The 115,343-nt window shown below is 66.1% G+C and carries 89 protein-coding genes and 1 pseudogene (1 of these 90 running past the window's edge); 43 read left to right on the top strand and 47 right to left on the bottom strand.

The window, feature by feature from the left end:
• From M9952_03255 to M9952_03245, 3 genes are all read left to right on the top strand, one after another.
• Positions 1–1,153: the 3' portion of a hypothetical protein gene (locus M9952_03255; protein MCO5311936.1), read on the top strand. The gene continues 434 nt to the left of window position 1, outside the view; 1,153 of the gene's 1,587 nt are visible here — the last part of the coding sequence; its start codon lies beyond the left edge, outside the window; it ends in the stop codon at positions 1,151–1,153.
• A 128-nt stretch (positions 1,154–1,281) separates the two neighbouring features.
• On the top strand, positions 1,282–2,955 hold the full coding sequence (gene ettA, locus M9952_03250; protein MCO5311935.1) for an energy-dependent translational throttle protein EttA: 1,674 nt from the start codon (positions 1,282–1,284) through the stop codon (positions 2,953–2,955).
• 130 nt (positions 2,956–3,085) lie between these two features.
• Positions 3,086–3,460, top strand: a complete 375-nt coding sequence (locus M9952_03245; GenBank protein ID MCO5311934.1) for a hypothetical protein — start codon at positions 3,086–3,088, stop codon at positions 3,458–3,460.
• Between the two features lie 5 nt (positions 3,461–3,465).
• Here the strand turns inward: M9952_03245 and cysC are convergent, their stop codons facing one another.
• From cysC to cysD, 3 genes are read right to left on the bottom strand one after another with little or no spacing between them, the layout of a single operon-like run.
• Positions 3,466–4,089 carry an adenylyl-sulfate kinase gene (cysC, locus tag M9952_03240; protein ID MCO5311933.1) on the bottom strand — a complete coding sequence of 208 codons (624 nt, stop codon included), beginning with the start codon at positions 4,087–4,089 and terminating at the stop codon, positions 3,466–3,468.
• Positions 4,086–5,444 (bottom strand): sulfate adenylyltransferase subunit CysN, encoded by a 1,359-nt coding sequence (gene cysN, locus M9952_03235; GenBank protein MCO5311932.1) that lies wholly within the window; start codon positions 5,442–5,444, stop codon positions 4,086–4,088. Before cysN ends, cysC begins: the two co-directional genes overlap by 4 nt.
• The gene (gene cysD / locus M9952_03230; protein MCO5311931.1) at positions 5,444–6,349 is read right to left on the bottom strand and encodes a sulfate adenylyltransferase subunit CysD; all 906 of its coding nucleotides are present in this window, start codon (positions 6,347–6,349) and stop codon (positions 5,444–5,446) included. The genes cysN and cysD overlap by 1 nt, the downstream gene beginning before the upstream one ends.
• Before the next feature lie 231 nt (positions 6,350–6,580).
• Between cysD and glgP the strand changes: the two genes are divergently transcribed.
• Together glgP and M9952_03220 are read left to right on the top strand one after the other, a co-directional pair.
• A complete protein-coding gene (glgP, locus tag M9952_03225; GenBank protein MCO5311930.1) occupies positions 6,581–9,070 on the top strand; it encodes an alpha-glucan family phosphorylase in 2,490 nt (829 codons plus the stop codon).
• A gap of 230 nt (positions 9,071–9,300) precedes the next feature.
• A complete protein-coding gene (locus M9952_03220; GenBank protein MCO5311929.1) occupies positions 9,301–10,476 on the top strand; it encodes a fatty acid desaturase in 1,176 nt (391 codons plus the stop codon).
• A 21-nt stretch (positions 10,477–10,497) separates the two neighbouring features.
• Here the strand turns inward: M9952_03220 and M9952_03215 are convergent, their stop codons facing one another.
• The 4 genes from M9952_03215 to M9952_03200 are packed head-to-tail and all read right to left on the bottom strand — an operon-like array spanning position 10,498 to position 18,224.
• Complete coding sequence (locus M9952_03215; protein ID MCO5311928.1) at positions 10,498–11,928, bottom strand: DUF3536 domain-containing protein; 1,431 nt, start codon at positions 11,926–11,928, stop codon at positions 10,498–10,500.
• On the bottom strand, positions 11,925–15,548 hold the full coding sequence (gene glgB / locus M9952_03210; protein ID MCO5311927.1) for a 1,4-alpha-glucan branching protein GlgB: 3,624 nt from the start codon (positions 15,546–15,548) through the stop codon (positions 11,925–11,927). The genes M9952_03215 and glgB overlap by 4 nt, the downstream gene beginning before the upstream one ends.
• Complete coding sequence (locus M9952_03205) at positions 15,545–16,780, bottom strand: glucose-1-phosphate adenylyltransferase (protein MCO5311926.1); 1,236 nt, start codon at positions 16,778–16,780, stop codon at positions 15,545–15,547. Before M9952_03205 ends, glgB begins: the two co-directional genes overlap by 4 nt.
• Positions 16,781–16,820: 40 nt before the next feature.
• A complete protein-coding gene (locus M9952_03200) occupies positions 16,821–18,224 on the bottom strand; it encodes a glycogen synthase (GenBank protein ID MCO5311925.1) in 1,404 nt (467 codons plus the stop codon).
• 46 nt (positions 18,225–18,270) lie between these two features.
• Between M9952_03200 and M9952_03195 the strand changes: the two genes are divergently transcribed.
• From M9952_03195 to M9952_03150, 10 genes are all read left to right on the top strand, one after another.
• Complete coding sequence (locus M9952_03195) at positions 18,271–19,068, top strand: 3'(2'),5'-bisphosphate nucleotidase CysQ (GenBank protein MCO5311924.1); 798 nt, start codon at positions 18,271–18,273, stop codon at positions 19,066–19,068.
• Positions 19,058–20,695, top strand: coding sequence for an AarF/UbiB family protein (locus M9952_03190; GenBank protein ID MCO5311923.1), 1,638 nt, complete (start codon positions 19,058–19,060; stop codon positions 20,693–20,695). The genes M9952_03195 and M9952_03190 overlap by 11 nt, the downstream gene beginning before the upstream one ends.
• Before the next feature lie 100 nt (positions 20,696–20,795).
• Positions 20,796–23,354, top strand: coding sequence for a penicillin acylase family protein (locus M9952_03185; protein MCO5311922.1), 2,559 nt, complete (start codon positions 20,796–20,798; stop codon positions 23,352–23,354).
• A gap of 108 nt (positions 23,355–23,462) precedes the next feature.
• Entirely contained in the window at positions 23,463–25,334 is a 1,872-nt protein-coding gene (gene typA / locus M9952_03180) for a translational GTPase TypA (protein ID MCO5311921.1), read from the top strand.
• A gap of 36 nt (positions 25,335–25,370) precedes the next feature.
• Complete coding sequence (locus M9952_03175) at positions 25,371–26,099, top strand: TetR/AcrR family transcriptional regulator (GenBank protein ID MCO5311920.1); 729 nt, start codon at positions 25,371–25,373, stop codon at positions 26,097–26,099.
• A 60-nt stretch (positions 26,100–26,159) separates the two neighbouring features.
• Positions 26,160–26,819, top strand: a complete 660-nt coding sequence (gene nucS / locus M9952_03170; GenBank protein ID MCO5311919.1) for an endonuclease NucS — start codon at positions 26,160–26,162, stop codon at positions 26,817–26,819.
• Positions 26,820–26,932: 113 nt separating this feature from the next.
• Positions 26,933–28,708, top strand: a complete 1,776-nt coding sequence (locus tag M9952_03165) for a VanW family protein (GenBank protein MCO5311918.1) — start codon at positions 26,933–26,935, stop codon at positions 28,706–28,708.
• On the top strand, positions 28,705–30,159 hold the full coding sequence (locus tag M9952_03160) for a WS/DGAT domain-containing protein (protein ID MCO5311917.1): 1,455 nt from the start codon (positions 28,705–28,707) through the stop codon (positions 30,157–30,159). Before M9952_03165 ends, M9952_03160 begins: the two co-directional genes overlap by 4 nt.
• A 132-nt stretch (positions 30,160–30,291) precedes the next feature.
• Positions 30,292–31,509, top strand: coding sequence for an NAD(P)/FAD-dependent oxidoreductase (locus M9952_03155; protein MCO5311916.1), 1,218 nt, complete (start codon positions 30,292–30,294; stop codon positions 31,507–31,509).
• 175 nt (positions 31,510–31,684) lie between these two features.
• Complete coding sequence (locus tag M9952_03150) at positions 31,685–33,307, top strand: HNH endonuclease (GenBank protein MCO5311915.1); 1,623 nt, start codon at positions 31,685–31,687, stop codon at positions 33,305–33,307.
• A 58-nt stretch (positions 33,308–33,365) separates the two neighbouring features.
• On the opposite strand, the gene M9952_03145 is transcribed toward M9952_03150, so the two are convergent.
• From M9952_03145 to M9952_03115, 7 genes are all read right to left on the bottom strand, one after another.
• On the bottom strand, positions 33,366–34,043 hold the full coding sequence (locus tag M9952_03145; protein MCO5311914.1) for a hypothetical protein: 678 nt from the start codon (positions 34,041–34,043) through the stop codon (positions 33,366–33,368).
• 45 nt (positions 34,044–34,088) lie between these two features.
• Positions 34,089–35,654: an oligosaccharide flippase family protein gene (locus M9952_03140; protein ID MCO5311913.1), complete on the bottom strand. Its 1,566-nt coding sequence runs from the start codon at positions 35,652–35,654 to the stop codon at positions 34,089–34,091.
• Between the two features lie 24 nt (positions 35,655–35,678).
• The gene (locus M9952_03135) at positions 35,679–36,713 is read right to left on the bottom strand and encodes an LLM class F420-dependent oxidoreductase (GenBank protein ID MCO5311912.1); all 1,035 of its coding nucleotides are present in this window, start codon (positions 36,711–36,713) and stop codon (positions 35,679–35,681) included.
• 106 nt (positions 36,714–36,819) lie between these two features.
• Positions 36,820–37,047 (bottom strand): hypothetical protein, encoded by a 228-nt coding sequence (locus tag M9952_03130; protein MCO5311911.1) that lies wholly within the window; start codon positions 37,045–37,047, stop codon positions 36,820–36,822.
• Positions 37,031–37,957 carry a sugar nucleotide-binding protein gene (locus tag M9952_03125; GenBank protein ID MCO5311910.1) on the bottom strand — a complete coding sequence of 309 codons (927 nt, stop codon included), beginning with the start codon at positions 37,955–37,957 and terminating at the stop codon, positions 37,031–37,033. Before M9952_03125 ends, M9952_03130 begins: the two co-directional genes overlap by 17 nt.
• Before the next feature lie 75 nt (positions 37,958–38,032).
• Positions 38,033–39,181 (bottom strand): acyl-CoA dehydrogenase family protein, encoded by a 1,149-nt coding sequence (locus tag M9952_03120; protein MCO5311909.1) that lies wholly within the window; start codon positions 39,179–39,181, stop codon positions 38,033–38,035.
• 130 nt (positions 39,182–39,311) lie between these two features.
• Positions 39,312–40,523 carry an aminotransferase class I/II-fold pyridoxal phosphate-dependent enzyme gene (locus tag M9952_03115; GenBank protein ID MCO5311908.1) on the bottom strand — a complete coding sequence of 404 codons (1,212 nt, stop codon included), beginning with the start codon at positions 40,521–40,523 and terminating at the stop codon, positions 39,312–39,314.
• A gap of 73 nt (positions 40,524–40,596) precedes the next feature.
• Here M9952_03115 and M9952_03110 point away from each other — a divergent pair, with 73 nt between their 5' ends.
• The 3 genes from M9952_03110 to M9952_03100 all read left to right on the top strand — a co-directional run bounded on the left by M9952_03110 (position 40,597) and on the right by M9952_03100 (position 44,009).
• Entirely contained in the window at positions 40,597–42,219 is a 1,623-nt protein-coding gene (locus tag M9952_03110; protein ID MCO5311907.1) for an AMP-binding protein, read from the top strand.
• Between the two features lie 171 nt (positions 42,220–42,390).
• On the top strand, positions 42,391–42,996 hold the full coding sequence (locus M9952_03105) for a hypothetical protein (protein ID MCO5311906.1): 606 nt from the start codon (positions 42,391–42,393) through the stop codon (positions 42,994–42,996).
• 110 nt (positions 42,997–43,106) lie between these two features.
• The gene (locus M9952_03100) at positions 43,107–44,009 is read left to right on the top strand and encodes an SDR family oxidoreductase (protein MCO5311905.1); all 903 of its coding nucleotides are present in this window, start codon (positions 43,107–43,109) and stop codon (positions 44,007–44,009) included.
• Positions 44,010–44,122: 113 nt separating this feature from the next.
• On the opposite strand, the gene M9952_03095 is transcribed toward M9952_03100, so the two are convergent.
• The 6 genes from M9952_03095 to M9952_03070 all read right to left on the bottom strand — a co-directional run bounded on the left by M9952_03095 (position 44,123) and on the right by M9952_03070 (position 52,601).
• Entirely contained in the window at positions 44,123–45,496 is a 1,374-nt protein-coding gene (locus tag M9952_03095; GenBank protein ID MCO5311904.1) for an acyltransferase, read from the bottom strand.
• A complete protein-coding gene (locus M9952_03090) occupies positions 45,493–46,878 on the bottom strand; it encodes an acyltransferase (GenBank protein MCO5311903.1) in 1,386 nt (461 codons plus the stop codon). Before M9952_03090 ends, M9952_03095 begins: the two co-directional genes overlap by 4 nt.
• Positions 46,875–48,095 carry an acyltransferase gene (locus M9952_03085; protein ID MCO5311902.1) on the bottom strand — a complete coding sequence of 407 codons (1,221 nt, stop codon included), beginning with the start codon at positions 48,093–48,095 and terminating at the stop codon, positions 46,875–46,877. Before M9952_03085 ends, M9952_03090 begins: the two co-directional genes overlap by 4 nt.
• Before the next feature lie 190 nt (positions 48,096–48,285).
• A complete protein-coding gene (locus M9952_03080; protein MCO5311901.1) occupies positions 48,286–49,338 on the bottom strand; it encodes a GNAT family N-acetyltransferase in 1,053 nt (350 codons plus the stop codon).
• Between the two features lie 115 nt (positions 49,339–49,453).
• Complete coding sequence (locus tag M9952_03075; protein MCO5311900.1) at positions 49,454–50,758, bottom strand: DUF1501 domain-containing protein; 1,305 nt, start codon at positions 50,756–50,758, stop codon at positions 49,454–49,456.
• 19 nt (positions 50,759–50,777) lie between these two features.
• Positions 50,778–52,601: a DUF1800 domain-containing protein gene (locus M9952_03070; protein ID MCO5311899.1), complete on the bottom strand. Its 1,824-nt coding sequence runs from the start codon at positions 52,599–52,601 to the stop codon at positions 50,778–50,780.
• A gap of 149 nt (positions 52,602–52,750) precedes the next feature.
• Between M9952_03070 and M9952_03065 the strand changes: the two genes are divergently transcribed.
• From M9952_03065 to M9952_03040, 6 genes are all read left to right on the top strand, one after another.
• Positions 52,751–54,166 carry a hypothetical protein gene (locus tag M9952_03065; GenBank protein MCO5311898.1) on the top strand — a complete coding sequence of 472 codons (1,416 nt, stop codon included), beginning with the start codon at positions 52,751–52,753 and terminating at the stop codon, positions 54,164–54,166.
• A gap of 58 nt (positions 54,167–54,224) precedes the next feature.
• Positions 54,225–54,617 carry a hypothetical protein gene (locus tag M9952_03060; protein MCO5311897.1) on the top strand — a complete coding sequence of 131 codons (393 nt, stop codon included), beginning with the start codon at positions 54,225–54,227 and terminating at the stop codon, positions 54,615–54,617.
• A gap of 93 nt (positions 54,618–54,710) precedes the next feature.
• Positions 54,711–55,652 carry an alpha/beta hydrolase gene (locus M9952_03055; GenBank protein MCO5311896.1) on the top strand — a complete coding sequence of 314 codons (942 nt, stop codon included), beginning with the start codon at positions 54,711–54,713 and terminating at the stop codon, positions 55,650–55,652.
• Positions 55,649–56,479 carry a PD-(D/E)XK nuclease family protein gene (locus M9952_03050; protein MCO5311895.1) on the top strand — a complete coding sequence of 277 codons (831 nt, stop codon included), beginning with the start codon at positions 55,649–55,651 and terminating at the stop codon, positions 56,477–56,479. The genes M9952_03055 and M9952_03050 overlap by 4 nt, the downstream gene beginning before the upstream one ends.
• Before the next feature lie 21 nt (positions 56,480–56,500).
• On the top strand, positions 56,501–57,088 hold the full coding sequence (locus M9952_03045) for a phosphatase PAP2 family protein (protein ID MCO5311894.1): 588 nt from the start codon (positions 56,501–56,503) through the stop codon (positions 57,086–57,088).
• 130 nt (positions 57,089–57,218) lie between these two features.
• Positions 57,219–58,631, top strand: a complete 1,413-nt coding sequence (locus M9952_03040; protein MCO5311893.1) for a WS/DGAT domain-containing protein — start codon at positions 57,219–57,221, stop codon at positions 58,629–58,631.
• Between the two features lie 83 nt (positions 58,632–58,714).
• Here the strand turns inward: M9952_03040 and M9952_03035 are convergent, their stop codons facing one another.
• Positions 58,715–58,885 carry a hypothetical protein gene (locus M9952_03035; GenBank protein MCO5311892.1) on the bottom strand — a complete coding sequence of 57 codons (171 nt, stop codon included), beginning with the start codon at positions 58,883–58,885 and terminating at the stop codon, positions 58,715–58,717.
• Positions 58,886–59,073: 188 nt separating this feature from the next.
• Here M9952_03035 and M9952_03030 point away from each other — a divergent pair, with 188 nt between their 5' ends.
• The 3 genes from M9952_03030 to M9952_03020 are packed head-to-tail and all read left to right on the top strand — an operon-like array spanning position 59,074 to position 61,669.
• On the top strand, positions 59,074–60,105 hold the full coding sequence (locus tag M9952_03030; GenBank protein MCO5311891.1) for an LLM class F420-dependent oxidoreductase: 1,032 nt from the start codon (positions 59,074–59,076) through the stop codon (positions 60,103–60,105).
• On the top strand, positions 60,105–60,911 hold the full coding sequence (locus M9952_03025) for an SDR family oxidoreductase (GenBank protein MCO5311890.1): 807 nt from the start codon (positions 60,105–60,107) through the stop codon (positions 60,909–60,911). The genes M9952_03030 and M9952_03025 overlap by 1 nt, the downstream gene beginning before the upstream one ends.
• A complete protein-coding gene (locus M9952_03020) occupies positions 60,908–61,669 on the top strand; it encodes a mismatch-specific DNA-glycosylase (protein ID MCO5311889.1) in 762 nt (253 codons plus the stop codon). Before M9952_03025 ends, M9952_03020 begins: the two co-directional genes overlap by 4 nt.
• 26 nt (positions 61,670–61,695) lie before the next feature.
• Here M9952_03020 and M9952_03015 read toward each other — a convergent pair whose 3' ends face one another.
• The 4 genes from M9952_03015 to M9952_03000 form a co-directional block, all read right to left on the bottom strand.
• Positions 61,696–62,667 (bottom strand): LLM class F420-dependent oxidoreductase, encoded by a 972-nt coding sequence (locus M9952_03015; GenBank protein MCO5311888.1) that lies wholly within the window; start codon positions 62,665–62,667, stop codon positions 61,696–61,698.
• 111 nt (positions 62,668–62,778) lie between these two features.
• Positions 62,779–63,195 carry an aminoacyl-tRNA hydrolase gene (gene arfB / locus M9952_03010; protein ID MCO5311887.1) on the bottom strand — a complete coding sequence of 139 codons (417 nt, stop codon included), beginning with the start codon at positions 63,193–63,195 and terminating at the stop codon, positions 62,779–62,781.
• Between the two features lie 21 nt (positions 63,196–63,216).
• On the bottom strand, positions 63,217–64,155 hold the full coding sequence (locus M9952_03005; protein MCO5311886.1) for a hypothetical protein: 939 nt from the start codon (positions 64,153–64,155) through the stop codon (positions 63,217–63,219).
• Between the two features lie 2 nt (positions 64,156–64,157).
• On the bottom strand, positions 64,158–65,048 hold the full coding sequence (locus tag M9952_03000; protein ID MCO5311885.1) for a hypothetical protein: 891 nt from the start codon (positions 65,046–65,048) through the stop codon (positions 64,158–64,160).
• A gap of 53 nt (positions 65,049–65,101) precedes the next feature.
• Between M9952_03000 and M9952_02995 the strand changes: the two genes are divergently transcribed.
• From M9952_02995 to M9952_02985, 3 genes are all read left to right on the top strand, one after another.
• The gene (locus M9952_02995) at positions 65,102–65,308 is read left to right on the top strand and encodes a hypothetical protein (protein MCO5311884.1); all 207 of its coding nucleotides are present in this window, start codon (positions 65,102–65,104) and stop codon (positions 65,306–65,308) included.
• A gap of 73 nt (positions 65,309–65,381) precedes the next feature.
• Positions 65,382–66,560: a steroid 3-ketoacyl-CoA thiolase gene (locus tag M9952_02990; GenBank protein ID MCO5311883.1), complete on the top strand. Its 1,179-nt coding sequence runs from the start codon at positions 65,382–65,384 to the stop codon at positions 66,558–66,560.
• A gap of 40 nt (positions 66,561–66,600) precedes the next feature.
• Complete coding sequence (locus M9952_02985; protein ID MCO5311882.1) at positions 66,601–67,149, top strand: thermonuclease family protein; 549 nt, start codon at positions 66,601–66,603, stop codon at positions 67,147–67,149.
• A gap of 80 nt (positions 67,150–67,229) precedes the next feature.
• Here the strand turns inward: M9952_02985 and M9952_02980 are convergent, their stop codons facing one another.
• From M9952_02980 to M9952_02970, 3 genes are read right to left on the bottom strand one after another with little or no spacing between them, the layout of a single operon-like run.
• A complete protein-coding gene (locus M9952_02980; GenBank protein ID MCO5311881.1) occupies positions 67,230–68,063 on the bottom strand; it encodes a ChbG/HpnK family deacetylase in 834 nt (277 codons plus the stop codon).
• A 24-nt stretch (positions 68,064–68,087) separates the two neighbouring features.
• Positions 68,088–69,029 carry a mycothiol conjugate amidase Mca gene (gene mca, locus M9952_02975; protein ID MCO5311880.1) on the bottom strand — a complete coding sequence of 314 codons (942 nt, stop codon included), beginning with the start codon at positions 69,027–69,029 and terminating at the stop codon, positions 68,088–68,090.
• On the bottom strand, positions 69,029–70,249 hold the full coding sequence (locus tag M9952_02970; GenBank protein MCO5311879.1) for a hypothetical protein: 1,221 nt from the start codon (positions 70,247–70,249) through the stop codon (positions 69,029–69,031). The genes mca and M9952_02970 overlap by 1 nt, the downstream gene beginning before the upstream one ends.
• Before the next feature lie 209 nt (positions 70,250–70,458).
• Between M9952_02970 and M9952_02965 the strand changes: the two genes are divergently transcribed.
• Entirely contained in the window at positions 70,459–71,709 is a 1,251-nt protein-coding gene (locus M9952_02965; GenBank protein MCO5311878.1) for a hypothetical protein, read from the top strand.
• Positions 71,710–71,822: 113 nt separating this feature from the next.
• Here the strand turns inward: M9952_02965 and M9952_02960 are convergent, their stop codons facing one another.
• A complete protein-coding gene (locus tag M9952_02960) occupies positions 71,823–73,427 on the bottom strand; it encodes an MFS transporter (GenBank protein ID MCO5311877.1) in 1,605 nt (534 codons plus the stop codon).
• Positions 73,428–73,627: 200 nt separating this feature from the next.
• On the opposite strand from M9952_02960, the gene M9952_02955 reads away from it, so the two are divergent.
• On the top strand, positions 73,628–74,215 hold the full coding sequence (locus M9952_02955; GenBank protein MCO5311876.1) for a TetR/AcrR family transcriptional regulator: 588 nt from the start codon (positions 73,628–73,630) through the stop codon (positions 74,213–74,215).
• A gap of 12 nt (positions 74,216–74,227) precedes the next feature.
• On the opposite strand, the gene M9952_02950 is transcribed toward M9952_02955, so the two are convergent.
• The 4 genes from M9952_02950 to M9952_02935 form a co-directional block, all read right to left on the bottom strand.
• Complete coding sequence (locus tag M9952_02950; GenBank protein MCO5311875.1) at positions 74,228–75,157, bottom strand: thioesterase family protein; 930 nt, start codon at positions 75,155–75,157, stop codon at positions 74,228–74,230.
• 75 nt (positions 75,158–75,232) lie between these two features.
• Positions 75,233–76,423, bottom strand: a complete 1,191-nt coding sequence (locus tag M9952_02945) for an acyl-CoA dehydrogenase family protein (protein ID MCO5311874.1) — start codon at positions 76,421–76,423, stop codon at positions 75,233–75,235.
• A gap of 119 nt (positions 76,424–76,542) precedes the next feature.
• Entirely contained in the window at positions 76,543–77,910 is a 1,368-nt protein-coding gene (locus M9952_02940) for a D-alanyl-D-alanine carboxypeptidase family protein (protein ID MCO5311873.1), read from the bottom strand.
• Between the two features lie 155 nt (positions 77,911–78,065).
• Positions 78,066–81,572, bottom strand: a complete 3,507-nt coding sequence (locus tag M9952_02935; protein MCO5311872.1) for an error-prone DNA polymerase — start codon at positions 81,570–81,572, stop codon at positions 78,066–78,068.
• A 120-nt stretch (positions 81,573–81,692) separates the two neighbouring features.
• Here M9952_02935 and M9952_02930 point away from each other — a divergent pair, with 120 nt between their 5' ends.
• Positions 81,693–82,946, top strand: coding sequence for a cytochrome P450 (locus M9952_02930; GenBank protein MCO5311871.1), 1,254 nt, complete (start codon positions 81,693–81,695; stop codon positions 82,944–82,946).
• A 101-nt stretch (positions 82,947–83,047) separates the two neighbouring features.
• Complete coding sequence (locus M9952_02925; GenBank protein MCO5311870.1) at positions 83,048–83,896, top strand: Bax inhibitor-1/YccA family protein; 849 nt, start codon at positions 83,048–83,050, stop codon at positions 83,894–83,896.
• Positions 83,897–84,016: 120 nt separating this feature from the next.
• Here the strand turns inward: M9952_02925 and M9952_02920 are convergent, their stop codons facing one another.
• From M9952_02920 to M9952_02890, 7 genes are all read right to left on the bottom strand, one after another.
• Positions 84,017–85,489: an ATP-binding protein gene (locus tag M9952_02920; protein MCO5311869.1), complete on the bottom strand. Its 1,473-nt coding sequence runs from the start codon at positions 85,487–85,489 to the stop codon at positions 84,017–84,019.
• 157 nt (positions 85,490–85,646) lie between these two features.
• On the bottom strand, positions 85,647–86,327 hold the full coding sequence (locus M9952_02915; GenBank protein MCO5311868.1) for a response regulator transcription factor: 681 nt from the start codon (positions 86,325–86,327) through the stop codon (positions 85,647–85,649).
• Between the two features lie 88 nt (positions 86,328–86,415).
• Entirely contained in the window at positions 86,416–88,071 is a 1,656-nt protein-coding gene (locus M9952_02910) for a DNA polymerase Y family protein (protein ID MCO5311867.1), read from the bottom strand.
• 9 nt (positions 88,072–88,080) lie between these two features.
• Positions 88,081–88,986 carry a hypothetical protein gene (locus M9952_02905; GenBank protein MCO5311866.1) on the bottom strand — a complete coding sequence of 302 codons (906 nt, stop codon included), beginning with the start codon at positions 88,984–88,986 and terminating at the stop codon, positions 88,081–88,083.
• 65 nt (positions 88,987–89,051) lie between these two features.
• Positions 89,052–89,375 (bottom strand): hypothetical protein, encoded by a 324-nt coding sequence (locus M9952_02900; protein ID MCO5311865.1) that lies wholly within the window; start codon positions 89,373–89,375, stop codon positions 89,052–89,054.
• A gap of 70 nt (positions 89,376–89,445) precedes the next feature.
• Entirely contained in the window at positions 89,446–90,426 is a 981-nt protein-coding gene (locus M9952_02895; protein MCO5311864.1) for a zinc metallopeptidase, read from the bottom strand.
• A 91-nt stretch (positions 90,427–90,517) separates the two neighbouring features.
• Entirely contained in the window at positions 90,518–90,943 is a 426-nt protein-coding gene (locus M9952_02890) for a hypothetical protein (protein MCO5311863.1), read from the bottom strand.
• Positions 90,944–91,051: 108 nt separating this feature from the next.
• Here M9952_02890 and M9952_02885 point away from each other — a divergent pair, with 108 nt between their 5' ends.
• Positions 91,052–92,107 (top strand): GYF domain-containing protein, encoded by a 1,056-nt coding sequence (locus M9952_02885; GenBank protein MCO5311862.1) that lies wholly within the window; start codon positions 91,052–91,054, stop codon positions 92,105–92,107.
• A gap of 74 nt (positions 92,108–92,181) precedes the next feature.
• Here M9952_02885 and M9952_02880 read toward each other — a convergent pair whose 3' ends face one another.
• From M9952_02880 to M9952_02870, 3 genes are all read right to left on the bottom strand, one after another.
• Complete coding sequence (locus M9952_02880; GenBank protein ID MCO5311861.1) at positions 92,182–93,102, bottom strand: adenylate/guanylate cyclase domain-containing protein; 921 nt, start codon at positions 93,100–93,102, stop codon at positions 92,182–92,184.
• A gap of 116 nt (positions 93,103–93,218) precedes the next feature.
• A complete protein-coding gene (locus M9952_02875; protein MCO5311860.1) occupies positions 93,219–93,911 on the bottom strand; it encodes a ribonuclease HII in 693 nt (230 codons plus the stop codon).
• Between the two features lie 14 nt (positions 93,912–93,925).
• Positions 93,926–94,948, bottom strand: a complete 1,023-nt coding sequence (locus tag M9952_02870; GenBank protein MCO5311859.1) for an NAD(P)H-dependent glycerol-3-phosphate dehydrogenase — start codon at positions 94,946–94,948, stop codon at positions 93,926–93,928.
• 96 nt (positions 94,949–95,044) lie between these two features.
• On the opposite strand from M9952_02870, the gene cofC reads away from it, so the two are divergent.
• The 3 genes from cofC to M9952_02855 are packed head-to-tail and all read left to right on the top strand — an operon-like array spanning position 95,045 to position 97,314.
• Entirely contained in the window at positions 95,045–95,707 is a 663-nt protein-coding gene (gene cofC / locus M9952_02865; GenBank protein MCO5311858.1) for a 2-phospho-L-lactate guanylyltransferase, read from the top strand.
• Positions 95,708–95,728: 21 nt separating this feature from the next.
• Entirely contained in the window at positions 95,729–96,499 is a 771-nt protein-coding gene (locus M9952_02860) for a M90 family metallopeptidase (protein ID MCO5311857.1), read from the top strand.
• Positions 96,500–96,516: 17 nt separating this feature from the next.
• Entirely contained in the window at positions 96,517–97,314 is a 798-nt protein-coding gene (locus tag M9952_02855) for a PIG-L family deacetylase (protein ID MCO5311856.1), read from the top strand.
• 34 nt (positions 97,315–97,348) lie between these two features.
• Here the strand turns inward: M9952_02855 and M9952_02850 are convergent, their stop codons facing one another.
• Positions 97,349–98,242 (bottom strand): hypothetical protein, encoded by an 894-nt coding sequence (locus M9952_02850; GenBank protein MCO5311855.1) that lies wholly within the window; start codon positions 98,240–98,242, stop codon positions 97,349–97,351.
• Positions 98,243–98,422: 180 nt separating this feature from the next.
• Positions 98,423–100,120, bottom strand: coding sequence for a methionine--tRNA ligase (gene metG, locus M9952_02845; GenBank protein ID MCO5311854.1), 1,698 nt, complete (start codon positions 100,118–100,120; stop codon positions 98,423–98,425).
• A gap of 95 nt (positions 100,121–100,215) precedes the next feature.
• On the opposite strand from metG, the gene M9952_02840 reads away from it, so the two are divergent.
• The 5 genes and pseudogenes from M9952_02840 (at position 100,216) to M9952_02820 (ending at position 107,485) form a co-directional block, all read left to right on the top strand.
• On the top strand, positions 100,216–100,863 hold the full coding sequence (locus M9952_02840) for a hypothetical protein (GenBank protein MCO5311853.1): 648 nt from the start codon (positions 100,216–100,218) through the stop codon (positions 100,861–100,863).
• A gap of 209 nt (positions 100,864–101,072) precedes the next feature.
• Positions 101,073–102,938, top strand: a pseudogene (locus tag M9952_02835) (PKD domain-containing protein).
• A 2,057-nt stretch (positions 102,939–104,995) separates the two neighbouring features.
• Positions 104,996–105,823 carry a hypothetical protein gene (locus tag M9952_02830; GenBank protein MCO5311852.1) on the top strand — a complete coding sequence of 276 codons (828 nt, stop codon included), beginning with the start codon at positions 104,996–104,998 and terminating at the stop codon, positions 105,821–105,823.
• 30 nt (positions 105,824–105,853) lie between these two features.
• Positions 105,854–106,669 carry an LLM class flavin-dependent oxidoreductase gene (locus M9952_02825; GenBank protein MCO5311851.1) on the top strand — a complete coding sequence of 272 codons (816 nt, stop codon included), beginning with the start codon at positions 105,854–105,856 and terminating at the stop codon, positions 106,667–106,669.
• Positions 106,670–106,825: 156 nt separating this feature from the next.
• Positions 106,826–107,485, top strand: a complete 660-nt coding sequence (locus M9952_02820) for a response regulator transcription factor (GenBank protein ID MCO5311850.1) — start codon at positions 106,826–106,828, stop codon at positions 107,483–107,485.
• Between the two features lie 630 nt (positions 107,486–108,115).
• Here the strand turns inward: M9952_02820 and M9952_02815 are convergent.
• Together M9952_02815 and M9952_02810 are read right to left on the bottom strand one after the other, a co-directional pair.
• Positions 108,116–108,571, bottom strand: coding sequence for a hypothetical protein (locus M9952_02815; GenBank protein MCO5311849.1), 456 nt, complete (start codon positions 108,569–108,571; stop codon positions 108,116–108,118).
• A 697-nt stretch (positions 108,572–109,268) separates the two neighbouring features.
• Positions 109,269–112,346 carry a PA14 domain-containing protein gene (locus M9952_02810; GenBank protein ID MCO5311848.1) on the bottom strand — a complete coding sequence of 1,026 codons (3,078 nt, stop codon included), beginning with the start codon at positions 112,344–112,346 and terminating at the stop codon, positions 109,269–109,271.
• Between the last annotated feature and the right edge of the window lie 2,997 nt (positions 112,347–115,343).

Genomic DNA, 115,343 nt, shown 5'->3' with positions numbered 1-115,343 from the left:
CTTGGTGAGCCTTGGCCTCGACCCGTCCGGCTCAATTGCCTTCGGAACCGCAGTGGCGTGTGTCGGCATCGCCTTCGCCACGTGCGGACTCATCGCTGCACAGGTGGCGTCGAGCGCGCGCTCCGCATTGGGGGCCGGAACCGCAGCGCTTGGGCTCGCGTTCCTCGTGCGCGGAATCGGCGCGGTCAACGACAGTTGGCTGGTCTGGGTCTCCCCGATCGGCTGGGCGCAGAACATCGACGCGTTTGGTGAGGAACGGTGGTGGATCCCGGCGCTGTTCGGCGCGGCGTCGGCGGCCGGGTTCGCCGCCGCAGCAGCGCTCGGGTCGCGTCGCGATCTCGGGTCCGGACTCTTCACCCAGCGCGCAGGACGCTCCCACGGTTCACGGCTTCTCGGCTCGCAGTTCGGCCTGGCCATGCGTCAACAACGCGGACTCATCGCCGGCTGGGGCGTCGGCCTGACCGCGCTTGCAGCGGTGTACGGGGCCGTGGCCGTCGAGGTTCCCAGGATGCTCAAGTCAATGCCGGAAATCGCGAAGCTCATCGGCGCCGACGGTCCGGAGAGGTTTCTCGACGCATACCTCAGCTATTCCTTCCTCTTTATCGCCAGCGTCCTGTCAGCATTCCTTGTCGTATCTGTTCTGCGGCTCCGCAGCGATGAGTTGAACGGCCGGGCCGAGATGCTTCTGTCGGGTCCGACCTCCAGGATCAGCTGGGCCATCGGAACACTGAGCGTCTCGCTGATCGCAGCGGCGGCGATCCTCGCCGCATCAGGGTTGTGCGCCGGAGTCGCGTACGCGGTCGCAGACCGCGGATCCGCACAAGCGAGCGACCACATCCTCAACGCTTTGGGCGATGCGATGGCGCAGTTTCCGGCCGTCGCCGTGGTCGGCGCCGTCGCGTTCGCCGTGTGGGGCTGGACTGGCACAGCCTTCGGCTGGCTGTATGCAACGTTCGCGATGGTCGACTCCTTCCTCGGCGATCTCCTCAAGCTTCCCGCCTGGATTCGGGCGCTCTCACCCTTTCGCCACTCACAAGGCTCCGCCGCCGCGAGCACATCGCCGATGACGTTCCTCGCTCTCGCTGCCGCCGCAGCGGTGTTCATCACCCTGGGACTCAACGGGGTTCGCCGCCGCGACATTCGCGCCGCCTGATCCACCTCAGAAGAGCCAGCGCGCCCGCCAGCCGCCAGCCCCTGCCCACAGTTCAACTGTGGGCAAATCAGGTCGGGTGGCGGCCGGGGTTACCCACGGTTCAACTGTGGGCAATACGATCGGCGCCCATGAGCGCCCAGTACATCTACACCATGAAGAACGTCAGTCGGTTCTACCCGCCGGACCGCGACATCCTCAAAGACATCACACTGTCGTTCTTCCCGGGCGCCAAGATCGGCGTGATCGGCGGCAACGGTGCCGGCAAGTCGTCGATCCTCAAGATCATGGCGGGGGTCGACACCGAGTACACCGGCGAGGCCCGCCTCACCCCCGGCTTCACCGTCGGCTACCTCGAACAGGAACCCCACCTCGACCCCGCCCTCAACGTCTACGACAACGTCATGGAGGGGGTCGGGCCAATTCGCGATTTGCTCACCCGATACAACGAGATCATGGCGATGTGGGGCGACCCGGACGCCGATTTCGACAAGATCGGGGCGTTGCAGGCCGAGATCGAAGACAAGATGGCCGCCGCGGATGCGTGGAACCTCGAACGCAATGTCGAGATCGCCATGGATGCGCTTCGATGCCCGCCCAGCGACGCGGAGGTCACCAACCTGTCCGGTGGCGAGAAGCGACGCGTCGCGCTGTGCCGGCTGTTGTTGAGCCACCCCGACCTGCTCCTGTTGGACGAACCCACCAACCACCTCGACGCCGAGTCGGTCGCATGGCTCGAACGGTTCCTCGCCGACTACTCCGGCACCGTCATCGCCATCACCCACGACCGGTACTTCCTCGACAACGTCGCCGAATGGATCCTCGAGGTCGACCACGGTCGCACCTACCCCTATCACGGCAACTACTCCGGCTGGCTCGAACAGAAGCAGAAGCGCCTGGCCCTCGAGGAGAAGAAGTCGTCGGCCCGCCAGAGAATCCTGGAAAAGGAACTCGAGTGGGTGCGCTCGTCGCCGAAAGCCCGCCAGGCCAAGGGCAAGGCCCGTCTGCAGGCGTATGAGGAACTGCTCGCCGAGGCCGAGAACGACCGCGAAGCAGAGTCGAAGCTGGAGATCATGATCCCGCCGGGGCGGCGTCTCGGCGATCTCGTCATCGAGGCCGATCACATCTCCAAGGCGTATGAGGACAAGTTGCTCATCGACGACTTCAGCTTCTCGTTGCCCCGCGCCGGCATCGTCGGGGTCATCGGAGCCAACGGCGCCGGCAAGACCACGCTGTTTCGCATCATCACCGGCAACGAGGAGCCGGATTCGGGAACCTTGCGCATCGGCCCCACGGTCGATTTGGCCTACGTCGACCAGAGCCGCGCCGTGCTCGACGACGACCGGTCGGTCTACGAGGTGATCACCGACGGCCACGACACGATCAAGCTGGGCAACCGTGAGGTCCACGGCCGGTCCTACTGCGCCTCGTTCAACTTCAAGGGACCCGACCAGCAAAAGAAGGTCGGCGTGTTGTCGGGCGGTGAACGCAACCGGGTGCACCTCGCCCGGGTCCTGCGCACCGGCGGCAACGTGTTGTTGCTCGACGAGCCGACCAACGACCTCGACGTCGACACCCTGCGCGCCCTCGAGGAGGCCCTGTTGAACTTCCCCGGTTGCGCCGTGGTCATCAGCCACGACCGCTGGTTCCTCGACCGGGTCGCCACCCACATCCTCGCGTTCGAGGGCGACAGCCAACTTCGGTGGTTCGAGGGCAATTTCACCGACTACGAGACGTTCCGAAAGAAGGAACTCGGCGACGATTCCGGTCCGCATCGGGTGAAGTACAAGCCGATGGCGCGCTGATCGGGAGCGTTCGAGCCGGCTGGCGCCGCCGCGACCAGTCTGGCGCCGCCCCGACCACTCCGCCCCGACCACTCCGCCCCGATCTGACGAAATGTTCAGGTCGGGGCGTTCGCGATCCGATCACCTGTGCATGAGTTCTGAGACCATGCGCACCAACCCGCTCACCGTCGCAGCCCCCACGCCGACTGCCCGCAAGAAGGTGAAGGGGCCGAACAAGAGCCGTGCGGTGATCCGCGACGTCGAGGCCGGCAGCAGCGTCGACTGCATGCACTGCGGCGATCGTGTGAAGTTCCAGGCGAAGGTCCGCAACAAGCAGGTCATCTGCAACGTCTATGTGAAGAGCCGTTGGGTTCGAGTCGAGCACTTCCACCTCGACTGCTACAGCGCCGCCTGCGAACCCTACGGACCGGCCGAGGCCGGTACCGATCATCGCCGCGCCGCCGCCAACGCGGCTGCCGCCGAGCGCGCCAAGGCGATCGCCGAGATGTCGAAGAAGACCGCCTGAGGCGTCTACCCCAAGCGCTGCACGACGAGCGCCGCCTGAGCGGCCGGATTGCCGTCGGCCGGCGTCACGACCAGATCGGGATCGGTGGGTGGCTCATAGGGCGAACTCACGCCGGTGAACTCGGCGATCTCCCCCGCCCGCGCCTTTGCATACAGGCCCTTGGGGTCGCGCTGCTCACACAGGGCGATCGGCGTGTCGACGAAGACCTCGACAAAGCGCAGTCCCAACCCGCTCACCCGGTCGCGCACCGCGGCTCGCGAGGAACGAAACGGCGAGATCACCGGAACGAGCGCCACCACGCCCGCCTCGGCGAACAGCGCCGCGACCTCGCCGACGCGCCGGATGTTCTCGCGGCGGTCCTGTTCAGAGAACCCCAGGTCGCCGTTGAGGCCGTGACGAAGGTTGTCGCCGTCGAGCACGACCGCTGGCCGACCCGCCAACACCAGTCGCCGCTCGACTTCGACCGCCACCGTCGACTTGCCCGATCCCGACAGGCCGGTGAGCCACACCACCGCACCGGAGGCACCGAGCGACGCGAACCGTTGCTCACGGGAAATCGCCGAGGCATGCCACACGACGTTGTCGCTCACGCCGGCGGGCTCGCCGCCGCCGGACTCGCCAGCGTTCATGACCCGAGCGGTCCGAGGATCATGCCGGCGCCCACGGTGTTGTTGGTTCCCTCATCGATGAGGATGAACGAGCCCGTCGTGCGGTTCCGTCGATACTCGTCGAAGAACAGCGGTGCCGTCGTGCGCAGGACCACCCGGCCGATCTCGTTGAGCGCCAACGAGGTTGCCGACTCGTCGCGGTGCAATGTGTTGACGTCGAGGCGGTAGTTGAGCTGTTTGACGAGTGCCCGGGCCGAACGGGTCGTGTGTTTGATGCCGAGTTTGGTGCCGGGGCTCAGTGCCGCAGCTTCGCTCATCCAACACACCATCGCCTCGATGTCCTGGCCCGAATGAGGCTGGTTGTTGGGCCGGGCGATCATGTCGCCTCGGCTGATGTCGATCTCGTCTGTGAGTCGAATCGTCACCGACATCGGCGCAAAGGCCTCCTCGAGCGGCCCGTCGAAGGTCTCGATAGACGCGATGGCCGAGGTGAACCCACTCGGAAGCACCACGACATCGTCGCCGGGCTTGAACACGCCACCGGCCACCGTGCCGGCGTAGCCCCGATAGTCGTGGAACTCGTCGCTTTGCGGGCGGATGACGTACTGGACAGGAAAGCGGGCATCGATGAGGTTGCGGTCCGACGCGATGTGGACCTCCTCGAGGTGATGCAACAGCGAAGACCCGCCGTACCACGCCATGTTCTCGGAGCGATTCACGATGTTGTCGCCGTGCAGGGCCGACACCGGAATGAACGTGAGATCGGTGATGTCCAACTTGGCGGCGAAATCGCGGAACTCGTCTTTGATCTCGTTGAACCGCTCCTCGGAGTAGTCGACGAGATCCATCTTGTTGACCGCCAACACGAGGTGCGGGATCCGCAACAGCGAGGCGAGGAAGGCGTGGCGCCGCGACTGTTCGAGCACGCCCTTTCGGGCATCGATCAAGACGATGGCCACATCGGCGGTCGAGGCCCCGGTCACCATGTTGCGGGTGTACTGAATGTGGCCCGGGGTGTCCGCGATGATGAACTTGCGTTTCCTGGTGGCGAAGTACCGGTACGCGACGTCGATGGTGATGCCCTGCTCGCGCTCGGCGCGCAGCCCATCGGTGAGCAGGGCCAGGTTCGTGTAGTCGGCCCCCATCCGCTCGCTGGTCTGTTCCACCGCCTCGAGTTGATCGGCGAAGATCGACTTCGAGTCGTACAAAAGCCGGCCGATCAAGGTGGACTTGCCGTCGTCGACGCTACCGGCGGTGGCGAGACGCAACATCTCCATGTCGCCGAGGGGTCGCTCAAGCATCTCGGTTTTCGCGCTGTCGATGTTCGCGCTGGCGATGTTCGCGCTGTCGATGTCCGCGCTGTCGATGTCGCTCATCAGAAGTATCCCTCGCGCTTTCGGTCTTCCATCGCGGCCTCCGAGGCGCGGTCGTCGCCGCGGGTCGCGCCGCGTTCGGTGAGGCGCGTCGCGGCGACCTCGTCGATGATCTCGTCCACGGTCGCCGCGGTCGAGTCGACCGCCCCGGTGTAGGTGGCATCGCCCACCGTGCGATAGCGAACGGTGCGGACCTCGGCCACCTCGCCGTCGAGCAGCGAGGTCCACGGATTGGTCGCCAGCCACATGCCGTCGCGCAGGTAGACCTCGCGTTCGTGGGCGAAGTAGATGGAGGGGATTTCGATGCCTTCGCGCCCGATGTATTGCCAGATGTCGAGCTCGGTCCAGTTGCTCAGCGGAAAGACCCGAATGTGTTCGCCCTGGTGATGTCTGCCGTTGTAGAGGCTCCACAACTCGGGGCGTTGGTTCTTGGGGTCCCACTGTCCGAAGTCGTCCCGAAAGCTGTAGACGCGTTCTTTGGCCCGGGCCTTTTCCTCGTCGCGCCGCGCTCCACCGAAGGCCGCATCGAACCGGTGCTCCTCGAGCATGCGCAGCAGCGTCGCCGTCTGGCTCTGGTTGCGGCTCGCCCGCGCTCCGGTGACCTCCGAGGTACGACCCTGGTCGAGGTCGTCTTGCACCGAGCCGACCACGAGGCGGGCGCCGAGCTCGGCGACCCGCTTGTCGCGGAAGTCGATGACCTCGGAGAAGTTGTGTCCGGTATCGATGTGCAGCACGGGAAACGGGATCCGAGCCGGCCAGAAGGCCTTTTCCGCCAGGCGCAACATCACGATGGAGTCCTTGCCGCCGCTGAACAACAGCACCGGGCGTTCGAACTCCGCCGCAACCTCACGCATGATGTGGATCGACTCGGCTTCCAGCGCGTCAAGATGGGAAAGCGCGTAGGCCATGGCGAGATCGTAGCGAATCCCGACTAACCCGGTCAGATTTGATGATGACCGAGCGGGCGCACGAGAGCGGTCGTACGAACATGTGACCGAATCGTTACCTGCCGTTCGACCGCAATCGCGGTCCGGCCCGATATCGTCGAATCCATCAAAGCGAACCACACTTTCACCGTTGTCCCCCGAGTCCCCGATGCACTGGCATCCCTAGCGAAGATCGCGCACAACCTCGGCTGGTTGTTCGACCAGCGGGTGCGCGCCCTGTTCGCCGAGGTGTCGCCACAACGCAGCGAGGTCCTGGGGCTCGACCCACTCGGCATCCTCAACACCTGCAGCGGTACCCGCCTTGGCGAACTCGCCGCCGATCCCGTCTTCGTCGCCCGCGCGGATGCCCTCCTGGCAACCCTCACCGCGGAGCTCGACGAACCCACCTGGGCACACAGCGCGGCCGACGCACTCGGCGCGCCGCTGCCACAGGTCGCCTACTTCTCCCCCGAGTTCGGCCTCGCCGCATCGGTCCCCCAGTACTCGGGCGGCCTCGGCGTGCTCGCCGGCGACCATCTGAAAGCGGCCGCAGATCTCGGCGTTCCGATCATCGGAGTCGGGCTGTTCTACCGATCCGGCTATTTCCGTCAGGTCATCGACCCCACCGGCCGCCAACAGGAACGGTTCCCATGGCAGCACCCGAGCGAGGTCGCGCTGTCGCCAGTCGACGGGGTCAGCGTGAGCGTGCCGCTCGGCGACACCGAGGTCACGGCGTCGGTGTGGAAGGCCGTCGTCGGCCCGAACGAGTTGTACCTGCTCGACACCCACATCCCGGGCGAACAGGGTCCCGACCAGCTCGTCAACGACCGACTGTACGGCGGCGGTTCCGAGGAGCGCATCCGCCAGGAACTGCTGCTCGGCGTCGGCGGCCACCGCATGTTGCGCGCGCTGGGCTTCGACCCGCAGGTCTTCCACCTCAACGAGGGTCACGCCGGGTTCCTCACCCTCGAACGTATCCGCGTGGCCATGCAGGAATCGTCGATGACCTTCGCCGAAGCGGTCGAGTCGGTTCGGCCCTCCATGCTGTTCACCACCCATACCCCGGTGCCCGCGGGAATCGACCGCTTCGCCCACGAACTGGTCCGGCGTTACTTCGCCTGGTGGAGCGAGGCCACCGGGGTTCCGATAGAAACCCTGCTCGACCTGGGCTCCGAACCCGGCGGCGACCCCGAGGTGTTCAACCTCGCCCACATGTCGCTGCGGCTGTGCGGCGACGCCAACGGCGTGTCACTGCTGCACGGCGACGTCAGCCGCCGCATGTTCTCGCCGCTGTGGCCGGGGATCGAAATCGACGACGTGCCGATCGGAGCGGTCACCAACGGCGTGCACGCCCCGACGTTCATGGCCGACGACATCGCCGACATCGTGGCCCGCACCGTCGGCGACGACTGGCAGACCTGCGATCACGAGCGTTTCTCGGCACTGTCGCGCGTCGCCCCCGCCGAACTGTGGGCGGCCCGATCTGCCGGCAGATCACGCCTGGTCGACTTCGTGCGAGAACGCGCCCGGCGCTCGGTCGGGCGCCAGTTGGCACTCAACGCTGCCGAGGCGCACGGGGTGGCCTCGAGCAACGGCGACGGGGCCTGGATCGACACCCTCCTCGACCCCGACACCCTCACGATCGGCTTCGCCCGCCGCTTCGCCACCTACAAACGGGCGACGATGCTGTTGAGCGAGCCCGACCGACTCCGCCACCTCCTCACCGACCCCCAACGCCCGCTTCAACTCGTCTTCGCCGGCAAGGCCCACCCCGCCGACGAGCCGGGCAAGGACTTCCTTCAGGCCGTCGCCCGAATCGCCGAAGACCCCGTGCTGCGCTCCAAGGTCGTGTTCCTCGAAGACTACGACCTCGATGCCGGCCGGATGATGACCCGGGGCGTCGACGTGTGGCTGAACACTCCGCTGCGTCCGATGGAGGCGTGTGGCACCTCCGGCATGAAGGCGGCGCTCAACGGCGTGTTGAACCTGTCGGTGCGCGACGGCTGGTGGGACGAGGCCTACACCCCAGAGGTCGGCTGGGCGATTCCCACCACCGACCACGCCCACCTCGACCCCGTCGAACGCGACCGCATCGAGTCGACGTGGCTCTACGAGATCATCGAACGTCAGGTCGTCCCGTTGTTCTACGACCGCGACCCCGCCGGAGTGCCGCTTGGTTGGACCTCCATGATGGCCTCCTGCATCGCCGCGCTCGCCCCGCAGTTCCAGGCGGGACGCATGGTTCGCGATTACACGCTGCGCCACTACGTCCCCGCGGCCGAACGATCCACACGGCTCACCGCCGACGACGCGTCGGGCGCCAGAGCACTCGCCGCATGGAAAACGCGCGTCGCCGCCGCCTGGCACGAGGTCCACCTCGCCCCGGCGGAACCTCCGGTCGCGGCGCACGTCGACGAGGAGATCGAGGTGCACGCCTCGCTGTATCTCGGGTCGCTCAGCCCCGACGATGTCGAAGTCTCCGTGCTCGTGGGCGATGTCGCCCCCGACGGCGACATCGCCAGCGACGAATGGCTGACGCTCACCGACCGCGGCATCGACCCCGACGACGGCGCCCGCCGCCGATACAGCGCGCATGTCGTGCTCGACAGCCCCGGCTCTATGGGGTTCGCCGTTCGGGTCGTACCTCGCCATCCGCTCCTGGATCGGTGGTCGGAGTTGGCACTCATCCGCACCGCTTCCTGAGACGAAACACCGTCACGAACATGTCGGAATCTGTCGCCCGGTGCTGAGGCATCTAGTGCCGTGGCAAGAAACGTTTGCGATGGTGCGGCGAGCCAGGGGCCGTGCTCGCAAGGCGCGGCGACGCAGGACTGGTCTTGCCCCAATTCAAGGAGTCCGAAACGCAGCGAGCGGAGTCATCTGGCCGTCGCAACGTGCAAACGTTCGCAGACACGGCACTAGCCTTGTCGCCCGTGCCATCGACGACCTCGCTCCTCCTCGAGGATTCCCGTCCGCCGGAATCCTCGACCCGCCCTGAGCGGACCCTGCCCGACCGACTCCCGACCCGGGGCGAGGTCCGCGCCGCCATCCCGGATCACTGTTTCGAACGCTCGACCACCCGCTCGTTCGCGTGGCTCGGGTTCTCACTCGCCATCGTCGCCGCTCTGGTTGCCGGCGCCGCCGCCCTGCTCCCGTTGAGCTGGGCGTGGGCTCCGGTGTGGGTGTTGTACTCGGTGGCCACCGGCACGGCGGCCACGGGGCTCTGGGTCATCGCCCACGAATGCGGGCACGGTGCGTTCTCGCGCCACGATTGGGTGCAGAACACGGTCGGATTCGTGCTGCACTCGGCCTTGCTGGTGCCGTATTTCTCCTGGCAGCGCAGCCACGCCGTCCACCATGCGAAGACCAACCACCTCGACGAGGGCGAAACCCATGTCCCGAAGCGGATCACCCACGCCAACGGGCGTACCGCGATGCGGTTGCGGGCCCGGCTGGGTCGACGCGGCTACACCCTGGTGATCCTCGTTTCCACCCTGTTGTTCGGATGGCCGCTGTACCTACTCGCCGGGGCCACGGCGGGGCCGGCACGGCGACGGGCCAACCACTTCTGGCCGGCCGCTCCGTTTCGCAGCGAGCTGTTCCCCGACCGCTGGGTCGCCAGGGTCTGGATGTCGAGTCTCGGGGTCCTGGCCGCGATCGCGCTCCTCATCACCGCAGGGGCGACATTCGGATGGGGCCTGGTCGCGGCCCTCTATGTCGGCCCGTATCTGGTGACGAACGCCTGGCTCGTGCTCTACACCTGGCTGCAGCACACCGACAGCGACGTTCCGCACTTCGGCGGCGACGACTGGTCGTGGATGCTCGGGGCCTTCCAGACGATCGATCGCCCTTACCCCGCGGTGATCGACCGCCTGCACCATCACATCGGCACGACCCATGTGCTGCATCACATCGATCATCGGGTTCCCCACTACCACGCTCAGGAGGCGACCGAGGCGCTCAAGGCGGCCTTTCCCGAGTGGTACCGCTTCAACCCCACCCCGATCGCCCGTGCGACCTGGCAGGTGGCGGGCGACTGCGTCGCCGTCGACCTCGACGCGGACCACAGCCACAACGGGTGGACCTTCAACGCCGCCGAGCGGTCCTAGCCGACGCGAGCACCGCGTGGGTCAAGAGGCCACGAGGTCGGCGAGCGCCAGGCCGTTGAGGGGACGCCCGCTGAGTTCACTGTAGTGCTCCAGCGCGACCTCGGCTTCGTCGATCACCTGTTGGGTCTCGATGCGGTCGAGCGAGTCGAAGAACCACGCACAACTCGACCACGCCTCGAGGCGCAGCCGCTCGGCCTCCATCCAACCGATCGCCCGGCCGGCGTCGGCGCGCGGCACCAGATGGGCCGCGAGGAACTCCTGAACGCGCCGGTCCCGCTCGGCATCGGACGACCCCGCCGCCAGCACCCGCCCGTAGGCATTGCGCGCCGCCCACACATCGTGGAACTCGGCCCCCGCCTCCTGCACGAGGATGCGACGGGTCACCTCCGCCACCGTGTCGAGCGCGTCGCGCAACGGAGCACGCCACGACTGGTCCTGCCCCTCGACTTCTTCGAACCGACATCCGCAGTTCGAACGCCACCGCTCGACCCCGTGGGCGCAACTCCAGCTCGTGAACGCCACCAGTTCACCGCGCTCGAATGGCTCGCCCTGCTGCGCAGCGAGCGCGAGATAGCGCTCGGGTGAAATCAGTTCGACCCCGTCGGTTTCGACCCACACCTCGACGGCCTTGGCCAGGGCCATCTCGCCGAATGCATGGTGATGACCGAAGGTCTCCAGATCGGTGGCGGCAACGATGAGGTCGCCGTCGTTCGCTCGGTCCGCCGCCTCCAGGAAGGCTTCGGCCAACGCCACGCCGTCGTTGAGGAGGCCGTTGAACGCGATGCCATGGCTGAGCCCACCGTCGTAGGGAACGACGGTGATCGAGCGTCCCGACGGCAATTCGACGACCAGCGGTCGATGCCCGGGAGCCGAACCACCGGGAGCCGAACCGCCGGGAGCCGAACCACCGGTCCCGGCGTCGCCGACCCGACGCACCTGATGCGGCGCCAACAAGGTCCAGGTGATGCCCGCGTCCACCAGCGCCTCGAGGCTCGACACGTCCACCGCCGTCTCGGGCAGCCACATCCCGGCGGGTTGGCGGCCGAACCGGTGCTCGAAATCGTCGATGCCCCATCGCACGATGGTCGAACGATCCCAGAACGGCGTGAGCGGAAGGATCGCGTGCACCCAGGGATGAGCCATCGCCCCGCCGAAGGTCGCTTCCCCACCGGCGATCATCTCGGCGACGTCGGGGGTTTGGCGGTCCATCCACACCCCGAGCGTCGGCCCGAGGTCGAAACTCACCTCCCCCCAGAGGTTCATCACCGTGGCGATCCCACCGTCGGGGCCATGCACCTCGGCGCGCCCGAAACGCCGGTAGCACTCGTCGGTGATCCGTTCGTTCCAGTCGTGAAAGGGCTCGGCACTCGGCTGGCGGTCGACGACCCCCGTCTCGGGGTTCTCGCGCGGGGGCTGATAGGCGTGACCGTGCACGCACAGATAAACCGTCATCGGTTGCTCCAGATCGTTATCGCCAGCGGTGCCAGGGTCATCTCGGTCGACCAGTCCCAACCGGCCCACCCCACCTCGTGCGCCGTCAGAACCGGTTCGACATGATGACCCGATCCCCACCAACGTCGGTCGTCGCTGTTAGCGACCAACTTCCAGTTCTTCGGCCCCGGCAGAGCGATGCGATAGCCCCAGTGTGGTGTCGGCGTGAAGTTCGCCACGACGACCACGTCACCGTCACCGGCACCAGCCCCGGCACCCGCACCGGCACCAGCACCAGCACCAGCACCTGCGGGGCTTCGCCGGACCCAGGACACGACGCTGTGGTCGGTATCGGCGCAGTCCAGCCACCGGAAGGTCTCGCCATCGGTGCTGGGGGCGCGCAGCGCGGCGAAGGCCCGCTGCAACGAGTTGAGTTCGCCCACCCAACGCTGCACGCCACGATGCTTGTCGAACTCCAGCAGCCACCACGGCAACTCGGCGTCGTGGTTCCACTCCTCGTTCATCGCCAACTCGCCGCCCATGAACAACAGCGGCACCCCCGGGGTCGTCCACTGCATCCCGAACAACATCCGCAGGTTGGCGGCGCGTTGCCAGTCGTCGCCGGACATCTTCGATGCCAGCGAGGCCTTGCCGTGCACCACCTCGTCGTGGGACAGCGGCAACACGAAACGCTCCGAGGTCCCATACATCGCACGAAACGTCAGGTCGTTGTGGTGGTAGCGCCGATGCACGCTGTCGCGCTGCAGATAGTCGAGCGTGTCGTGCATCCACCCCAGGTCCCACTTGAGGTCGAAGCCCAGTCCGCCATGCGAAGTGGGTGCGGTCACCCCGGCCCAGGCGGTGGACTCCTCGGCGATCATCAACACGCCGGGTGCCGCGGTGTGGATCTCGTCGTTGAGGTGACGGACGAACGCGACGGCCTCGAGGTTCTCGCGTCCGCCATGCACGTTCGGCACCCACTCGCCGTCCTCGCGGCCGTAGTTGCGATACAGCATCGACGCCACCGCATCGACCCGCAGCCCGTCGATGTGGTAGCGCTCGACCCACCAACGAGCCGACGACACGAGAAAGGCCCGCACCTCGTTTCGGCCGTAATCGAACACCCGGCTGCCCCACTCGGGGTGACGACCGAGGCGCGGATCCGCGTATTCGAACAGCGCCTCACCGTCGAAGTCGACCAGCCCGAACGCATCCTCGGGAAAGTGCGCCGGCACCCAATCGAGGATCACGCCGATACCCGCCTGATGGAGCTCGTCGACGAAGGCTGCGAAATCGTTCGGGGTGCCAAAGCGCGAGGTCGGGGCGAAGAACCCGGTGACGTGGTAGCCCCACGAGCCGCCGAAGGGGTGTTCCATCACCGGCATGAGTTCGACGTGGGTGAAACCGAGTTCGCGGCAGTAGTCGGCGAGTTGGGCGGCGGCCTCTCGATAGCCGAGCGGGCGACCATCGGCCCCGAAACGCCACGACCCGAGGTGCACCTCGTAAATAGACATCGGCTGGCCCGCCCGCTGATGATGTGCGCGCCGAGCCATCCAGTCGCCATCGCCCCAGGTCCGGTGGGGACCGTCGATGGCCGGGTCGTCGGCGGTGACGATCGAGGCGTTGCCGGGCGGAAGTTCCGCGCTCCGGGCGAACGGGTCGCATTTTTCGAGCCACCGTCCGGCGGCCGCCTCGATGCGCAGCTTGTAGCGATCTCCGAGCACCGCGGATGGCGCGAACCCGTCCCACACCCCGGAGGTCCCGTGTTGGGTCAGCCGCGTGCCCGCCCATCCGTCGAAGTCGCCGGCAACGAACACCGACCGCGCATGCGGTGCCCATACCGCCACCGCGGCGCCGATCATCCCTCGGGCGATGACCGGGTGCAGCCCGAAACGGTCGGCGAGCCGTGCGTGTGAGCCGCGGTGCAACGACTCGATATCGGCGACGTCCACCGCGGGACCCGACCCTTCGGGCCAGTTGCCGCGCGAGGTGCGCCTCCATGAATGGAGATTGGCCAGGACCCGTCGAGCTTCGGTTCCCAGGTCGGTGTCGCCTCGAAGATCTGCCAGGGTCAGACGGCTGCGATACCGCCAGTTGGTTCCGCCGACCGATCCCGGAAGGTTGAAACGACGATCGTCGAGGGTCAGGTCCTGTTCGCTCACCAGCACCAACAACGCGTCGCTCAGGCCGAGCTCCGCGACAACGTGATCGCGGGCCACGCGCGGGTCGATCGCGTCGCCCGTCGTGTCACCGGGAGCATCGCTGGCAATCCAGGCGGCGAACGGCGCGAGGTCGTGGGTGTTGAGCGAAGCAACACATCCCGATGGCACCGGCCGGGCGATTCGAAACGGTGGGCGCAGTTCATCCTGGCCCAGGAACAGGCCGGGTACCCGTCGGTCCTCCATCGCCGTGCGCACCTCGTCGGGCACGTTGCCGACGTTCTCCCCGACGACGGTCACGCCGAATCGCCCGGCGGTTTCCATCACCACGTTCCATTGTTCATCGGCCGGATAGCTCACGTACGCGCCGTCGCCGTCCGGCGAAGAATCCGGCACCCAGAACAGGCGGTGCAACCCCATGACGTGGTCGATGCGCAACAAGCGGCAGTGACGCATCTGCGCCTCGAGGCATGCCCGCAGATACGCATGGTCGGTCGCGACCGCGGCGATCGGATGGATCGGCCGCAATCCCCAGTTCTGACCCTCAGGGAAGAAGCGGTCTGGCGGAGCGCCGATGCTCATATCGGTAGCGAACCACTCGGGGTGTTCCCAGACGTCGAAACTCGCCGCACTCACCCCGACCGGCAGGTCGAGATACAGGCCAACCCCGATCTCGTCGAAGTGCTCGTGCACCTGAGCGAGTTGCGACTGCACCGCCCACTGGCAGAAGACCTCGAAGCGAACGTCCGCCGGCTCGAGACCGATCGCGGTGACGTCGCCCCCCTCGCGCACGACGCCATCGACCACCTCTGGCCACTCGCGCGGGTCCCAGCCGTGCAACCGTGCCGCCGCTTTGAATCGCGCCCAGACCTCGACGCCACGGTGAAGCGGCATCCACTCGTCGATCGCCGCCTGCGCCTGGGGGGTCGCGGCCATCGGGGCCAACGCCTCGCGGGTCTGCGACCAGGCGTGCAACGTGTCGGCCAGATCCCCTTCCGCGGGCCGCCGCGTCTCGACGGCGGGCAGACCCAGTCGCCTCGCCACCCATGCCGGGTCGACCCAGCGCTCGTCGAACCAGCGCCGGGTCAGTGGGGAATACGGGCTGGCCTCGTCGGGACGGGTCGCACACAACGGCAGGGTCGACACCACATTGCCGCCGAGTTCGGCGACGATGACGCCGAGTTCCTCGAGCGCGCTCAGGTCGCCGAGACCGTGATCCGCCGAGTCGGACACCCTCAGGGCGGACAGCGCGACGAACACGCCCCACCCGCGGTCGCCGGTCCACTCGGCGCCGCGTCGAACCTCGACCGCCTCCGGCCCTGCGCCGACCGGCCCTGCGCCCGAGGATTCCGCGGCCGCCAACGTGGCCTCGATCGCGGCGCGCGTCGCCGCGGATGCCTCGCGCTGCCGCCCCGTTCCGTCGACGTAGCTGACCTGGACCAGATCGCTCGCCGAATCAACCGGTCGGTCGGGCGCGTTCACGGCTCCTCGGTGAACTCGTAGCCCTTGGGCACCACGGTGATGCCATGGCTCGACACCGTCAGGCCACGAGCGACATCGAATTCGTGATCGTGGCCGACCCTCGCCCCGGCGGGCACCACGACGTTCTTGTCGATCACGCAGCGGCGAAGCTGAGCCCCGGCTCCCACGGTGACCTCCGGCAACAGGATCGCCCCGTCGAGCGTGGCCTCACCGACGAAGCACCCCGGCCCCACGATCGAACCCGAGGCCACGGCACCCGACACGATCGCGGAAGCCCCCACGAGGGTGTCCGACACCTCGGGAAGGCGACCGGAACCGCCCCGCGACAGCTTCGCCGGAGGCAGCGGGGGCGAGTGGGTGAACACCTGCCACTCGGTGTTGTACAGGCTGAACACCGGCACCGACGACACGAGGTCCATGTTGGCGTCGTAGTAGGCGTCGATCGTGCCGACGTCTCGCCAGTACCCGCGCTCGCGCTCCTCCTGGCCCGGAACGAGGTTGGTCGAAAAGTCGTACACCTTGGTGTGTCCGGCCTCGGCGAGCGCCGGCATGAGGTCGCCGCCGATGTCGTGGGGAAGCCCCGTGAGGCGCCCCGGGGTCACCGCGTCGATCAGCGTCTGGGTGTCGAACACGTAGTTCCCCATCGATGCCAGCGACATCGAATCGGAACCGGGCATCGTCGGCGGTTCCTCGGGCTTTTCCCAGAATCGCCGAACGTTCATCTCGTCGTCGGCCTCGATGACCCCGAAGGCGGTCGCCTCCCGGGTCGTGACCGGAATCGCCGCCACCGTGCAGCCCCGATCGTGGCTCATGTGGTACTCGACCATCTGGGACGGATCCATCCGGTAGATGTGGTCGGCGCCGAACACGCACACGATGTCGGGGCGTTCATCGGTGATGAGGTTCAGGTTCTGAAAGATCGCATCCGCTGAGCCCGAAAACCACTTCGGACCGTTGCGCATCTGCGCCGGCACCGAGGATACGTAGCTTCCCAGCAACGTTGAGAACCGCCACGTCCGCGAAATGTGCAGATCGAGGCTGTGGCTCTTGTACTGGGTCAACACCACGATGCGGGTGTATTGCGCGTTGGCGAAGTTCGACAACACGAAATCGATCAGCCGATAGTTGCCGCCGAACGGCACGGCGGGTTTGGCCCGGTCATTCGTGAGCGGTAACAAGCGCTTGCCCTCACCGCCCGCCACGATCATCACAAGGACCTTCGGTGCAGCCACGCACTCACACTACCGGCGACTTCCGGCGTTTTGAGGCGTCTCAGCCGCTGTTTACCGAGAGTTCCCCGTAGAGGTCGCGATATCGCAGGGCCGGGCCGTCCCAGGACCAGTCGAGCGACATGGCCCGCCTGCGGACACGCTCGAAACGCGCCCGGTTCGAAAACAGCCGAGCGGCACGGTGCACCCCGTCGACGATGCCGGCTCCACTGACCGCGTGCAGTTTCACCCCGACCCCTCGCCGCGGCTGATCGTCGACGTCGACGACGGTGTCGTGCAGACCGCCGACATCGGACACGATCGGCAGCGCCCCGTAGCGCATGGCCTGCATCTGGGTGAGCCCGCACGGCTCGAATCTGCTCGGAACGATCGCGAAGTCGGCAGCCGCGAACATCCGATGGGCCAACGCCGCGTCGAAGCCCTGGCGAAACGCGATGCGGCCCGGATTCCACGCGGCCACCCCCGACATTGCGGCCTCGGTCGCCTTATCCCCCGACCCCAGAAACGCCATCCGCGTCGGAATCCGGGCCAGCAGGTGGCTCACCTCGGGAATCATGTCGATGCCCTTTTGTCCGTCGAATCGACTCACCGACACCACGAGTGGGCCCGGGCCAACCTCGAGACCGAGCTCGGCGCACAACGCCGGGTGGTTCGCAGACCGGGACTCGAGATCGTCGACCGAGAACCTCGACACCAACGCCTCGTCGGTGGCCGGATTCCAGTCGTCGACGTCGATTCCGTTGAGGATGCCGACGACCGCGTCGCCGCGATCCCGCAACAGTGCGTCCATGCCCATGCCGCCCTCGAAGGTGCGGATCTCGTTCGCATAGGTCGGGCTGACCGCGACGATCCGGTCGGCCAGGCGTACCGCCCCCGACAACGCGTTGACCGCCCCGCGTTCGACAAACGCCGCGCCACGGTGACCCAGCGCGTCCATCCAGCCGAGACCGCCCCACCCCTGATGGGCGAGGTTGTGGATCGACAGCACCGTGCGAAACGACTCGTCGAGATGAGCGAGCGTCGTGGCCGCGTGCCAGTCGTTCACGTGCACCACGTCGACCCGTTCGCCGGAGGAGCGAAGGTCGTGACACAGCGCGCCGACTGCGGCCGACCACGCAAAGAACCGGTGGTCGTTGTCGCCCCACCCCTGCCCCGTGGCGGGATCGACATAGGGGTGCGGGCGCTCGATCGTCGGCGCCTCGATCATGGCGATCCTCCCGACCGCCGGATGGACGCCGATCCGGGCCCGAGCCTGCCCGACCCAGGCAGGAACCGCGAGCGGAACGATCCGTTCCTCGGGCAGGTCCCATGGCGCATAGGCGGGTACGACGATGGTGACCTCCACCCCCGTGCGGCGAAGGGCATTGACGAGCCCGAATGACGCCGCACCGAGTCCGCCGGTGGACACGATCGGCTCGATCTCCGCGGTCGCAAACACAACGTGCACCGCACGACCGTATTCGCCTCGCCGGTTTTTGGCAGAATCCGAGGCAATGATTCGCCACGACACCCCACCTCCCGAGGTCGACCGGGCCGACCATCAACTCGCGTCCGACCTCGCCGAGGGGGCCGCCGAGTTGCTCGTCAGCCTTCGAGACAAGCTCGAATCGGACGGCGAGCCTCCGTATCGCATCAAGGCGCTCGGCGATGCCGTGGCGAATCGCTGGATCCTCGACCGACTCGCCGAGGTGCGCCCCGACGACCCGGTCCTCAGCGAGGAACAGTACGAACACCCCGAGGGAGTGCGCGCCCGGCTGAACGCCGCGAAGACCTGGATCATCGACCCGCTCGACGGAACCCGGGAGTTCTCCGAGATCCCTCGCGTCGACTGGGCCGTACACATCGCCATCGCCGTCGATCACGTCGCCGCCGCCGGAGCGGTCTCGCTGCCCGCGCTCGGCGAGACCTACACCACCCTGCATCCGGCGGTAGTTCCTCCACACGACGGTCCCCCGCGCCTGGTGGTCAGCCGGACCCGTCCGGCCTACGAAGCGATGGCGATACGCGAGGCACTCGACGGAGTGCTGGTGCCCATGGGCTCGGCCGGAGCCAAGACGATGGCGATTCTGCGCGGCGAGGCCGACATCTACGCCCACTCCGGCGGACAGTACGAGTGGGACTCGTGCGCGCCGGTGGCCGTCGCTGCCGCCGCAGGGCTGTGGGTCTCGCGCCTCGACGGCAGCCCCCTTCGATACAACCAGCCCGACCCGTATCTTCCCGACCTGTTGATCTGTCGACCCGAAATGGCCGACGTCGCTTTGAAGGCAGCAAATTCCCCCTATGGCTTCTGACCACACCGACCTCCGCCCGAACAGCGTCACCACCGACAGCACCACGGCCGACAGCGGCGCCACCGACACTGAGTGGGGGTCATTCACCTCGGATGGCCCGTGGAACCTCGACCGTGACCAGCTGTCGTGGAAGCGCGGCATCGTGGTGCTGCGCCGTCAGACCCGCCGGCAGGTCCCCGAGCTCACGAAGGCCAAACGCTTCCCACCACCCGGACGCATGGCGGTGGTGTCGCTGACCCTGCTGCGGGCCTTGGGAGGCTGGGCGGTTCGCGACCGCCGCGCCGGCGGTTCGACGAGTCGCGCCGGCATCTCGCGGCGCATCCGCGTCGCCGCCGAGCGGTTGGGGCCGACCTACATCAAGTTGTGTCAGATCGTCAGTTCGGGCGAGGGCCTGTTCCCACCTGAACTCGTGACCGAGATGAAGAAGTGCCGCGACCGGGTCCCCGCCGAACCCTTCGAGGTCGTGCGCGAAGTGGTCGAGTCGGAACTGCGCGGACCGTTGTCGGCGACCTTCGCCTCGTTCGACCGCACCCCGATCGCCGCGGCGTCGATCGCCCAGGTCCACGGAGCCACGCTGCTCGACGGCACGCCGGTCGTGGTCAAGGTGCAGCGGCCCACGATCAGGGAACAGGTCCATGCCGACCTTCAGGTCATGGCGACCATCGCTCCGCCACTCGTGGGACGAATCCCGGTGTCGGCCCTCGCCAACCCTCCGGCACTGGTCGAATTGTTCGCCGAGACGATCTGCGAGGAACTCGACTTCCGCCTCGAGGCCGAGAACATGATCGACATCGCCACCGTGTTCGCCTCGCTGGGCCAACGCGGTTACGTCATCCCCCGCCCGCACCCGTCGCTGGTAACCCGGCGGGTACTCGTGATGGAACGACTCGACGGGTTCGCCTTTGACGACGTCGAAGGGATGCGCGCCGCAGGGATCGACACCGAGGAGGTCGTGCGCGTCGGCATGCGCGGCTTCACCGAGGGGTGCATGGTGCACGGCATCTTCCACGGCGACCTGCACGGCGGCAACCTCATGGTCCTGCCCGATGGTCGAATCGGACTCCTCGACCACGGCATCACGGCGCGCATGACACCCCTCGAGCGAAACGCCTTCCTGCGCCTGATGCTGATGGGCGCCTCGGGAGATATCGCCGGACAGGTCGCCGCGCTGCGCGATCTCGGGGCCCTGCCGGCCGATGTCGACATCCGCGAGATCATCCGCGACCTCGGCCTCGACAAGGCCCCGATCGACCCCACGACCCTCGACCAGGACGAACTCGTGGGCGAGATCCAACGCATCATCAAGGCCCTGATGGGCTACGGGGCGCGCCTGCCGAAGATCCTCATGTTGTACGTCAAGAACCTCGTGTTCCTCGACGGGGCGATCTCACGGCTGGCCCCCGACCTCGACCTCATCGGAGAGTTCGCCAACATCTCCACCCACATGGCGATGAACTACGGCGATCAGCTCGCATCCGAACTCGGGGTCGACCCCGCCACCTTGAGCGCAGACAAGGATGCCATCAAGGCGAGTTTCGGCATCGTGGACGATTCGACCGATTCCGTCACCTACGCGGAGCTTCAGGCCCGCCGCGACCTCATACGCAAGCGACTCACCAGACGCTGAAGGCCGAGTCGCGCCTCGACCGGGTTCTGTCGGTAGTTTCTGTTGCGGGGCAACAGAAACTACCTACAGAACCCGTTGCTCCACCGCGAGGGAGGCCGAAATGACCGCATCACCACTTCGAGCGCCGCGCCGGGGCAGGCCTCCACGTCGGGGGCGCGCCGCGCTCACCGGGGTACTCAGCGCTGCGTTGCTCCTCGCCGCCTGCTCGAACGGTGACGGCGACGACAACGCGTCCTCGACCACCCTCGCCGACGACGACCTCGAAGTCATCGGCGCCGGATCCAACTATGAGGCGACGATTCGGCGCGGGACCGGAGGTGTTCCCCACATCACCGCCGCGAGCCTCACCGATGCGGCCTTCGGACAGGGTTATGCCAGCGCCGAGGACCGGACCTGCGACCTCGCCGATCAGATCGTGCGAATCCGCGGCGAACGCGCCGAATGGCTGGGAGCCGGCGACGAGGACGCCAACCTCAACAGCGACATCGCCTGGCGAACGATCGGCATCTTCGACCGAGCCAGCGACGACTGGGACGCCGCCGATGCCGACACCCGGAAGGTGCTGACCGCATTCACCGACGGCTGGAACCTGCACCTCGACCACGTCGGCGCCGACGAGATCCGCGGTTGGTGCGCCGGTGCGGCATGGCTCCGCCCGATCGAACCCGTCGAGGTCTACGCCTACGCGCGATCGATCGCGCTGACCGCCAGCAGCGGTGCCGTGGCGCGCTTCATCGCCGATGCCCAGCTCCCGGGCACCGAACAGACACCGGCCGGCGACGAGAGTGCGGCGCCCGCAAGCCTCGAGGCCGGTCAGCGCTTCGAGACCGGCCTGCGCTCCGAGGACGCCTCCCTCGCCTCGAACGGCTGGGCGATCGGTTCGGAGATGACCACCGACGGCACCTCCATGTTGTTGGCGAACCCGCACTTCCCGTGGGAGGGCGAGCTGCGGTTCTGGGAGTCGCATCTCACCATTGCCGGCGAGGCCGACATCTACGGCGTGCAGCTCTCGGGTCTGCCCGGTATCGGCATCGGGTTCAACGAACACTTCGGCTGGACCCACACCGTGTCGGACGGCAACCGATTCACCGCCTACACCCTCGATCTGGTGGATGGTTCACCGACCACGTACCGCTACGGCGACGACACCCGCGAGATGACTCCGATCGAATTGTCGATCGAGGTGCTCGGCGACGATGGCAACACCACCACCGTCGAACACACGAGTTGGGCGAGCCACTACGGCCCGATCATCGAGATCCCCGGTCTCGCCTGGAGCGACACCTCGGCGGTGACGTTTCGCGACGCCAACATCGACAACACGGCCTTTCTCGATCAGTACCTGGCCTTCACCATGGCCAACGACCTCGACGAGTTCCGCAAACTCAACGAGCAGTACAACGCCACCCCGTTGTTCAACACCATCGCGGCCTCCGACGACGGCACCGTCTGGTACGCCGACACCTCGGCCACCCCGAACCTGAGCGACGAGGCGATCGCCGCGTACGAGTCGAAGCTCAGCACCGACGCGATCACCGCGATCGCCGCCGAGAGCGGGGTGATCCTGCTCGACGGCTCGGATCCCGGCAACGAATGGGTCGAGGTCGACGGGGCCCGCTCCCCCGGACTCGTCCCGTTCGATCGCCAGCCGCAACTCGAACGAAGCGACTACGTGTTCAACGCCAACGACTCGTTCTGGACCACCAACGCCAAGGCACTCCTCGACGGCGACTATTCGATCCTTCACGGCAGGCAAGGGACCCTTCGATCGCCGCGAACCCGCGAGAACCTGACGCTGATCACCGATGCCACCGGCGAAGGCCCATCGGGAGACGACGCCACGTTCACCCTCGACGAGCTCGCCGATGCCGCCACCTGGAACACCGGATACACCTCGCGCGCCCTGATCGATTCGGTGCTCGAACGCTGCACCGGTGTCGCCGAGGTCGAGGCGGCCTGCAACACGCTCGCCGCCTGGGATCGCCGCTACAACGTGGACAGCGCCGGAGCCGCGCTGTGGCGCGAGCTGGTGTCGCAATTCGACCTCGAAGCGACCGCGGCCGACGACTCCCTCGCCGACGGTTCCACGCCGCTGTGGGCCGAGGCATTCGACCCCTCGCGTCCCTTCGACACCCCCGCCGGCCTGGCTCCGGCGCCGGCCGATGCCCCCGACCCCGTCATCACGAAGCTGACCGAGGCCGTTCGTCGACTGGAACTCGCCGGGTTCGCGGCCGACTCGACGTTGGGCGACGTGCAGTTCGCCCTGCGCAACGGCGAACGGGTGGGCGTTCCCGGCGGTTCGTGGGTCGACGGCGCCATCGCCATCGGCTCCTCGGCGCAGTCGTGGACCATCACCGATCCGGCGCTCAAATCGTTCGCTGAGCGCGAGGACGTCGCCGACGACTCCACGCTCACCACCGGCGACGACCAGAACGGCTATCTCGTCAACTACGGCAACTCGTTCGTGCTGGCCGTCGAGTTCACCAAGGACGGACCGGCCGCCAAGGCGTTTCTCACCTACTCCAACACCGAGGACCGCACCGACCCGAACTACCTCGAGGCCACCACGCGGTATGCGGCGAAGGACTGGCGCGACGTGGAGTTTCGCGAGGAGTCCGTGGCGGCGGCGACGACCGCAACCTACCGGGTACGCGGCTGACTCGACGCCCTCGAACGCCTTCATCCGAGGGCGTTCGAGGGCAAAACTCGGTGGTCGGCACCGTCGCGTGCGAAACTGTCGGGTCCCCCGAATTCAGTTGGAGTCACCATGAGCGCGTCCGCGCCCAACGACCGCGTCGTCAACCCCGGAATCCGTAACGTCGCGATCATCGCCCACGTCGACCACGGCAAGACCACCCTTGTCGATGCCATGTTGCGTCAGTCCGGCGCCTTTCGCGAGGGGGCCGAAGTCGCCGATCGAATCATGGATTCGATGGACCTCGAACGCGAAAAGGGCATCACCATCACCGCCAAGAACACGGCGGTGCGCTGGCATTCCCCCGATGGCGACGAGGTGAAGATCAACATCGTCGACACCCCCGGCCACGCGGATTTCGGTGGCGAGGTCGAACGAGCCCTTTCGATGGTCGACGGAGTGGTCCTGTTGGTCGACTCCTCCGAAGGTCCGCTGCCTCAGACGCGTTTCGTACTGCGCAAGGCGCTCAATCTTGAGTTGCCCGTCGTGTTGGTGATCAACAAGATCGACCGGGCCGACGCACGCATCTCCGAGGTCGTCGACGAGGTGTACGAGCTGTTCCTCGACCTCGACGCCAACGAAGACCAGATCGACTTCCCGATCGTCTACTGCTCGGCCCGCGCCGGCACCGCGACCCTCGACCTCGACGAACCCGGCACCGACCTGCAACCGCTGTTCACCACCCTGGTCGACACGGTGAGCCCGCCAGCGGCCGACGTCTCGCGACCGCTTCAGGCGCTCGTCACCAACCTCGCGTCGGACCCCTACGTCGGTCGCCTCGCACGCTGCCGGGTCGTCAATGGTTCCATCAAGCGCAATCAGACCCTGTCGTGGTGTCGGGCGGACGGCACGATCGAACGCGCCAAGATCGGCGTCATCTACATGACCGAGAGCCACGAGCGCATCGAGGTCGAATCGGCCGATGCCGGAGAGATCATCGAGGTCTCCGGCATCGAAGAGGTCAACATCGGCGACACCCTCGCCGACCTTGACAACCCGGACGCGCTGCCCGTCATCACCGTCGACGAACCGTCGCTGTCGATGACGATCGGCATCAATACCGCGCCGCTCAACGGACAGGACGGCTCCAAGCTCACCGCCCGTCAGATCAAGGCCCGACTCGAAACCGAACTCGTCGGCAACGTATCGCTGCGCGTGCTGCCGACCGACCGCCCCGACGCCTGGGAGGTGCAGGCCCGCGGCGAACTGCAGCTCGCCATCCTCATCGAACAGATGCGTCGCGAGGGCTTCGAATTGACCGTCGGCAAGCCGCAGGTCGTCACCAAGGAAATCGACGGCAAGGTCCACGAACCGGTCGAGCGACTCACCGTCGATTGCCCCGAAGAGCACATGGGCGCGGTGACCTCCCTGGTCGCGCCGCGCAAGGCCCGGCTCGAGAACATGGCGAACCACGGCACCGGCTGGATCCGCCTCGACTACCTTATTCCGGCTCGCGGCCTCATCGGCTTCCGCACCGAATTCCTCACCGAGACCCGCGGCACCGGCATCATGCACCACGTCTTTGAAGGCTACGAACCGTGGGCCGGCGAGATGCGCGCCCGCGAGCGCGGCTCCATCGTCGCCGATCGCCGTGGCATGACCACCGCCTATGCCATCACCGCACTGCAGGAGCGCTGTGTGCTGTTCGTTCCGCCGGGCGTTGAAACCTACGAAGGAATGATCGTCGGCGAGAACAGCCGAACCGACGACATGGACGTCAACATCGTCCGCGAGAAGAAGCTCACCAACATGCGAGCCTCCGGGTCCGACCACACCGTGGCCCTCGTTCCCCCTCGCCACCTCAGCCTCGAACAGGCCCTCGAATTCATCGAATCCGATGAGTGTGTCGAGGTCACGCCGAACCATGTACGGTTGCGCAAGGTTGAACTGAATGCCACTGAACGAGCGAAGCTGACAAAGGCGGCCAAGCACGGCAGGGGCTGAGTCCGCCAGGGGGCGGACAGAGCAAGCGGGAGCAGCATGGTGAGCGGGAGCGGCACGGTGGGTGGCAGAGCCACACCCCAACGATCGGACAGTCTCAAGACCCAGTCGCTGCTCTTGACCACCGCCGAGCGGCTTTTTGCCGAACGCGGCATCGACGCGGTCTCCCTCAGCGAAATCAATCGGGCAGCCGGCCAGCGCAACAAGTCGGCGTTGCACTATCACTTCGGCAGTCGAGACGGCGTTCTCAAGGCCCTCCTCGAACGTCACTTCGACGCCGTGTCACACCTGCGTGACGCGCTGGTCGCCGGGCGTGACCCGAGCCGAGAACCGACCCTTCGAGAAGCCGTAGCGGTGATCGTGTTGCCCCTTGCCGACCACGTCGCAGATCCGGACAGCGGCGGCATTCACTACGTGGGCATCATGGCCCAACTCGCAGCCAACCCCTCCACGCCGATCGCCGTGGAGATCTTCACCCGCCAACGTTCCGCTATCGCCGCCATCGCGCCGACGCTCAGTCGCCACATCCCCCAGGCGCCTCCGCCGTTGCGCGCCCGACGTGCCCAACTCCTCAACTCCAGCCTGTTCAACGCGTTGCTGGTACAGGCCCACGCCACCCACTCGGAGGCGGACCGCGCCGTGTACGTGAACGACCTCATCGACATGTTGGCCGGCCTGCTCAGCGCCCCGATCGCACCGGAATCGCAACCGGAGGTCGATCGATTCGCCGAGCGCTACGAGCAGCGAACAGCCGGCGCGAGCAGCTGACGAGCATTGACGCGCACTGACGCGAATCAGCGTCCCGCGCGACTCATTAGTCTCTCCGAGGTGCGTCTCGTCATCGCCCGTTGCTCAGTGGACTATCAAGGCCGCCTAAGCGCTCACCTTCCCCTCGCCACTCGCCTCCTCATGGTCAAGGCCGATGGCTGCGTCGCGATCCACGCGGACGGCGGGGCGTACAAGCCGCTCAACTGGATGAACGCACCGAATCGCCTGAGCGAGGGCGACGGCACTTGGACGGTGACGAATCCGAAGGGCGAAACCCTGACGATCACCATCGAAGAGATCCTCCACGACACCGCACACGACCTCGGCATCGATCCCGGGCTGCAAAAGGACGGCGTCGAAGCGCACCTGCAGGAGCTCCTGGCCGCCAACACCGACGCGATCACCGCTGGGCTGACGCTGGTGCGACGCGAGTTCCCGACCGACATCGGCCCGGTCGACCTGCTGTGTCGAGACGAGAACGGAACAGCCATCGCCATCGAGGTCAAGCGCCGCGGCGAGATCGACGGCGTCGAACAGCTGTCGCGGTATCTCGAACGGCTCGATCGCGATCCGACCCTGCGCGGCGTGCAGGGAATATTCGTCGCTCAGATCATCAAACCCCAGGCGAAGGTGCTGGCATCGAGCCGCAACATCCGCTGCGTCGAGGTCGACTACGACGCGTTGCGCGGCATCGAATCCAACGAGTTGCGGTTGTTCTGATCTCGTCTGGGTCGCTGTCCTGAGGCGACTCTCCTGAGGCGATTCTCCGGATTCCGCCCTGAATTGCGCCCGATTGGCGCGATCGCGGCGCGAACCTGCGCGAATCTGGAGGGGTGTCGCGTCCCAAAGCTCTCGTCCTCGCCGCGCTGTCGACGCCGGTGTTGCTCTATCTCGTCCTCTTGGGAGCCTGGGCGCTGTTCGGGAGGAGCGATCCGGGCACGGTCGCCAGCTCGGTGCATCTCGTCGGAGTCGACATCGGTGGGCAGAACCGCGAGGAGCTCAACTCGACACTGGAAGACATCTCCTCGGAGTTCGCGCAAACCGCCGTCGACATCCAAATCCCCGACGCGACGCTGTCGACAAACGCCGGACAGCTGGGGCTGAGCCTCGATTCCGAACGAACCGTTCGCGCCGCGATGCGCCCCGGCCACGCCGACCCGCTCGGGATCGCACCCATTCGCTGGGCCATGTCGTGGTTCTCGCCGCGCAAGGTCGACGTCGCGATCGACATCGACGATGATGCCGCGCAGGCGACCTTTTCCGAGCTTGAGGCCGATCATCGGGTCGATCCGATCGAACCGACGATGGCCGTCGACAGCACCACGTTTCATCTTGTCCAAGGCCAGGACGGTTCGGGCATCGACCTCACCGACGTCCTCACACGGCTGCCGAGCGCCATCGACTCGATCGGCGAGACCATCACCCTGTCGGCCGAACCCGTCACCTTCCCGCCGAAACTCGGCGACGACGCGGTCCAGGCCGTCGTCGATCAAGCCAACAAGATCACCGCGGGCTCCCTCGATATCACCGCGGGCGACGAATCGTTCACGCTGACCGGCGACAACCTCGCCGGAGCACTGTCGATGTCCGCAGACGGCGACACGGCCGAACTCGCCGTCGACCACGACATCATCAACCTGCAACTCGTCTCGAACCTGTCGATACCTGCGAACCCGACGGGGGTGAGCTTTGACATCGTCAACGGTGTCCCGACCCCGGTTCCGGGCCACGATGCCCAGGTGTGCTGTCAGACCGACGCCGCTGATCGCATCACCGAGGCGCTCCTCAGCGCGCAGCCCTCGGTCGAGCTGGCAACACGAACGATCACCGCGGCCGAGGGTGTCGAGTGGGCATCGACCCTCGGGGTCAAGGAGGTCATCGGCGAGTTCACGACCCGCCATGCCGCGGGACAGGCCCGCGTGAAGAACATCCATCGAATGTCCGATCTCACCCGCGGCGTCCTGATCGCCCCGGGCGAAACCTTCTCGGCGAACGACCACGTCGGCAAACGTACCGTCGAGAAGGGCTTCGTCGAGGCGGGCGTCATCGAACAGGGCGAGTTCAAAGAGGACGTCGGCGGCGGGGTCAGCCAATGGGCCACGACCACGTTCAACGCCGCCTTCTTCGCCGGCCTCGACATCGTGGAGCACAAGCCGCACTCGCTGTACATCTCCCGCTACCCCTACGGGCGCGAGGCGACCCTCGCCTATCCCAGCGTCGATCTCAAGATTCGCAACAACACCCCCTACGGCGTGGTGATCTGGCCGACGTACACCAACAGTTCGATCACGGTGCAGATGTGGTCCACCCGTTGGGTCTCCGGAGAACAGAGCGCCATCTCCCGCACATCTGGGTGCGGCGAGAACGGCAACGTCAGCGTCACCCGGACCCGAACCTTTGTCGACGGCCGCACCGAGACCGACACGTTCCGCCATCACTACAACTGCGAAAAACCGGGCAGCTCGCACCTGAGTTCGAGCCCCGTGTCGCCAACGGGTGCCACACTCGACAGCGACGTCGCCTCCGGGATCGCCGATGCCGGCACCCCGTGGCGGATCCCAGTTTCGAGCGAAGCGGCGAGCACCGACGCCGGGAAGGAACAGCCATGAGTGACCGCCGAAGCGACACCACCGGTCACGAAGCGACCATCGCTCTGGGCCATCACGATCGGATGAACGACACCGAAGCGCTCATGTGGTCCCTGGAGAAGGATCCGTCGCTTCGCTCCACCATCACCGTGGTGTTCCTCCTCGACGGCACCATCGATCGCGACGTCCTGACCCGCCGGGTCGAGCGGATGACCAGGACCGTACCCCGGCTGCGCCAACGGGTGCGGTCCAACACGTTGTCGGTTGCGCCTCCCCGCTGGGAGACCGACCCCAACTTCGATCTTTCCTTTCACCTGTGGTGGGTTCGGGCACCCGGTTCCGCAACGATGCGCGATGTGTTGAGCATCGCCGAGCCGGTGGCGATGTCCGGGTTCGACCGTGCCCGACCGCTGTGGCGGGCGATCGTGATCGAGGGCCTCCCCAACGGGAGATCCGCCATCGTGATGAAGGTGCACCACTCGATCGCGGATGGGATCACCGCCGTACAGCTGCAACTCGAGTTGTTCGATTTCGAACCCGACGCCGACGAACGCGAGCTTCCGCCGATCCCGCAGGCACACGTGCTCAGCCAGCCCGAGCGATTCGCCGACGCCATCGAACACCAGACGCGACACCAACTGGCCGTTTTCGGACGTATCGCCGGCACCCTGCTCGACAATGCACAACATGCGCTCACCGACCCCGCCACGGCGCTGCGCGACGGAGCCGCACTGGCGGCCTCGCTCGCACGGGTGGCGCGACCGGGCACCCACACCATGAGCCCGCTGATGACCGAACGTTCCCTGTCGCTGCGCTTCGACACCCTCACGGTGGACCTTGAAGCGTTGCGCAGCGCCGGTCGGGCGGCCGGAGGGACGCTCAATGACGCGTTCGTCGCGGCGTTGGCGCGGGGCATGTATCGCTACCACCTCGCGCACGACGTCGACTGCGACGAGTTGCGACTCGCGATTCCGATCAGCATGCACAACGCCGACGGCGGGGTTGGTAGCGGGGCTGGTGATGGGGGCGGGAACGCGTTTATTCCGGCCCGTGTCGAGATCCCCATCGACCTCCCCGATCCTGTCGAGTTGATGTCGACCATCCACGACATCGTCGATGGGGCGCGCCACGAACCGGCGAACGAACTCGTCGAACCGGTGTCGGGCATCATCAACCGGTTTCCTACCGCTGCGGTCACCTCGGTGTTCTCCTCCGCTGCGAAATCGGTTGATTTCGCAGCCTCCAACGTTCCCGGGCCGCCCGTGGCCATGTACCTTGCCGGTGCGAAACTGCTCGCCCAATTCCCCTTCGGCCCGCTGTCGGGGTCTGCGCTCAACGCAACCCTGTTGAGCTACGACGGCACCCTCGACATCGGCATCGTCTCGGACCCGGCGGCCATCGCCGATCCCGAGCAGCTGATCGCATGTCTCGCCGCCGGATTCGAGGACATCCTCGCTGCCGGCGAGATCTGAACCGAGGCCACCTCGTCCACGAACCTCGTCCACGAACCTCGTCCACGAACCTCGGCCACGAACCTCGGCCACGAACCTCGGAAGCGCGAGCCCGGTTCGCCGTTGACGGGCTTGGCGTCCTAGCGTTGTCGCGTGCAGTTGGTCGACGTCGTCATCATCGGAGCTGGTCCCGCCGGAAGCGCCGCAGCGACCCGCCTCGCCCAACTGGGCCGCAGCGTGGTCGTCATCGACAAGGCGACTTTTCCGCGCGACAAGATCTGCGGCGATGGACTCACCGCCGGGGCGCTACGGCGCCTCGATCAACTCGGATTCGATCCCGCCGGGGTCCCGTCATGGACCCCGATTTCGCAGGTTTCGATCCGGCCTCCCTACGGCGACGAGATCGCCTACCCGCTCCCCGATCGCAGCCAGGGCCTCTTCGCGGTCGTCGCCGAGCGGCGCGACCTCGACGCGGCGTTGGTGACCCATGCCCGCAAGGTGGGGGCGGTCGTGCACGAGGGCGCTGCGGTCGACGCCATCGAGGAACATCTCGACGGGTCGGTGACGGTCACCGCATCCGGGCTCGGCGACCTCCACGCGCGCCACGTGATTGCCGCCGATGGCATGTGGTCTCCCACCCGCAAGCTGCTCGGCGATGCCGAACCCGGCTACCGAGGCGAATGGCACGCCTTTCGTCAATACGTCCGCAACGTGTCCGGGCGAGCCGCCACCGACCTGGTGGTGTTCTTCGAGCAGGACTTCCTGCCCGGGTACTTCTGGTCCTTCCCACTCGGCGACGGACGGGCCAACATCGGATTCGGAATCGAACGAGGAGGCAAACAGGCCGTCGGCGACATGAAGGAGTTGTGGCTCGACCTACTTGAACGCCCTCACGTTCGCGAGTTGCTGGGACCCGACATCGAGCCGGAACAGCCGCATCGAGCCTGGCCGATACCGTGTCGCGTCGGACGGGTCTCGCTGTCGCACGGACCGGTTCTCTTCGTCGGCGATGCGGCCGCGGTCTGTGATGTCATGACCGGCGAGGGCATCGGCCAGGCATTACAGACCGGCATCATGGCGGCAGAGGCCATCAACGCCCACTGGCACGACCCCGAGGCGGCATCGGCCTCCTACGAGCAGGAAGTGATCGGCGAACTCGGGCCGGACGATCGCATGAGTTCGCTGCTGACTCGGGCGCTTCGGCACCGCAAGGGTGCGTCGATCGCGTTGTGGATCACCAACAGAAGCGACTGGACACGGCGCAACTTCATCCGTTGGTTGTTCGAGGACTCGCCCCGAGGACTTCTCTACACGCCCTCGCGTTGGCGGCGCGGTGTGCTCAGCGGACGCGGCGGATACTTCGACGTCTGAACTCGGCGGCGACCCAGCCTGATCGCCGCCCCAGCCTGATCGCCGCCCCAGCCTGATCGCCGCCCCAGCTTGATCGCCGCGCGATCCGTCGCAAACGCATCCCACCACAGCACTGGGTAGATTTACCTACGGTGGAATGTCGAACCGGTGTTCGTTCTCCGTGTATCATGGACACATGTTCGATCACGTGGCACAGATGAACCGGGCCCACGCCGACTACGAGGAGATCGAAGCCGAGGTGCGCTTGCTTGCGGGAGAGATCAACGCCGCACACGCCCGACTCGCAACCAGGGTCGCCGACATGGTGGCCGATCCGCTCTACAACATCGCGGGCGACTGGCGGTCGGTCACCCACTGGCTGATCGTCAACTGTGGCATGACCCGCTCCATGGCCCAGCAAGTAGCCGAAGTTGCCGAAGCCGTCGCCCAGCACTCGATGCCGACGGTCATGGAACGCGCCCACCAGGGGGCCGTCTCCCTGGGTATGGCGGCGATGGCCGCCCGTGTCGCCTGCCCGGAAAACGATGAAGCGCTTGCCTCCATCGCCACCACCGCTACCACCCCGCAGGCACGGCGAGCGTTCAACTGGTACCGGAAGAAGGAACGCGAACAAGCTGGAGAGCAAGCGGCAGAAGCGGCTGCAGAAGCGGCGGCAGATCTCGAGCCCGACGGGGCTGCAGAAGCGGCGGCAGATCTCGAGCCCGACGCAGCCACACACGACGAGCCCTCAAGCCCTCCCCCGGTTCCGGATCCCGGCGACGACCAGAGCGACGACGCACTCACCTATTGGCGAACCTGGGTCGATGATCTCGGTCGCTGGCGAGTCGACGGACGAGCGCCACTTGAGCTCGGAGCGTTGCTCGACGAGGCCTTCGAGGCCGCCCGGCGATGCGCTCAACGCAACGACCTCGACGTTGCAAAATCCATGAAGGGCGCCGACCCCACTGGCACTGGCACTGGCACTGGCACTGGCACTGGCGACAGCACCGACTCCGACAGCACCGACACCAATTCGGGCCCGCCCACCGAGCCCTCAGCCGAGCCCTCAGCCGACCCGGGGGTCGACTCACCACGCGAGCGCGTGGCTGTTCCCTCCAACTACACGGTGATGTACCACTTCGCCCGCCTCGCAATCGAGGGAGCGCGCACCCTGAACCTCACACGCGAGGGAAACGAGCCGTTCTGTGTCAACGTCTTGATCGATATCGACACGTTGGTCACCCAGAAACTCCGACCCGACTCGGTCGCGACCCTTCTCGACGGCACGCCGCTCACCCCCGAGGTCGTCTCGATGCTGGCGAAGGCCGGCACGTTACAACTCCTCTGGCACCAAAAGGGGGTCCCCCTCAAGTTGGGCACCGAGCACCGCTTCGCCTCCCCGGCCCAACGAAAGATGCTGCGCTTCCACTACGGCGGATGCGCGGTGCCAGGATGCGGCCAGACGAGATTTCTCCATTATCACCACGTCACCCCGTATCCCGACGGCCCGACCGATATCGACAATCTCCTGCCGCTGTGTTCATTTCACCACCGCAGAATTCACAGTGGGCATCTTCATGCAGCCATCGTCGACGGCCGTGCCGAGTTCCGCGATCAAACCGGAACACTGCTGGGCAACACGATGGCGATGAGTGCGCTCGCCGAGGCAACACCGGCTCCGAGTGCGCAAGCGCTGCGCGAACGTCTCGGCAACCCCCCGATCGACAAGTACAGCGCCAAGCCCAACGGTGGCGGCGCTCCGCTCACCTCCTGGGCCCTCACCACCTGGGTCGAAGGCCTGCTCTACCGCCCGAGCTGACGCCTACCGCCCGAAGTGACACCAATCGCCCGGCTCGGCCGGGTGCTCGGGCCTACATCTACGGCAGTAGCGCCGGTCCGAAGAGTTCGCGTTCCGGATTGGTGTGCCGGCCTTTGCGCGACATCGGCCCGAAACGGGGCACGTCGGAAAACGGGATCTTCCAACGGATGAACGGCCCGATCTCCAGCAGATTCACCGTCTGCACGATGGTGAATCCGACCGAGTGGTGCCACAGAATCGAGGGGGCGTTCTCGTAGGTGATGAACCCGTACGTCAGCTTCATGTCGGAGACGTCGGGGTCATAGCGCCGGAAGAACGCATCGGCCATCGTCATCGCAATACCGCTGCGCCGGTACTGGCGTGCGACGAACAGGTCGAACATCAGCACCTCATCCGCCGCCAGCTTCATACGAGGAACCCCGTGGGCCAGCGCCCGCTCGGTGTCGAAGGTCTGCCAAATCCGACCCGCGGGTTCACCGTCGGCGTCGAGCGCAACCAGGATGTCCCAGTGCCCCGAAGCGATGGCGTCGCGGGCGATTTTCAGTTGGCGCTTCGACGAGGTCAGCTTCGGCAGAAGCGGATCGTCGGGCGACGTCACGGTCACCATGGTGAACGACGTGTCGATCGTCTCCGGGTCGATTGGCGACTTCTTCGCCTCCAGATACACGACGAAGGTCGACGCAATACGCGGCTTCCATTCGTTGAGGCGGTCCTTCAGTCCCTTGATTGAGGCCATGTTGTCAGCGTAAATCCTTCTTGAAGCGTTGCGGTAGCGCCGCAACTATCTGGCGAATTTGGAACGGACGATACCCACCCCGGCGACGATCTCACGCACCATCGCTCGATCGCCGACAAGGAGCCCCAGCCCGGCACCGACCACGCCGGCGACGACGATGGCGATCAGCGATCCGAACCCTTGAGCGAGCAAAAGGCGTACCGGCAGCGCGAGGGCCACCAGCCCGGCGACGGCGGCGGCGGACGGCCTCAGCGCTGCGAGGGATTGACGCCAGGTCGTCCCGATGAGGCGATTGGCGACCTCGATCCGAAACGCCGAATACGGGATGATCACCACGACGTGCACGGCTGCCACCCAGATAGTGCTGTGTCGAACCGCGATGACGAACCCTGCGAAGAGCACCGGGACGAACACCGCCGCGAAGTAGATGCCGAGACGCGGCTTGCCGATCGCCGCATAGATGTCGCCCGAGGCATAGCCGACCCCGACGAACCCGGCTGCCACACACAGCAGTTCCATGATCGGGATGGCGCCGGTGATGTCCGGGAAGAGCACCGAGATGAAATCCCTGGCGATGAGCGACATCCCGATGCTCGCGGTGAAGCCGAAGAAGCACAGATACCGCAGACTCTTGAGCGAGGCCTCGCGAAGCGCATCGGATCCGCGCTTGCGCGCCGCCGAGTACGCCGGGAACGCCACATTGGAAAACAGGTTGTAGGCGCTGCCGAGAATCAGCTCAGGCAGCCGAAACGCGGTGAAGTAGCTGCCGTACTCGCTCGACTTGGCACCCCATGTGTGGGCGATGAAGAAATAGTCGCCCTGCAGCCACAACATGCCGAGAAGTTGAGCGCCGAACATCGCCGCACCAAACCGCAGCATCTGTCCTGCCACCACGCGGTCGAAGCTCAGCACCGGTTTGAACCGCACGAGGAACCACGTCACCGAAACCGCAGCGATCTCGGCGACGAGCACGCCGATGACCATCGACACCGGTCCGACCCCGGCGTTCAGCAATGACACCGTCACGACGAATCGACCGATCGACCGCGTGAAATCAGCGCGGACTCGACGCTTGAAGTCGAGCTCGCGCTTCAACATGGCATCAGGCACCTGCCCCAAGCCTTTGACGACGATCAGCGCGGCGAGCACCCGGAACATCTCGGGGTGCTCTGCCCCGAGCAGACGATCGATCGTGTCGGCCCCGAAAAAGCAAAGGGCTGCCAACACCGCGGCGACCATCAGGTTCACGGTGAAGGCCACCGCCACCCGTTTGGTCTGTCCGGTTTCCTGCTCGTAGATCAGCGAGGCCCCGAGCCCCACCGACAACAACACATCGATCCAAAAGACCAAGGTGAGCGCGGTGGCGGAGACGCCGATCCCCTCGTCGCCGAGGACTCGAGTGGCGATGCTGTAGGTCGCGAACGACCCGACCTGCATCAGCGCGAAGCCGACGAGCGCCCACGCGAACCCGCCGGCAGCCTTCTTGCCGATCGATGGCTCGCCGGCGCCAGCCGGCTCGCCGCCGGCCGACGCACCACCCGCACCGGACCCAACTGCGCGCGAGGCCCTCGCCGCAGCGATGTCGTCAGGGGATTCGGAGGTTTCGGTCACAGGCAGCGGATCACAGGCAGCGGATCAGGAGATCCAGCTCTTGAGCTGTTCGATCAACGCCGGTTGATTCTCCGCCATCGGAATGGCCGACAGGATGGTCACCCCCGACTCCTTGAACGCGGCGATGCGTTCCTTCACGTATCCCTCGGGCCCGACCAGGTTGGTCGCCTCGAGGAACTCCACCGGAACGGCCGCGGCGGCCTCGTCCTTCTTGCCGTCGAGATACAGGTCCTGGATCTCCTTGGCCTCCGCTTCGTAGCCGTACCGCTGAAAGAGTTGGTTGTAGAAGTTCTTGTCGCGAGCCCCCATGCCGCCCACATACAGCGCCACCATCGGCCGGAGACGATCGAGCACCCCTTTGACGTCATCTCCGACGCACACGAGACCCCCGGCCACAATGTCGAGCTGTCCAAGCTCAGGATCTCGCTTGGCGGTGCCCTTGCGGATCGCCTCGCCGAACGCGTCGTCAGCCTTTTCCGGGTGGTAGAAGATCGGAATCCAACCCTCTGCGAGCTCGGCGGTCATCTCGATGTTCTTCGGTCCCAGCGCCGCGATCTGAATCGGGATACGAGCGCGAACCGGATGATTGATGATCTTGAGCGGCTTTCCGAGCCCGGTCCCTTGCCCTTCGGGCAACGGCAGCTGGTAATACTTGCCGTCGTAGGTGAGCTTCTCCTCGCGGGCCCACACCTTGCGACAGATGTCGATCATCTCACGGGTACGCCCGAGGGGAGCGTCGTAGGTCAGGCCGTGGAACCCCTCGATGACCTGCGGACCCGAGGCTCCGAGACCGAGGATGCAACGTCCACCCGAGACGTAATCCACCCCGGCGGCGGTCATCGCCATCAGCGACGGCGTGCGGGTGTAGATCGGCAAAATTCCCGAGGCAATCTCCACCGTCGAGGTCTTCGCCGCGATATAGCCCATGGCCGAGACCGCATCGAAGCTGTACGCCTCGGCGACGTAGACGATGTCGAGCCCCGCCTTTTCCAGCTCGACCACCTGATCGACCGACTCATCGAAACCACCGGCGTACGGCAGTTGCATCGAAACCTTCATGATGTTGTTTCCCCCCTGTTGGGTTGTGAACGTCGACCCCGGTGTCACACCAGTCGTCGACCTGGCACCAGCACCGGCGAGCACCGGCCCCCCACGAACTATTTGCCTATTTGCGGTTTCCCTTGCGATCGGCTCGGGCCAACACGTCCCCGGTCACGTGGCCGACGTCGGTTCCATTCGGGCCACCGATATCGAAGAACACGCGATAGCGAAACGACGAGATGCCGTTACGAAGGATCACCCGCCCCGGGGTGCCGGCCGGAACCGCTCCGAGGTCGACGGTGGCGACGACGCGATCGTTGACGTTGAACACGGGGTCAGTTACGAGAGCCATGACCTTCCACACTACCGATCGGCGCAGGCCAGCACGCATCCCCGGACCGTCCCGATTCGAGCCACCGCTGCATTCGAGCCGCACCGAGGGCCAGATCCTTCGGGCGGCGGCCCGGCATCGAGTCCGACGAGGCCTCATCGATGAGCGAACCGTCGAGACCCATTCGACGGGCGATTCGATGGCCGAGTTCCACCCGGCTGAGACGCTCCGGGCCGACGAGGTGCCACACACCCCGACGTTCGGCGGCGTCCAGGTCGACGAGGCCCCACAGCAGCTTCGCAAGGTCGACGTCGCGGATCGGGCACCGGAACTCGTCGTGAAACAAGGTCGTGCGCTGCCCGGCCCGCAACGCCTCAACCAACCAGGCCGAGGTTCCGTCGCTCGCGTCGTCGGCGACGATCAACGACGTCCGCACGATCGCGGCGTCGGGGCAGTTCTCGCTCACGATCTCCTCACACCGCGCCTTCGCCCGCCCATAAGGCGTGACCGGTGCCGGGAGCGCCGACTCGTCGTAGGGCGCATGATCACCGTCGAAGAGGGCGTCGGTGGAGACGTGGATCAACTCCACGCCAAACGTCGCACACACCGTCGCCACCTCGGAGGTGATGTCCACGGTCGCGACGTGATCGCTGCGCGAATAGGCGGTGTGGATGACCACATCGGGGCGGCGCCGCTCGACGACGCTCCAGAACGCCATCGGTTGCGTGAGTTCGACGATATGGCGTTTGGCCCCGGGGGGCGTGACGGAGTCTCGGCGCCGAACGGTGACCTCCACCTGGTGGCGAGCGTTCGCCCCGGTATCGGCGCTCACCCCGGCGTCAGCGCTTGCCCCGGTATCGCTCCGTTCGGTAGCCACACGCACGAGCGCCGATCCAAGCACCCCTGCTCCGCCGGTGATCAGCACCCTCATCGCACCCTCCTCATCGCACCCTCCTCATCGCACCCTCCTCATCGCACCCTCCTCACGAGCCCCCTCACGACCCCCTCACGAACCCGAACCCGAGCCGGCACCGCCCGCGGCCGGCTCCGGTGGAAGTCCAAGCACCCGCTCACCGAGGATGTTGCGCTGCACCTCGGTGGTTCCCCCGCCGATGGTCAGCGCCCGGGCGAACATGTAGCCGAATTCCCACATGTCGACCGGGCCTCCGAAGGGACCGACGTCGCTCAACATCCCGGCCGTTCCGGCGAGGTCCTTGGCCAACTCCATGATTCGTTGGCCGTGCTCGTCGGCGAGCAGTTTGCGAATGGACGCCTCGGGGCCGGGCCGGGTGCGGTTGATCATGGCGCTGACCGTTCGCAGCCGGATCAGGCGCAGTATCTCCGACTCGATATGGAGTTGGGCCGCCCGTTGGCGCAGGAGCGGATCCTCGAGCCCGCCGGCGGTTCGGATCACCTCGAACAGGTCGCCGGCGTCGGGGCCTTGACCCCACAACGCTCCCCCGCCCGACAGCGAGACGCGTTCGTTGCCCAGAGTGACCTTGGCAAGCCCCCACCCCTTGTTGATCTCCCCGACGACGTTGCCGTGCGGAATCCGAACGTCGGTGAAGAACACCTCGTTGAACAACGCGATGCCCGTCATCTCACGGATCGGGCGGATCTCGATCCCCGGGAGGTCCATCGGGCATACGAAATAGGTGATGCCATCGTGCTTCGACCCGGTCGAATCGGTGCGAGCGATGAGGATGCCGAACTGGGACACCTGGGCCAGGGAGGTCCAGATCTTCGAGCCGTTGATCACCCACTCGTCGCCGTCGCGCTCCGCCCGGGTCGAGATGCTGGCGAGGTCGGATCCTGCCCCCGGCTCGCTGAAGAGTTGACACCAGATCTCCTCACCTGCCAGCGCCGGCATCGCGTAGCGCCGCTGTTGCTCCTCGGTGCCCGCCGCAAGGATCGTCGGCAACGCCCAGCCGATACCGATCTGGTTGGAGGGCCTACGGACGCCAGCGGCCTTGAGTTCGGCATCGATGATGATCTGGTGGATCGGATCGGCGTCGAGGCCCCATGGGCGAGGTAGATGCGGCGCGACATAGCCGGCCTCGGCCAACTGCCGCGCCGTCGGTTCCGGGTGAGCGTCGAGCCACGCCCGCACCGCAAGGCGCCGCGGGTCGTCGTCGGCCGGCAATTCGAAGTCCATGGAGTCCACTTCAGTCGTCTCTTGACCGTGCGGTCAAGAACCACCGCGACCCCAGCCGCTACTCCACCCTCGGCCTGGCCTCGGTCCGGCCTCTGCCCATGCTCAGAAGCCCATGCTCAGAAGCCCATGCTCAAAGGCCCATCAACGCGTCGACGGCGCCGTCGATCACCTCGCCGCTCTTGCAGAACGCCCACCGCACGTACCGAGACCCCAGCGTTGCGGTGTCGTAGAACACGTCGCAGGGAATCGCCACGACCCCGATCCGGTGGGGCATCGCCAAACACAACGACCGGGCATCATCGAACCCGGGGGTCGCCACGTCGGTCATCGAGAAGTACCCGCCCTCTGCCGGCGCGACCGAGAATCCGACGTTGCGCAATCCCGCGTTCAACCGGTCGCGGCGTCCGATCAGCGAATCACGCAGGTCGTCGAAATAGTCGTCGCCGAGCCCGAGTCCGGCCGCCACCCCGTATTGCAGCGGGCCGCCGTTCACATACGTCAGAAACTGTTTGGCCGCTCGAATGGCTGCGACGAACCGCTCCGGCCCCATGACCCAGCCGATCTTCCATCCGGTGCACGACAACGTCTTGCCGGCCGAGGAAATCGTCACCGTACGATCGGCGAGACCCGGCAACGAAGCGATCGGCACGTGCTCGCGGGTGTAGGCGAGGTGCTCGTACACCTCATCGGACACGATGATCAGGTCGTGCTCAACCGCCAGCTCCCCCAGCGCGATGAGTTCCGCCACGGTGAACACCTTGCCCGTCGGGTTGTGGGGGGAGTTCAACAGCATCATCCGGGTCCGCGGGCCGATCGCTGAACGGACCTCGTCAAGGTCGAAACTCCACGACGCCCCCTCACCGGACTCCGGGTCGTAGCGGGTTGACTCACGGAGGGTCACCACCCGCCGCCTCGCTCCGGCCAATGCGACGACGGCGGCATAGGAGTCGAAGTACGGCTCGAACATCAGCACCTCCTCGTCGGGTTCGATCAGGGACAGCACCGTCGCCGCGATGGCCTCGGTCGCCCCCGCGGTGACCAGGACCTCGCGCTGTGGGTCCACCGTCATGTCCCAGAAGCGTTGCTGATGGTCGGCGATCGCCTGACGCAACACGGGCTCGCCGAGCGGATGGGTGTACTGGTTGACACCGTCACACATTGCCCGGGTTGCCGCCTCGACCACGGCCGCCGGGGTGTCGGAGTCCGGGAAGCCCTGACCGAGGTTGAACGACCCGGTCTCCGCCGCCAGCAGCGACATTTCGGCAAACACCGTGGAGGTGAACCCGTCGAGGCGCCGTACCAGCGGAGTTGCGCGGTCGGGTCGCCGTGAAATCTTCGTCACCAACGCAGCGTAGGTGCTCCCCCAACTCCGGCGGTGCTCCTATGCTGAGCGCCGACCAAAGGGGGCACTACACATGTCGAACGGATGGAATCTCGCGGAACTCTGGGAGCGGATCGCCGCTCGCTTTCCCGACTCACCTGCCCACATTCAGGGGGATCGCACGATCCTGTGGAGCGAAACCGACGAGCGGGCCAACGGCGTCGCCCACACGCTGCTCGAAGCCGGTGCCCAACACCAGGACAAGGTCGCGCTGTACCTCTACAACGCCCCCGAATATCTCGAAGGCTCCTTCGCGGCCTACAAGGCCGGCCTCGTTCCGGTGAACACCAACTACCGTTACGTCGACGACGAACTGCTGTATCTGTGGGACAACGCCGATGCCGTCGCGGTCATCTTCCACGGCGAGTTCACCCCCAGAATCCAGGGGATACGCGATCGTCTCCCCAAGGTGAAGACCTGGCTGTGGGTCGACGACTCGACCGGCCCCAAGCCCGATTGGGCCATCGCCTATGAGGACGCGGCTGCCGCTCATCCCGCCAACACCACCGCCCCCTGGGGGCGCAGCGGTGACGACCTCGTCATGATCTACACCGGTGGCACCACCGGCATGCCCAAAGGCGTCATGTGGCGTCAGGACGACCTGATGATGGCCACCGTGTCGGTCACACTGCCGAAGCTCGCTGAAGGATACGGAAACATCACCTACGACGAACTCCTGAGCGAGGTCGTCGAACCGGGCGGGCCCGGACTTCCCGCCTGCCCGCTCATGCACGGCACCGGCTGGTTCATGGGCAACCTGTTCCTGTCCAACGGCGGATGCTGCGTCACCACCGTCGGACGCAAATTCGATCCCGTCGAACTGCTCGACACCGTGGAGCGCAACAAGGTGCAATCGCTGGTGATGGTGGGCGACGCGTTCGGCCGCCCGATCGTCGCTGCGCTCGACGAGAACCCCGGCCGGTGGGACATCTCCAGTTTGGTGCTCATCTCCTCGTCCGGCGTGATGTGGTCCGAGCCCAACAAGGAGGCATTGTTGCGCCACAACCCGGGCATGCTCCTCGTGGACGTGTTCTCCTCCTCCGAGGCCATCGGCCTCGGACAATCCGCCAGCTTCGCCGGAGCCGAGGCGGAGACGGCGAAGTTCGTGCTCGGACCCAACGCCCGCGTCATCGCCGAGGACGGCTCCGACGTCGTGCCCGGCTCGGGTCAACGCGGACGCGTCGCTGTGGGTGGGGCGACCCCTCTCGGCTATTACAAGGACCCCGAGAAGTCGGCGGGAACCTTCGTGATGATCGATGGCCGCCGATTCTCCATCCCCGGCGATTGGGCCACCGTCGAAACCGACGGCACGATCACCCTGCTCGGCCGGGGATCGGTGTGTATCAACACCGCCGGAGAAAAGGTGTTCCCCGAGGAGGTGGAAGAGGTGTTGAAGCTCAACGAATCCATCCTCGATGCCGTCGTCGTCGGTGTGCCCGATGACAAATTCGGGCAAGCCATCACCGCCGTCGTCGAGCCGGCCTCGGGCGCCACCGTCGATGAGGCCTCCGTCATCGCCGAGGTCAAGGAACACCTCGCCGGGTACAAGGCCCCGAAACACGTGGTCGTGGTCGACTCCATCGGGCGCGGCCCGAACGGCAAGGTGGACTACGCGAAGAACCTGAGGATCGCCACCGAGGCGCTCGGACTCGGCTGACCCCGCAGGTCGGCACGGCGCAGATCGGCACGGCGCACCTCCGGCAGCACCTCCGGCGCCACCGGCGCCACACGTCCGCTCGCACGACGGGCCAACCGACCTATTCACTTTTCGATGGCACGCTCGGCACTGTGAAGTCCGTCCGACCGAACGTCACCGAAAGGGCGTCACATGGCCAAGTCCCGACAGAACCGCCAGACCGGTCCGTTGACCGCGATGGGCATCGGTGGTGCGCTCGTCATCGCCTCATGGATCGGCGGAGCATCCACGTCGGGAGCAGACGAGCAGCCCTCCACCGACGTTCCCGTGTCGATCTTCCACGAAAGCGGTGGAGCCACCACGACCACCGCCGCTCCCACGACGACCGTCGCTCAGTCGACCACGACAGCGCTGGCGACCACCACCACCACTGCGGCGGTCACGACCACCACGATCGAGACCACGACCACGACCACGCCCGAGGCCACGACCACCACGGCGCCGGCCTCGACCACCACCACCTCACCCAAGACAACCACCACGGCACCGTCCACGACGACGTCGTCCCCCGAGGCGACCACCACGACCGTCGTATCGACCTCGGTGGCCGAGGTGACCACCACCATGGTGCCGACCACGGTCGCTCAGCCGCCGGACCGGCCGGACACCCCGCTCGCATTCACCGGTTCCTCGAACACGACCGTCGCCCTCATCGGCGGAGCGCTGTTCCTCGGCGGACTCAGCCTGATGGTGGCCCGTGCCGCCCGGGAGCAACGTCGAGCGACGACGCAGCGATAGCCCGGCCGGTGTCACGCCCAGCTTCATCATCCCGGTGGCCGCTGCGTTAGGGTTGTCCCGCTTTCAACTCGAGGCGTTCGGCCTCAGGACATCTGCAAAGGGGCATACACATGGCTGAACTCGGCTACGAGGGCAAGGTCGCCATCATCACCGGCGCTGGCGGCGGACTCGGACGGGCCCACGCGCTCGAACTCGCAAAGCGCGGCGCCCGCATCGTCGTCAACGACCTCGGCGGTTCGGTCTCCGGCGAAGGCGATGACCGCAGCGCGGCGCAACGCGTCGTCGACGAGATCACGGCCATCGGTGGCGAAGCGGTCGCCAACGCCGACAGCGTCTCGAGCCCGGAAGGCGGCGAGGCCATCGTTCAAAGCGCGCTCGACGCGTTCGGCACGGTCGACATCGTCGTCAACAACGCCGGCATTCTCCGCGACAAGACCTTCCACAACCTCACGCCCGACATGATCGAGGCGGTCATCGACGTACACCTGCTCGGCGCGTTCTACGTCACCCAGCCGGCGTTCAAGGTCATGCGGGAAAACGGTTACGGCCGCATCATCAATACGTCGTCGAACTCGGGCATCCTCGGCAACTTCGGTCAGGCGAACTACGGAGCGGCCAAGATGGGCCTCGTGGGCTTCACCCGCGTGCTGGCGGCCGAAGGTGCGAAATACAACATCAAGGCCAACGCCATCGCCCCGGTCGCCCTCACCCGCATGACCGAGGAACTGTTCGGCGACTTCGGCAAGCTCATGAGCCCCGAGGACATCTCCCCGATCGTCGCCTGGCTGGCCCACGAAGACTGCCCGGTCACCGGCGAGGTCTACTCGGTCGCCGGCGGAACCGTGTCGCGCTTCTTCATCGGCCTCACCGAGGGCTTCTTCAAGAAGGGCCATACCGTCGAGGACATCCGAGACAACTGGGACCAGATCCGCAGCGAGGAGGGCTACATCGTGCCCTCCGGCCCGAACGACGAACTGCAAAAGCTCGTCCGAATCCTGACCTCCCAGGACTGACCTCCCAGGACGGAGCTCGCGAGACCACCTCGCGAGACCATCTCCGGCGCATTCATCTTGCTGCGGGCGACCTCACCGTCGTCCGCAGTGGGATGAATGTGTTCGTTTTGGCCTCAATCGGATGAGTCGCTCGGCGCGCTGCCGTCGTCGCTCGTCACCGTCTCGATCGCGACCTCCTGGCCGGTGCGCCGATCGAGCACCACCTTCTCGCTGGCGAAGCGCAATTTGAGGCCGAGCATGGCGCGATCGATGTAGCGGTGCGCCAGCCACGAGATTCCGAAGGCCACCACCAACTTGACCACCGCGGACTGCAGGCGGCCCGACCCCTGCACGAGAAGCTGCGCGAGGGTGAAGGCCAGAATGTGCCAGACGTACAGCGAGTACGACATCTCACCCACCTTGCGAATCCACCCGAAACAGAACAGTTTCGACAGCGCCGAGTCCTTGTAGCGGGCGAAACACAGCGCAACCGGAGCGATCGCGATCGCCATCACCGAGAACACCCATCGGAAGATCCACAGGTCATCGGTGCACGGACGCAACGGCCCGTGGGGCTCAAGTGCGCACCACAGTTCCCCGTCGCGATTCGCAAACTGGGATGCGTCGCGCGGGATCCCGGGAAGGTAGAACGGGAACCCGCGGTCGTACAGCCCCTTCAGTGAACTCACCAGCACGACACAACACGCCACCAAGCCGATCCACCCGACGACATGGATCGCCTTCTTGAGCTGGGGGCTCAATGGATCGGGCAGTTTGGCATTCAACAACGCCAACAACACCCCGACCAACAGCGCATCGGGGCGCGAGAGCCACAGCAACTGCATGCCGCGCTGCCACCAGATCGTCGTCACCTCGCTGCCCGGCCAGGGGCCGAGGTCGGCGTTGAACCGTGACCAACCGATCCACAGGATCAACGCGACCATCACCGTCGCGCCTACCCAGATGCGACGTCTGGTCGCGATGAAAAACGCCGTGCCGAAGCCGGCGAACAGATAGAACTGCTCTTCCAACGACAACGACCAGAACTGTCCCAGCGGTCCGATCGGTCCGCCGATCGGGTAGATCAGGTTGTAGCTGTAGGTCGCGGCCGCGGCGACGTGGTTCGGAATCGCGTTGACCTGTTCGGCGCCCTCCCCGGTGAGTTCGACCCCGACCGCCTTGACCAACGCCCAGATCGCCAACCAGGCCACCATGCACGCGTAGGAGTTCGGCAGCAGCCTGATCGCCCGCCGCGAATAGAACCGCTTGAGGGCGATGTGGCCGTAGTCGCGACGCTCCTGCAACAACAGCGTGACGATGAGGAATGCGCTGATGACGAAAAACACGTCGACGATCGGATTGAACGAATCGGTCTCCTCTGGGAACAGGTGACCCAACAGCACGATCAAGACGCCGTAACCCCGCACGCCGTCGAAGGCCGGCACAAACCCGAGGCGCGGCGCGACCGATTCGAACTGGTTGGAGGCCTCCGCCGAATGAAGCTTCACAAGCGACCCTCCCCGGATCCGGAATCGGCGGCGGTTCCCGGATCCTCGCCGGTCCCCGAACCCGCCTCGGTTCCCGCCTCGGTTCCCGCCTCGGTTCCTGCGTCGTCTCTCCCGGGGGTGGCGACCATCTTGCCCGTGCGCAGGTCGAGGGTTTCCTTTTCCGAGGCAAAACGCAGCTTCATCCCCATGACCGGCAACTCGACGTAGCGATACACCGGAAGCGACACCGCCAAGGCCACCGCAACCAGCAGCGGGATTCTGGCGAACTTGAACGCCGTCGAAACGTCGTCGCCGCCCGTCACCGCGAACACGAGGAGATAGGCCAGGCCGTGCCAGACGTACAACGTGTAGGAGAGTCGACCGAAGTACATGAACATCTTGTTCGCCAGGAACCGACCGAACCACCAGTCGGGGGTGCGGACCCAGGCGAGGACCATCGCGGCGGTGCCGAGCGCCCCGAGGGTGTGTCCGAATCGGAACCAGTACCAGTGCTGAACGATGTCGCTGTGCGCCGCGTGCGCGGGGCCGGTCGGCACGTATTCGAAGTACGGCAACCCGAACCGCTCCCACAGGCCGCTCGAGAGATTCAGCATCGCGAGCCACAGGACGAATCCGAGGTTCGCGAAACGAACAATCCAAGGTCGCCATCGGTCGATCGCTTCGGCGTCGAGTTGCGCGTTGATGACCGCGAGCGCAATTCCCAACATCAGCGCATCGGGACGTTGCAGGAAGGCGAGTCGAACCCCGGCGAAGGTGCCGTCGGCCACGATCGGTCCGGTGTAGCCGGCGAGCCGGGCGAGCCCGATCGCGACGAATCCGGCCACCATCGCCGCTCCGAGGAGCCGGAGGCGGCGGAACCGCACGCACAACATCACCAACGCCGGAATGATGATGTAGAAGTGCTCCTCGACCGACAGCGTCCACAGGTGCCACATCGTGCGGTTGTCCTGTTGGCCCGGATGCAGAATCGGCAGGCCGTTGGGGAAGAAGACGTGGTACGTGTAGGTCACCGCCGCGGCCGCGTCTTTGAGGATCTCGCTCAGCTTGATCACCTCGACGCCGAGGAGTTCGCCGATGGCGCCGAGCACGATCCACACCGACACGAACAGCCACACCGACGGAAGTAGCCGCATCGCCCGCCGTTGGTAGAACTTCTTGATGCCGATCGCCCCGGTGGACTGGGCCTCCTGCAACAACAGCGTCGCGATGAGGAACCCGCTGAGCACAAAGAACGTGTCGACGATCGTGACCCACGACTCGAGGTACTCAAACACCGCATGGCCGATGAGCACCATGATCACGCCGAGCCCTCGCATCCCGTCGAACGCGCCGACGAACCCGATGCGCGGGGCCCTGGTCACCTGGACGTCGCGAGCGATCACTGGCTGGCTCCAGGTCCTGTCGTTGGTTCGGCCGCACTGCCAGGTGCACTGCCGGCCGCACTGCCGGCCGCACTGCTGGCCGCACTGCTGGCCGCGGCGTGGCGAGGATTCCCGGTCACCGAGAATCGATCCTTGAGATCGAGCGCGCGGGTCTCGACATATTTCCAACTGGGGTAGGCCACGGCGAAGGGCACCACCACCGCGAGTGGAACCCACAGCGCCGGCGCCAGGTTGTGGGGAAGAAATGCGCGCATCAGCAACTGGATGGGAACGTGCCACAGATACAGCGGGTACGACAATGCGCCGCCCACCCACACCAGCAGCTTCCAACTCATCAACTTGTTCGGCCACCAGTCGGGAACCCGAAACAGGCACAACGTGATGGCGGCCACACCCCAGTTCGCGACCGTGTTGCCCCACTGGATCCAATAGAACCCGGTCGGCCGGGTGCCCGCTGCCAACAGGTCGCCGTAGTTCTCCGGCACGTACGCATGGTGAATGCCGAGGGCGCGGGCCCAGCCGGTGGATGCCCACACGGCGCCGAACAGCATCGGAATCCCGACCCAACCGGCCACCGACAGCGCCTTTTTGACCCGCGGCGGCACCGGGTCGGCGATGTTGGCCGACACGATCGCCGCCAACATGCCCACCATCAGCGAATCCGGCCGTTGAACCCACACCGCGGCGGCGACCTGCCCGAGGGGTCCGGGGGTCAGCGCGAAGCGGCTGATCTGAATCGCGGCGGTCAACGCGACCAGCACGACGGTGATGGCTTTGATGTGCCCGCGGACGATAAAGATCAGCGATGCCAACCCGATGAGCAGGTAGAACTGCTCCTCGACCGACAACGTCCACAGGTGATCGATCCACGGCCCGTTGTTGGTCGGGTACACGATGTTGTGCAGGTACAGCGCGGAAACGACGATCTCCTTGCCGAGTGCCTTGAGGGTGGGGTTGCCCAGGTGCAGTGCCGGATCATCGAGGCGACCCGACACCTTGATGATCACGCCGATCACCGCCGTTCCGGCGAGCATCACCCACAGGCCGGGCAAGAGGCGCAGGAGACGGCGCGCATAGAACTTTCGAACGGCGACACCGCCCGTCTGGCGGTGTTCCTGCAACAGCAACGTCGTGATCAGAAACCCCGAGATCACGAAGAACACGTCGACGATCGCGCTGAACGAGTGGGTCGCAAGCGGCAGGGCGTGTCCGCCCATGACGCCGAGAACTCCGAGGCCCCGAACGCCGTCGAATGGGGCGACATGGCGCAGTCGCGGCGCTCTTGAGACCCACGTCGATTGTGACAATGCTCCCCCTCGTTCACGGCCCCGCGGGCGACCACGGGCTGATCCATCTTAGGGGGTGCGCCGCGCTCTCGACGGCCTCGAGGCCATCAGCTCGAGGCCATCAGGACGATCGCCGGCGCCGGGCCCGTGCGTCGTCGCGAAGGCGCAGGACTCGCCCACCGGCGCCGCGGTAGGCGGTGATCGAGTAGTTGTCGACCTGTCGAGCGTCGAAACGCAGCTTGTAGGGCTCATCCCCGCGGAGGAAATCGAAGGTCTTCAGCGATTCCGAGGCTGCGTATTCGATGGCGGTGGCGACGAGCAACGAGCCGATGCTCAAACTGGCGTACTCCGAGTCCCACCCCGATTGGTAGTAGGCGAAGGTCTCGGAGTCGGCGAAGCCGATCAACGCTCCGATGACCTTGTCCCCGTGGTCGATCCGCACCACGACCGGGCCCGCTCCGGGCCGGGCGTCACGGGCCAACCCCTCGAAGAATGGACGTTGCGCCTCGGTGAACAGGGTCGTACGCCCGGCGTCGTGGGACCGTCGAGCGTGCAGTGCCAACAGCTGTTCGAGGTCGTCGGGGCGGATCTGTGACCCGACGCGCACGTCGATCGTTGCGCCGTCCTCGACGAGACGTCGGCGGCACCGACGGATGTGGCTCCACAGTTTCTTCGACCCGGGCAACGGGTCGCCGAGCGGGGTTCGAAACGTGGCGTCGGCTTCCAGGCGCTCGCCGCGCAAATACGGATTCCACCGCGCCGCGAGGTTGTTCAACCGAACCGTTCCTCCCAGCCCCTGGGCCCATCGGTAGGTGGCTTCCATGAGTTCGCTGTCGCAGACGAAACCGAGGTGATCGCCACTTGCGGCGCCCGACCCGAGGTTGCGCCAGACCTTCACCGACGCGTCGCGCGACCAGGAACCGACCAGTTCGGGGAGTCGAACCATCGCCGCGACCCCACGGAGTTCGCCGCCATCACGCCAGATTCCGATCGCCGTTTCAACGGCCGGGTCGCTTGCGGTCTCGGGAGCGGCGAACTGGTGGTACCAGTTGAGCGCCCACGTCGGGCTCGTGAAAAAGCTCAGCCCGAGCGAGCGGTTGAGGTCGTGCCATTCGTCGATCAGCTCAGCGCTGAGCTGCTCCACGGTGAGCACTTCGCTTGGATTCCCGTTCATGTCAGCTCACCACGGCCGGCGAGACGCGCGATCCACGCAGCGGCCGGTTCTCTCGTCGGTCATTTCGCGAAGAGAGCATGGTAGCGCCGCGATGACGACCTGCGGCCGGAGTTCTTCACGGATTCGGCGCCTCGCAGACCCCGAGCGCCGGTTGTGGAGCCCAGGTCGGAAACACCGCGGCCGTCGACGGGAGCCCGCCGCGGACCGTGAGGATCTCCGACAGGACCGATCGGTAGTCGTTGAGCACGGTGAGGTCGTCTTCCGGGCCGTCTTGGATCTGCTCGACGAACGAGCCGTGCACTCCCCCGCGGATCCCACCCCCCATCGCGAACATGACCGAACCTCGACCGTGATCGGTGCCGCCGGTGCCGTTCTCGTCGATCGTCCGGCCGAACTCCGACACCGTGACCAGCGAGACCTCACCCATCGACGAACCGAGGTCGCGGTGAAACGCCGCAAGCCCGGCGGAAAGCTCGCCTGCGAGTCGGTCGAACCATCCGCCACCGCCCGGAGTTCCCATGTCGTCATGGGTGTCCCAACTCCCGAAGTCCACGCACGCGACCTTCAGACCGATGTTCGATCTGATGAGTTTGGCGACGTAGCCGAGCTCGCGACCGAACTTGGTCGACGGGTATTGCGCTGCGTTCTGAACGGCGAACGCCGGCGAGTCCCAATCGACCGCCTCGAGCGCATCCATCCCAGCGAAGGTGGCTCGTCCGACCGACTTGACGACATCGGTGGGCGACGAGGGCCCATACCACCGTTCCAGGACGTTTCGAGCGATCGCGACGTCGCCGAAGCCACTCACCCCGTAGGCCGCGGGGTCGTTCATCGACAGCGCCGAAACGGGACCGCTGATGCTTCGCTGCACGAGGCCACCGACCCCGACGGCGCTCAGCGCCGTGTTCCCACCGAGTGCGTCGAGGTACCGGTTGAGGAACCCCGTGTTCACGCCGAGATGGGCGGAGCCGTGCTCGATGTATCGCATCGATTCGAAATGGCTGCGGCTCGCGCTCTCGCTGGCCGGCAGTCCGGCAGCGTGAACGATCGCCAGATCGCCTGCCGCCCAGGGGCCATCGTGCAGTGCCGACATGGCGGGGTGCAGTGCGAAGGTGCCGTCGTGGTCAAACGCCGCGACGTTGCCTCCCGCACGCAGGGCCAACCCGCGCCGAGTCGGCGGGCCGACCTCGTCGGCGACGGCGATATTGGGGCGCTTGTCGTGGTAGGACGCCATCTGCCAGGGGGCCACCAGGCTGAGGCCATCGGCGCCGCCGCGGAGAAACACCAGGACGACAACGTCGCCGGCAGTGGGGTCCTGGGGCGACGCAAACGCCAGCCGTGGGCTCAGCATCGCGGCCGCCCCCACGGCGGCACCGGTGGCGAGGAACCCCCGACGGGTCAGGGTCAAAGTTGCGGTCATGTCAGCGCCTTTGGTCATGTCATCGCCTTTGGAACTGTGGGTGGGCGAAGAGGAGGCCGACGAGGAACCCGAGGCGAATCGGATCCGAGGTCACGGTGGTTGCCGGGCTGTTCGCGGCCACGCCCGTTTCAACACAGAGCGCCTCGACATCGTCCGCCGCGATGGCGAAGTTCGCGAGGTCGCGAGCGGCTGAGGTGACCAACTCCGCAACGGTGCCCGCGGTGTACGGAGCGATCAGAGCGGCGAGGTCGCACCGCACCCGATCATCGGCCTTGGTCTGAGACGTGAGCGTGTTCGTCGCGACGGCACCGCCGAGATGCCACCGCTTCAGCAGCGAGTCGCTCGTGGTCCAGTACCGGCCGACATCGGGGTAGCCATCCGGGCTCACGCGCTCGAAGATCGGCTGACCGAGGGCATCGAGTGCCGCCGCGAGGTGTTTGACCGACTTGGAGGTCGCGAGCGTCGGCATCGACGCTGCGGTCGCTCGAAGCTGAGCCACCAGCAGCTCGAACGGTCGGCGCACCTTCGAATCTCCGGACGCGGCGAACTCGGCGCTGAGGAAGATATGACGAAGCACCGGCGCGATGGCCGTGTCGTGGTCCAGATACACCTGCGCCGCACTCTGAACCAGCCCCGGCGGCGGGGCATCGCCGACGAAGCGCCGACACAGCTTGGTGGCGAGGTGACGCGCCGTCGATGGATGTCGTGCCAGCACTCCGAGCAGGGCCTCGCCATCGGCGAGACCCTGTCCATAGTTGCGTTTCGGGCGACTGAACGCCCCGTCGAGCACCGAGATCGCACTCAGGTCGTGGCCCCAGGGATTGAACTTGAAGTCGTAACGCGTCGCGGAGTCGTCCCAGTTGATCGACCACCCGCTGAGCAAGCTCGCCACGCCGCGGACGTCGGCCTCGGTGTAGGCCTGCTCGGAGTCGAGCACCCCGAGCGTGTGCAGTTCGAGGATCTCTCGGGCGTAGTTCTCGTTGACGCGCCGCTCACCGTTGACGACCACGCTGGCGACCTGATCGAGGTAGTAGAGCATCGAGGTGTCATGGGCTGAGGCCCACAACAGGTCCGAGAACTTCCCGAGCGCGTGCGGCCGAACCACGGTGCCGTGCGATCGGCTGACCAAGAAACCCGTCCAATCCTTCTGGCGCCAGACATTGAAGTGGTTGACCCAGAAGTCGACCATGACCTCGTAGAGCTGCCGTTCGGAGTACACGGCCCGCTGAAGGGTGGCGTGGTCGAGCTCCTGCAACAGCCGCTCGGCGCCGCCGTTGGTCTTCATCACGTCGTAGTTCTGGCGATGCGTGTTCGTCAGCGTGGAATAACCGACGAGGCGCGCCTCCGCGTCCGGCACTCCGCGGCCGTGGGGATCGAGTTGGTCCTCGACCCACGCTTCGACACCCCGCGTGAGGATCTGCTGTTTGAGTCCCGGCCGGACCCCGTAGGTCAACTTGTCGATGATCAACTCGACCGGCAGCGCCCCGAGGCCCGTCGCCGGCCCACCTGGGATCGTCGGCGTGGTCGTCGGCGTGGTCGTCGGTGAGCTTGGCGGCGTGGTGGTCGGCGTCGTTGCGGGCGTCGTTGTGGGGGTGGTTGCGGGGGTGATTGCGGGCGTCGTTGCGGGCGTCGTGACGACCGGATGCGTGGCCGGGGAGGTCGACGCAGGTCCGCTCGCGGGGGCCGGTGCGCCGGGCGGCTGACACGCTGTCGCCAACAGCGCCGATCCCGCCCCCACCAACAGAACCCGGCGCGAGCATGAGCCGACGTCGGGGTTCGAGGACATCTCGGGTAGGTCGATGCGGGCGACGACGTCGGTTGCGGATTCGGTGGACTCGCTCATCGCCCCACGTATCGGCGGGTACCCGGAATTCCTGTAGGCCGAAGCGCTCCCTCGCCACGAGGCCGAGCGCGATTTCCGCAATACTCCTCAAGTTGGCCACCACTGGCGTCGAAACCGTTGCCACGTCCGAATCCGCTGGGGGATCTCGGATGAGTCAGGGAACCGAGATGAAACGACCAACACCCGCGTGGCGGCTCATTGCCGTCGGCGTTGCACTGGCCACGGTCGCCGCGTGTGACACTCCGGATCAGCCATCCATTCAACCGACGTCGAGCATTGCCAATGCCGCCACTTCAACACCGCGGCCAGCGACGACGACGCCGTCGACGAAGCCGGCCCCCGTCTCGCCCGGGGTGCAGCTCAGCGTGCCCGCCACGACGACCGCGTCGTTGGTCAACAACGCGCAGCGCTGCGCTCAGGTGCGCGCCGCCGCAACCGCCAACCCGGCGCGGTTTCGCGCCACCTCGGTGTTCAATACACCCGCCGCATGCATGGAGCGGCACCCCGAGTCGGACCGCTGGTCATCGACCTGGTTCACCTTTGCCAACTACCCCGGTCGCACCGATCCGTCGCGACGCGGCGAACTCGTCATCGCCTTCGACGCCTATGGCATCCCCGTGTACTCCACCGCGGACGCCACCACCACCATCAAGGTGTACACCGCCGCCTGGTCCTATGGCCATGAGCTCGGCGGAGGCCGTTCCATTCCGTGGAATCCGAAGTGGAAGGCCGCCTCGGGCAAGGACGCGAAGCTCATCATTCTCGACCCGGCGTCGGGCAAGGAATGGACGTTGTGGGGTGTACGCAACCCGAGCAGCCTGGAATGCCTGTCGGCGGCGAACCTGCTCGACGGCTACCGGCTCGGCACCGACCTGTGCACCTACACCGCATACATCGGCCGCAACGTCGACGGCTCGATCGCCGACGCGACGAACAGCGACGGGTTCTCCCAACTCGGCGGACGGGGGATGGGCCGGCTGTTGGGTATGACCCTGCTGCCCACCCTCGACGAAATCGAACGCGGGTCGATCAACCACGCCATCAACATGGAAACCTACGCCACCATGTTCGGACCCGGTTGCACCGCGGAACAGATCTCCGCGGGTCAAGCGGGATCCAAATGCGGCTATGCCGTCGCCCCGGCCACGAAACTCGAATGGACCGACACGGTCCTCAAGTGCGGTTCCTCCACGATGGCCTACACCGACGAGTCCCGAGCGTTGACCGTGCCCGAGGGGATGCGATTCGTGCTCAACAAGACCGACGCACAGATCGACGCCTGGCTCGACGCACAGGGCTATGTCGGCCAGCGGCGCTCGACGGCACGGATCTTCGCGGTGGCGTTGCGCGACTACGGCTGGATCATCTCGGGCACCTCGTGCAGCCGGTCCTCGATGGCCGTGGAAGGGATCGCAAATCCCACCGCCCGCGAACGCTGGGAACGCCTCGGCATGACCGATCCCACCAAGAACGACACGGCCCTGCTCAACGGGCTGATCACCTCCGCCAACGACGTCGTGGTGCTGCGCCCGAACCACGACACGTTGCTGACCGCGGTCCGTTGATCTGCAAAGGATCGTCACCAGCACTCAAGGCCGCTGTATTCGTGCCGATATCGGTTAGGTGTTTCGACACTCGCGCCAGACCCAACGACCAATCGAAGACACGCTTCGCGGCCTCCCGTCGGGCTTCGTCGTCTACGTGGTCGAGGGCACCTATGTCGTGGTCGGCACCACCGGAGTGTTCGTGATCGCCGAAAACTCGATCGACCTGCACGCCGCAGCCGCAGCCGCAGCGATCGGGGCCCATCGCCTGAGAAGCGAGTTGGCCGATGCGTTGCCCTTCGTTCCGTTCGTCGACGCGATCGCGGTCGGGTCGTGCGCCACGCCGAGTGACCTGCCGGCGCTGATCGTGCCGCACGACATGGTCGAATCGACCATCGTCGGTGGCCCGACGGTGATCGACTGGTCGACCTTGGAATCACTTCAACACCTTTCGTATCCCGTGTTGTATTGATCGCTCGGCCTCGGATGCCCTGACCGGCGCGAGGGTGGTGCAGCGGCGCCCGGATACCTCGCTGACAGTGGTCGGTCGTAGTGTGAAGAAGCGATGCCGACCTCCACCGATTCCTCCGTCTCCACCTCCTCTGCTGGCTCCGCCGCCTCCTTTGCTGGCTCCGCCGCCTCCACCGACGGCGTCACCTGCTCGTATCTTCGGCTCGGCGGTCGCGGGCCTCGCGTCTTGTTGGTTCACGCGACCGGGTTCTGCGCAACCGTATGGCGCCCGTTCGCCGAAGCCCTCTCCGACCGCTTCGAGTGTTGGGCGCTCGACGTGCGGTCCCACGGCCTCTCCACCACCGCCGAGGACGGTCGCTTCGAGTGGGAAGCCACCGGCCATGACGTGTTGGCGGTCATCGAGGCCATCGACGAGCGCGAGGGGCCAAGTCCATCCGGCTGGCGTGGCGTGGGCCACTCGATGGGGGCAGCGGCGCTGTTGCTCGCCGAGCAGTACCGGCCCGGCACCTTCGAAGCCATGTGGCTGTACGAGCCGATCGTGTTTGCGACGTCGTTGCGAGCGCAGTTCCCCGAGGTCACCGACAACCCCTTGGCCCAAGGGGCCGAACGCCGGCGCGAAACGTTCGATACACGGCAGGCGGCGCTCGACAATTTCACCTCCAAAGCCCCGATGAATGTCTTCGCTCCCGGGGTCGTCGAGGGATACCTCGAGCGCGGATTCGTTCCGGTCGACCCCGCCGACCCCAGCGGCGCACTCACCCTTGCCTGCGACCGCGACATCGAGGCCCAGATCTACCGCAGCGGACACCTCCACCACGCCTGGGAAGGGCTCGGGTCGGTGCACTGTCCGGTGATGGTGGCCGGCGGGCCGCCCGACAGCGACGGACCAGCGGCGCTGGCGTCGATGATCGCCGAGGAACTTCCCGCGGGCAGATGGTCCCGCCACGACGAACTCGCCCATTTCGGGCCGTTCGAAGCCCCCGCGGCGACCGCCGCTGAAGCCGCCGCGTTCTTCGGCGAAGAAGTCCCTCGATGAGCCTGCCGCTGCCCTCGTCGTTGTCGCCCTCCAAGGTGTCAGCGTTCACCGATTGCGCGCTCGCGTTCCGCTTCTCCGCCATCGACAAGGTGCCCGAAGCCCCAAGCGCGCCCGCGGTGAAGGGCAACCTCGTGCACCGGGCACTCGAGCTGTTGTTTCTGGCCAAACCCGACGAGCGCACCAAGGCGTTCGCACACGCATGCCTCGCGACGGCGTGGGGCGAGTACGCCTCCGATGAGCGATTCCTCGGCCTGGGCCTCGACGAGGCGGCCGCGGCCGCGTTCCTGGCAGACGCCGAAGCGATGGTCGAGCGGTACTTCACCCTCGAAGACCCGACCGCGTTCGACCCGATCGGCGTCGAATTGCTCCTGTCGATCGAACTCGACGACCTGTTACTGCGCGGCATCATCGACCGCCTCGACCTGTTGCCCAACGGCGACCTCGTCGTCACCGACTACAAGACCGGCAGGGCCCCGACCGAACGCCAGGAGGCCTCCAAACTGGTCGGAGTGCAGTTCTATGCGCTGCTGTGCGAACGCCTCTTCGGCAAACGACCGGCCAAGGTTCAACTCATCTACCTCGGAGCGAACCCCCAGATCATCGTGGCGACGCCGAGCGAGCAGTCGACTCGCGCGGTCGAACGGAAGGTGGGAGCGATCTGGAGCGCCGTCAAACGCTCCTGTGAGTCCGAGGACTTTCGACCGAAGCAATCCCCGTTGTGCTCCTGGTGTTCGTTTCAGCAGTTCTGTCCGGCCTTCGGTGGCGACCCCGATGCAGCGAAGACCGTTACCTTGGACTCGACGTTGGCCGCCCCGTTGGCCCCCTGACCTCGTGAACCTGGTGAGACGATGACGAACGCAACCCACCCGGCAACCCCTGGACCGCTTGGGCACCTGCTGGATAATCGTGCGATCGAGCACTTCGACGAGGTCGTCGAACGCGGCGCCGAAGCGTTGCGCGGTCGGGGGCCCGCCGACCGGCTGTTCTACGGACTCTCAATGGTCGGCGACCACGGCACCGTGTGGCACGTGATCGGCGCCGGCCGGGTTGCGCTCGGACAAGAGTCACTCTCGACCGCGCTCAACCGGTCGATCGCGCTCGGTCTCGAAGCGCTCGTGTTGAACGGACCGATCAAGTGGCTCTTTCGTCGAAGCCGACCGGTGGTCGACGGCGACCGTCCACTTCACCTGCGAACCCCGAGAACCTCGAGCTTTCCGAGCGGCCACTCATCGTCGGGCATCTTCTCGGCGATGCTGCTCGCCCGCACGACTCGGGTGAAGTGGCCCTGGTACGTCCTGGGTGCCGCCATCGGGTGGAGCCGCGTTCACGTTCGGATCCATCATCCGTCCGACGTCGTGGGCGGCTATCTCGCCGGCTGGGCGCTCGGTCGAATCGCCGTCAGGATACTCGATGCGCTCGATGCGGCTGAACGCTGATGGCTGAACGCTGACCACCGAGCCGCCTGGCGATTGAACACCCGGCGGCCTGGCGACGCGCCGATAGGCACCTTCCCCATCGGCGGCCCTGAGCGGGACGATCGCCGGAAGGGCCGATAGCCTGACCTGCATGGAGGCTCCTGCCGACGAACACCAGATGAGCGACTTCGAGGCACTCATGTGGAACCTGGAGAAGGATCCGCGCCTGTCGTCGAACATGGGCAACCTCAACATCTTCGATCGCTGCCCCGATGTCGACCGGCTTCGGGCGACGCTCGAGCGGGCCACGGTCGTGTTTCCCCGCCTGCGCCAACGGGTCGCTCCCGTATTCGGGCGCCTGGCGCCGCCGCGGTGGGAACTCGACCCCGACTTCGACATCGATCACCACTTCAAGGTGATATCGCTCGGGGGTCGGGGGACGCGCCGCGACCTCGACGACTACGTCGCCCGGTCGATCATGACCCCCTTCGACCGCCGCCGTCCGCTGTGGGAGTTCGTGCTGATCGAAGGACTTCGGGGCGGCAAAGCCGCGATGGTCCAACGGCTCCACCACACCATCACCGACGGCCAAGGTGGCCTGCGGCTGTCTCTGGAGTTTCTCGACTTCGAACGCGATGCCCCTCAACGCGAACCGGTCGAGGCTCCGGTTGTGCATCACCACGACCCCTCGTTGGTCGACAGCGTGACCGATGCCGTCGGCCATGTCGCGCGGCGCCAACTCGGCATCGTCCGGAGGGCGGCGAGCGAGGCCGCCTCGGGCCTTCGCCACAGCGCAACCCATCCCGCCTCGATCGCCGATCAGGCCTCCCGAACCGTCGAGTTCATCGGGTCGACCATGCGCCAGGTCAACGTCGGCGATCACCCTCTCAGCCCCTTGTGGGTCGACCGATCGTTGAGCCGTGCCTTTCGGCGCCTCGACGTTCGCCTTGAACGCATGCGCAGCGCGGCCAACCGCTTCGAGGTCTCCATCAACGACATGTTCGTCGCCGGAGCGCTACTCGGCGCTGCCGACTACCACCGCAGCGCCGGGACGCCCGCCGAGCGACTGCGGATGGCGATGCCCGTGAGCCATCGCACCGACAAGTCGGTCGGCGGCAACCTGTTCGCCCCGACCCAATCGACCCTCCCCGCGACGGTCACGACACCGGCTGAGGCGATCGCGGCGGTGCACGAGGTCCTGCAGCGCACGAAATCGGAGTCGGCGACCGCAGCGATGGCCTCATTCGCCGGGGCCATCAACCTCTTGCCGACCTCGGTGGTGACGTCGATGGGGTTTCGAATCGCGTCGACGGTCGACTTCGTCACCTCGAACCTGCGGGCCGCGCCGTTCGACACGTTCATGGCCGGCGCCCTGGTGGAGTCGAGCTACCCGGTCGGCCCGCTCGCCGGATCGGCGTTCAACCTCACCACGATGTCTTTTCGGGGGGTGCTCGACATGGGCTTGTTCGTCGACACCGCAGCGGTGGCCGATGTCGACCTGCTCGCTGCGAGCCTCGCCGACGCCTACAAGCGCATCGCGACCGCCAAGCCTGTTCTCCGATAACCAGTGGTCGTGATCACGACCACTGGTTATCGGAGAACAGGCCGGCCGAGTCGGTTCCGGGTCGGTTCCGGGTCGGTTCCGGGTCAGTTCTGAACCGTGAGGACATCGACGCGGGTGAGCAGGCTGCGGACGTCGAGGAGCAGGTCGGCGATCTCTGAGGACGATACGAGCGAACGCTCCGCGATGTCACCGAGCCCACGGTCGATCATCGCCACGGCTTCGTTGATGGTCTCGGACTCTTGAACCTCGGTCATCGTGCACCTCCACGGAGCATTGGAGCATTGGATCGGTCACCAGCTTATGCCTCGGCCCTCGCGGGGCTGGCGCCATTTCGACGAGACGGCTGACGGAGTTCACAGTCGCCGAGATCCGAGCCGTTCACCAGAGTCCGATGACCCTTTCGCCACCCCCGATGATCCACCCCGACAGTAGGGTGAGCGCCATGACGGACCGAATCGGCGTAACCCTGGCCAGCCTGATGACTCAGCCGCCGATGACGTGGCGCGGCACCGCGACGATGGCCGACGAATTGGGGTACGACTCGATCTGGACCGCCGAAACCACTGGCCCCGAGGCCTTCTCACTGCTCGGCTCGCTCGGCACCCAGTTCCCCCGTCTCTCCCTCGGCACCGGCGTCTTGGCCCTGCAACTTCGCACCCCACAGGTCGTGGCCATGGGGGCCGCAACGCTCGCAGCACTGAATCCCGACATCGACGTCCTGGTCGGGGTGGGGATCTCCTCGCCCGTTGTCGTCGGCCGTTGGCACGGTGCCGACTACGGGCCCCGACCGCTCGCCCAGGTACGCGAATACCTGACCCTGGTTCGGCAGTGCCTGAGCGGCGAGGTCGTGAACTTCGACGGCGACTTCTATTCGGCGCGCAAGTTCCGGCTGTCGATCAACTCGCCGACCACGCCCGGCTCCGACCGTGGGCCGAAGCTCGTACTCGGTGCGCTCAACACCAAGATGCTGCACCTGGCGGGCGAACTCGCCGACGGCGTGCTCCTCAACTACCTGCCGGCGAGCGCGGTGCGGTGGTGTGTCGAACAGGTCCGCGCCGGCGAGCTCGCGGCCGGACGCGAACCCGGAAGTTGCACCGTTCATGCCTACGTTCACGTCGGGGTGACCAACCCCGAGGCCGCCCGGATTCCCGGCCAACGCGACCTGTTCAGCTACATCGTCGTCGACTCCTACGCCAAGGCCTTCGCCCGGGCAGGGTTCGAAGCCGAGGTTCAGGCGGTACGCGAAGCACACGCTGCCGGCGATCGCGATGCCGCGCTCGCCGCCGTTTCCGATGAGATGATCGGCGCCATCGACATCTGCGGCGATGCCGACCATGTCCGCGACGCCGTGGACGCCTACCGACGCAGTGGCGTCGACAACCCCGTCATCATGCCGCTTCCGTGGTCCCTCGACCGCAGCATGAACCGCCAACGCATCGTCCACGACACGCTTCGAGCCTCGATCGGGCACTGATGCGGATCCGAAACTCGATCGTCGTCGTCACCGGTGCGGCCTCGGGAATCGGCAAGGCGCTCGCCGATCGCTTCGAGGCCGAAGGCGCCAAGACGGTCGTTCGCGCCGACATCAACGTCGGCGACCCTGGCAGCGGCGACCCTGGCAGCGGCGACGTTCGGGAACCTTCGATCCGCTACCTCGACGTGAGCGATGCCGATGCCGTCGAGGCGCTCATAGGCGACGTCGTCGACGAGTTCGGTCGACTCGACCTGTACTGCTCCAACGCCGGGATCGGCACCGGCATGGGCATCGACGCCACCGACGACCTGTGGCATCGGATGTTCGACGTCAACGTCATGGGCACCGTCAACGCGGCTCGGGCCTTCCTTCCCGTCGTGCGTAGCCAGGGCCACGGCCACTTGCTCGTGACCGCGTCGGCGGCCGGATTGCTCACCAACCTCGGCGACGCCGCCTACAGCGCCACCAAACACGCTGCGGTGGGCCTCGCCGAATGGTTGTCGATCACGCATGCAGACGAGGGGTTGACGGTTTCGTGCCTGTGCCCACAGGGGGTCAACACCCCGCTGGTGACCGGCGGCATCGGCGGCCCAGGTGGTGCGACCCTCGCCACCGACGTGGTGAAACTCATGGGCCTCATCGAGCCTGACGACGTCGCCGACGCCGTCGTGGAGGGACTAGCGGAGGACCGATTCCTGATCCTGCCCCACCCCGAGGTTGCGGACTATGTGCGCACCAAGGCCGACAACGTCGACCGATGGCTCGATGCAATGCGCAAGCTGCAACGCCGCCTTCTCGCCACATGAGTCGGGCTTCGCGTGACAGCGCCCAGCGTGACAACCCCTCGGACAACGCCTCAGTCGAGGGCGCGGACCTCGCCGACATCCTCGCCGGCGGGCCTCGCACGGAGGTGCCGATCGAACTCTGGCGACTTCGTGCGGCGACACCCGTTGGGCACCGATTCCACGTCCCCGCCGACGTCGCCCAACGGTGGCCTACCGACCTGCTCGCGGCAACCCTCGAAGGAGGGGCGTTCAACCCGTCCGAGGGCGTCTACGTGCGCGCTCGGACACTCGCCGATCTCGTCGGTGCCGACCTCAGAGTGCTCATCGTCGGCCTCAACCCGAGCCTCGTCGCCGCGGATGCGGGAGTGGGATTCGCCGGAGCGACCAATCGGTTCTGGCCCGCGGCGCTCGACGCCGGCCTCGTGAGTGTCGACCGGGACCCGCTGCACGCCTTCGAGCATCACCGCATCGGCATGAGCGACCTGGTGAAACGGGCGACGGTCTCCGCCAAGGAACTGTCGACAGCGCAATACCGCCACGGAATCCGTCGACTCGAAACCACGGTGCGGTGGCTACGCCCTCGCGCCGTATGCGTGGTCGGGATCACCGGCTGGCGTGCGGCCCGGGACCGATCGGCGACCATCGGCTGGCAAGACGAGGGGTTCGGCACCACGCCCGTCTATGTCATGCCCAACCCCTCGGGGCTCAACGCACACGTCAGCCGCGCCGAACTCGCCGAACACTTCCATACCGTCGCCTCCGCCACCCACCGCGCCTGAACGACGACGACTTCCGCGCTCTGCCCTCAGCGCGGCGCCAGATCCCGAATCGCTTGCCGTTCGTCGATACCGAAGTTCAGGATCGCCAGCACCGTGGTGTCGACCCCCGCCTCGACATAGCGGCCGATGTGTTCGCGGCACGCCTCGGGGCTGCCCCACACGACAAGCTCGTCGACGAGTTCATCCGGGATCGCCGCCACCGCCGCAGCTCGATCTCCTTCGCGCCAGTGCTTCCACATCGGAGCCAGCATCTCGCCACGTCCGAGCCATTCGTGAAACGCCGCGTACACCGCAACGTTGAGATACGCGGCGATCGCGAACTTCGAGTAGTTCATGACCAATTCCCGATCGGTCGAGGGAACGACGAAGATCCTGGCCGCTATCTCCTTATGGGAACCGTCCGGAGACGCCTCCTGCACGATGGGAGCCACCTGACGGACGTCGTTCGCACTCAGCCAGTTGATGATGGCGCCGTCGCCTTCACGCCCGGCGAGACGCAGCATCCCCTCCCGCAATGCAGCGACGAGGATCGGCACCTTCGTATCGAGTCCCTTGATCTTGAGCCGGAACCCGTGACTCGACAGGTTCGACCCGTCGAAGTCCGTCTTTTCGCCGGCCAACGTCGGTCGCAGGAACCGCACGGTGTCTCGCACCCGTCGATACGGGTCTTCGAATGGCACGCCGTTCCAACGTTCGACGATGACGTTCGATGAGGCACCGACCCCGAACGCGACACGACCCGGAGCCACCGCCGCCAACGTCGCAATCTGCTGGGCGAGCACACCCGGTGCCCGCGTGTAGGCCGGCACGATGGCGGTGCCGAGCCGCAACGTCGGCGCCCACTGAGACGCCAGGACCAGTGGAGTGAAGGCATCGGTGGCGTCCGCCTCCGCGGACCACACGTCGGTGTATCCGAGCTGTTCGACCTCGGCGATCCAATCGCGTTGTTCGGCGAGCGGGACACTGTCGAAGGGAATGGTGATGCCGTGGCGCTGCATGTGCGGACGCTATCGCGCGATGCCGCGGCGATGAGCGGCGGACGCTCAGTCCGACGGCGGCAGGCGCTCAGTCCGAGGGCGGCAGGCGCTCAGTCCGAAGGCGGCAGGCGCTCAGTCCGACGGCGGCCGGCGACGGTCGGCCTTGATCGCCGAACGGCGCTTCTTGCCCTCGAGACGGCGCATCTGGGAGCCCCGCGTCGGCTTGGTCGCCACCCGCGACCGCTCCACGACCAGACCACGACGCAGATGCTGCTCAAGCTTCGCGAGCGCGACGCGACGGTTCTGATACTGAGAGCGGTGCTCGCTCGCGACCACCACGAGGGTGTGGCCATAGCGCTTGAGGAGCCGGTGACGGACCGTGTCGTTGGCCAGGACCGTCCTCAGGTCGACGGACAACTCGACGCGGGTGTTGGAGGTGTTGACATGCTGGCCGCCGGGGCCGCCGGACGCGCTGAAGCGCCACGTCATCTCCGACGCGCTGACGCGCACGGCACGTCCGATGATCAGGTCCTCGCCGGGTTCGGCCACGACGTCATGTTACGAGCGACATCACACGACGCGGTTGGCAATATCTGTGCCGTCGCGCACCGCCAGCGCCGCGGCCACCCCCAGATCGAGCGACCGCTCCAAGGTCTCCCAGGTCAGCCACGCGATGTGCGGGGTCACGACGACACCGGGGTGTCTCGCGATCGACGGGGTGGCATCCCACGGCTCGGGATCGAACGTGTCGAGACCCGCACCGGCGAGATCGCCCCGGGCGAGCGCCGCGTCGAGCGCAGCAAGGTCGACCAGCCCACCTCGAGCGGTGTTGATGAGCACCGCTGAGGGCTTCATCCGGGCGATGCGGCGCACATCGAGCAACCGTTCGGTGTCCGCGTCGAGTGGAACATGCAGGCTCACGATGTCGGCGTGTGCCAACAGGTCCTCGAGCGGCCGCCAGCCGGCGCGGTCGTCGCGCCGGCTGTGGTGATACACCGTCGCCCCGAACCCCTCGAGGATCTGAGCGAAACGCTGCGCGATGGCGCCATAGCCGATCAGGCCCACGACCGAACCGGACAGCTCACGACACCCCTCCCCCAACGCTGCATCGATCGGCCACCCGGCCCCGGCACTGGTGCGTTCGTGATAGCGCGGCAGCCGTCGCAATACCGCCAACGTCAACAGGGTGGCGTGCTCCGCCACCGCCGACGCGTTCGACCCGGGCATGTTGGCCACGGCGACCCCACGTTTCGCCGCCGAATCCAGGTCGATGGTGTTCAGCCCCACGCCCCACTTGTGGATCAACCGCAACCGCGGCGCCCGAGCGAGGTGTTCGTCGGTGATCGGTGTCAGGACGTGCCACCACAGCGTCATCTCCCCCAACACCGACTCCAGATGCCGATCGTCGCCCGGTGCCACGACCTCGATGCGCCAACCGTGTTGTGCCTCGACTTCGGCGAAACGACGGCGCTGGGCCGGTCCGGCCTCGCCGTGATACACGATCAGCATCGTCACCCGGCCGAGCCGCCGGTTCCAAGACCGTCGTTGCGGTCGATGGATGGGCCTTCGTCGCGGGCGCCGGGTCGCCGCAACAGCGTCGACCCACGGTTCAACAACGATGTCACGCTCGCGAGCGCGTCGTTGCCCGGCAACGTCGACGAGGGCGAACGGGGATCCGAGGCCACCGCGATGGCGGCGAGCACCCCTCCGAGGTTGGTCGTGGTCTCACGCACCGCGAGCCGTCGTCCGATGGCGATCGCCGCCGCGAGGCCGATCGAGGCGGGGATACCCACCAGCGCCGGTTCCGATCCGGACAGTGTGAACCCGACACTCGTGAGCGACCCGATGCCGGCGATCGAGCCGACCCCGACGGCGGCCGCGCGCTGGCCCATGGTGCGGTCGACGACGAATGCCACGAGGCACTCGTCCGCTTCGAGCGGCTCTATGAGGACCCGCAGCCGATCGACTCCCGATTCGAGCAACTCCCGCCCGCTCACCGAACGCGCCGCTCGTTGCAGGGATGCGACCGGGTCGCTCCGGCGCCGGTATTCCGCACCGGTCGCACGCATCGCGACCTTTCGGAACCCGCCGTGTCGACGCAACCAGGCATCGACCTGTTGCTCGGCAGCTTCACTCGAGGCTGCGAACGGGTGCGCTGCGAGCACCAGGCCCGGGCCGACGAGCCTGTCGGCGATCGTCGGTTCGCCTCCGAGCAGCCCGACGCGCTCCTCCGCCGCCGCTCGACGGACCGCGGTGACGTCGATTCCCAGCTCCGCTGCGGCCTCTGCGAGGGCCGACTCGTTCAATCGATGCGGGGCGTCCGCACCCGCATCGTCGTCGAGCTCGATCGCTCGACGTATCACACGCTCAGCCGCGTCCCGATCAAAGCTGCTGGCAGCCATGCTGAGATGGTACGCGAGCTTCACTGTCAGGGGTCGCTGGCACCATGAGACACATGACAGCCCAACTCGCACTTCTCGATTCCACACCGTCGTGGCGAATCTCCGAGGAGACTCGCCGTGTTGGCCGCACAGGTCTCGCCGAGGCACGTGCAGCGCTTCACAGCGTGCCCCGTCGGGTCTACGACGATCACCACCTCGCCCCGACGCCGGTCATCACCTCGCCGTCGCCCGCACCCGATCTGCATCGACCCGCCGCCTGACGACAACTCCGGCCCGCCACCCGATGTCGCTCGCCGCCGCCCGGTGTCGCCGCGTATGCCTAGGATCGACCCCATGTCCGACGTAGTGATCATCGACGCAGTCCGCACCCCTATTGGCCGGCGCAACGGCGGATTGGCCACGGTCCACCCCACCGATCTCCTCGCCACCACGCTCAAGGCGCTCGTTGAACGCAACGGTATCGACCCACTCGAGGTCGGCCAGGTCGTCGGCGGCTGCGTCAGCCAGGTCGGCGAACAGAGCTTCAACGTGACGCGCACCGCATGGCTCACCGCCGGGCTCCCCCAGGAGGTGGCGGCCACCACGGTCGACACCCAGTGTGGGTCTTCCCAACAGGCCACCAACCTGGCCAGTGCTCTCGTCGCAGGCGGCGTCGTCGATGTCGCCATCGCCTGCGGGGTCGAGGCCATGAGCCGCGTGCCGATCGGTTCGAACTCCAACAAAGCCCTCGGCCTCGGGGTGCCCATCCCCAAGTCGTACTTCCCCCAGTACGAGTTCGTCTCACAGTTCGAAGGCGCCGAGCGCATCGCCGACAAATGGGGAATCACCCGTGCCGATGCCGATGCGTTCGGGGTCGAGTCGCAACGACGGGCCGCGCTCGCCTGGAACGAGGGCCGCTTCGACACACAGGTCATCGAAATCGATGCCCCCGACGTCGGCGACGGTGGCGAAGCGCTCGGCACCACCCATCGGGTCTCGCGCGACGAGGGGCTCCGCGAAACCACGCTCGAGAAGTTGTCGGGCCTCAAGGCCGTCGCCCGCGACAACGGCGTACACACCGCCGGCACCGCCAGCCAGATCTCCGACGGAGCCGCAGCCGTGCTCATCATGAGCGCCACCAAGGCCGCGGAACTCGGGTTGACCGCACGAGCGCGAATCGTCGACACCGCTCTCGTCGGCGTCGATCCGGTGATGATGTTGACCGGGCCGATCGACGTCACCCGCCACCTGTTCAACCGGACGGCCATGACCATGTCCGACATCGACCTCACCGAGATCAATGAAGCGTTCGCTTCCGTCGCGCTGGCGTGGATGAAAGAATTCGACGCCGACCCGGCGACCACCAACCCGAACGGCGGGGCCATTGCGCTGGGGCACCCGCTCGGAGCCACGGGGGCGTTCCTCATGACCAAGGCGCTCAACGAACTCGAGCGCACGGACGGCACCAATGCCCTCATCACCATGTGCTGCGGCGGTGGCCTCGGCACGGGAACCATCATCTCCCGGCTCTGACGAAGCGACGGATACGAAACCGTCGCGGTCCGCGTCGAACGTGACCGCCGGCTCGGCGAGGGCGAAGGCCTCCCTCATCGCCATCGTCGCGCTCGTCGCCGGGTTCGCCGGGTTCGCCGCGGCGTTGGCGGGGTGCACCGGTCGCGACGGACCCGTTCACGGCGTGCTCGAGGCGAACGCCGTGGTGGTGCGACACGTCGATGGCGACACCCTCGTCGCCCGGATCGGACCGGACGAGGAGAAGGTTCGCCTCATCGGCATCGACACCCCCGAGACCGTCGATCCACGCCAGCCGGTGCAATGCTTCGGCAAAGAGGCCTCGCGTCACCTCGCAGAGCTCGTTCCGGAGGGAACCTCGCTTCGCCTCGAAGTCGACGAGGAGCCTCGCGATCGATACGGCCGGCTTCTGGTGTACGTATATCGAGCTTCAGACGGACTCTTCGTCAACCTCGACATGGTTGAACAGGGCTACGCAAACACGCTGAGTATCGCCCCGAACCTGACCCATCGCGACCGTTTCAGTGAGGCCGAACGCACGGCGCGCACCGAGGGGCGTGGGCTCTGGTCGAACTGCCCGGCCGACGGCTGAGGCGCGGGCTCGGCACATCGACCGGGGCGCCGACCGGAGCACCGACCGGAGCACCGACCGGTGCGCCACCGGGGCGCAGGTCACCCTGCCGAACGCAGCGCGTCTCGCACCATTCTCCACCCGATGGTCTTCACGCCTCGGCTCTCGAGCAGCTCCGCAAGCGGGCCCGGATCCGACAGGTGCGCCAAGTCGGCGACGCGACCGTCCCACTCGGCCCCGATCGCGCGCGCTTCAGGCGAGTCGACGCAAGGCCGCAACACGATCTCGGTCACCCCCGGCTCGAGCGAGTCCGTCACTTCAATCAAACGCCCGACGATCCCCGCAGAACCCAACTCGATCAACTCGTCGGGAAACCACAACCCCTCCTCGGACGCGAGCTGGCGAAACCGAAACCCCGCCCCCTGCTCCGCCGCTGGGCCGGCGATGCGGACGGGAAGCTCGAACTCGAGCGCCAGGTCGACGTAGATGTCGAAGAACTCCGGCCGCAACAACATGGCGTCGAGATACGACGACACATGGGATACCTCGAGCCCCCACAGCCCGGCGCGCTCGATCTGGGCCCGGCACTCGCGACGTACCTCGTCGAGGTCGGCATGGTCCCACGAATCATCCAGCGTTCGAGGGAACCCTCCGTCGCCGTCGAGCAGCGAGGGAGCGTGGGTGATCGGCCCCCAGCGATAGCGATCGAACGGCGAGTTCAGGGTCAACCCCACCCCGACATCGAGGCCGACCGAATATGCGACCGCGGACCGTGACCATGGAGCCGGAACGAGCAACGATGCACTCGTGGCCACCCCGTCGAGCGCGGCAAGACAACCCTCGTTGGAAGCGTGGCTCAGGCCGAACTCATCGCAGGTCACGATGACGACCCGTTCATCGTCGGCGAATCCAAGGCGTTGAGCGAGTGTCGTCACGGTCCCCAACCTACAACTCGTCGATCACCAGGAAGCCACGATGCCCGCGAAAAGGTCGTCTTCGGGCAGATCGGTGTCGACCAGCGACCGAGCGAGGATGTAGTCGTCCCACCGGTAGGCGCGAGCCTGTTCGCGCGGGTTGATACCGAACCAGAACGCCTCATTGGGATCGACCTGGGTGGCGTGTGCCCGCAGCGAGGCGTCGCGCACCTCCATGAACTCGCCGACATCGACCGAGGTCGTGATTCGTTCGTCCTGGTTGAACCGGTCCAACCACTCCGGCGTGAACGGCGACTCGACGCCCAGTTCCACCATCCGCTCGTGCAGGGCGAGGCCGCGCCGGCGAGACCATACCGAGTAGTAGAGCTTGCTGGCCTGCCACGCAGCGCCCAGGTCGGGCCGGTACGACTCGTCTGCGGCCCGGTCGAATGCCTCGACGCTCACCGTGTGCACCTTGAGGTGATCGGGGTGCGGATATCCGCCCTGATCGTCGCCGTAGGTGATCATCACCTGCGGCCGCGCCCGACGAATGGACGCCACGAGCCGTGCCGTGGCCTCGTTCAACGGCGCGTTCCAGAAGTTCGACGGGTCGTGGTTCTCCTCCATGTCGGGCATTCCCGAGTCGCGGTATCCGAGCAGATCGACGTCGCTGAACCCGATGATCTGCGCCGACCGTTCCAACTCTTTGCGACGAACCCCCGCCAGGTCGGCGTGCACCTCTTCACGATCCATCGCCGGGTTGAGGACGGAGCCGAGTTCGCCGCCGGTACAACACACCAGCGTCGCTCGGACTCCGAGCGCGACGTACTTCGCGACGAGCGCCGAACCCTTCGAGGCCTCATCGTCCGGGTGGGCGTGCACGGTCAACAACGCGAGCGGAACGTCGTTTGGATCGCAAGGCTGCGTCAGCGACGACCTGCCGTTCCCGACCCCGCCCTCGGGCCGATCATCAGCGGGCACCGACATCAGCGGGCACCGTCGGTGCCCCGGAGGGGAACCAGTTCGAGTTCGCCCGGAGAATCGTCGTCATCGTCGTCGCGTAGATGCCAGCCGAAGAGCTCAGCCAGCCGTTGGCGCCCCTCATATGGCCCCTCCGCGATCACCTCGTCGCCAACCTCGAATGCCACAAATGGCCGGGGGCGATACAGATACTGGCCGCCGCGGCGAATCGCCAGGATGGCAAATCCCGGTTCGGTGTCGAGCTGCATCGTAGCAAGCGTCTCGCCGACCACCGTCGATGCCGCTGCGACCGGAACCCTCATGACCACCACATCGGCCTCGCCGAGGGCCATCGCCAACACCGGGTGGAACTCGACGTCGTCACTGATGAGCCACACCATCTGGCTCGCCTGGTTTCCGAGTTCCTCTGCAACGTGGCTCAACTGCAACAAGCCGCGAAGCGGTGACGGGTCGACATCGCTCGAACTCGCGCGCAACACCCACAACTGCAGGTGATCCTTCATCTCGTCGAGGCGTGTGGCGAGATGTGACACCTCCGCCGCGAGTCCGCGGTCGCGAAGTGCGAGCGCGGAATACGCCAGGCCGACCGCTGCTTCGGACATGTTCTTCATCTCGACCAGCACGTCAACCGCTCGGTCGAGATCGGTGAGTGCAGCTCCTGAGGAGGCGTCGGGCGGATTCCAGGTGGGGGCCGCCGCGAGCTCGTGCAACCGCACGATGCCCGGGGGTGACCCGCGAAGAAACAACACGTCTCCGGGCACCAACACGATGTCGCCATCGATCTCGGTGATCCAACTGCGGCCGCGACGAATCGCCATGATCCGCATTCCGGTCTGAACGGTGAGCTCGAGCGAGGCGATCGGACGGTTCGCCATGTGAGACCCCTCGCGGATCCACACCCGGTGGCTCACCTCCTCGGCGTTGGACAGGTCTGCAATCAGTTCGCGTGGGATCCCGAGACGATGGGTCACGATCCGGGTGATGTCGATCGCAGCGTTGCCGATGCCCTCGATGGCGCCGATCACCTGCAGCACCGAGGCCATCGATTCGGCCTCGGCGGGTCGACGCACCGCAAGGATGCACACCGCCCGCATGTCCTGAACGAGATCGTTCAGCCGCTCCTCGAGATCGGCGACCTCTTCGCACATCCCGGGGTCGTTGAAGTAGACGGCTGCATAGGCAAGGTCGACCATGAGTTCGGAGGTGTCCTTCGCCTCCGCCAACATGGTCCTCAGACTTCGAGGTCGATCATCCATAGAAGACCCCCGAGCGTAACGGATTGCGCCGCAGGCGCGCACCGGCCACGCTCACCTGTTCCGCCGACGTGGTGCCGCATCATCGACACGCCGGCGATCTCCACCGCCGGTCGCAGCGACGGTAACCTGCACCCGACGGAGATGTGACGCGAGTCACCAACCGCTCCGAGGGGGTCGCCATGGAGATCGCAACCGACGACAACGAACCTCAGCCTTCACCTCCGGCCGCCAGGAGCGACGCCGCGTGGCTCCTCGCCATCGGAGCTGTGGCCTCGATCGGCGCGGGAGCGATCCATGCCGTCGCGGTCGGGGCACACAGCGATCACCGCCAGTTGGCGATCTCGTTCACAGTGTTGGCGATCGCACAGCTCGCCTGGGGTGCCGCAACGCTGGTGCGTCGCTCCCGTCCCCTGGCGTTCGCCGGGGTGGCGGTCGGCGCCGCAGCCGTCGGCGGGTGGGTGCTGGCGGTAACCTCCGGCATCGGTTTCGTCGACGGATTGGAGGTCGCGGAATCACCCGGTTTCGCCGACAGCCTCGCCGCAGCCCTCGCCGGACTCGCTTTGATCGCCGCAGTGGTTCAGGCCCTCGGCTGGGATTCGACCCCCTCCGAATCTGCCGCAGACACTGCGTCGACCGCACCCGCGCCCCGGTCCCGCCCCGCGCCCGGCCTTGCCCCGTGGTCCGCAGCGCTCACCGCGGTGGCCGTGGTCGTCATCGCGTTGACCGGCACCGCCATGTCGAGTGTGAAGGTTCACTCCCACGGCGGCGCCGGCGACGACCACAGCGACGACCACAGCGACGGATCGGACGAGCCCGAGCAGGCCGTCGTTCCGCCCAACCCCTATGACCCCAACAACATCGATTTGTCCGGGATCGACGGGCTCTCCGACGAGCAGGTCGAACGCGCCGAGACGCTCGTGAGCAACACCGTCCAGAAACTGCCCAAGTACGCCGACCAGGCGACCGCGCTCGCCGATGGGTTCGTGACGATCGGCGATGCCGGCACCGGGTTCGAGCACCTCATCAACTGGGGTTACATCAACGACGACCGCGTCCTCGACCCGGACTACCCCGAATCGCTCGTCTACCAGGCCGACCCGGCGGGCGGGCGCACGCTGGTGTCGGCGATGTTCATGTTGTGGGAGGGTGCGACCTTCGACGACGTTCCCGACATCGCCGGCAATCTCACCCAGTGGCACATTCACGACGACCTGTGCTTCTCCGACGACCCGACAGCCCCGAGAGTCGCCGGCGTCACCAGCATCGGCGGAACGTGCACACCCCCGCTGGTCAAGTTCAATCCCACCCCGATGATCCACGTCTGGATCACTCCGCACCCGTGTGGGCCATTCGCCGCGCTCGAAGGCGTCGCCGGCGGTCAGGTGCCAGAGGGCGAGACCAAGGCCTGCCTGTCACATCACAGCCATTAGGCCGAGGCCGGTCGAGACCGCCCAAAGCGCAGGCTTGCTGTCGATGGCGACGAGTGAGGTCGCCTCCGACAGCAAGCCTGATCAGTCAGCGGTTTGATCGGTCAGCGGTTCGATCAGTCGAGATCGACGCGGAATTCGGCCTCGCGACTCTTGGTCGGGGCCAGTACGGCCGCCCCGATCGCCGCCACCGCAGCGATCCCGGCGGAGATCCACATGGTCTTGGACCAGCCGTCGACAAACGCCTGTTGCGCGGTGTGCAGCAACTGCTCGCCCAGCCCCGCCATCTGCGGGTCTCCGTTCGCTCCGGCGATCATCTGCTCCGACACCGCACGCGCTCCGAAGATGCCCTCTTCCACATGGTGCGCCACTTCACCGGGAAGCTGCGAGGCAGCGTCTCCCACGCCGGAGGTGTAGGCCGCCGACAGCACCGAGCCCATCAGGGCGATGCCGACCGACGCACCGATCTCGCGCACCGAGTCGTTGAGCGCCGAGGCGACACCCTGGTCCTCGGGCGGCAACGAGCCGGTGATCGCGGCGGTGCCCGGGGTCATCGACAAGCCGATACCGGCGCCGACCACCATCAGCCCGGGCAGGATCGACAGATACCCGCCGTCGACCGACACCATCGAGGCGACGAGTGCGAGCCCGCCGGCGGCCATCGAGAACCCGATCATGAACAGCGCGCGGGTCCCCGTCTTCTTGGCGATCAGCGGAGCGACTGCGGACAGCGGCATCATCGCGAACGCCATCGGCAACATGCCGGCGGTCGCCTTCACCGCGCCCCATCCGAGCACGCCCATGAGGAACTGGGTGATGACGAGGAACATGCCCATCATGACGATGAAGATCAGAAACAGCAGCCCGGTTCCCGCCGACAACATGCGGTTCTTGAACACCTCGACCTTCAACAGCGGGTTCTCGTGTTGGCGCTCGTAGAGCACGAAGGCCACCGCTGCGACGGCGCCGACCACCAGTGGGATGAGGGTGATCGGGGCGGTCCAGCCCTTCTCGGGGCCCTCGTGGATTCCGAACACCAGGCCGCCGACGGCGACCGCCGACAGCAGCGAACCGACATAGTCGAAACGACCGCCGTGGTGGTCGGCACCGTCAGGTACCAGGCGGGCCGACAATGCGAATGCAATGACCGCTAGTGCGATCGGCATGATGAACACCCATCGCCATGATGCGTTGTCGACGATGAGCGAGCTGATGAACATGCCGAAGATGGCGCCGGCACCGGCGAATCCCGACCAGATGCCGATGGCGCGCTGACGCTCATCGCCATGGAAGGTTGAGGTGATGACCGACAGGGTGACCGGCATGATCATCGCAGCGCCGACACCGGCGATGGCCCGGGCGCCGATGAGCATGGCGACCGACCCGGCAAAGGCGCCGACGACGTTCGACACCAGGTAGACGGTGAGGCCCAACAGGAGAACCTTTCGGCGGCTCCACCGGTCGCCGATCGCGCCCACCGGCATCAACAGGGCGGCGAGTGCCAACGTGTAGGCATTGGCGATCCACAAGAAGTCCCCGGTCGAGGCTCCGAGGCTTTCGGAGATCTTCATCTGCGCCGAGTTGAGGCCTGACACCGCAGCCATGACCGCGATGAGCGCAACACACATCGCTGTGAGGATCAGGTTCTTTTGCCGAGAGCTCAGCTCGGGCTCGTCATGGTGGACGACCAGATGGTCGTCCCCGGTGAGTACTGCGGTCATCTCGTCTCGGCTCGATTCGTCGGTGAGGGGTTTGGAAGGGCTTCTGCCGGTTCGGAGGGGTTGCAGCATCGGTGCTGACGGTCTGTCGACTGGCCCTCTTTACTACGCTACGGTATCGTATCGTTACACCGGGCCGTCGTCGCCAATCGAATCGCGAGACACTGGTCACACCCCCGCCCCCGCCAGAAATGGAGCTCGGAATGGACGCCCGAGTCGCACGAACCCGAGGCAATGTCATGGCCGCTGCAATCGACCTGCTGGTCGAAGGCGGCCCAGAAGCCCTCACGGTCGACGGCGTGGTCGCACGATCGGGCGTGGCCAAGACCACCATCTACCGCCACTGGGAGTCGCGCGACGACCTCGTTCAGGCGGTGTTTCGCGAGTGCGCTCCACGCATTGCAGCACCCGATCAACAGCAGAACTTCGATGAGCAGTTGCGCAACGGCGTCGACCAGGTCGTCGCCGCGCTTGCCGACGAGCGCTGGCAACGGATCTTCCCAGCGCTGTTGAGGCTCCGGGCACAGCACCCGGAACTCGCGAAACTCAGCAAACAACTCGACACCGAACAGAGCGCGGTCATGCGCTCCGTGTTCACCCGTGGCGTCTCCGAGGGCCGCCTTCCGGCCTGGGTCAACGATGACGTCGACCGAGCCGCGATGCTGCTGATCGGACCCATCATGACGGCCGCGATGATCGGACCCGACCTGCTGACCCCCGAGTTCACCGCGCAGGTCGTGGCGCAATTCCTCGCGGGTGCGGCCACCGAGGTTCAAGCTGAAACGAACTGAACGCGTCCGGCCTCAGAGCGCGGGGATGACCGCCACCTGGCGGGCGGAGGCCAACAACCGACCGTGGCGATCCCACAACTCGGCGTCCTCCACGGTGTACCCCTCCTCCGCCAGCGGTGAACTGAAATGTCCGAGCACCCAGTCGTGAGGGTCGGCCGGTTCATTACGGACGTGCACGGTGAGTTCCACGGTAGGCGCAACCGGGGGACGATCCGGGAACTTGTGCACCATCGGCGGTGCCCATGCGTCACTCAACGCGATCAGACCGAACCGGTCGATCGGCGCGAGATCTTCAAAGCGCAACCATCCCCCACCCGTCGCCGCAGCGCTTGAGGCCCCCGTCGCCACGCCGCTTCCGGCGAGGGACGACATCTCGGCTTGCGACGACCCGAGGCATGGCTTGAGCTCGAAGCGTTGCCCGATCGTCACGCCCATCGCCTCCGCCATCGCCACCGCTTCGGGATCGCCGACGAGGGTGGCGACCTCGGCGGGGTCGGGGGCGGTCGGTGTGGTGAGGTCGTTCCAGGTCGGGCCCGGACGGGTTGCACCCAGCGCTGCGAGCGCGACCACCTGTACCACACCCTCTTGAACCAGCCGCGCGGTCACGGTCGCCACCGATCGCCCCACCCGCTCGATCGAACACTCGACCCGTGCCGGGCCGGGTTCGGGGGCTCGAAGGAAATGGAACGTGATCGACCGGATGCGCTTGTGATCCACACTGGCGCCTGTCTCGTTGCCCGCCGCCTCGTTGCCGGCTGCCTCATTGCCGGCCGCCTCGTTGCCGGCCGCCTCGTTGCCGGCCGCCTCGACGGCCCGAGCGACCAGTGCCGCCAAATATCCGCCGTTCGGTGCCCCGACCACCCACCAGCCATCGCTGATGTCGACCTCGAACACACCGCCACCGAGCGCGTTGACCGCGGTGTCTGATTCGAATCTGCTCATCGCATCAGTCTGTCCGACCTCACGGCCAGACGATCACACCCCGACGATCACACCCCCACGATCACACCCCGACCCTCACGAGACCCAGTCGATGCCCGCGCCGTCGCGGTACTCCTTGAGGATCCGTCGGGCGACGGTGTGGATGTGCACCTCGTCGGGGCCGTCATAGATCCGCGCGAACCGCGCCGTGCGGTACATGTAGCCGAGCGGGGTGTCGTCGGTGAGCCCCGCCGCTCCGTAGGCCTGGATCGCCCGATCGATCACGTTGTGCAACATGCGCGCCCCGACCACCTTGATCGCACCGATCTCCACACGGGCCTGATCGCCCTGGTCGATCTTGTGGGCGGCGTGCAGGGTCAGCAGGCGTGCGGCCTGGATCTCGGCGTAGCTCTCAAAGACGTGGGACTGCATGAGTTGCTTTTTAGCGAGGGGCTCTCCGAAGGCCGTGCGCTCGTTCAACCGGGAACACAGCAACTCATAGGCCCGCTGCGCCTGACCCAACCAACGCATGCAATGAAAGATCCGGCCCGGGCCGAGGCGCTCCTGTGCGATGGCGAACCCCTGGCCCCGAGGTCCGAGGAGGTTCTCCTTGGGGACACGCACCTCGTTGAAGCGAAGTTCGTAATGGCCGTGGTCGAGGCCGAGCACGGGGGTCTCGCGGACGATCTCGTAACCGGGGGTGTCGGTCGGCACGATGATCATCGAAAACGCTGCGTACGGCGACACCGACTCGTCCTCGGTGCGGCACATCACCGTGGTGTAGGCGGCCTGAGCAGCACCGGTGGTGAACCACTTGTGGCCGGTGATCACCCATTCGTCCCCGTCGAGCACCGCCCGGGTCTTGAGCTGGGTCGGATCCGAACTCGCAACCTCGGGTTCGGTCATGGCGAAACTCGGACCGATCCGCGCATCGGCGAGGGCCTGGAGGTAGGTCTGTCGGATCGCGCCCTCGCTGTATCGATTCAGCATCAGCGTGTCCTGCAACGTGTAGGTGCCGAGCGCGATCTGGCCGTACTCGCTCCTGCCCTGCACCTCGTTGACGTACACGTAATCCATGAACGCCAGCCCACCGCCGCCGAGTTCGGCCGGATGCCCGAGCGCCCACAGTCCCTCGGCCTTCGCCTCGGCCTGCAGCGTTCGAATCAACTCTCGGGCCTCCTCGCCACCGCGATGCAACACCGGTTCGGCGGGTTCAACCCGCTCGGTCATGAACGCGTGAACCGCTTCTCGAAGCGGACGGATGTGGGAAGGCACCTCGAACGACATCCCCGAACGCTACCTGTCGCCCACCGCCCCGAACCCCCGCCAGCCCGTTTCCCGATAACCAGTGGTCGTGATCACGACCACTGGTTATCGGAGAACGGGCGGTGTCGGTTGCCGGGCTGTCAGTTTCCGTTGGTCGACCAGTGCCACGGCTCCGACGGCAGGTTCTTCAAGCCGTAGGTTGCAGCGTTGGCGGCGAGCCACACGAAACACTTGTTGGTACGACTCGGAATCAGAACACCGTCACAGGTCAGATCCACCGCAAGACCCTTTTCGTGCATCGAACGCCCGGGGATGGCCGTCGGTGGGCTGCACTGTGAGGATGGTTTGAACCAGATCTCGAAATCGGACGGACCACAGTTCTTGGCCCGCAGCCCGATCTGAACGCTGATGTCGCGATAGCCGCTACCGCTGATGACCAATCCGGCGGACGAGGCGGCCGACAGCATCGCCTCGAAGTTCGCGGCGATGCTGCGAGCTACGGGAATGCCGCGCACGTAAACGACGTCCACCCTCGAGGTCCCCGACGGCAGCGTGGTCGGAGTTGCGGCGGTCGCCGGCGGGGCGGTCGACGCCACCGGGCCGGGCGCGGGCGCCGACGACGCTGGCGGTGCCGTCGACCCAGGCCCACCCGTGGCCACCGGGGCGCCCTTTGTCGGGGTGTTCCCAGCGACCGCCGCGGTACCCGCCGGCGCACCACGGTCCGCCCCGGCCGATGCGACGGCAGCCGCGTGCAGTTCCTGTTCCCGAGCGACGATCTGTTGAGCCATCGCCTTGTCGAGTTCCTCGATCGCTGCCGCTTCGGCCAGCGCCGAGTCGAGGCGCTGCTCGATTGCACTGACCAACTGAATCTGGTTGGACTCGAGTTCCTCGATCGCGGTGAGCTGCACCTGAGCTTCGGACTGACGTTGTTCCACCGCCTTGGTGGCGTCGGCCGCCCGCTCGCGTTCGACCGCCAACTCCGAACGGGCACGCTCCTGTTCGTCGAGGAGCACGTCGAGCTTCTCGGCCCAGTGCTCCATGTATCGCCGCCGCATCGATGCCTGGTTCGAGTCGACGAGATAGGCGAGCTCGATCGGGTAGTCGACCGTGTTGGAGGTGTAGGCAGCGCGCATCGCCATCGCCACCTTCGCATCGATCTCGTCGACGAGATCCTGGGCCTCCTGCACCGCCTCGGCCGCGACCCGCTCGGCTTGGCGGGCACGCTCCACTTCGACGGTCACCGCACCGAGCGTCGCCAGGGCCTCCGTACGAGCGGCCTCGGTCTTGTCGATCTCGGCTCGAACGGTTTCGGCGTCGGAACGCAGCAGGTCGATGTCATCGTCGGCGGTCTTCTTCTTCGTCGACTTCTTCGACGCTCCGGTCGACGCACCGGTCGACGCACCGGTCGACGTTCCCGAAACCGATTGCCCCGACGCACCGGGCGCGGCGATGACCGGAACCACCGCGGTGAGCACAGCCACGGCGGTGGCCACGATTCTGCGGCGCATCGGGGAAACGGACGGAGAGGGACTCACGTGAACAGCATCGGCCTTGAGAGACCGTACGTTGAGGCATTCGAACGACTGTCGTTCGCGATGTCGTGACCCTAGCCCGCCGAACCGGCCCACGTGGTGACGGGCCCGCACGTCGGTCGGCCGGATCGCTACCGAAAGTCCCGGGAACCTCCGGCACCGGCGAGGGGCAGCGCCTCGAGACGGTGGGCGATCACGTTGGTGACCCCGTCGGCTCGTTCGAGCCGCCCGCTTACCAACAACGCCGGGGCACGACGAGCGATCGCCCGGTAGCGCTGCCAGCACCCGCTCGACACGATGACGTTGATGAGCCCGGTCTCGTCCTCGAGGTTGATGAACAGGGTCCCCCCGGCGGTGGCCGGTCGCTGACGGTGGGTCACCACTCCGGCCACACGAACGTTGGTGTCGGGCTGGGCCGTCTTCAGCCGCTGTGCGGACAACACCGCGCGTCGATCGAGTTCGTCGCGAAGAAAGACCGTGGGGTGCCCATAGGCCGACACCCCGGTGGCCCACAGGTCCGCCAACGCCTCTTGTCGAGCGTCCATGAGCGGCAACTGTGGGGCGTCCAACCCGAGCACCACTCCGGCGAGTCGACCAGGCCCCGCCGCAACCGTCGCCCCCGCTGTCCACAAGTCCTCGCGTCGGCCCCTCACCCGCCCGGCATCCGCACCCGCACCCGCACCAGCATCCGCGCCGGCACCAGCGCTGAAGCACCCGAACGCTCCCGCGGTGGCGAGGGCCTCCATCACGTTGCGCTTCACTCCCCCCTCAGCCGAACTCCCGCGCCGGGCCACGTCCTCTATCGACGCGAACGGCCGGGCGCTATCGAGTTCCTGGGCCAACTCGTCGCCGACATGGCGCACCGAGTTCAACCCCAGACGAAGTGCCACACCCCCGGTCGAGGTCTCGCACGCCTCGAGGTTCGCCTGCCACGACGATGCGTTCACCTCGGGGGACCGCACGACCACCCCATGGCGACGGGCGTCTTGCACCAGCGAATGCGGCGAATAGAACCCCACCGGCTGCGACCGCAACAGCCCGGCACAAAACGCCGCCGGATAGTGGTATTTCAACCAGGCCGACACATAGACCAGGTGAGCAAAACTGACGCTATGGCTTTCGGGAAACCCGTAGTTCGCGAAGGCCACCAGCTTCGAGTAGATCACCTCGGCGACCTCGAGGGTGACCCCATTGGCCGCCATCCCCGCGTGCAGGCGCCGCCGCAGCCGTTCCATCCGCTCGACCGAGCGCTTCGACCCCATCGCCTGGCGTAGCTGGTCGGCCTCGGCTGGCGTGAACCCGGCCACGTCGATCGCCATCTGCATGAGTTGTTCTTGAAACAGCGGGATCCCGAGGGTCTTGGCGAGCGACTTCTCCAGCAACGGGTGCAGGTAGGTGACCGGTTCGTCGCCGTTGCGCCGGCGGATGTAAGGGTGAACCGAACCGCCCTGGATTGGACCCGGGCGGATGAGCGCCACCTCGACCACGAGGTCATAGAACGTCCGCGGGCGAAGGCGCGGCAGGGTCGCCATCTGGGCACGGGACTCGATCTGGAACACCCCGATCGTGTCGGCGGCACAGATCATGTCGTACACGTCGTCGTCCTGGGGCAGGTGGGCGATGTCCACCTCCACCCCGTGATGTTGCGCGATCAGGTCGATCGTCTCGTGGATCGCCCCCAACATGGCCAGCCCCAACAGGTCGAATTTCACCAGTCCGGCCGCAGCGCAGTCCTCCTTGTCCCACTGCAGCACCGACCGGTTCTCCATGCGCGCCCATTCGGTTGGACACACCTCGTTGACCGGCCGGTCACACAGCACCATGCCTCCCGAATGAATCCCGAGGTGCCGCGGCGAGTTGAGCACCTCCCGCGCCAACGCCAACACGGTGTCGGGCAGCGTCATGTCGTGGTCGTCCTGGGTTCCGACCTCGGGCAGCGACCCCCACCGATCGGCCTCTTTTGACCACGCGTCCTGTTGCCCCGGCGAGTAGCCGAGCGCTCGGGCCATGTCGCGGATCGAGGACTTCGCCCGATAGGTGATCACGTTGGCGACCTGCGCGGCGTGATTGCGGTCATAGCGGCCATAGACGTACTGGATGACCTCCTCGCGCCGGTTCGACTCGATGTCGATGTCGATGTCGGGTGGCCCGTCTCGTTCGGGGGACAAAAACCGTTCGAACAGCAACCTCAGCGCCACCGGATCGGCATTGGTGATGCCGAGCACATAACAGACCACCGAGTTCGCGGCCGACCCCCGACCCTGACACAAGATGTTCGAGCGACGACAGAACTCGACGATGTCCCACACGATGAGGAAGTAGCCGGCGAACCCGAGCTGTTCGATGACGTCGAGTTCATGGTCGAGCTGGGCATAGGGGTCCGTGCCGTGCATGGCGCAGAACCGGGCGAGCCGCTCGGTGCCCGGGGCGCCGTAGTGACGCTGCGCACCGTCGGCGACGAGACGGCGCAGATACACCATCTCGCTGAGCGGGCGACCGTCGTCGCCCTTCGGACACGGGTAGGGCGGCAGACTCGGAGCGACCAGACGCAGATCGAAGGCGCATTCGAGGCCGAGGCGCGCCGCCGCGGCGACCACCCCTGGGTACCGGGCAAATCTCGCCGCCTGTTCGGCCCCCGACCGAAGATGAGCGAGCCCGCCGCCGGGCAACCACCCGTCGATCTCGTCCAGGCTGGCGCGTGCCCGGACTGCGGCGAGCGCCGTGGCCAAACGGCGTTGCTGTGGCGTCGCGTAGTGCACGTTGTTGGTGGCGACGACCTCACACCGGTGGCGCAGCGCCAACTCGACGAGTGCGTCGTTTCGTGCCCCGTCGAGCGGATCGCCGTGATCCCACAGTTCCACCGCCACGTTCTCGCGCCCGAAGGTCGCCACGAGCCGCAGCAGTTCGCGTTCCGCCGCGGCCGGACCCGAGGCGCTCAAGGCGGCCGGCACCGTGCCCTTACGGCATCCGGTGAGCACGAGATGATCTCCGCGCCCCACGTCTCCGGAGGCCCCGGAGGTTCCCCGCAGCGTTATCGACAGATCGTCATAGGAGATGCGTGGCGCGTTCTTCTCGCCGGCCATCTGCGCCACGCTGATGGCCCTCGCCAGGCTCGCGTAGCCCCGCGGGTTGCGGGCCAACACGACGAGGTGTTCCCCCGCCGGATCCGGCACCGCCGTGCGCCCACCAGCGCGCCCGCCCGCACTCCGACCGGCAGCGCTCCCGTCGATGCCACGATGGGAACCGTCGATGGTGAGTTCGGCCCCGAAGATCGTCGGCAACCCCACCGCCCTGGCGGCCTCGGCGAAGCGAACCACCCCGTAGAAACCGTTGTGATCGCACAGTGCCAACGCTTCGAGCCCCAGCCGCGCCGCCTCCTCGACGAGTTCCTCGGGATGCGATGCCCCGTCGAGAAAACTGAAATTGGAATGGGCATGCAACTCGGCATAGGGCACCGTCGCCGTCGCCCGCACGGCGTTGGCCTCATAGGGCAGACGGTGACGCGACCACGCCGGGCTGTCGGAACCGTCGCCGGGGTGGGGTTCGCCGCGATGGCTGGCCTGAATCGAGTCGGGCAGTCGGCTGCTCAACGCCGATTCGAACTCCTTCCACGACATCGCCCTGTTGTTGAACCCCATCCGCCCCACCATAGACGAACATTCGTTCGCTTGCGGCGGGGCGTCTGTGGCCCGGATCTGTGATAGCCAGTGGCCGGGGCGACCACGAGAGGTCGAAGAACACAAGGTAATGGGGTGGATGTGACTGCGAGGACCGGAACGGCCGTCGAACCAACCGATGAACCAGCCGGCGAGCCGGTTAGGGCGCTGACCGGTATCGACCTGCTGGCCCCGACGTGGGGTCGGAGTGTTCCCCACGACCAGTTCGATCGGCTCCGCCGCGAGGCGCCCGTGTATCGACATCACGAACCGGACGGCCCCGGCTTCTGGGCGATCACCAAACACGCGGACGTGCGACGGGTCAGCCACGACTGGAAGACCTTTTCCAGTGAACTCGGCGGCACCTTCATCCCCACTGCCGACGAGGAAACCCTCGCACAACTGCGTCTCACCATCCTCAACATGGACCCGCCGAAACACCACCGTGCGCGCCGGTTGATCTCGAAGGCCTTCACCCCGCGCATGATCTCGAAACTCACCGAGGACATCGAGGCGCGCGCCGAGCTGGTCATCGACGAGGTGATCGAGCGGGGTGAGTGCGAATTCGTCGAGGAGATCGCCGCCCAGGTCCCGGTGCAGATGATCTGCGAGATGATCGGGCTCGAACGCGAGCTGTGGCCCCGCATGTTCGAGATCTCCAACGACCTCATCGGCTCGCGCGACGACCCCGAGTACGCACACGTGAATTCCAATGAGGCCTCCGCCGAGATCTTCATGTTGTGCGATGCCGTAGCCGCCGATCGCCGGGTCACTCCCCGCGACGACCTCATGACCGCCCTGGTCCACGCGGAAATCGACGGAGAGCGGCTCGACAACACCGACCTCAACCTGTTCTTCGTCACCCTCGTGGTCGCCGGCAACGAGACCACCCGCAATCTGATCAACCACTCACTTCTCGCTCTGCTCGATCACCCCGAACAAGCCGAACAGCTGCGCAGCCAACCCGAGCTGTGGCAAAGCGCCGTGGAGGAAATGCTGCGGTGGGGTTCGTCGATCCACAACTTCCGCCGCACCGCCACCCGCGACACCGAGATCCGCGGGATGGCGATCGCTGCGGGCGACAAGGTGGTCCTCTATTACGCCTCGGCGAACCGCGACGAGGAGGTCTTCGAGGATCCGCATCGCTTCGACATCACCCGCACGCCGAACGATCACGTCGCATTCGGCGGAGGCGGTGTGCACTACTGCCTCGGGGCGAGCCTGGCGAGGGCAGAGATTCGCGCCACCATGAGACAAGTCGTCGAACGGCTTGTGAACATCGAACTCACCAGTGCCCCCGAACGACTCGAAAGCGACTTCGTGAACGGCATCAAACGCATGCACGTACGTTGGTGACCGGGGCGGCACCCGGCCGTCCACGCGACCTCTCAAGCAGCGCCACCGGCACACCCCCGCCGGCCGGTAGCCTTGCCCCATTCCCGAGACGAGGTAACTCCGTGAGCAACCCGCTACTCAATGACAAACACTTCAACGATCCGGCCCAACGCAGCGACACCGCCGCGCGCGGCACGATCGATGCCCAGTGGAACCAGAGCTATGACCAGCTCGCCCACGGCACCCAGGCCGCCACCACCACCGGGGCGATGACGATGGGCGGCACCGTCAGCGCAACGTTGGTGCTGTTCGCATTCGCCATCGCCACCGCCGTCTACGGCTGGTCGCGGGTGAGCAGCGAATTTCTCGGCTTCGACGCCACCGGCGCACGGGTCTACGGCCCGGTCGGGTCGATGGGCTGGCTGTTCGGCCCGATGATCGTCGGCTTCGGCCTGGCGATGGTCACGTCGTTCAAACCGCACCTCGCCAAGGTGCTCGCCATCCCCTACGCCCTCGCCCAGGGTCTGCTGCTCGGGTTCATCTCGCACTACTACAACATCGCCTACCCCGGCATTGCGGTAACCGCCGTGCTGGCCACCGCCGGCGTGTTCGCCGCCATGTTGGTGCTGTACGGATTCCGGGTGCTGCGCGTCACGCCTCGCATGACCAAGGCGGTCATCGCCGCCACCTTCGGAGTGCTCGTCGTCTACCTGGTGAACTTCGTCGTCGGGCTCTTCACCAGCGGGCCGTCCATGCTCGCCGGATCGGGTCCGGTCAGCATCGCGGTCAGCGTCATCGTCGTCGGGATCGCCGCGTTCAACCTGTTGTTGGACTTCGACTTCATCGAAAAGGGCGTCGCCAACCGCCTGCCGAAGGAATACGAGTGGTTCGCCGCCTTCGGTTTGATGGTCACCATCATCTGGCTGTACCTCGAGTTGCTGCGCCTGCTGTCCAAGCTCCGCGACAACTAGGTCGACGCCCCACCGGCCCCCACATTCGGCGTTTTGTAGGTACTTTCTGCGGCCAGGACCGCAGAAAGTACCTACAAAACTGTAAAGCGGGCGGGGGCGGGCAGTCGGGGTCAGTCGGGGTCAGTCGGCGAACTCGTCGTTCGGGTCAAAGTCGGCCGACGGCAACTCCACCACGAACGATGCGCCGCCGAGGTCGGAATCTTCGACGAAGACCCGGCCGCTGTGGGCCTCGACGACCCGCTTGGTGAGCGCCAGCCCGATCCCAGCCCCGCCCGCATCGCGGTTGCGGGCCTCCTGCAGGCGGGCGAAGCGCTCAAACACCTTCTCGCGCAACGCAGGGTCGACCCCTGGGCCGTCGTCTTCGACGCACAACCGCACCCATGGCCCCTTGGTGACCAGCGAGACCCGCATGCGTTCCTGGGCATGGCGTTCGCCGTTGTCGATGAGGTTGCGCACCACGCTCATCAGTTCATCGCGCACCCCATAGACGCGTCCGGCGAGCACCCCGGAACGATCGATCGTCACCCGGCGCTGCCGCGACAACTGCTCGTGGATGAGTTCGTCGACGTCGACCTCGCCGAGGTGACGGCGCTGCCCCTCTTCGATGCGGGCGAGTGCCAACAGATTGTCGACGAGCGCCGAGAGGCGAACGTCCTCGGCCAGCACCGTGCGTCCCACCTTCTCCCAATCGGTGTCGTCGGGGCACATGAGCGCTGTTTCGAGTTGTACCCGAATCGATGCAACCGGCGATCGCAACTCGTGGCTGGCGTCGGACACGAATCGCTTCTGAGACTCCGAGGCTTCTTGGAGCCGATCCAACATGGCGTTCATCGTGCGGGCGAGCTGGCCGATCTCGTCGTCGGTCTGAGGCACGGGGACCCGCTGATCGAGGGTCGTCGCCGTGATCTCCCGGGCACGGCGAGTGATCGCCTGGACCGGACGCAACGCCTGGCCGGTCATCATCCACGCGGAGAGCGCGACCGCGGCGATCAACGAGGGCACGGCGAAGGTGAGTGCCCCGCGAACCTGATCGACGGTGCGTTTCACCTCCTCAAGGGACCGGGCGACACTCAACACGATGTTGCCACCGGGCGTCGGGATTTCCACACGACTCACGACGTATTGCTGTTCATCGATGCGGCTCGGAAGCACTTTGCCCCACAGCGGCACCTCCTCGTCGGTCACGACTCGCTTGATCCGTTCGAGCACCGACATGTCCTGCGAAATCTGTGCGCTTCCGGCGCCCTGCACGTAGACGAAGCTGTTGTTGAGTCCCTCGCGCAGGATCTCGGCCTGTGCCGAATCCGAAATGCCGTTCAGAAGTTGGGAGATGTCCTGGGCGGCCAACGCATCGAGGTCTCCGCTGGCCACCATTTTTCCCAACGTGTGAACCATGGCGTCGTTGCGCGCCCGAACGTCGCTGACCAGCGCGGATTCAACCTGGCGGATCAGACCGGCCGAGGCCAGCAACAACGCTCCGGCGAAGATCACCGACACCGCGAAGGTCAACCGGACGCGGACCGAACCGAAGAGGCGACGCGGGGCCAGATACGCCAAACGACGCTGGACCCGTGAGGCCCAACGGTTCGACAACAGTGGCGCCTTCGGAGGCGGCGGAGCCTCGCCGGCGGCTGGCACAGCAGGTGGCGCAGCAGGCGGATGAGCAGGCGGCCCGACCGAGGCTACAGACGGCCCTGCCGAGACTGCAGCGCCACCCGTCTCGCCCGTATCGGTCACGGTCGGCTCCGCGCTACTTGGGCAGCGGTGAGCCGAGCCGGTAGCCCTCACCGCGAACGGTTTCGAGATCGGATCGGCCAAAGGGGCGGTCGATCTTGCGGCGCAGATACCCGATGTACACCTCGACGACGTTCGGGTCGCCTTCGAAGTCTTCGCCCCACACCCGATCGAGGAGGTCGGTTTTGCTCACAACCTCACCGCTGTGGCGCATGAGCGCCTCGAGCAGCGCGAACTCGCGGGGTGACAACGAGATGTCGCTGTCGCCGCGACGCACGGTGCGAGACACCGGTTCGAGGGTGAGATCGTCGAACTCGAGCGGAGCAAGATTGGCGTCGCTGCGACGCCGGGCCAACGCACGAAGCCTCGCGACGAGCACCACGAAGCTGAACGGCTTGGACAAAAAGTCGTCCGCCCCGGTGTCGAGCGCCTCGGCCTCGTCGTATTCCCCGTCCTTGGCGGTGAGCATGAGGATCGGAGTCCAGATCTCCTCCTCACGCAAGGTCCGACACACCCGGTACCCGTTCATACCCGGCAACATGATGTCGAGCACGATCAGGTCGAACTTTGCGCCACGCGCCAACTCGAGACCCTCGAGGCCGTCGTTGGCGACGGTGACCTCGAATCCTTCAGCGCCGAGCCCACGGGCGACGGCATCCGCGAGTGCGACCTCATCTTCGATGACCAAGACCTTCACGGGTCCATTCTGTCGGATGAACCGCCGAGAATCGTTCCAAAGCGATGAGGCACCTCACAGCAGCCCTGACCGAGCGAAGTCGACCCACTCAGTCGTAGGTGGCTTCGACCCACCATCGCTGCGCCTCGAGGGTGACCAGATGGGCTGCGCCAGCCTCGGTGCACACCTGAAAGCGGGCACGCCGGCGATGCCCCTGTGCGTCCCACCACCGCTCGTCGACCAGCCACGGCCCCGACCAGGCCACCACCGGTTGCCAGGGCCCCGACTCGATCGACAACCGAGCCGGGTCGCCGCTTCGTCGCCCTCGACGGTCGATACGCACGAGCGCGCCGGCGTCGTCGACCACCTCGGCCGGTCTCGGCTGAGACCACACGAGCGCCGGCGGCGGGTCGGGCAGGCTCCCCGGCCAGGGCTCCGGACCGGGCTCGGCGAGTTCGAAGGACTCGTCGGCCGCGACCCCGACCGTGTCGACCGGCACGAGTTGATACCGCTCCCCCGGCGCCCGACCTCCCTTCCACTCGGCGACCTTGACCGAGTCGGATCCCAACACCGCCTGAACCCGGGCCAACCCGCCGCGGGCACGAATCGACGCGGCATCGGCCCCACCCCAGAACCCGAGTTGACGTCCGACGTCCGCGACCACCTCGGTCGGACGAACCCGCAAGCGAACGAGCGCGCCGGCGCCGCGGGATCGCCGCCCCTGGGTGCTGGTCAACCAGCCGTCGAGTTGCCAGCGAACCCGTTGGGCGACCGCGGTCGAGCTCAACGTTGCGTCGTGGCGCCACCGTCGTTCGATCACCTGCCCGTCGGTGGTCGTCGCCTCGATGATGATGGCGACCGCCGCCAACCCACGCCCGCCGAGACGCTCGTGGAGATCGTCCGCCAGCATTTTGGCCACGAACGACGCCTGATCGACCCGTTCGATCGGCGGGTCGGCCTCGTGGACGACGTCGAGATCGACCGGGGGGTCGACCAGATGGGGCGGGCGCAGGTCGAGCCCCCGAGCCAACCGCTGAGCCCGCTGCCCCTCCGAACCGAACCGCGCCAACACGTCGCGTTCCGGCAGAGCCCCGAAGGACCCCAACGTGGTCAACCCCAGGCGCCTCAACACCTCCACCAGCTCGGGACGGCCGAGGGTGTCGATCGGAAACGGGGCGAGGAACTGCGGGGTCTCACCGACGTCGACCACGATCGCCGGCCCGACACCAGGCGCAGTCCCGTCACCAGGCGCAGCACCCGGCTCGCCAGGCGCTCCCGCGTCACCATCGAGTTCCGCAGCGGCCCTCGCGGCGAGGGTGGCACCAAAGGCTCCGTCGGCGATCCCGACCCCCACGGCCGTCGGCAGGGCGAGTTGGCCACGCACCACTCGGGCCACCTCCTGTGCCAGTGGGCCGTCGCCGCCGAAATACCGGGCGGGGCCACGGCTCGGAAACAGACACGAACCGGGCCGGGTGATCTCGATTCGCGGGGTGATGTCGTCGAGCGCGGCGACGATCGGTTCGTAGGCCCTCGCCTCGCGTTCGGTGTCGCGGTCGAGAAGTTCGGCCCGTGGGCACAGCCGTTGCGCCTCGCGACGGCGCATTCCGGCCATCACCCCCAAAGCCCGGGCCAACGGGTTGGTGGCGACCACCCGATTCGCCCGCATGACCACCACCGCGCGGCCATCGCCGCGTTCCATCGCCATGGCCGGCCAGTCGGCGCACCACACGACGACCGTGCGTGTCGGCTCATCGGAAACTGCCATGACGGCTCGTCACCCCGCTGCCCGAAGCCGCCGATTCGCCGGCGCAGCGGATGTCTCCGACGCCGACGCTGACGCCGATACCGACGTCTCGAAGGCACCCTCGAGCACGGCCAGCGCACCGTCGGGGGCGATCGACAGCTCCACCCGGCGTGGTCGAGCCGCGCCGCGGCGCCCCACCGACGACACCGTCACCTGTCGCCGCCCCAACATCCCGGCACCCGCCCCGAGTCCGTCCCATGTGGTGGTGTCGACCTGCAGGGTCAGTTCCGCCTCGGTCGGCCAACGGAACCGGCGGCGACCATCGGGAACCGCCACATCGATCAGCACCGCAGCGCGTTCACGACTTCGTGCCACCAGCCGTCGGGCATCGGCGGCGCTGACCTGATGGGTCGGGTCGACCACCACGAGGTCGAAGGCGTCGACCAGGGCCGCCACCACGGTGCCCCAGCGAGACACCGGAGGTTCGTCGACGACGATGCACCGTTGGAGTTTCCACCCGGCACGCGCCGCAGCGGCCCACCCCCACGACTCCCCACCGACCACCGCGATCCACGATCCTTCCCGGGAGGCCTCAGCCAACGTCGCCATGCACAACGAAGAGGCTCCAGCCCCCCGAATGCACAACCGACTCCCCCGAGCCACACCGCCGAGGGGAAAGAGGTCACGCATCGCGGCGGGTACTGGCAGGGTCCGCTCTGCGGCGAGCACGGTCGGCCGGATTCGTTCGACGATCTCCGCCAGCGCCGGGGCCGGGCGCTCGACCTTCAGCGGGGAACGCACCTCGCCCACGGCCCCGCCGCGATCACCGCCGTGAACACCGCCGTGAACACCGCCCTGATCGCTGTCGTCGAACTCCGACTCGGGTTCCGGGTCAGGCTCGTACGCGAACGGGTCGAAGGAGCTGAGAACTGCCATTCGGCAAGTATCGAACGTTCGTTCGCCTCACCGCAAGTGGAACTTCGATCCGAAGCGATGCAGCCCTATGCGTCTTCGGTGGGAAACGCCGGGACCGCGACCCCCGGCCGGTAATAGGTGTACAGGTCTTCGATGAGCTCCTTCACCCCTACGGTGTCGGACCCCTTGGCCGGGTCGATGGTGATCACTGAACCGTTCACGTGCACCGCGTCGACACCGCCGCGCTCGAAGATCCGACGGGCCAACACGTCGGCAGGACGGTTCCCCAGGATCTCCTGACCTGCGACGTATCGCTCGTGGCCGGTTCCGGTGAGCATGCGATTCGTTTCGTAACGAACGGCACCACCGGCCTTGGACTTGGATTCGATGACGCTGACTGGCTGTCCCATAGCGCCCGCGATCGTAGTCGCTCGCCTCAGCACAACGCCCAACCTGCGGGCGCCCCCACGGTCGAGGCAATCAACCCAGACGGTCGGCGGAGAACGTGTCGCAGCGATCGGGATCGCCGGAGTCGTAGCCCGTGGTGAACCACTTCTGACGCTGTTCGGCGGTGCCGTGGGAGAACCCCTCAGGGTTGACCCGGCCGGTGGCCTGGCGCTGGAGGGTGTCGTCACCCACGCCCTCGGCGGCCGAGAGCGCCTCTTCGATGTCGCCGTCGTCGAGCCGCTTTGTCGGATCGGCCTGTCCTCGTTCGTATCGACTGTGCGCCCAGACCCCGGCGAAACAGTCGGCCTGCAACTCGGTTCGCACCGACAGCCCCGTCGCTCCGGATCGGGCTCCCGGGTCGCGCTGTTCGGCCTTGGCGACCTGATCCATCACTCCGAGTTCGTTCTGCACGTGGTGGCCGACCTCATGAGCGATCACATAGGCCTGAGCGAAATCGCCCGGGGCTCCGAAGCGCGAGGCGAGCTCCTCGAAGAACGACAGGTCGATGTAGACCAACTTGTCGGCGGGACAATAGAAGGGGCCCATCGCCGAATCCGCACTGCCGCATCCGCTGCGCACCGCACCGCTGAACAGCACCATCTTCGTGCGGTCATAGGGAATCTTGGCCGCAGCGAACTGTTCTTCCCAGAAGTCGTTTGAATCGGTGACGACGACGTTGGCGAACTCTTTCAGTTCACGATCGGGATCGCTCGCCGGGTCGATCGACACATCGGCGGCGTCGCCGTTCGCTGGCATCGCCTCCATCCCGTCGAGGCCGGGAAGGTTGTCGAGGCCCAGCCCCGACAGGTCGATGCCCGAACCACCGCCACCTCCGCTGAGCGCCGGGATCAAGAAGGCCGCGACGAGCGCGATCACCACGCCGGCAAGGCCGCCTTTGGCCTTCCCACCTCCGAGGATGGAACCGAGACCACCGAGGCCACCACCACCGCTCGATGCGGCACCGCGCCGATCGATGATGTCACCGGTGTCGGCTTCCTTCGGATCCCACTCCATAACCTTTTCCTCCTGCTTACGGCGTCCTGTTTACGGCCTCGCCGCCGGTGCCCCTCATCGACCCAGCGCGCCGGTCCAACCTACGTGCCCGTCACACTCTGGCGGAGGGAGTCGCACCGGCTGACTGCGATTTCTCAGCACCCCGCCCGAACGCCCCGACGCTTCGAGCGGCCCACCAAGCCAACCCCACCGAAACCACACCGAGCACCGCATGCACGACGATGAACGAGACGTCGTAGTCGCGAGCGGCGATGAGTACCACCTGCACACTCCACAACGCGATCGTGACGCCCGACGCGACGGCGACCACGCTTCGGGCGACCGACTCGGTCATCGGGCGTACCGCGACGATCGCGACGGCGATACCGACGGCGACGAAGACCACCGCCCGACCCGCCGACCACGCCAGGTCGAACCCTTCGAGATCGTCGTTGGCGATGTTGACGAGCCGCTGGGCCCATACGAACAGCGTCCAGACGGCGAACACGGCGACCGCAAGTGATCGACAACGGAACATGGAGGGCAGCGTAGTGGGGCGACGGGCCGTGGCCCCTACCGGCACGTTTCGACGGTTTTTCTCACAATCACTTCAACCGATCGTCTCACTGTGGGAAACTCGCCGACCATGACGACGCTTCCTCCCCCTGACGCCCCAGCCGTGTTCTGGATCGACCCCCACGGGCAACAACAGGGACCCGAACCGCTCAACACCGTGATCGAACGCATCGCGTTTCAGCAGATCCCGTCGACGACACCGGTGTGGTGGCAGGGTGCCGCCAACTGGATCGCCTTCGACTCCGTTGCCGAGTTCGCCGGAGCGCTGCAACAGCGCCTCCAACCAGCGGTCCCAGCACCCGCCCCGACGCCATCCGCCGATCCGGCGGCGACGCTCGATCCCGGGGGTACCCAAGAGAGCGCCTCCGCATTCGCCGCCGAACCCACCATCGAACCCACCATCGAACCCGCCATCGAGACGACCCGGTTGTTCGACGCCGACGCAACCATCCAGGACCCCGCCGCTTCGGGGTCCTCCTTCGGGTCCTCACCCGTCGCCGAGCCGGTCACGACCGGACCGGGCCTGTTCGAATCTCCCGATCTGGCCCCCGTCGATCTCGACCCGATCGTGCTCGCCGACCCCAACCCCGTCTCAGCATTTGGGGCACCGGTCGACGCAGTGCCGGTCGACGCAGTGCCGATCATCGAACCTCTCGCGGCAGCCCCGATCGCTGAGCCGGCGACTGAACCTGTGATCGAAGCGATCGTTGAACCGACCAGTTCGTCGGCCGACAGCGACCTCGACGCCGTGTTCTCCGAACTGCAGGCCCGGGCCCAGCCCTTCGTCGACGAACAGACCCGTGTCGCCGCCCTGAACGACACCTTGTCTGCGATGGTGCGCACCGCCGCCGAGCACCTCGGCCATCAGGTCGTTGCCCACGACGAGTCCAACGGCTACCACATGTTCGGATTGCGCGACGCCAGCGGCACACCGTTCTCCCTGGCCGTCACCCAGGTTCCGTACGCTGACACCGTCGCGGAAGCCGTCGCCCGCCCCGTCGGTGTGCACGTCGACCGTGGCGGTCGCGCCTCGGCGTATCTCTACCTCGGCGACTACCTCGACTCGATGGATCAGGCGCTCCTCGACCGCCACATCGCCGCGATCATCCACGCGGCTGGCCGCTGAGCAGCACGGTGCGGTGCGCTGCAGGTCGCTGAGCAACCGGCCACTGGTCGGCGCTCAGGACCTCGCCGCGGTGATCAGGACCCGTCGCGCACCGCGCCACCGGCGGGATGCAGCGCAGGGTGGCGCTCCGATTCCGGCAGGTCGGCCCAGGCGTCGTGGGCGACGTTCAGTTGCATCACCCCTGACACGTCGCCGATGCCCATCGCCCGCACGGTCACCGACTTCGCGGGTCGGACCCATTCGGGAATCGAATCGCCGATCCCATAGGCCAAGATCTCACCCGGGGCCGCCGCCTCGCACAGCCTCGCGGCGAGGTTGACCGCCCGCCCGATGTAGTCGTCGCCCTCGAACAACAGCACCGGCCCCGCAGCAACACCTGCGTGGATGTCGAACTCGTCGTTGAGGAACCGAAGTTGCAACTCGGCCACGGTGGCCACGATCGGTCCGGCGGAGGTCCCCACCAGCATCACCCCGTCCCCGAGCCATTTCGCCACGCGGGTACCGCGGCGGGTCGTGACGTCGCGGGTGGCGGAACGAAACCGCGCCAGCAATTCGGTGGCGGCATGCGCACCGTTTTTGTCGGTGTAGTTCGTGAATCCACACAGGTCCACGAAGGCGAACGCCCGGTAGATCGCCTGGTTCAGCTCTACCCACTCGGGCACCGGACGCTCGATTCCGGTGCCTTGGGGCGCGATGGCGGGAATCTGCGAGGTTGACGAGGCGGCCACCGATCCGGCCGTTGTTTCGTCGGTCGGTCGGCCTGCGCCGTTCACCGGATGGCCTGTCGCGCCGCGCAACGCGACGAGCGCCTCGTCCCCGGCGGCCTCCCCGGCGGCCTCCGTGGAGCCCCTGGACCCGTCGATCGGCGATCCATCGGGCCCCAGATTCGACGCGTCAGCCCGCGTGAGGCGACGCATGGCCCGCTGCACCCCGTCGAAGGGGGCGGCAACGGCGGGACGCACATGGGCGGAGGGGCGTTGGGTTCGATTCGACATGACACTTCGATCGTTTCATGGACTGCTTACTCCTGCAAGCATATTGCTTACCCGTGTGATTGCGCGCGCACCCGACAGACCGATGTTCAAGAGGCCGTCGCTCAAGCGGCCGTCGCTCAGAACAGATCGAACTCGTACTGCTCGGCCGCCTCGACGGACCGACGATGCTGAGACGTCCACGCCAGACCGTCGACGAAGGCCCACGACCGTCGATGAATCGACGACACCCCGTAGCCGTGCAGGGCCTCCTTGTGGCGCGGGCACGGGTAGCCCTTGTTCGTGTCGAAGTGGTACCACGGGAAATGCAGCGCCGCCTCGCGCATCAGTCGATCTCGGGTGACCTTCGCCACGATCGAGGCAGCGGCGATCGACAACGACAACCGGTCCCCCTTCACGATGGTTTCGGTCCGGGTCAGCCCGTCGGGCCCTCCCTCGATGAAATCCCACGGCCCGTCCACGAGCGCGACCTCGACCGGACGGTCCAGAGCGACGAGCGCACGGCGCGCCGCTAGCTTCTGCGCCGCCGACATCCCGAGTTCATCGCATTCCCGTGCGCTCGCATGGCCCACCGCCCAGCCCTCGCACCACGAAACGATGCGCTCATAGAGGACCTCACGCCGCGGCTCGCTCAACATTTTGGAATCGCGGATGCCATTCACCCGGCGGTCGCGGGCCACGATCACCGCCGCGATCGTCAGGTTCCCAGCCCACGCGCCGCGGCCGACCTCGTCGAGGCCGACCACCGTGTCGACCCCGGCCTCCCAATGGTTGCGCTCAAAGTTGAGGCCGGGTGCGGGGGTCTTGGGCACCGACGACCGGCCGTTCAGATCTTCGGAAACACGAAGTCGTTCGACGGGTGCTCGACGAGACCGCCCCGACGCAACAGCCCCGCATACGCGGCCGAGGCCGACTTCGCCTCGTGACAGACCTCGTACACCTGGGTCGAGATCGGCAGATCGATGCCGTACTCCTCACCGAGATCGAGCACCACGGGCGCCGTCTTGACCCCCTCGGCGACCATGTTCATCGAATCGATGATCTCCTCGATCGTGCGCCCTCGGCCCAACTGTTCGCCGACGAAGCGGTTGCGGCTCTGCGGCGACACGCACGTGGCCAAAAGGTCGCCCATCCCCGCCAGCCCCGCAAAGGTCAACTCGTTGCCGCCCATCGCCACCCCGAGGCGGCTGAGTTCGGCAAGTCCCCGGGTAATGACCGCGGCGCGGGTGTTGTCTCCGGCGCCAAGGCCGTCGGCCATGCCCGAGGCGATGGCGATGACGTTCTTCAACGCTCCCGCCAGCTCGCAACCGATGACGTCGGGGTTGGTGTACACCCGAAACATCGCCGTGCTGAACACTTCCTGGAGCCTGGCGGCGACGACCGGATCGTGGGTGGCCAACACCGAGGCTGCGGCGTCTCCGGTGAGGATCTCCTTGGCCAGGTTCGGCCCGGTGAGCACCGCCACGGGGTGACCGGGCAGCACTTCGTTGGCGACCTGGCTCATCCGAAGCCGCGTGCCCTGTTCCAGGCCCTTGGCCAGACTCACGATCGGCACCCAGGCACGGATGTGTTCAGCGACCTGTTCGAGTGTCGAACGCATGGCCTGGGACGGGACTCCCATCACGATCACATCCGCCTGTTCGACCGCCTCACGCAGGTCGGTGGTCGCCCGCAGTTTCGGATGAAGGTCGAGGCCGGCGAGATACCGACTGTTGTGATGCGACTCGTTGATTTCTGCCACCGTGGCGGCATCTCGCCCCCACAGGATCGTCGACACGTTGTGCGCGGCCAGGCTCGCCACCGTGGTGCCCCACGAACCACCGCCGATTACTCCCACCGTGATGCGCATGGGCTGGTCTCCCCCGTTGTCGTTTGGCCAAACACCCTACGCGCTCGGGTCATTCGACTGGCGACGGCGGGGCGGTTTCGTTCTAACCTCGTGACGATGTCCCCCGGCATTCTCGCTCTCGTACCCATCCGATCACTCGACTCGGGCAAGACGCGACTCGCGTCGAGCCTCGACGAGGACCAACGTCGAACGCTGACGCTCGCGCTCGCCACCTCGGTGCTCGACGTCCTCGCAGCGACCCGTTCGGTCGACGTCGCGGTCGTGACCTCCGACGACGACGTCGCCCGCTGGTCGCGGGATCAGCGCACGGTTGCGCTCGCCCCGCCGAGCGAGGGGCTCAACGAAGCCGCTGCGTTCGGCCTCAACGAGGCCGCCGATCGCGGCTATCGCCACGCCGCGATCGTGCACGCCGATCTCGCCTACCCCGCCGAGTTGGCCACACTGTTCGACACCGTCGCCCAGAGCGATCACGGTTCGTCGCTGTGGCTGGCCCCCGACCGAGACGACAAGGGCACCAACGTCCTGGTCGTGCCGACGCAGGTCGCAGAGGTGTTCCGATTCGGATACGGGCCCGACTCGGCCACACATCACCACCGGGAAGCCGAGTCGCACGGGTTGCAGGTTCGCCGATGGACCACCGGGCGCCTCGGCATCGACGTCGACGTCCATGGCGACCTCGACGTCATCGACCTCACCCGATTGAACGCCGGCGAGAGGCCCGTCATCGAACACAGCGACGACGCCCACCTCGTTCGCTGACCAGGGGCCTCGACGAACGCCGTGGCCTGGTTGTCGAGGCGCCGCGAACGACGAGCCGCCCTGGCGGAGGGCTTCCGCGACGAGTGGCGCGCCGCGATCGATGACTGGTTCGAATGGCGCAGCGGATTGGACCACGATCAACGAAGCCGCCACGAGGCGCTGATGATGCGCCTGATGTTCGAGCGACGCTGGGAGGCCGGCTCGGGGTTCGAACTCGACGACGAGGTCCGCCTGGTGATCGCCGCGCTGGCCGCGCGGATTGCCATCGGGTTGCCCGATGATCCGTTTCGCACGGTTACCTCGATCCTCGTTCAGGCCGACGACGTGCGCATGACCGGCGAGTTCGAACAGGTCGCCGGCATCGTGAGCGACGAGGAATCGTGGGTGTCCGGACTGTCCGATCCCACCGGCCCGGTCATGTTGTCGTGGGACGCGATCTGCGAGGACCTCGACTATCCGGGCGACGGACGCAATCTCGTGTATCACGAATTCGCTCATCAACTCGACCAACTCGACGGCCACAGCGACGGTGTGCCCCCGATACCCGATGCGGCGGCCCGGACGCGATTCATCGAGGTGTGCACGGCCGCCTACGAACTCGCGGTTCGCGGTGAGGGGGCCACGACCCTCGACGAATACGCAGGGGTGAACCCCGCCGAGTTCTTCGCCGTGGCCACCGAGGCGTTCTTCGATGCGCCGATGACGCTGCGCGGCGAACATCGCCAGCTCTACGAGGTGCTCAGCGACTACTTCGGACAGGACCCGGCACAGCGACCGGGCGCCGCGAACTGAGGGCTACGATCGCCGCGATGCACGCCGCGTCGCACCCCACACCTCGCCCGACTCCGCTCGACCCGCCCGCCGTCGCGTTGGCCATCGCTGCGCACCCCGACGACGTCGAGTTCTGCGCCGGGGCGACGCTCGCCCGCTGGGCACGTCACGGCACGGTCGTGCACCACCTCATCTGCACCGACGGGTCGAAGGGCACCTGGGATGCCTCGGCCGACATTGCGGCCCTCGTCGAACGTCGCCAGGCGGAACAACGCGCCGCGGCCGCCGCGCTCGGGGCCACCGGCGAGGTCGTGTTCCTCGGTGAGGTCGACGGCGAGTTGCGGTCGACCTCGGACACGGTGGAGCGCGTCTGTCGGGAGATCCGACGACTTCGCCCCGATGTCGTGTTGGCCCACGATCCCTGGAAGCGGTACCGGATCCACCCGGATCACCGCGCCGCCGGGTTCTTGGCCATCGATGCCGTGGTGGCCGCACGCGATCCCCATTTCTTTGCCCAGCAGGGTTTCGCCCACCATCGACCCGAAGCGCTGCTGTTGTTCGAGGCCGACGAGGCGAACCACATCGAACCGGCCGACGAGCGCTCGATCACGGCGAAAACGACGGCACTCGAGGCCCATCGCAGCCAGCTCGAAACCACGCACTTCTACAAACTCGACGATGCCGCGGCGAGTACCGCTGCTGATGCCGAGGCGGCAGCGATCGAGACGGCCCTAGCCGGGTTTCGTGAGCGGGAGCGTTCGAAGCTGGCTGAGGCCGGCGCTGCGTTCGGGGTCGATTACGGCGAGGCGTTTCACCTCATCGTCGACCAGCTCTGACGCCGCGTCGACCAGCCTTGGCGCCGTATCGGCGTTATCCGCCGTCCGAGGAGGAATCATCCGGGGAGGAATCAGGAGCGGAGCCCGATCGTCCCCGTGGAGCGGAGGTCGTCGTCGGCGGTTCGAAGGTGGCCGGCGGCAGGCTCTCGAGGGTCTGATCGACACTCGAGGTCGGCGACGGCTCTGCGATGTTGACCCGGGTGGTGGTCGTCACATCGGTCGGCATGGGTTGTTCGCCGTCGATCGCCACCGTCTCGGAGAACTGATCCGGGGCGAGTCTGGTCAGGATCTTGCGTTCGACGTTGTCCATCAACGAGGAATAGGCCTTCTCCGGCCCAGCGTATTGCAGCGCCACGACCACATTTCCGACCTGGAAGAACGTGACGACCTGACTCATCCCGCCGCGAACCGGTGTGATGGTGCGGGTCACATAATCGAGGCGGAGGGGGACGTCTCGGCGGGTGTTGGAGATCTCCACCTCGGTCCGTTCGCCGTTTTCGACCTTGAAGTACCGCCCGCCCTCACAGTCATCCAGCAGGCTCGTCATCTGGGAGACGAAACGCCCGGCCGTGGTGGTGTCCTTGGCCCGGACCGCCTCGCTCAGCACCATGGCGTTGTTGGTCTGGTCGACAAAGGCCCGGGCGGCCCGGGCCCCCGGATCGGAGTCGAGGGTGACGCTGCCCCCGCAGAACTCGGCGCCGACGAGATCGATCAGCGCGACCAGGTCGGGTGATTCGGAAAACGAGGATTCCAGGTCGCTTTGTTGCACGAGCGCGTCGGACAGGTCGATTCCGGTGAGCGCCGATTGGTCCAGAACCACGGCGTTGTCGGCCCCGATTTCGAGTCCCCGCAGCGGGTAGCCGATCGCGAATCCGGCGGCCACCCCGGTGCCCACGAGGATGATCGCGAGCATCACCAGGCGCGTCATGTTCGCACCGGCCAAGCGCAGGCGGCGCCGCGACTTCGACGCACGAGGCGGTGACGGCGAGTGACCACTCGGAGTTGAGCCCATAGTGAGTGCCAACCTAGCCCGGGGAGATCGCCGGACTGTGGCACCTCGACGGTGCACCTCGATGGTGCGCCTCGACGGTGCGCCTCGACGGTGCGCCTACGCGTCGCCGCCGAAACGCTCGACCCACTCAGCGAGCTGATCGGCCTCGATCTTGTCGAACAGCAGCCCGGGAGCGTCGAATCGGGCACCGGGCTTGAGTTCAAACACCGACGCCGCCAGGTCGGCGCCCATACCCGTGAGCCTCGCGGAGTCGCCGAAGGCCCCTTCGAGGCGCTGTGCGGTGGCCGGGATGAACGGCGCCGAGAGGTGGCCTTGGAGCCGGATCAATCCGAGTGCGGTGCGCAGCGCCACGGCAGCGGCATCGCGGTCGGTCTTGATCGCCTTCCACGGTTCGCGCGCCACGAGGTAGGCGTTGCCCTCGGCCCAGATCGATCGAAGGGTCGCCGCGGCCTTGCGGAACTCGAGGTTGCGCATCTGTGCCCCGTACTCGCCGATGAGCCGTTCGAGGTTGTCGGCGAGGCTGCGTTCGATGTCGCCGAGGTCGCCCCCGGCCGGAACGCAGCCGTCGAAGTTCTTGGCGACCTGGGTGGCGGTGCGGTTCACGAAGTTGCCGAAGGTTCCCACGAGGTCCTTGTTGACCGCGTCTCCGAACATCTCCCACGTGAACGACGTGTCGTCGCTTTCGGGGGCGTTGGACAGCAGATACCAGCGCCAGTAGTCGGCGGGCAACAGCTCGAGGGCGTCGCTCATGAACACGCCGCGACGGTCCGAGGTCGAGAACTTGCCGCCGTAGTAGTTGAGCCAGTTGAAGCTCTTGAGCGTGTCGACCAGATGCCAGCTCTCACCGGTGCCCATCAGCATGGCGGGGAAAAACAGCGCGTGAAACGGCACGTTGTCCTTGGCCATGAACTCGGTGTACCAGACGTCGCCCGCGCCCTCGTCGTCGAGCCACCACGACCGCCAGTCACGACCCTCGCCCAGATCGGCCCATTCCATGGTGGCGCCGATGTAGCCGATCGGAGCGTCGAACCAGACGTAGAACACCTTGCCCTCAAAGCCCGGGCGGTCGACCGAGATCCCCCAGTCGAGGTCGCGGGTGATCCCCCGATCCTCAAGGCCCTCATCGAGCCACTTGAACCCGATCGAGGTGGTCAACACGGGCCAGGTTCCGACCTTGGTCTCCAGCCAGGCGCGGATGCGATCCGCCAGCAGCGACTGGCGCAGGTAGAGGTGACGACTCTCGCGTTCCTCGAGATCGGTCGAGCCCGAGATCGCCGAGCGCGGGTTGAGCAGCATCGTCGGATCGAGCTGTTTGGTGCAGTTCTCGCACTGGTCGCCTCGGGCCCGTTCGTATCCGCAGTTCGGGCAGGTTCCCACGACGTAGCGATCGGGCAGGAACCGACCATCGGCAACCGAATACACCTGTTTGATGACGCGCTCTTCGAGGTACCCCTGCTCCTCGAGTTTGGCGGCGATGTGACGGGTCGCCTCGTGGGTCTCGGGGCGACTCGTGCGCCCGAAGTGATCGAAGCTCAACAGAAAACGCTCGCCGAGACCCTTTTGCACCTCGTGGGCCTGCCGGCAGAACTCCTCCACCGGCAATCCGGCCTCGGCCGCGGCGATCTCGGCGGGGGTGCCGTGTTCGTCGGTCGCACAGATGAACAGCACCTCTTCCCCGCTCATCCGCAGGAACCTCGCGGACGCGTCGGCCGGAAGCATCGAACCGACGAGATTGCCGAGGTGCTTCACACCGTTGATGTACGGAAGGGCCGAGGTGATGAGATAGCGAGTCATGGATGTCCCGTGGTCGTGGGCGTCCAGCGACGCACCGATCCCGCGATCCTACGAGTTCGACGAGAGTGTCGGTGCCTCGTCGTAGCATCGGCGCGATGATCACCGAGATCGTCTACGGCTTCGATATCGAGACCGACACCACCACCGACGGCCTCGACCCGAACGTCTCGAGCGTCGTCGCCGCGGCCGTGGTGTCCGCACGCGAGCGGCTCGTGTTTGTCGGCGATGAGGCGACGCTGCTGCGCGATCTCGACGCTGCGCTCGCCGAGATGGCTCCCGGCGTGCTGGTCACCTGGAACGGACTGCGTTTCGACCTACCGTTCATCGCGTTGCGCGCTCGAATGCGGCGGCTCGACCTCGGGCTTCGCCTCGACCCCGAACCGCTCGAGTGGCGCCGCGACGACGAGGCCCGCGGCTCCGCGGCCCCTCGCACCTCGCGGCGTGTGAGATGGGGGCCGCCCTCCCCCGCCGCCTCCTGGGGGGCGCATCGCCACCTCGACGCCTATCGCCTCTACCGTGGCGACGTCGGCCAGACGCTCGGGCTGTCGTGTGCACTCAAGCCACTGTCGCGATTTCTCGGATACGAACCGGTCGAGGTGGATCGATCGCGGATCGACCTTCTCACCCCGACGGAACTCGACGCGTACGTCTCCAGCGACGCCGAACTCGCACGCGAGCTTGCGCTGCGACGACCTGCGGCGCTCGCCGGTTGGTGCCAGCGCAACACGAAAATCGAGTGGTGAGCTGTCCAAGTGGCACCGCGTCTCTCTCAAACCCTGAATCCACCACGCGGCATCTCAGTATTTCCGAGTGCATCTTTGACGCGATGACAAAAGTCACATAACTTGCAGATCTTGTTGGCATGCCCGGTGGCTCCGGGTAGCGACGGAGGGATAACTGAATGAAGCGAACGCGCCTGTTGGCTCTGACTGGGCTGGTCTCGGCAACCGTGATGGTGTCGAGTTGTGCCCCAAACACCGGAGGTGGCACCACCACGCCGACCAACGCGGCGCCGGTCGCTGCGATCTCGACGAACACCACCACCGGCCCGGCTCCGCTCACGGTGGACTTCAGCGGGTCGGGTTCCTTCGACCCTGAGGGCACCGCGCTGACCTACCTGTGGGACTTCGGCGACGGCACCGCCACGGCGACCACCGAGGACGTCACCCACACCTACAACGCCGCCAACACCTACACGGTCACGCTGACCGTCAAGGACGCCCACAACAAGACCGGCACCGCAACTCAGGTCATCACCGCCACCGGCGCCGTCAACCAGCCACCGCACGCGGTCGCAACCGCGTCGACCACCTCGGGACGCGCCCCGCTCGGCGTTGCGTTCACCGGAAGCGCGTCGACCGACCCCGACGGCGACGCGTTGACCTACGCGTGGGATTTCGGTGACGGGGGCTCCTCGAGCGCCGCCGATCCGTCGCACGTCTACAACGCGCCCGGCATCTACGTCGCAACGCTGAACGTCACCGACACCGCCGGAAACATGAACTCGACCACCACCGAAGCGATCACCGTCGACGCCAACCAGGCTCCCGTCGTGACGGCGTCGTCCACCCCGTTGACGGGCAAGGCCCCGCTGACGGTGAACCTCTCCGCGCTCGTCGCCGATGCCGACGACCCGACCGGCCCGTTCACCTACTCCTGGGACTTCGGTGACGGCACGCCGTCGTCCACCGAGGCGGCTCCGACACACGTCTACACCGCAACCGGCTCGCACACGGCAACGGTGACGGTGAGCGACCCGCTCGGCGCAACCGGATCGGCCTCGGTCACGGTGACCGCGAACGCGAACACGGCTCCGACCGCTGTCGCCAACGCGAACCACACCGCCGGCCAGGCGCCGTTGACGGTGGTCTTCAACTCCGGCTCCTCGGTCGACCCCGACGGGACGATCACCGGCTATCTGTGGGACTTCGGCGGAGACAACACCTCCACCAACCCGAACCCGACCTACACGTTCAGCACCGTCGGCACCCACACCGTGACCCTCACGGTGACCGACGACAACGGGGCGACCGGCACCGACACCATCGCCATCACCGTCGAAGCCGTGCCGAACGTGCCGCCGACCGACGTGACGATCACGGCGAGCACGACCTCCACCTCACAGGGCAAGGCCGTGACCTTCACCGGCTCCGCCGTCGACCCCGACAACACCCCCGGGCAGCTGAGCTACCACTGGGACTTCGGCGATGGCCACACCTCAACGGTCCAGAATCCGTCCAAGACCTGGACCCAGGTGGGTAACCACACCGTCACGTTGACCGTGACCGACAGCGCCGGCGGAACCGGCACCGCAACCACCGTGGTCGCCGTCGCAGCCAACCAGGCACCGGTTGCGGTCGCTTCGGGCTCTCCGCTCACCGGCAAGGCTCCGCTGGAGGTGGTCTTCAGCTCCGCGGGCACCAACGATCCCGACGACGCCACCAACACGCTGGCATTCCTGTGGACCTTCGGCGACGGCAACACCTCGACCATCGCCAACCCGTCGCACACCTTCGCAACCCCCGGCACCAAGAACGTGATCCTTCGTGTCACCGACCCGTTCGGCACCTGGAACGAGACCACCGTGGTCATCACGGCCCTCGCCAACCAGGCACCGGTCGCCATCGCCAATGCATCGCCCACCTCGGGTGTGCAAAGCCTGACGGTGAACTTCACCGGCGACCAGTCGACGGATCCCGACGACGCGACCAACACGCTCACCTACGCGTGGAACTTCGGCGACCCCGCCTCGGGGGCGAACACCGCCACCACGGCGAACGCAACCCACGTCTATGCCGCGGCCGGCACCTACAGCGCCTCGCTGACCGTCACCGACCCCTACGGCGCCTCGACCACCTCGACGGCGGTCGTCATCACCGTGTTGGTCGATGCTGACGGTGACGGCTCGCCGGCGGCGCTCGACTGCAACGACAACGACGCCACGATCCACCCGGGAGCGGCCGACGCCCTCGACGGGATCGATCAGAACTGCGACGGCATCGACGGCATCGCGGCAGCGACCGTGTTGGTCGCCACCACCGGCACCGACACCTCCGAATGCGGCTACGCGGTGGCAACGCCGTGCCTGACGATCAATCAGGGCATCTCGCGTGCCACGGGAGGCCGCAACACCGTGCTGGTGGCGTCGGGCTCGACCTATGGCCGATTCGCCGTATCGAGCGCCGTGACGATTCGCGGTGGATACGCCGCAAACTTCGTGAGCGCCGGAGGCACCACCACGGTGAACGGGTCGCTCGATTCGGCCCGCTCCTCCTACGTCGGTGCTGTGGTCAGCGGCGCGGCGACGCTTCGTGAGCTCACCATCAACGGCGTCGGTAACGGTTCCGCCGCAACTGCGGGTGTGATCGTCGAAGGCGGGGCGAATGCCACGTTGAGCAACGTCACCGTCAACGGCGGCAACGGCAACCAGCCGACCGGCGTGTTGGTGCAGGGCGCCTCGACCGCATTGGTCCATGCCTCAACCGTCGCCTCGGGTACGGCCACCGGCGCCGGCTCGAGCGCCTATGGCGTGCGCGCCATCGCCGGATCGACCGTCACCGTCGACAACTCCACCGTGACCGCCTCGGCCGGTGTGGCAGGCACCGCCGGCACCGCCGGCAGTGCCGGTTCCAACGGCTGCGCTGGCGGCAACGGTGGCAACTCAAGCACGTCCGCGACCGCGTCATGTGGCGGGTCTGGAGTTGCGACCTCGGGGTCGGGAGGCGCTGGAGGCGCCGGGAAACCCTGGTACTCCTGTGGCGACGGCGGAACTGGCTCGACCGGAGGCGGCGGTGCCGCTAATGGCGGAGGTGGAAGCTGCACCTGGACCGGCTCTGATCCCGGAGGCGCAGGCAAAGGTGGCGCTGCAGCGACGCAAGCCACTGCTGCAACGCAGGCGACCAACGGTGCTGGTTCCACCGGGGCCACCTGGCTCGGTGTCGGCGGCGGCGCTGGCGCTACTGGCGGTGCCGGTGGAGGCGGCGGCGGTGGAGGCGGCGGCGGCGGTACCGGTTCCGCCGGGATCGGCAACGGACCCAACGGCGGTGCTGGCGGTGCTGGAGGAGGCGGTGGCACCGGCGGTGGTGCTGGCGGCGGCGGCACTGCCGGCGGCGGGTCGTTCGCTGTCTACGCTTTCAACTCGAACGTCACGGTCGTCTCTTCCGTTCTGTCCGCTAGCAATGGTGGCGTCGGCGGGGCCGGTGCGGCAGGCGCCAAGGGCGGCGACGGCGGCAAGGGCGGCAACGGCGGCAACACAAACACCCTACTGCAGGCAGGTGCCGGCGGCGGTGCCGGCGGCGGTGCCGGCGGCGGCGGCGGTGCCGGCGGCGGCGGCGGTGCCGGCGGCCCATCGGTTGCAGTCGCGAAGCTCGGCTCCGGCACGCTGTCGATCACTGAGTCAACGCTTCAACGTGCATCCACGGCTGCCAGTGGGGGTGCCAGCGGTGCCGGCGGTGCAGGTGGCGCCTACGGGGGGCTCGGTAACGGCGGCGACGGCTTCGGCAGCGCCAAGGACGGTCCTGCTGGAACCAACGGCACGTCTGGAAACGCCGGGCAGACAGGCAACGCTGGCCAGAACGGCCTGCAGTGCACGACCTATAACGGCACCACATGCCTGCCGTGACATCGTGATGCCGTGTTAACAGGTTGCTCATACAACCGGTAGCTCCGACGGGGCGCCGCACCTTCGGGTGCGGCGCCTCGTCGCGTCCGGACTCGATGCTGCCCGCTTCAGTGTCGGTGGTCCGTGATTGAGTAATGGCCAGGTCGCGGACGCCTCATGCCCGCTCAGTATCGACTCACCCGGCTTCGGCTCGCTTCGCGCCTCGGCGCACGCAGTGCGCAACCGGTCGGGTGCACGCACACGAAGGAAACGCCATGACCGTCACCACCTCCTCCCCCTTGTCGCTTCGCGCCTGTCGCGAGCTCGCCCATCGGCTGATCAGCGCGGATGAGCCCACCAACGCACTCTGGGCGATCGACGACCCCGACCCGACATCGGCTCCGACCCTGGTGCGCGGCTTCGACGCTGCCGAGGATCTGTTGGGCCTCGACCTGCGCGGCGCTCACGCTGTGGCGTTGGTCGCGCAATGTCGAGTGAGCGGTGAGCAGGGCTACTCGGCGCTCGTTCAAAGCAGCTGTGGTTGTGCCGCAGTCGCGGTTCGCACAAACCACGACGCCCGAATCATCAGCGGCGATTCCTTCGACGGATTCCTCAGCGATCTACTGCGGCGGACGCTCGGCCTGCCCACCATGCCCGAGGACCGATCCCCCGCCGAGGCCGTCGCTGCGGCATGGCTCACCGCGGTTCTCGACGCGGTCGCCGACCCAGCCACCGCGGTCTACGTGCGTTCGTGGGCAGATGTTGTCGCCATGCACCCGTTTGTCGACTTCACCGGTCTCTCCCATGTTGGGCTGGCCGCCGAAGAGGCGATCGACCCCGAACTCGACGTGACGGTCGATGTCATCGCACGACTCTGCGGCGAACTCGACTGGGAACGGTTGCGCCACCTCGTCGCGTCCGACGCCGAACCCTGCAGCGGGCTGCGTTCGTGCGAAGCCGCGTGGATGGACACGGCGATGTTCGCCCGATGGACGCTCGGGTGCTACCGCGACGTCGAGGAGTTGCTCGACGACTGCGCACTGTTCATCTCCGACGAACTCATCGAGCGCCTTCAGTGCGCCCTCGCCCGCTGCGCTCAGTAGGTTGCGCTCCCGAGGCACTTCGGCGAGGTCGTGGATTTCGTCGAAGACCTCGGCTTCAACTCGTTGTGGGTCTCGGATCGTGTCGTCAGCGAAAGTCTCGACCCGACCGTCTCGCTGGCGATCGCCGCCGGTCGGACCAGCCGGATCAAGTTGGGTGCGAACGTCTGGGTACTGCCCGGACGCGACCCGTACCTCATGGCGAAACAACTCGCCTCGCTGTCGGTGTTGATCGGCGGACGTCTGTTACCGGCCTTCGGCCTCGGTTCACCCTACCCTGCGGATCGCGAGCCGTTTGGCGTCCCCCGAGGTCGACGCGTGCCGATGTTCGAGGACGATCTGTCGATCATCAGGACCTTGTGGGCCGGCGGATCGGTGCCACATCCTGGCGAGGGCAAGGCGCTGCGGCTCAAGCCGACGCCGAGCGAACCGCATTCCATCTGGTTGGGGGCGCGCAGTGAGGGTGCGCTCCAGCGGACCGGTCGACTCGCTGACGGATGGATCGGCAGCTTCCAGACCCCGGCCCAGGCGAGCGACTGTCGCGACGTGATACTGCGTTCAGCCGAAGACGCCGGGCGGCCCTTCGACATCGAACACTTCGGGATGACGATCATGTACGCCCGCGAGCGACGCACCGAGGTCGGCACCTTCGTCGTGTCGGTACTCAGCGGCGGCGCCTACGACGAGGCCCTGTGTTATCCGTGCGGAGCGGACCAACTCCTCGCCGTCCTGCGCCAACACATCGACGCCGGCATCTCGAAGTTCGTGCTCTCCCCCGCCGATGTTCCCGACGACTGGGATGGCGAGTTGCGTTGGTTGCGTGAACTGACCGCGCCGCTCGAGACCTGAGGACTCGACACCGGTCATGGCAGCAGCCCATCCTCGGCAGTAGCCCCGTTCTCGGCAGCGGTGCCGTTCTCGAAGCAGCTCAGTCGACCGACATCGTGACGGCCGCGACCCGACACTCGTCGACCGAGCGGGTTGCCCGTGCGCCACACTGGTGCGATGGACGTGTCGGTCTTTCTTGTCGACGATCATGAAGTCGTGCGTCGGGGGGGGGTGCGAACGCTCATCGACAGCGAGCCGGGCCTGAGCGTGATCGGCGAGGCCTCGAGCGTCGCCGAAGCGCTCGACGTCATCGCCGAGGCCAACCCCCGGGTGGCGCTGCTCGATCTACACCTTCCCGACGGAACGGGGGTTGAGCTGTGTCGCGCCCTGCGCGACCGACACCCCGAGATCGCGTGTTTGATCCTCACCTCCTATGAGGACGACGAGGCCAAGGCCGAGGCTGCGGAGGCGGGGGCGGCCGGCTACCTGCTCAAACAGATTCGCGGCGGCGACATCGTCGCGGCGATCCAGGCGGCAGCCGACGGGCGATCGCTGCTCGATGCCGCCGGCGCCGCTCGGACCACCCATCTCCCACCACGAATCGACGGCGATGCCGACCTCGATGCCCGACTGGAGTCGCTGTCACCTCAGGAACGCCGAATTCTCGACCACCTGGCACTCGGTGCGTCGAATCGGGAGATCGCCGAGGAGCTCCATCTCGCCGAGAAGACCGTGAAGAACTATGTGTCGGCACTGCTGTCGAAGATGGGTATGACCCGACGCACCGAGGCCGCCGTCTACGCCGTGCGTCTCTCCGAACGCCGCCGCGCACGCTGAACCCGACGGCACCAAGTCCGATATCACGCTCTGAGCGACAGAGACCCGACCGCTACCTCACGGTGTAGCCGTCACCACCTGAACTCGCCCTTTTGTCCCGTGCCTCGGGCCTACAACTGTCGACGAGAGGGTCGAGCACTCACCACAGTTCCGTCTGGCTTCTCTATTACATCAGGACGATAGACCAATTCCAGCCCCGTACGGCGACACTCTTCTACAATGACGTCGGCCCATAAGTCTCGACTTGATGATGACATGAATGCTGACCCTCGAATGAACGTAACTGAACTCAAATAGGGAGAGTTAGAGTCTCGATACACACCGAGGGCACCTCTAAATGGGACAGGCCGCGCGAGAGGCTTGGATGCTCCCCACAGTTCGTCTCCGTCTCGGAACTCAAAGCTCCACGATCGAAACGGGGCAGAATATGTAAAGGTACGCTCAACTATCGAGGCACGCCCGAATGAGAAATGGATCGACGGGACAAGGGGGATACAGCCCATTGCCAGAACCACGATCCAGCCGGTTGACGGATATACGCCAACCGCAGGCACCAGTATGATCGTGGCCGGGAGCGCAGTAAGAATGAACATGAACGCGATTGACCACCAAGGTCGAGACAATCGCACGCTACGCCCTCCACCACGGTGAAATCCGAAGCGCCGCCTTGTCGAGGTCGGGACCGATTCGACCGAACAGGCGTGAAGCGTTCACCTCGTATGTCTTCCCTCGGGCGATTATGACGAGTAGTTCGGATACGAGCGGCACCAACGTTTGAACATAGACGTCCTCTATCTCTTCGTAGCCGAGCTTGATTCGACGTATCCCGATTATGTGTACTCTCTGGGATGTTATTTCGATACCGGTCTTCGGCAGTCTCCATCCAAGCCACAACATCGAACATCCACCTCCTAGAGTGAAGATAGCCGTTGCGATCGAATCTTCACTGACCGGCTCTGTAGCGACCGCTAGGCCTACCACGATGAAGGCTAGCCCAGAGGCGATGAGCGGCCACCCGAGAATTCGCCATAACCATCGCGTGCTCAGTTGGTATATTACAGGATCTTCCTTACTGTGCTTGTGCATCAATGGGATTCCTGGCGACTAGCAGAACTGTCTTCTTGACTGCCGTTTTCCAAATGCAAAATACGAGGCAACCTTCGATACTGCCAGCCGCGACTCTCGACAGCGGCCCGCACCGGTATAACCTTGAGGACTCTCTAGCCCATCTTTCAGACGCCGAATGGTCCGATAAAGCTCACACCCTCCAGATTCACATCATGCAACTTGGTGCGTTTCGAAATCTCCGACACCCAAAGTTCGCGATTGAGCTTTCCTATTCCTAGCGACATCCATATCGCGAAGAAGTGAATTTGCTTTCTCCACAAGAGTGAGTAGGTGAAGTGCGGCTCATGAAGCACCAACACTGAGCCGAATTTCTTGGGGCCAACTAGCCTCATGCGCCATATGCAGGTAGTCCGAGAAAGATCAATTCGAGCGAGCTCAAACCCCAACGTCCGAATAACCATCTCATTCCCGATTAACACCAAACCGGCAGCCATAGAAATCGCAGCCAGTACACTCGCCGAAAAGGCAGAAACAACTACCATTGCCACTACCCACGAACCGGACTCCGTTAACAGCAGATTCGGAATCATTGCCCAAAGCAGCGTGGTTACCACTGGGGCGCTAAGGCCCGTTCCATTCAGGAACGGTGTAGCTAGCAGTCTGGACCGAAACGTCCTCTTCAGTATAACATCCGCTGCGCCCTCATTCATCCCGACTATCCCGAGTATGGCCTGACTGGAACACCTGCAGTATCCACGTATGGCGATGAAGAGCTACCGGAAGGGTATGTAGAAGTCTGAGTGGATGGATTGTACGAGCTCTTGTGAGACGTGTTCGGCCCAGGCGGCTGGTATTTGTTTTTTGATTCGGCCGCAAGGCCGGCACATATCCCGTCAATAAATGTCGCGACTAGACCAATATAGGGGATCGCCTTGATCACGATTGATCCGCCTCGCGAGCCAAGTCTTATCGCCTCAGCGAAGGCGCTCTGAAGAAAGCGTTTTTCGAGCTTGTTATAAGCAAACAGAATGCCCGTTGCCTGAGATAAGATCCGCGCTCCAGCCACAGGATCTTTCGTCAGCCCGTGAGCTCCTCGCGCAAGGTCACCATAGCCGAACAGCTTTGCAGTATCCCAAAGAGACGTCGGACACGCAAGTCCTGAGAGATCCGAGTCCGTGATCGGGTTGTTGGGATGAGCATAGTCATTTGAGCACCCGCCTTGGATGGGGTCGACTTCGAGGAATCGGTCCAATGCCGGGTCGAACGGTCGTGCACCCATTTGGATGAGCGGCAACAATCCGGTTTGGTATTCGATACGTCTTTGGGCTTCGCCGTGCCAGCCGTAATCGAAATCACCCGCAGTGTTGTCGGGTGCGGTGTAGCTGAACGTTTGCCCGAACGGGTCATAGGTGAGTGTTGGAAACACCCCGTCCGCGCCCTCGTTCACCACAGACGCGGTGTCACCGTGAATGTTCATCAATGACCACACGCCAGCCATGGATGGCTTGTAGGTGTACAACACCCCACCTGGCAACGATACTGTCACCTCAGCCAACACACCAGCAGCAGTTAACGTGATGTCACTGGCGTCACCCGCACCAGTGTGTGCCCACTGGTTCTGTAATGTCCCGTTGACTTTCCGGCCAATAATCCGATCGGCGACATCACGAACATACTCCACACTCGTCGAACCAGCCTGTGTTTTCATGTGCCGGTCTGCGCCGTCGAACGACAAAACGTTTCCGCCGTGAGTCGTCGCGTTCCCGTGATCGTCATAGATAAACCCACCCGAATACGGGTTTGCTCCGCTACTCACCGCAACTTTTTGGAGACGATCCGCGTAGTCGTAACAATACGTCGTCGTCACCGTCGACCCCGACACACTCCGGGTCTGTGACACCCGGTTACTGTTCTTGCCGGCGTCAGGGTTCGCTCCCACAACACCGCTACACGTCGCCGTAAACACCCCAGCACCGTACGCGAAACTGTACGATCCTTGGTTGTACCAGCCTGATGCCGTGTCACGTTCCACCCACGACGTCAACCTGTCCGCACTGTCATAGGTGTAGTTCACCCCGCCAGTGTTCGCGTCGAATCCGTCGTTGTTCCGATCGACAATCCGGCCGGTCTTATCGAACGTCACCTGATCGGTGTAGATCGTTCCCGCCGGTTTTGTGTAGGTCACCTGGTTCTCGCGCCCCCAACTGTCATACCCAAACGTTGCGGTCACCCCGTTCGAGTACACAACACTCGACACACGACCCGCAGCATCAGAATTCACCGTCGCGACCGTCACCCACGACGCCGGAGTCGGCATCGATGTCGTCGCTGTCAACGTCGTGTGATTATAGCCCGTCACCGTCGCCGCCGCGAACGACATCCGTTCCTGCGTCACCTGATTCGCGGTGACACCGGTCGTCGAGTAGATGGGAGCGGAACGCGACAACACCTGATTCGACGCGTTGAACACGCTCACCCGAGTGACTTTACCGGCCACGTCATAATCGGTGTGGGTCACCACCCCCAACGCGTCCTTCGTGTCGGTCACACGACCCAACAGATCAACACGAGTCGTGACCGTTCCCGACGCGTCCGACACCGACGACAGCAACGGATCACCACCCACCGCATAATTCGTGCTCACCGTGCGCTCACCGTACACAGTGACACCGCTCGTCGCTGTTCCAGCAGACCCCGGAAACGTTTGCACACTCACCCGGCCACGACTGTCGTACTGGGTACAGGACCACTTCGCGTCGGTCGACACCCGCGCCGCGACCACACGACCCGACGCGTCATAGATCGACTGACGCAACAACCCACCCGACCCGCCCGACACCGTGGGATCAGCAGCCCGCGACGATTTCTGCAAGCCACGTTGCGCGACCGCCGTCACACTCACACCACTCCCGGCACACGTCGGCGCGGACGGAACCTCCGAACCCGTGTAATACGCGTACGTGTTCGTCGACGACGCCCCAGCGGGGAGCGAACGCGACACACGCCGCATGAACTGATTGGTCGTACCCCGTGTCTCGTGTGTCGTCGCAGACGTGAGGTTCAACCCGCCCGGGTCGACCGTCGAAGCGGTCACTTGGCCGGCTACCGGATCGCTGTAACCCGTCGTGGTCACCACGCCATCGACACCGGTTTGCGATGTCACCAACCCGAGATCAGGTTTGAACGATCCCGCCGGGATCTGCACCCACGAACCACCCGGGATCAACCATTCCCAATGCATCACCGAAGTCCCCGTGTATGCCTTGAGTTCGAACACGACCCGATGCCACCCGGCCGCGTAACTCTTCGCAGCCGACGTCGGCCACGTCCCCGTCGCGTTCCACGAGTCCACCACCACTTCACCATCGATCAGCATCCGTGCCCCGGCCCCCGCTGTGCTGCCTTTGAACTGATAGTTGCCCGTGGACGCGAAATACACCAGACCGGTGAAACGTCCCGAGAAATGATCGGCACCAACCCCGCCAACAGGTGCGCCGGTGTACTCCCACCGAGACGGCCCCGCGACCAATTGGTGTTCTTTCGGCGCCCCAACAAACGCCGGCCGGTTCGTTCCCACACCCGACACTGCGGTGTCGTCATACCATGCTGCCATCAACCCGCCAAAACCACCGTCATAGGTCGTCGACGTGCTCGGGACGTTGTTCACCTCCGTAGCGAGGGGATGAGGCGAGTTCGTTTGGAACAAGCTCACCGGTGCCGGCCCCCAGGTCGTAACCGGGCGTTGCAACCCGTTGTACACCACATCGGTTTCATAGATCGTCGATGAACGCATCGACACAGCAACCGGGTTCGCTGGAATCGTGTCGCTGTAGGACAACCGTTCGGTGCCGCTTTCGTACTCGAACGTCGTCGCTGACCCGTCCACCGCGGTCACCCGGCGTTGACGCCACTGCGAATCGAACGCCACCTTCTTGGAGAACCCGAGCGGTTGAGACACACCCGACAACGAAATCGTCGACTCGGCCCGTGACGCACCCGAAGGCAACGCACCATAGGACAACGTGGCGTTTTGTTCGCTCGCCCCTGTCGTCGGCGCCGGCGCGGTCACCGTCGCGACCCGACTCGAGCCGTCATGGGTGTAACGCCACAACACCGTGTCATCACCCGCTCGCACACCCGCCCCAACAGCGTCATACGCCAACGGGCTTCGCAGTTTCACAATGTTCGACGCCGCATCGTACGCGAACGCCGATACTTCACCACCCGGGGTGACCACCGCTTGCAAACGGCCATCAGCCGAATAATGAAAGCTCGACACACGACCATCAGGAGTTGTGAACGAACACAACTTGCCCGCCGCGGCGTGATACCCGCTCCACACCGCCGGACACGACACGTCACCCCAGTAGCGAAGCTGTGTCACCTGTGTACTGACCCGATCACGCATCTGGGTCAACCGCGCAGGAGTGCCCGACCAAATGTACTCGGTCGCCGCGGGCTGACGATCATCCAACGACGACACCGCCGACTCCAGTTCACCCATCGCCGAGAACGTGTACGCCATCCCACCATCGGCGATCACCGAAATCTTCAAACTCACCGGATCAACCCGAACCACGGTCGCGTCACCATCCGGGCCGACATAGCCGCCCGAATCGTTACGTTTGTACTCCACCGACGACCCGTCCGACAGCCGCAACGTCACACCCGCATCCGATTTCAACGCACCCTGGATCGCGACACCATCCGGTGTCGACAACGTCCACTTCGGACCCACCGGCTCAACCTCGGGCGACAACCACGACTGCGGCACCGTCGTGAACGACCCACCATTACGGTTGATCCGCAACATCGCAACCGCGCCACTCAAATTGTCGTAATACTCCACCACAATCGATTTCGTTTCACCCGCATCGAAATACACTGCGGTGCCGTGAGAACAGTTGAACGTCGCGACCTGATCCGCCCACTGGTTCAACACCAACGCGCCGCCCACGTACACGCGCACACCGTCATCGAACGTGCCACCGAAACAATACGAACCCGCGTCCGGGACCGTGATGTAGCCGCTCCAACGCACAGCGAAACGATCCATCGACGGCAACGACCCCAACGGTGAACCACCCGCCCAGTTGAAATCGATCGTCGAGTCGATCCGATCCGCCACCATCGGTACACCAAACGTTTTGAAATCCATCGAACCCGACAACGCCAAAGGCCACTCGCCGCCGTAATAACGGCCACGCAACCCACGCACCACCGAGCCCTGAGAGTTGTACGACAAACTCAACCCATGATCACCACCAACCGTCGCGAACGAATGCGTCGCGACGTCGATCGACTGGTTACCGTTGATCAGATTCACCTGCGCCGCACCAAACGCCTCGGTCGGGAACGGCCCCGACGTACCCAAACGCCGGTCCACCTTGAACGACCTCACCGCGGAACACGACGCATAACGATCCATACCGCCCTGGCCGATCGCGGACACCACCCACCAATACGTCACCCCATCAGCCAACACCCCCGACGGAACACTCACCTGTGTCGGACTGAAACTGTTGTACTGCTGACCGCTATGGCTCGATGTCCACACCACCGGCGCGCCACCCACACAATGCCCCAACGCGAACCGGTCCGCCGGAGTCGTCTGCGGCTTCGAACCCAACACCGTGACCTGATACACCGGCGGGCTCTGCCCCGCGTCCGCGTCGCTCGACGCACTCCACGACAACATGGGAGTCAACGACGCCACCGACGCGTCCACACCCGGCGAACTCAACGCCGGCACACTCGAAGGACGATCCCACACCACCTCCAACGTCGGCATCACCACCTTCAACGAATACAAACCCGACGACGTATCAGCCTTCAACCCCAACGCAACATTCGGGTTCTCCACCTCAACATACGGCCGCAAAATATCGCCCGCCTGCGTATACGTATACGACGGATACCCACCCAAATTCGCGTAAGTTGGCTGCAACCCGATAAACCCATAATTCCGGCAACGATCCGGATACACCCCAAAATACGCTCCAGCATACGACCACGAATTCGCGTGACACACCGCAACAACCGGATCATACGAAGACGTCGGAAAACTCCCCCAATACAACGGGCCAGGCGACGACGAGAACGGTGCCGAAGCTGTCGGATACGGAACCGTGTCATAACGCACCGTCGCATCCACTACCCGAGCACCCGGTGCCGAGGTCCACAACGACGAATAATTGAACCACACCACCGAACGCCACTCATCCGCCCCGCCAACCTGCCAATCACCCAACAACGGATACTGGGCCGTACCAATCGTATTCCCAAACACCGCGTCATACGAACGCCAATACCCGCCACCAGTCGACGGGCTAATACTCACATTCGGATCAACAATCAACGGAAACGCGTCATCAGGAACCGATTCCAACCATGCACGATCAACATCCACCACAAACCGCTGCCCACCATCAACCCGCCCCGCCTCCACCAACATCGCCGATGACTTCGGTTGCATCACACCAACCGAATCCTGGATCACCAACGGTTCCAACACCATCAACGGATCACCATCACCCAACCCATACTCACCGTCACGATCCCAATCCACCCGCAACCCCGCACCAAACTCGACATCCGGGACAATCACCCCATCAGACAACCACACCGACCCAAACCCGCCAGCCGCAACAAACGCCCCACGATCCCGAACAACAAACGCTTCCTTCACCCCAGACGGATGCACCGTATACGACGCATCAACACCATCCCACACATTCCGATACCACACCGTCGAACGATCAACCTCATCCACCACAGGCACCACAACACG

It is taken from the genome of Microthrixaceae bacterium (genome assembly GCA_023957975.1).
In the GTDB taxonomy this organism is placed as follows: Bacteria; Actinomycetota; Acidimicrobiia; order Acidimicrobiales; family Microtrichaceae; genus JAMLGM01.
This window is presented reverse-complemented; position numbering and strand designations above follow the sequence as displayed.

What these genes read in the sequence shown, in the direction of transcription:
- ettA (MCO5311935.1), top strand. Translation starts at nt 1,282, where the DNA reads ATGAGCGCCCAGTACATCTACACCATGAAGAACGTCAGTCGGTTCTAC.
- M9952_03245 (MCO5311934.1), top strand. Translation starts at nt 3,086, where the DNA reads ATGAGTTCTGAGACCATGCGCACCAACCCGCTCACCGTCGCAGCCCCC.
- cysC (MCO5311933.1), bottom strand. Translation starts at nt 4,089, where the DNA reads ATGAACGCTGGCGAGTCCGGCGGCGGCGAGCCCGCCGGCGTGAGCGAC.
- cysN (MCO5311932.1), bottom strand. Translation starts at nt 5,444, where the DNA reads ATGAGCGACATCGACAGCGCGGACATCGACAGCGCGAACATCGCCAGC.
- cysD (MCO5311931.1), bottom strand. Translation starts at nt 6,349, where the DNA reads ATGGCCTACGCGCTTTCCCATCTTGACGCGCTGGAAGCCGAGTCGATC.
- M9952_03215 (MCO5311928.1), bottom strand. Translation starts at nt 11,928, where the DNA reads ATGACGGTTTATCTGTGCGTGCACGGTCACGCCTATCAGCCCCCGCGC.
- M9952_03195 (MCO5311924.1), top strand. Translation starts at nt 18,271, where the DNA reads ATGATTCGCCACGACACCCCACCTCCCGAGGTCGACCGGGCCGACCAT.
- M9952_03190 (MCO5311923.1), top strand. Translation starts at nt 19,058, where the DNA reads ATGGCTTCTGACCACACCGACCTCCGCCCGAACAGCGTCACCACCGAC.
- M9952_03185 (MCO5311922.1), top strand. Translation starts at nt 20,796, where the DNA reads ATGACCGCATCACCACTTCGAGCGCCGCGCCGGGGCAGGCCTCCACGT.
- typA (MCO5311921.1), top strand. Translation starts at nt 23,463, where the DNA reads ATGAGCGCGTCCGCGCCCAACGACCGCGTCGTCAACCCCGGAATCCGT.
- M9952_03175 (MCO5311920.1), top strand. Translation starts at nt 25,371, where the DNA reads ATGGTGAGCGGGAGCGGCACGGTGGGTGGCAGAGCCACACCCCAACGA.
- M9952_03160 (MCO5311917.1), top strand. Translation starts at nt 28,705, where the DNA reads ATGAGTGACCGCCGAAGCGACACCACCGGTCACGAAGCGACCATCGCT.
- M9952_03150 (MCO5311915.1), top strand. Translation starts at nt 31,685, where the DNA reads ATGTTCGATCACGTGGCACAGATGAACCGGGCCCACGCCGACTACGAG.
- M9952_03145 (MCO5311914.1), bottom strand. Translation starts at nt 34,043, where the DNA reads ATGGCCTCAATCAAGGGACTGAAGGACCGCCTCAACGAATGGAAGCCG.
- M9952_03135 (MCO5311912.1), bottom strand. Translation starts at nt 36,713, where the DNA reads ATGAAGGTTTCGATGCAACTGCCGTACGCCGGTGGTTTCGATGAGTCG.
- M9952_03130 (MCO5311911.1), bottom strand. Translation starts at nt 37,047, where the DNA reads ATGGCTCTCGTAACTGACCCCGTGTTCAACGTCAACGATCGCGTCGTC.
- M9952_03125 (MCO5311910.1), bottom strand. Translation starts at nt 37,957, where the DNA reads ATGAGGGTGCTGATCACCGGCGGAGCAGGGGTGCTTGGATCGGCGCTC.
- M9952_03120 (MCO5311909.1), bottom strand. Translation starts at nt 39,181, where the DNA reads ATGGACTTCGAATTGCCGGCCGACGACGACCCGCGGCGCCTTGCGGTG.
- M9952_03110 (MCO5311907.1), top strand. Translation starts at nt 40,597, where the DNA reads ATGTCGAACGGATGGAATCTCGCGGAACTCTGGGAGCGGATCGCCGCT.
- M9952_03105 (MCO5311906.1), top strand. Translation starts at nt 42,391, where the DNA reads ATGGCCAAGTCCCGACAGAACCGCCAGACCGGTCCGTTGACCGCGATG.
- M9952_03100 (MCO5311905.1), top strand. Translation starts at nt 43,107, where the DNA reads ATGGCTGAACTCGGCTACGAGGGCAAGGTCGCCATCATCACCGGCGCT.
- M9952_03085 (MCO5311902.1), bottom strand. Translation starts at nt 48,095, where the DNA reads ATGGGCGGACACGCCCTGCCGCTTGCGACCCACTCGTTCAGCGCGATC.
- M9952_03080 (MCO5311901.1), bottom strand. Translation starts at nt 49,338, where the DNA reads ATGAACGGGAATCCAAGCGAAGTGCTCACCGTGGAGCAGCTCAGCGCT.
- M9952_03075 (MCO5311900.1), bottom strand. Translation starts at nt 50,758, where the DNA reads ATGACCGCAACTTTGACCCTGACCCGTCGGGGGTTCCTCGCCACCGGT.
- M9952_03070 (MCO5311899.1), bottom strand. Translation starts at nt 52,601, where the DNA reads ATGAGCGAGTCCACCGAATCCGCAACCGACGTCGTCGCCCGCATCGAC.
- M9952_03065 (MCO5311898.1), top strand. Translation starts at nt 52,751, where the DNA reads ATGAGTCAGGGAACCGAGATGAAACGACCAACACCCGCGTGGCGGCTC.
- M9952_03055 (MCO5311896.1), top strand. Translation starts at nt 54,711, where the DNA reads ATGCCGACCTCCACCGATTCCTCCGTCTCCACCTCCTCTGCTGGCTCC.
- M9952_03050 (MCO5311895.1), top strand. Translation starts at nt 55,649, where the DNA reads ATGAGCCTGCCGCTGCCCTCGTCGTTGTCGCCCTCCAAGGTGTCAGCG.
- M9952_03045 (MCO5311894.1), top strand. Translation starts at nt 56,501, where the DNA reads ATGACGAACGCAACCCACCCGGCAACCCCTGGACCGCTTGGGCACCTG.
- M9952_03040 (MCO5311893.1), top strand. Translation starts at nt 57,219, where the DNA reads ATGGAGGCTCCTGCCGACGAACACCAGATGAGCGACTTCGAGGCACTC.
- M9952_03035 (MCO5311892.1), bottom strand. Translation starts at nt 58,885, where the DNA reads ATGACCGAGGTTCAAGAGTCCGAGACCATCAACGAAGCCGTGGCGATG.
- M9952_03030 (MCO5311891.1), top strand. Translation starts at nt 59,074, where the DNA reads ATGACGGACCGAATCGGCGTAACCCTGGCCAGCCTGATGACTCAGCCG.
- M9952_03025 (MCO5311890.1), top strand. Translation starts at nt 60,105, where the DNA reads ATGCGGATCCGAAACTCGATCGTCGTCGTCACCGGTGCGGCCTCGGGA.
- M9952_03020 (MCO5311889.1), top strand. Translation starts at nt 60,908, where the DNA reads ATGAGTCGGGCTTCGCGTGACAGCGCCCAGCGTGACAACCCCTCGGAC.
- M9952_03015 (MCO5311888.1), bottom strand. Translation starts at nt 62,667, where the DNA reads ATGCAGCGCCACGGCATCACCATTCCCTTCGACAGTGTCCCGCTCGCC.
- M9952_03005 (MCO5311886.1), bottom strand. Translation starts at nt 64,155, where the DNA reads ATGCTGATCGTGTATCACGGCGAGGCCGGACCGGCCCAGCGCCGTCGT.
- M9952_03000 (MCO5311885.1), bottom strand. Translation starts at nt 65,048, where the DNA reads ATGGCTGCCAGCAGCTTTGATCGGGACGCGGCTGAGCGTGTGATACGT.
- M9952_02995 (MCO5311884.1), top strand. Translation starts at nt 65,102, where the DNA reads ATGACAGCCCAACTCGCACTTCTCGATTCCACACCGTCGTGGCGAATC.
- M9952_02990 (MCO5311883.1), top strand. Translation starts at nt 65,382, where the DNA reads ATGTCCGACGTAGTGATCATCGACGCAGTCCGCACCCCTATTGGCCGG.
- mca (MCO5311880.1), bottom strand. Translation starts at nt 69,029, where the DNA reads ATGTCGGTGCCCGCTGATGATCGGCCCGAGGGCGGGGTCGGGAACGGC.
- M9952_02970 (MCO5311879.1), bottom strand. Translation starts at nt 70,249, where the DNA reads ATGTTGGCGGAGGCGAAGGACACCTCCGAACTCATGGTCGACCTTGCC.
- M9952_02965 (MCO5311878.1), top strand. Translation starts at nt 70,459, where the DNA reads ATGGAGATCGCAACCGACGACAACGAACCTCAGCCTTCACCTCCGGCC.
- M9952_02960 (MCO5311877.1), bottom strand. Translation starts at nt 73,427, where the DNA reads ATGACCGCAGTACTCACCGGGGACGACCATCTGGTCGTCCACCATGAC.
- M9952_02955 (MCO5311876.1), top strand. Translation starts at nt 73,628, where the DNA reads ATGGACGCCCGAGTCGCACGAACCCGAGGCAATGTCATGGCCGCTGCA.
- M9952_02950 (MCO5311875.1), bottom strand. Translation starts at nt 75,157, where the DNA reads ATGAGCAGATTCGAATCAGACACCGCGGTCAACGCGCTCGGTGGCGGT.
- M9952_02945 (MCO5311874.1), bottom strand. Translation starts at nt 76,423, where the DNA reads ATGTCGTTCGAGGTGCCTTCCCACATCCGTCCGCTTCGAGAAGCGGTT.
- M9952_02940 (MCO5311873.1), bottom strand. Translation starts at nt 77,910, where the DNA reads ATGCGCCGCAGAATCGTGGCCACCGCCGTGGCTGTGCTCACCGCGGTG.
- M9952_02935 (MCO5311872.1), bottom strand. Translation starts at nt 81,572, where the DNA reads ATGGGGTTCAACAACAGGGCGATGTCGTGGAAGGAGTTCGAATCGGCG.
- M9952_02910 (MCO5311867.1), bottom strand. Translation starts at nt 88,071, where the DNA reads ATGGCAGTTTCCGATGAGCCGACACGCACGGTCGTCGTGTGGTGCGCC.
- M9952_02905 (MCO5311866.1), bottom strand. Translation starts at nt 88,986, where the DNA reads ATGGCAGTTCTCAGCTCCTTCGACCCGTTCGCGTACGAGCCTGACCCG.
- M9952_02900 (MCO5311865.1), bottom strand. Translation starts at nt 89,375, where the DNA reads ATGGGACAGCCAGTCAGCGTCATCGAATCCAAGTCCAAGGCCGGTGGT.
- M9952_02895 (MCO5311864.1), bottom strand. Translation starts at nt 90,426, where the DNA reads ATGGAGTGGGATCCGAAGGAAGCCGACACCGGTGACATCATCGATCGG.
- M9952_02890 (MCO5311863.1), bottom strand. Translation starts at nt 90,943, where the DNA reads ATGTTCCGTTGTCGATCACTTGCGGTCGCCGTGTTCGCCGTCTGGACG.
- M9952_02885 (MCO5311862.1), top strand. Translation starts at nt 91,052, where the DNA reads ATGACGACGCTTCCTCCCCCTGACGCCCCAGCCGTGTTCTGGATCGAC.
- M9952_02880 (MCO5311861.1), bottom strand. Translation starts at nt 93,102, where the DNA reads ATGTCGAATCGAACCCAACGCCCCTCCGCCCATGTGCGTCCCGCCGTT.
- M9952_02870 (MCO5311859.1), bottom strand. Translation starts at nt 94,948, where the DNA reads ATGCGCATCACGGTGGGAGTAATCGGCGGTGGTTCGTGGGGCACCACG.
- cofC (MCO5311858.1), top strand. Translation starts at nt 95,045, where the DNA reads ATGTCCCCCGGCATTCTCGCTCTCGTACCCATCCGATCACTCGACTCG.
- M9952_02855 (MCO5311856.1), top strand. Translation starts at nt 96,517, where the DNA reads ATGCACGCCGCGTCGCACCCCACACCTCGCCCGACTCCGCTCGACCCG.
- M9952_02850 (MCO5311855.1), bottom strand. Translation starts at nt 98,242, where the DNA reads ATGACGCGCCTGGTGATGCTCGCGATCATCCTCGTGGGCACCGGGGTG.
- metG (MCO5311854.1), bottom strand. Translation starts at nt 100,120, where the DNA reads ATGACTCGCTATCTCATCACCTCGGCCCTTCCGTACATCAACGGTGTG.
- M9952_02840 (MCO5311853.1), top strand. Translation starts at nt 100,216, where the DNA reads ATGATCACCGAGATCGTCTACGGCTTCGATATCGAGACCGACACCACC.
- M9952_02830 (MCO5311852.1), top strand. Translation starts at nt 104,996, where the DNA reads ATGACCGTCACCACCTCCTCCCCCTTGTCGCTTCGCGCCTGTCGCGAG.
- M9952_02820 (MCO5311850.1), top strand. Translation starts at nt 106,826, where the DNA reads ATGGACGTGTCGGTCTTTCTTGTCGACGATCATGAAGTCGTGCGTCGG.
- M9952_02815 (MCO5311849.1), bottom strand. Translation starts at nt 108,571, where the DNA reads ATGCACAAGCACAGTAAGGAAGATCCTGTAATATACCAACTGAGCACG.
- M9952_02810 (MCO5311848.1), bottom strand. Translation starts at nt 112,346, where the DNA reads ATGCGTTCATCGACGATCTATGAAACCGATGTGGTGTACAACGGGTTG.